109 protein-coding genes and 3 pseudogenes (2 of these 112 cut by a window edge) are annotated in these 113,477 nt (G+C 69.4%); 67 read left to right on the top strand and 45 right to left on the bottom strand.

Annotated elements, in window-relative coordinates:
* Positions 1-148 carry the beginning of a hypothetical protein gene (locus AB0C19_RS00795; protein ID WP_357177414.1) on the bottom strand. The gene continues 671 nt to the left of window position 1, outside the view, so the window shows 148 of its 819 coding nt (coding positions 1-148); it begins with the start codon at positions 146-148; the stop codon falls past the left edge of the window.
* A 209-nt stretch (positions 149-357) separates the two neighbouring features.
* Between AB0C19_RS00795 and AB0C19_RS00790 the strand changes: the two genes are divergently transcribed.
* The 6 genes from AB0C19_RS00790 to AB0C19_RS00765 are packed head-to-tail and all read left to right on the top strand — an operon-like array spanning position 358 to position 3,197.
* Positions 358-780: a YbaB/EbfC family nucleoid-associated protein gene (locus AB0C19_RS00790; protein ID WP_357177412.1), complete on the top strand. Its 423-nt coding sequence runs from the start codon at positions 358-360 to the stop codon at positions 778-780.
* On the top strand, positions 777-1,100 hold the full coding sequence (locus tag AB0C19_RS00785; RefSeq protein WP_238684100.1) for a hypothetical protein: 324 nt from the start codon (positions 777-779) through the stop codon (positions 1,098-1,100). The genes AB0C19_RS00790 and AB0C19_RS00785 overlap by 4 nt, the downstream gene beginning before the upstream one ends.
* Before the next feature lie 4 nt (positions 1,101-1,104).
* Positions 1,105-1,599 carry a hypothetical protein gene (locus tag AB0C19_RS00780; RefSeq protein WP_266301947.1) on the top strand — a complete coding sequence of 165 codons (495 nt, stop codon included), beginning with the start codon at positions 1,105-1,107 and terminating at the stop codon, positions 1,597-1,599.
* Positions 1,592-2,122 (top strand): endonuclease, encoded by a 531-nt coding sequence (locus AB0C19_RS00775; protein WP_238684098.1) that lies wholly within the window; start codon positions 1,592-1,594, stop codon positions 2,120-2,122. Before AB0C19_RS00780 ends, AB0C19_RS00775 begins: the two co-directional genes overlap by 8 nt.
* Positions 2,119-2,661, top strand: coding sequence for an SUKH-4 family immunity protein (locus AB0C19_RS00770; RefSeq protein WP_357177409.1), 543 nt, complete (start codon positions 2,119-2,121; stop codon positions 2,659-2,661). Before AB0C19_RS00775 ends, AB0C19_RS00770 begins: the two co-directional genes overlap by 4 nt.
* Complete coding sequence (locus AB0C19_RS00765; RefSeq protein WP_238684096.1) at positions 2,658-3,197, top strand: SUKH-4 family immunity protein; 540 nt, start codon at positions 2,658-2,660, stop codon at positions 3,195-3,197. The genes AB0C19_RS00770 and AB0C19_RS00765 overlap by 4 nt, the downstream gene beginning before the upstream one ends.
* Before the next feature lie 42 nt (positions 3,198-3,239).
* On the opposite strand, the gene AB0C19_RS00760 is transcribed toward AB0C19_RS00765, so the two are convergent.
* From AB0C19_RS00760 to AB0C19_RS00750, 3 genes are all read right to left on the bottom strand, one after another.
* A complete protein-coding gene (locus AB0C19_RS00760) occupies positions 3,240-3,842 on the bottom strand; it encodes a GNAT family protein (RefSeq protein WP_357177406.1) in 603 nt (200 codons plus the stop codon).
* 92 nt (positions 3,843-3,934) lie between these two features.
* Positions 3,935-4,465 (bottom strand): GNAT family N-acetyltransferase, encoded by a 531-nt coding sequence (locus AB0C19_RS00755; RefSeq protein ID WP_357177404.1) that lies wholly within the window; start codon positions 4,463-4,465, stop codon positions 3,935-3,937.
* Between the two features lie 44 nt (positions 4,466-4,509).
* Complete coding sequence (locus tag AB0C19_RS00750) at positions 4,510-5,037, bottom strand: MarR family transcriptional regulator (RefSeq protein ID WP_357177402.1); 528 nt, start codon at positions 5,035-5,037, stop codon at positions 4,510-4,512.
* A gap of 39 nt (positions 5,038-5,076) precedes the next feature.
* Here AB0C19_RS00750 and AB0C19_RS00745 point away from each other — a divergent pair, with 39 nt between their 5' ends.
* The 3 genes from AB0C19_RS00745 to AB0C19_RS00735 all read left to right on the top strand — a co-directional run bounded on the left by AB0C19_RS00745 (position 5,077) and on the right by AB0C19_RS00735 (position 7,227).
* Positions 5,077-5,703, top strand: a complete 627-nt coding sequence (locus AB0C19_RS00745) for a disulfide bond formation protein DsbA (RefSeq protein WP_357177400.1) — start codon at positions 5,077-5,079, stop codon at positions 5,701-5,703.
* A 151-nt stretch (positions 5,704-5,854) separates the two neighbouring features.
* Positions 5,855-6,730: an endonuclease/exonuclease/phosphatase family protein gene (locus tag AB0C19_RS00740; protein WP_357177398.1), complete on the top strand. Its 876-nt coding sequence runs from the start codon at positions 5,855-5,857 to the stop codon at positions 6,728-6,730.
* A 101-nt stretch (positions 6,731-6,831) separates the two neighbouring features.
* A complete protein-coding gene (locus AB0C19_RS00735; protein ID WP_357177396.1) occupies positions 6,832-7,227 on the top strand; it encodes a hypothetical protein in 396 nt (131 codons plus the stop codon).
* A 46-nt stretch (positions 7,228-7,273) separates the two neighbouring features.
* On the opposite strand, the gene AB0C19_RS00730 is transcribed toward AB0C19_RS00735, so the two are convergent.
* The gene (locus AB0C19_RS00730; protein WP_357177394.1) at positions 7,274-7,837 is read right to left on the bottom strand and encodes a GNAT family protein; all 564 of its coding nucleotides are present in this window, start codon (positions 7,835-7,837) and stop codon (positions 7,274-7,276) included.
* A gap of 94 nt (positions 7,838-7,931) precedes the next feature.
* Positions 7,932-8,462: a DUF6817 domain-containing protein gene (locus AB0C19_RS00725; RefSeq protein WP_357177392.1), complete on the bottom strand. Its 531-nt coding sequence runs from the start codon at positions 8,460-8,462 to the stop codon at positions 7,932-7,934.
* Positions 8,463-8,611: 149 nt separating this feature from the next.
* Here AB0C19_RS00725 and AB0C19_RS00720 point away from each other — a divergent pair, with 149 nt between their 5' ends.
* From AB0C19_RS00720 to AB0C19_RS00665, 12 genes are all read left to right on the top strand, one after another.
* On the top strand, positions 8,612-9,196 hold the full coding sequence (locus tag AB0C19_RS00720; protein ID WP_357178245.1) for an NADAR family protein: 585 nt from the start codon (positions 8,612-8,614) through the stop codon (positions 9,194-9,196).
* 449 nt (positions 9,197-9,645) lie between these two features.
* A complete protein-coding gene (locus AB0C19_RS00715; RefSeq protein WP_357177390.1) occupies positions 9,646-11,022 on the top strand; it encodes a family 43 glycosylhydrolase in 1,377 nt (458 codons plus the stop codon).
* A 36-nt stretch (positions 11,023-11,058) separates the two neighbouring features.
* Positions 11,059-12,498: a glycoside hydrolase family 43 protein gene (locus AB0C19_RS00710; RefSeq protein ID WP_357177388.1), complete on the top strand. Its 1,440-nt coding sequence runs from the start codon at positions 11,059-11,061 to the stop codon at positions 12,496-12,498.
* A gap of 51 nt (positions 12,499-12,549) precedes the next feature.
* Positions 12,550-14,043 carry an RICIN domain-containing protein gene (locus AB0C19_RS00705; RefSeq protein WP_357177386.1) on the top strand — a complete coding sequence of 498 codons (1,494 nt, stop codon included), beginning with the start codon at positions 12,550-12,552 and terminating at the stop codon, positions 14,041-14,043.
* Positions 14,044-14,419: 376 nt separating this feature from the next.
* On the top strand, positions 14,420-15,451 hold the full coding sequence (locus AB0C19_RS00700) for a hypothetical protein (RefSeq protein WP_357177384.1): 1,032 nt from the start codon (positions 14,420-14,422) through the stop codon (positions 15,449-15,451).
* Positions 15,452-16,222: 771 nt separating this feature from the next.
* Entirely contained in the window at positions 16,223-16,933 is a 711-nt protein-coding gene (locus AB0C19_RS00695) for a ThuA domain-containing protein (protein ID WP_357177382.1), read from the top strand.
* Positions 16,903-18,003: a Gfo/Idh/MocA family oxidoreductase gene (locus AB0C19_RS00690; RefSeq protein WP_357177380.1), complete on the top strand. Its 1,101-nt coding sequence runs from the start codon at positions 16,903-16,905 to the stop codon at positions 18,001-18,003. The genes AB0C19_RS00695 and AB0C19_RS00690 overlap by 31 nt, the downstream gene beginning before the upstream one ends.
* A 62-nt stretch (positions 18,004-18,065) precedes the next feature.
* Positions 18,066-18,422: a DNA polymerase ligase N-terminal domain-containing protein gene (locus AB0C19_RS00685; protein WP_357177378.1), complete on the top strand. Its 357-nt coding sequence runs from the start codon at positions 18,066-18,068 to the stop codon at positions 18,420-18,422.
* 227 nt (positions 18,423-18,649) lie between these two features.
* Positions 18,650-18,982 carry a hypothetical protein gene (locus AB0C19_RS00680; RefSeq protein WP_357177375.1) on the top strand — a complete coding sequence of 111 codons (333 nt, stop codon included), beginning with the start codon at positions 18,650-18,652 and terminating at the stop codon, positions 18,980-18,982.
* A gap of 28 nt (positions 18,983-19,010) precedes the next feature.
* The gene (locus tag AB0C19_RS00675; protein ID WP_357177372.1) at positions 19,011-19,265 is read left to right on the top strand and encodes a hypothetical protein; all 255 of its coding nucleotides are present in this window, start codon (positions 19,011-19,013) and stop codon (positions 19,263-19,265) included.
* A 337-nt stretch (positions 19,266-19,602) separates the two neighbouring features.
* Entirely contained in the window at positions 19,603-20,337 is a 735-nt protein-coding gene (locus tag AB0C19_RS00670; RefSeq protein WP_357177370.1) for a VOC family protein, read from the top strand.
* 430 nt (positions 20,338-20,767) lie between these two features.
* The gene (locus AB0C19_RS00665; RefSeq protein ID WP_266301961.1) at positions 20,768-21,100 is read left to right on the top strand and encodes a TraR/DksA C4-type zinc finger protein; all 333 of its coding nucleotides are present in this window, start codon (positions 20,768-20,770) and stop codon (positions 21,098-21,100) included.
* 72 nt (positions 21,101-21,172) lie between these two features.
* Here the strand turns inward: AB0C19_RS00665 and AB0C19_RS00660 are convergent, their stop codons facing one another.
* From AB0C19_RS00660 to AB0C19_RS00640, 5 genes are all read right to left on the bottom strand, one after another.
* The gene (locus tag AB0C19_RS00660) at positions 21,173-21,838 is read right to left on the bottom strand and encodes a DUF2306 domain-containing protein (RefSeq protein ID WP_238684081.1); all 666 of its coding nucleotides are present in this window, start codon (positions 21,836-21,838) and stop codon (positions 21,173-21,175) included.
* 98 nt (positions 21,839-21,936) lie between these two features.
* Entirely contained in the window at positions 21,937-22,599 is a 663-nt protein-coding gene (locus AB0C19_RS00655; RefSeq protein WP_357177368.1) for a response regulator transcription factor, read from the bottom strand.
* Positions 22,596-23,735: a sensor histidine kinase gene (locus tag AB0C19_RS00650; protein ID WP_238684079.1), complete on the bottom strand. Its 1,140-nt coding sequence runs from the start codon at positions 23,733-23,735 to the stop codon at positions 22,596-22,598. Before AB0C19_RS00650 ends, AB0C19_RS00655 begins: the two co-directional genes overlap by 4 nt.
* Positions 23,736-23,739: 4 nt before the next feature.
* The gene (locus AB0C19_RS00645; RefSeq protein WP_357177365.1) at positions 23,740-24,243 is read right to left on the bottom strand and encodes a tetratricopeptide repeat protein; all 504 of its coding nucleotides are present in this window, start codon (positions 24,241-24,243) and stop codon (positions 23,740-23,742) included.
* A gap of 51 nt (positions 24,244-24,294) precedes the next feature.
* On the bottom strand, positions 24,295-24,684 hold the full coding sequence (locus AB0C19_RS00640) for a hypothetical protein (RefSeq protein ID WP_357177363.1): 390 nt from the start codon (positions 24,682-24,684) through the stop codon (positions 24,295-24,297).
* On the opposite strand from AB0C19_RS00640, the gene AB0C19_RS00635 reads away from it, so the two are divergent.
* Positions 24,679-25,164 carry a hypothetical protein gene (locus AB0C19_RS00635; protein WP_357177361.1) on the top strand — a complete coding sequence of 162 codons (486 nt, stop codon included), beginning with the start codon at positions 24,679-24,681 and terminating at the stop codon, positions 25,162-25,164. The genes AB0C19_RS00640 and AB0C19_RS00635 overlap by 6 nt on opposite strands.
* 169 nt (positions 25,165-25,333) lie before the next feature.
* Complete coding sequence (locus AB0C19_RS00630) at positions 25,334-26,599, top strand: PHB depolymerase family esterase (protein ID WP_357177359.1); 1,266 nt, start codon at positions 25,334-25,336, stop codon at positions 26,597-26,599.
* A gap of 70 nt (positions 26,600-26,669) precedes the next feature.
* On the opposite strand, the pseudogene AB0C19_RS00625 reads toward AB0C19_RS00630, so the two are convergent.
* The 6 genes and pseudogenes from AB0C19_RS00625 to AB0C19_RS00600 form a co-directional block, all read right to left on the bottom strand.
* Positions 26,670-27,098, bottom strand: a pseudogene (locus tag AB0C19_RS00625) (RICIN domain-containing protein); the annotation flags it as partial.
* Between the two features lie 33 nt (positions 27,099-27,131).
* A pseudogene (locus AB0C19_RS00620) lies at positions 27,132-27,416 on the bottom strand (cellulose-binding protein); the annotation flags it as partial.
* Between the two features lie 1,176 nt (positions 27,417-28,592).
* Positions 28,593-29,114 (bottom strand): hypothetical protein, encoded by a 522-nt coding sequence (locus AB0C19_RS00615; RefSeq protein ID WP_266301965.1) that lies wholly within the window; start codon positions 29,112-29,114, stop codon positions 28,593-28,595.
* 9 nt (positions 29,115-29,123) lie between these two features.
* The gene (locus tag AB0C19_RS00610; protein ID WP_357177356.1) at positions 29,124-29,633 is read right to left on the bottom strand and encodes a hypothetical protein; all 510 of its coding nucleotides are present in this window, start codon (positions 29,631-29,633) and stop codon (positions 29,124-29,126) included.
* 55 nt (positions 29,634-29,688) lie between these two features.
* Entirely contained in the window at positions 29,689-31,344 is a 1,656-nt protein-coding gene (locus tag AB0C19_RS00605; protein ID WP_357177354.1) for an RICIN domain-containing protein, read from the bottom strand.
* Between the two features lie 62 nt (positions 31,345-31,406).
* Complete coding sequence (locus AB0C19_RS00600) at positions 31,407-32,921, bottom strand: family 43 glycosylhydrolase (protein ID WP_357177352.1); 1,515 nt, start codon at positions 32,919-32,921, stop codon at positions 31,407-31,409.
* 259 nt (positions 32,922-33,180) lie between these two features.
* Here AB0C19_RS00600 and AB0C19_RS00595 point away from each other — a divergent pair, with 259 nt between their 5' ends.
* Positions 33,181-33,615: a glutaredoxin domain-containing protein gene (locus AB0C19_RS00595; RefSeq protein ID WP_357177350.1), complete on the top strand. Its 435-nt coding sequence runs from the start codon at positions 33,181-33,183 to the stop codon at positions 33,613-33,615.
* A 13-nt stretch (positions 33,616-33,628) separates the two neighbouring features.
* Here AB0C19_RS00595 and AB0C19_RS00590 read toward each other — a convergent pair whose 3' ends face one another.
* Positions 33,629-34,816, bottom strand: coding sequence for an amidohydrolase family protein (locus AB0C19_RS00590; protein WP_357177347.1), 1,188 nt, complete (start codon positions 34,814-34,816; stop codon positions 33,629-33,631).
* Between the two features lie 268 nt (positions 34,817-35,084).
* On the opposite strand from AB0C19_RS00590, the gene AB0C19_RS00585 reads away from it, so the two are divergent.
* The 3 genes from AB0C19_RS00585 (at position 35,085) to AB0C19_RS00575 (ending at position 37,499) form a co-directional block, all read left to right on the top strand.
* Positions 35,085-35,504, top strand: coding sequence for a VOC family protein (locus AB0C19_RS00585; RefSeq protein WP_357177345.1), 420 nt, complete (start codon positions 35,085-35,087; stop codon positions 35,502-35,504).
* A gap of 62 nt (positions 35,505-35,566) precedes the next feature.
* Positions 35,567-36,445, top strand: a complete 879-nt coding sequence (locus AB0C19_RS00580) for a DUF1963 domain-containing protein (RefSeq protein WP_357177343.1) — start codon at positions 35,567-35,569, stop codon at positions 36,443-36,445.
* A 100-nt stretch (positions 36,446-36,545) separates the two neighbouring features.
* Positions 36,546-37,499, top strand: coding sequence for a cyclase family protein (locus tag AB0C19_RS00575; RefSeq protein WP_357177341.1), 954 nt, complete (start codon positions 36,546-36,548; stop codon positions 37,497-37,499).
* A 40-nt stretch (positions 37,500-37,539) separates the two neighbouring features.
* Here the strand turns inward: AB0C19_RS00575 and AB0C19_RS00570 are convergent, their stop codons facing one another.
* The 3 genes from AB0C19_RS00570 to AB0C19_RS00560 are packed head-to-tail and all read right to left on the bottom strand — an operon-like array spanning position 37,540 to position 39,288.
* On the bottom strand, positions 37,540-37,779 hold the full coding sequence (locus tag AB0C19_RS00570; RefSeq protein ID WP_357177339.1) for a hypothetical protein: 240 nt from the start codon (positions 37,777-37,779) through the stop codon (positions 37,540-37,542).
* A complete protein-coding gene (locus tag AB0C19_RS00565) occupies positions 37,745-38,272 on the bottom strand; it encodes a hypothetical protein (protein WP_357177337.1) in 528 nt (175 codons plus the stop codon). Before AB0C19_RS00565 ends, AB0C19_RS00570 begins: the two co-directional genes overlap by 35 nt.
* A complete protein-coding gene (locus AB0C19_RS00560) occupies positions 38,269-39,288 on the bottom strand; it encodes a hypothetical protein (protein WP_357177335.1) in 1,020 nt (339 codons plus the stop codon). The genes AB0C19_RS00565 and AB0C19_RS00560 overlap by 4 nt, the downstream gene beginning before the upstream one ends.
* A 231-nt stretch (positions 39,289-39,519) precedes the next feature.
* Between AB0C19_RS00560 and AB0C19_RS00555 the strand changes: the two genes are divergently transcribed.
* Positions 39,520-42,000 (top strand): M14 family zinc carboxypeptidase, encoded by a 2,481-nt coding sequence (locus AB0C19_RS00555; protein WP_357177333.1) that lies wholly within the window; start codon positions 39,520-39,522, stop codon positions 41,998-42,000.
* An 81-nt stretch (positions 42,001-42,081) separates the two neighbouring features.
* Here AB0C19_RS00555 and AB0C19_RS00550 read toward each other — a convergent pair whose 3' ends face one another.
* Positions 42,082-42,549 carry a cupin domain-containing protein gene (locus AB0C19_RS00550; protein ID WP_238684064.1) on the bottom strand — a complete coding sequence of 156 codons (468 nt, stop codon included), beginning with the start codon at positions 42,547-42,549 and terminating at the stop codon, positions 42,082-42,084.
* Between the two features lie 110 nt (positions 42,550-42,659).
* Here AB0C19_RS00550 and AB0C19_RS00545 point away from each other — a divergent pair, with 110 nt between their 5' ends.
* Positions 42,660-43,136, top strand: coding sequence for an Rrf2 family transcriptional regulator (locus AB0C19_RS00545; RefSeq protein ID WP_357177330.1), 477 nt, complete (start codon positions 42,660-42,662; stop codon positions 43,134-43,136).
* A gap of 81 nt (positions 43,137-43,217) precedes the next feature.
* Here AB0C19_RS00545 and AB0C19_RS00540 read toward each other — a convergent pair whose 3' ends face one another.
* The gene (locus tag AB0C19_RS00540) at positions 43,218-44,291 is read right to left on the bottom strand and encodes a LacI family DNA-binding transcriptional regulator (protein ID WP_357177328.1); all 1,074 of its coding nucleotides are present in this window, start codon (positions 44,289-44,291) and stop codon (positions 43,218-43,220) included.
* A gap of 560 nt (positions 44,292-44,851) precedes the next feature.
* Between AB0C19_RS00540 and AB0C19_RS00535 the strand changes: the two genes are divergently transcribed.
* Entirely contained in the window at positions 44,852-47,557 is a 2,706-nt protein-coding gene (locus tag AB0C19_RS00535; RefSeq protein WP_357177326.1) for an RICIN domain-containing protein, read from the top strand.
* A gap of 110 nt (positions 47,558-47,667) precedes the next feature.
* Here AB0C19_RS00535 and AB0C19_RS00530 read toward each other — a convergent pair whose 3' ends face one another.
* The 3 genes from AB0C19_RS00530 to AB0C19_RS00520 form a co-directional block, all read right to left on the bottom strand.
* Positions 47,668-49,797 carry a ThuA domain-containing protein gene (locus tag AB0C19_RS00530; protein ID WP_357177324.1) on the bottom strand — a complete coding sequence of 710 codons (2,130 nt, stop codon included), beginning with the start codon at positions 49,795-49,797 and terminating at the stop codon, positions 47,668-47,670.
* 87 nt (positions 49,798-49,884) lie between these two features.
* Complete coding sequence (locus AB0C19_RS00525) at positions 49,885-50,844, bottom strand: glycoside hydrolase family 95-like protein (protein ID WP_357177322.1); 960 nt, start codon at positions 50,842-50,844, stop codon at positions 49,885-49,887.
* Positions 50,845-50,918: 74 nt separating this feature from the next.
* On the bottom strand, positions 50,919-51,272 hold the full coding sequence (locus AB0C19_RS00520) for a VOC family protein (protein ID WP_357177320.1): 354 nt from the start codon (positions 51,270-51,272) through the stop codon (positions 50,919-50,921).
* A gap of 134 nt (positions 51,273-51,406) precedes the next feature.
* Here AB0C19_RS00520 and AB0C19_RS00515 point away from each other — a divergent pair, with 134 nt between their 5' ends.
* Complete coding sequence (locus tag AB0C19_RS00515) at positions 51,407-52,069, top strand: tetratricopeptide repeat protein (RefSeq protein WP_357177318.1); 663 nt, start codon at positions 51,407-51,409, stop codon at positions 52,067-52,069.
* Between the two features lie 57 nt (positions 52,070-52,126).
* On the opposite strand, the gene AB0C19_RS00510 is transcribed toward AB0C19_RS00515, so the two are convergent.
* A complete protein-coding gene (locus AB0C19_RS00510) occupies positions 52,127-53,215 on the bottom strand; it encodes a sigma-70 family RNA polymerase sigma factor (protein WP_357177316.1) in 1,089 nt (362 codons plus the stop codon).
* The gene (locus AB0C19_RS00505) at positions 53,215-53,601 is read right to left on the bottom strand and encodes a YciI family protein (protein WP_357177314.1); all 387 of its coding nucleotides are present in this window, start codon (positions 53,599-53,601) and stop codon (positions 53,215-53,217) included. Before AB0C19_RS00505 ends, AB0C19_RS00510 begins: the two co-directional genes overlap by 1 nt.
* 427 nt (positions 53,602-54,028) lie before the next feature.
* Here AB0C19_RS00505 and AB0C19_RS00500 point away from each other — a divergent pair, with 427 nt between their 5' ends.
* The 8 genes from AB0C19_RS00500 (at position 54,029) to AB0C19_RS00465 (ending at position 62,390) form a co-directional block, all read left to right on the top strand.
* On the top strand, positions 54,029-55,225 hold the full coding sequence (locus tag AB0C19_RS00500) for a cellulose-binding domain-containing protein (RefSeq protein WP_357177312.1): 1,197 nt from the start codon (positions 54,029-54,031) through the stop codon (positions 55,223-55,225).
* 198 nt (positions 55,226-55,423) lie between these two features.
* Positions 55,424-56,428 (top strand): ABC transporter substrate-binding protein, encoded by a 1,005-nt coding sequence (locus tag AB0C19_RS00495; protein WP_357177310.1) that lies wholly within the window; start codon positions 55,424-55,426, stop codon positions 56,426-56,428.
* Positions 56,425-57,213: a class I SAM-dependent methyltransferase gene (locus tag AB0C19_RS00490; protein ID WP_357177308.1), complete on the top strand. Its 789-nt coding sequence runs from the start codon at positions 56,425-56,427 to the stop codon at positions 57,211-57,213. The genes AB0C19_RS00495 and AB0C19_RS00490 overlap by 4 nt, the downstream gene beginning before the upstream one ends.
* Positions 57,210-58,298 (top strand): iron chelate uptake ABC transporter family permease subunit, encoded by a 1,089-nt coding sequence (locus AB0C19_RS00485; RefSeq protein ID WP_357177306.1) that lies wholly within the window; start codon positions 57,210-57,212, stop codon positions 58,296-58,298. The genes AB0C19_RS00490 and AB0C19_RS00485 overlap by 4 nt, the downstream gene beginning before the upstream one ends.
* Before the next feature lie 26 nt (positions 58,299-58,324).
* Positions 58,325-59,128: an ABC transporter ATP-binding protein gene (locus AB0C19_RS00480; RefSeq protein WP_357177304.1), complete on the top strand. Its 804-nt coding sequence runs from the start codon at positions 58,325-58,327 to the stop codon at positions 59,126-59,128.
* 146 nt (positions 59,129-59,274) lie between these two features.
* Complete coding sequence (locus AB0C19_RS00475) at positions 59,275-59,916, top strand: GNAT family N-acetyltransferase (protein WP_357177302.1); 642 nt, start codon at positions 59,275-59,277, stop codon at positions 59,914-59,916.
* Between the two features lie 132 nt (positions 59,917-60,048).
* Entirely contained in the window at positions 60,049-60,195 is a 147-nt protein-coding gene (locus AB0C19_RS00470) for a hypothetical protein (RefSeq protein ID WP_167337290.1), read from the top strand.
* A 161-nt stretch (positions 60,196-60,356) separates the two neighbouring features.
* Entirely contained in the window at positions 60,357-62,390 is a 2,034-nt protein-coding gene (locus AB0C19_RS00465) for a hypothetical protein (protein WP_357177299.1), read from the top strand.
* A 44-nt stretch (positions 62,391-62,434) separates the two neighbouring features.
* On the opposite strand, the gene AB0C19_RS00460 is transcribed toward AB0C19_RS00465, so the two are convergent.
* Complete coding sequence (locus tag AB0C19_RS00460; protein ID WP_357178241.1) at positions 62,435-62,659, bottom strand: TetR-like C-terminal domain-containing protein; 225 nt, start codon at positions 62,657-62,659, stop codon at positions 62,435-62,437.
* On the opposite strand from AB0C19_RS00460, the gene AB0C19_RS00455 reads away from it, so the two are divergent.
* The 5 genes from AB0C19_RS00455 to AB0C19_RS00435 all read left to right on the top strand — a co-directional run bounded on the left by AB0C19_RS00455 (position 62,553) and on the right by AB0C19_RS00435 (position 67,532).
* Positions 62,553-63,368, top strand: coding sequence for a serine hydrolase (locus tag AB0C19_RS00455; protein ID WP_357177297.1), 816 nt, complete (start codon positions 62,553-62,555; stop codon positions 63,366-63,368). The genes AB0C19_RS00460 and AB0C19_RS00455 overlap by 107 nt on opposite strands.
* 222 nt (positions 63,369-63,590) lie before the next feature.
* Complete coding sequence (locus AB0C19_RS00450; protein ID WP_266301988.1) at positions 63,591-64,613, top strand: NBR1-Ig-like domain-containing protein; 1,023 nt, start codon at positions 63,591-63,593, stop codon at positions 64,611-64,613.
* Positions 64,614-64,820: 207 nt separating this feature from the next.
* Positions 64,821-65,684 (top strand): peptidoglycan-binding domain-containing protein, encoded by an 864-nt coding sequence (locus AB0C19_RS00445; protein WP_357177294.1) that lies wholly within the window; start codon positions 64,821-64,823, stop codon positions 65,682-65,684.
* Between the two features lie 33 nt (positions 65,685-65,717).
* Positions 65,718-66,602 carry a peptidase inhibitor family I36 protein gene (locus AB0C19_RS00440; RefSeq protein ID WP_357177292.1) on the top strand — a complete coding sequence of 295 codons (885 nt, stop codon included), beginning with the start codon at positions 65,718-65,720 and terminating at the stop codon, positions 66,600-66,602.
* A gap of 6 nt (positions 66,603-66,608) precedes the next feature.
* On the top strand, positions 66,609-67,532 hold the full coding sequence (locus tag AB0C19_RS00435) for a SpoIID/LytB domain-containing protein (RefSeq protein WP_357177290.1): 924 nt from the start codon (positions 66,609-66,611) through the stop codon (positions 67,530-67,532).
* A 69-nt stretch (positions 67,533-67,601) separates the two neighbouring features.
* On the opposite strand, the gene AB0C19_RS00430 is transcribed toward AB0C19_RS00435, so the two are convergent.
* Genes AB0C19_RS00430 through AB0C19_RS00420 form a run of 3 tightly spaced genes read right to left on the bottom strand, consistent with a single transcriptional unit; the run spans position 67,602 to position 73,256 of the window.
* Positions 67,602-70,469: an FAD-binding and (Fe-S)-binding domain-containing protein gene (locus tag AB0C19_RS00430; protein WP_357177288.1), complete on the bottom strand. Its 2,868-nt coding sequence runs from the start codon at positions 70,467-70,469 to the stop codon at positions 67,602-67,604.
* 25 nt (positions 70,470-70,494) lie between these two features.
* Positions 70,495-71,679: an anhydro-N-acetylmuramic acid kinase gene (locus AB0C19_RS00425; protein ID WP_357177286.1), complete on the bottom strand. Its 1,185-nt coding sequence runs from the start codon at positions 71,677-71,679 to the stop codon at positions 70,495-70,497.
* A gap of 11 nt (positions 71,680-71,690) precedes the next feature.
* Entirely contained in the window at positions 71,691-73,256 is a 1,566-nt protein-coding gene (locus AB0C19_RS00420; protein ID WP_238684050.1) for a sodium:solute symporter, read from the bottom strand.
* Between the two features lie 252 nt (positions 73,257-73,508).
* Between AB0C19_RS00420 and murQ the strand changes: the two genes are divergently transcribed.
* Entirely contained in the window at positions 73,509-74,402 is an 894-nt protein-coding gene (gene murQ / locus AB0C19_RS00415) for an N-acetylmuramic acid 6-phosphate etherase (RefSeq protein WP_112583537.1), read from the top strand.
* Between the two features lie 453 nt (positions 74,403-74,855).
* On the opposite strand, the pseudogene AB0C19_RS00410 reads toward murQ, so the two are convergent.
* The 5 genes and pseudogenes from AB0C19_RS00410 to AB0C19_RS00390 form a co-directional block, all read right to left on the bottom strand.
* Positions 74,856-75,182, bottom strand: a pseudogene (locus AB0C19_RS00410) (ADP-ribosylation/crystallin J1); the annotation flags it as partial.
* Between the two features lie 163 nt (positions 75,183-75,345).
* Entirely contained in the window at positions 75,346-75,630 is a 285-nt protein-coding gene (locus AB0C19_RS00405; protein ID WP_357177283.1) for a hypothetical protein, read from the bottom strand.
* A gap of 13 nt (positions 75,631-75,643) precedes the next feature.
* Positions 75,644-76,411, bottom strand: a complete 768-nt coding sequence (locus AB0C19_RS00400; RefSeq protein WP_357177281.1) for a hypothetical protein — start codon at positions 76,409-76,411, stop codon at positions 75,644-75,646.
* A gap of 201 nt (positions 76,412-76,612) precedes the next feature.
* Positions 76,613-77,851, bottom strand: a complete 1,239-nt coding sequence (locus AB0C19_RS00395; protein WP_357177279.1) for an MFS transporter — start codon at positions 77,849-77,851, stop codon at positions 76,613-76,615.
* A gap of 75 nt (positions 77,852-77,926) precedes the next feature.
* Positions 77,927-78,592, bottom strand: coding sequence for a DNA alkylation repair protein (locus tag AB0C19_RS00390; protein ID WP_357177277.1), 666 nt, complete (start codon positions 78,590-78,592; stop codon positions 77,927-77,929).
* A 109-nt stretch (positions 78,593-78,701) separates the two neighbouring features.
* Here AB0C19_RS00390 and AB0C19_RS00385 point away from each other — a divergent pair, with 109 nt between their 5' ends.
* Positions 78,702-79,415, top strand: a complete 714-nt coding sequence (locus AB0C19_RS00385) for an alpha/beta hydrolase (RefSeq protein WP_357177276.1) — start codon at positions 78,702-78,704, stop codon at positions 79,413-79,415.
* A gap of 63 nt (positions 79,416-79,478) precedes the next feature.
* Here the strand turns inward: AB0C19_RS00385 and AB0C19_RS00380 are convergent, their stop codons facing one another.
* On the bottom strand, positions 79,479-81,242 hold the full coding sequence (locus AB0C19_RS00380; protein WP_357177275.1) for an Ig-like domain repeat protein: 1,764 nt from the start codon (positions 81,240-81,242) through the stop codon (positions 79,479-79,481).
* Between the two features lie 346 nt (positions 81,243-81,588).
* On the opposite strand from AB0C19_RS00380, the gene AB0C19_RS00375 reads away from it, so the two are divergent.
* Positions 81,589-81,981, top strand: a complete 393-nt coding sequence (locus AB0C19_RS00375; protein ID WP_357177273.1) for a nuclear transport factor 2 family protein — start codon at positions 81,589-81,591, stop codon at positions 81,979-81,981.
* Positions 81,982-82,101: 120 nt separating this feature from the next.
* On the opposite strand, the gene AB0C19_RS00370 is transcribed toward AB0C19_RS00375, so the two are convergent.
* Complete coding sequence (locus AB0C19_RS00370) at positions 82,102-83,670, bottom strand: alpha/beta hydrolase (RefSeq protein WP_357177272.1); 1,569 nt, start codon at positions 83,668-83,670, stop codon at positions 82,102-82,104.
* A gap of 69 nt (positions 83,671-83,739) precedes the next feature.
* Positions 83,740-86,559, bottom strand: coding sequence for a BTAD domain-containing putative transcriptional regulator (locus AB0C19_RS00365; protein ID WP_357177271.1), 2,820 nt, complete (start codon positions 86,557-86,559; stop codon positions 83,740-83,742).
* Positions 86,560-86,756: 197 nt separating this feature from the next.
* On the opposite strand from AB0C19_RS00365, the gene wrbA reads away from it, so the two are divergent.
* Positions 86,757-87,356, top strand: a complete 600-nt coding sequence (gene wrbA, locus AB0C19_RS00360; RefSeq protein WP_196923813.1) for an NAD(P)H:quinone oxidoreductase — start codon at positions 86,757-86,759, stop codon at positions 87,354-87,356.
* Between the two features lie 94 nt (positions 87,357-87,450).
* Here the strand turns inward: wrbA and AB0C19_RS00355 are convergent, their stop codons facing one another.
* Positions 87,451-88,053, bottom strand: coding sequence for a class I SAM-dependent methyltransferase (locus tag AB0C19_RS00355; RefSeq protein WP_357177269.1), 603 nt, complete (start codon positions 88,051-88,053; stop codon positions 87,451-87,453).
* A gap of 53 nt (positions 88,054-88,106) precedes the next feature.
* Between AB0C19_RS00355 and AB0C19_RS00350 the strand changes: the two genes are divergently transcribed.
* The 4 genes from AB0C19_RS00350 (at position 88,107) to AB0C19_RS00335 (ending at position 90,807) form a co-directional block, all read left to right on the top strand.
* Positions 88,107-88,889 carry a hypothetical protein gene (locus AB0C19_RS00350; protein ID WP_357177267.1) on the top strand — a complete coding sequence of 261 codons (783 nt, stop codon included), beginning with the start codon at positions 88,107-88,109 and terminating at the stop codon, positions 88,887-88,889.
* Positions 88,890-88,965: 76 nt separating this feature from the next.
* Complete coding sequence (locus AB0C19_RS00345) at positions 88,966-89,802, top strand: alpha/beta hydrolase (protein WP_357177264.1); 837 nt, start codon at positions 88,966-88,968, stop codon at positions 89,800-89,802.
* Positions 89,795-90,385: a WHG domain-containing protein gene (locus AB0C19_RS00340; RefSeq protein ID WP_357177262.1), complete on the top strand. Its 591-nt coding sequence runs from the start codon at positions 89,795-89,797 to the stop codon at positions 90,383-90,385. Before AB0C19_RS00345 ends, AB0C19_RS00340 begins: the two co-directional genes overlap by 8 nt.
* Before the next feature lie 170 nt (positions 90,386-90,555).
* A complete protein-coding gene (locus AB0C19_RS00335; protein ID WP_357177260.1) occupies positions 90,556-90,807 on the top strand; it encodes a hypothetical protein in 252 nt (83 codons plus the stop codon).
* A 137-nt stretch (positions 90,808-90,944) separates the two neighbouring features.
* Here AB0C19_RS00335 and AB0C19_RS00330 read toward each other — a convergent pair whose 3' ends face one another.
* The gene (locus AB0C19_RS00330) at positions 90,945-91,331 is read right to left on the bottom strand and encodes a hypothetical protein (protein ID WP_357177258.1); all 387 of its coding nucleotides are present in this window, start codon (positions 91,329-91,331) and stop codon (positions 90,945-90,947) included.
* Positions 91,332-91,342: 11 nt separating this feature from the next.
* Positions 91,343-91,771 (bottom strand): hypothetical protein, encoded by a 429-nt coding sequence (locus AB0C19_RS00325; RefSeq protein WP_330437968.1) that lies wholly within the window; start codon positions 91,769-91,771, stop codon positions 91,343-91,345.
* 81 nt (positions 91,772-91,852) lie between these two features.
* Here AB0C19_RS00325 and AB0C19_RS00320 point away from each other — a divergent pair, with 81 nt between their 5' ends.
* Entirely contained in the window at positions 91,853-92,470 is a 618-nt protein-coding gene (locus tag AB0C19_RS00320; protein WP_238684032.1) for a TetR/AcrR family transcriptional regulator, read from the top strand.
* A 123-nt stretch (positions 92,471-92,593) separates the two neighbouring features.
* Positions 92,594-92,908, top strand: coding sequence for a chorismate mutase (locus tag AB0C19_RS00315; protein ID WP_357177254.1), 315 nt, complete (start codon positions 92,594-92,596; stop codon positions 92,906-92,908).
* 19 nt (positions 92,909-92,927) lie between these two features.
* Here AB0C19_RS00315 and AB0C19_RS00310 read toward each other — a convergent pair whose 3' ends face one another.
* The gene (locus tag AB0C19_RS00310) at positions 92,928-93,719 is read right to left on the bottom strand and encodes an IclR family transcriptional regulator (protein WP_357177252.1); all 792 of its coding nucleotides are present in this window, start codon (positions 93,717-93,719) and stop codon (positions 92,928-92,930) included.
* A gap of 161 nt (positions 93,720-93,880) precedes the next feature.
* On the opposite strand from AB0C19_RS00310, the gene AB0C19_RS00305 reads away from it, so the two are divergent.
* The 7 genes from AB0C19_RS00305 (at position 93,881) to AB0C19_RS00275 (ending at position 102,784) form a co-directional block, all read left to right on the top strand.
* A complete protein-coding gene (locus tag AB0C19_RS00305; protein WP_357177250.1) occupies positions 93,881-95,128 on the top strand; it encodes a sugar ABC transporter substrate-binding protein in 1,248 nt (415 codons plus the stop codon).
* A 76-nt stretch (positions 95,129-95,204) separates the two neighbouring features.
* On the top strand, positions 95,205-96,158 hold the full coding sequence (locus tag AB0C19_RS00300) for a sugar ABC transporter permease (RefSeq protein ID WP_357177248.1): 954 nt from the start codon (positions 95,205-95,207) through the stop codon (positions 96,156-96,158).
* Positions 96,155-96,985, top strand: coding sequence for a carbohydrate ABC transporter permease (locus AB0C19_RS00295; protein ID WP_091399805.1), 831 nt, complete (start codon positions 96,155-96,157; stop codon positions 96,983-96,985). Before AB0C19_RS00300 ends, AB0C19_RS00295 begins: the two co-directional genes overlap by 4 nt.
* A gap of 8 nt (positions 96,986-96,993) precedes the next feature.
* The gene (locus AB0C19_RS00290) at positions 96,994-98,175 is read left to right on the top strand and encodes a mandelate racemase/muconate lactonizing enzyme family protein (RefSeq protein ID WP_357177245.1); all 1,182 of its coding nucleotides are present in this window, start codon (positions 96,994-96,996) and stop codon (positions 98,173-98,175) included.
* On the top strand, positions 98,172-99,380 hold the full coding sequence (locus AB0C19_RS00285; protein WP_357177243.1) for a fumarylacetoacetate hydrolase family protein: 1,209 nt from the start codon (positions 98,172-98,174) through the stop codon (positions 99,378-99,380). The genes AB0C19_RS00290 and AB0C19_RS00285 overlap by 4 nt, the downstream gene beginning before the upstream one ends.
* Positions 99,377-100,894 (top strand): aldehyde dehydrogenase family protein, encoded by a 1,518-nt coding sequence (locus AB0C19_RS00280; protein ID WP_357177241.1) that lies wholly within the window; start codon positions 99,377-99,379, stop codon positions 100,892-100,894. The genes AB0C19_RS00285 and AB0C19_RS00280 overlap by 4 nt, the downstream gene beginning before the upstream one ends.
* Before the next feature lie 348 nt (positions 100,895-101,242).
* Complete coding sequence (locus tag AB0C19_RS00275; RefSeq protein WP_357177239.1) at positions 101,243-102,784, top strand: alpha/beta hydrolase-fold protein; 1,542 nt, start codon at positions 101,243-101,245, stop codon at positions 102,782-102,784.
* 111 nt (positions 102,785-102,895) lie between these two features.
* Here AB0C19_RS00275 and AB0C19_RS00270 read toward each other — a convergent pair whose 3' ends face one another.
* The gene (locus AB0C19_RS00270; protein ID WP_357177237.1) at positions 102,896-104,419 is read right to left on the bottom strand and encodes an alpha-N-arabinofuranosidase; all 1,524 of its coding nucleotides are present in this window, start codon (positions 104,417-104,419) and stop codon (positions 102,896-102,898) included.
* Positions 104,420-104,702: 283 nt separating this feature from the next.
* On the opposite strand from AB0C19_RS00270, the gene AB0C19_RS00265 reads away from it, so the two are divergent.
* From AB0C19_RS00265 to AB0C19_RS00240, 6 genes are all read left to right on the top strand, one after another.
* Complete coding sequence (locus AB0C19_RS00265; protein ID WP_357177235.1) at positions 104,703-107,075, top strand: glycoside hydrolase family 3 N-terminal domain-containing protein; 2,373 nt, start codon at positions 104,703-104,705, stop codon at positions 107,073-107,075.
* A 289-nt stretch (positions 107,076-107,364) separates the two neighbouring features.
* Positions 107,365-108,387 carry a LacI family DNA-binding transcriptional regulator gene (locus tag AB0C19_RS00260; RefSeq protein WP_357177233.1) on the top strand — a complete coding sequence of 341 codons (1,023 nt, stop codon included), beginning with the start codon at positions 107,365-107,367 and terminating at the stop codon, positions 108,385-108,387.
* A gap of 104 nt (positions 108,388-108,491) precedes the next feature.
* A complete protein-coding gene (locus tag AB0C19_RS00255; RefSeq protein WP_357177231.1) occupies positions 108,492-110,675 on the top strand; it encodes an alpha/beta hydrolase-fold protein in 2,184 nt (727 codons plus the stop codon).
* 103 nt (positions 110,676-110,778) lie between these two features.
* Positions 110,779-112,119, top strand: coding sequence for an extracellular solute-binding protein (locus tag AB0C19_RS00250; RefSeq protein ID WP_357177229.1), 1,341 nt, complete (start codon positions 110,779-110,781; stop codon positions 112,117-112,119).
* 77 nt (positions 112,120-112,196) lie between these two features.
* On the top strand, positions 112,197-113,138 hold the full coding sequence (locus tag AB0C19_RS00245) for a sugar ABC transporter permease (RefSeq protein WP_357177227.1): 942 nt from the start codon (positions 112,197-112,199) through the stop codon (positions 113,136-113,138).
* Positions 113,138-113,477, top strand: the beginning of a protein-coding gene (locus tag AB0C19_RS00240) for a carbohydrate ABC transporter permease (protein ID WP_357177225.1). It continues 545 nt past the right edge of the window; only the first 340 of its 885 coding nucleotides appear in the window; its start codon is at positions 113,138-113,140; the stop codon falls past the right edge of the window. Before AB0C19_RS00245 ends, AB0C19_RS00240 begins: the two co-directional genes overlap by 1 nt.

Genomic DNA, 113,477 nt, shown 5'->3' with positions numbered 1-113,477 from the left:
GGGGGAAGATTCGCTTCGCCTCAGTGGTGTAGAGGTATCCATCGGCTTGGCGGCCGTCGTTGGGCAGTTGGCCGTACCCAGTCCGCAGCTCGTCGTACCTCTGCGTCAGGTAGCGCCGCGATGCCCAGTGCACGGTGTTGGATTCCACGCGGGCATCCTCTCCCACGAGGACGCAACTGTGCGTATGACCCCAGATTGGCTCGGGTGCGCTGGCGTACGTACCCCGGCATTCGTGCGGGTCCGTCGACGGCTCGTAGCCGTCGACGAGCCTCGATGGAAGTCTGCCTCGCGGGACCACACGATTTGCCGGATCTGACTACGCTTTCCACTGTCTCGGAGGCGATTGATGGAGGGCGCATGTCGGTGAATGAGCCGGCGAGCGGAGAGTTCGCTCGCATGCTGGACGCGACGGTCGGCGCGTTGCGCGCCGCCGGCAACGCGCCGGAGGACGAGGAGGCCGCGCGCCTGCGTCGGGTCGGTGAGTCCGCCGAGGGACAGGTCCGTGCCGAGTTTGGCGCTGATGGCCGGTTGGAGTCGCTGACGCTGGACCCGCGGATGATGCGGCTCGGCTCGGCCGAGGTCTCCGACCACGTGATCGCGGCCGTGAACGCGGCGATCGACTCGATGCGCGGCGCCGGCCCGGTGCCGGCCTCCGGCGACCTCTCGCAGCTCACCGAGCAGCTGGAGCAGGTTCGAGACACGGCCGTGCCACGGCTCGGCGCGTTCCTGCAGGCGCTCACTGACGCGCAGGAGCGGATGGCCCGGGGAGGTTCCCGATGAACGGCTTCGAGGTCGAGCCCGCGTTGCTGCGTTCCGGCGGCGACGAGGTCATCGGCGCCGCCGAACGCTTCATCGGGCAACTGGAGAGCTTCGAGGCGCAGATGCAGGGATACGGCGAGCCGTGGGGCGCCGACGACATCGGCTCGCTGATCGGCATCGCGTACACGGAGACCTCAGCCTGGGTCCTGGACTGCATCGGCGTGGCCGCCGAAGAGATCGGCTCGGCCGGCAGCGACCTGACGAAGATGGCCGACAACTTCGAGTTGGTCGAGGAAGCCTCCGTGAGCGCGCTGCGAGACATCCAGGGAATGCTGGGGTGACGACATGGGACTGCAACTGCCGGGTGAGCTGATCACGGCACTCAGCTGGATCGGCTACACCTGGCCCGAGGCCGACGAGGAAAAGCTGTTCGAGATGGGCCAGGCCTGGCTGGACTTCTCCGGCACGGTCGCGGACGCCTCCGGGGAGGCCGGTTCGGCTGCGGCAGCGGTCTGGTCGCAGCACCAGGGCGAGTCGATGCAGGCGTTCCAGAAGTGGTGGTCCAAACCGGAGAGCGGTCCCGGCGCGCTGCCGGACTACTCCCAGGCCGCGATGCTGATCGGCACCGGGATGATCATCGCCGCCGCGATAGTGCTCGCGCTGAAGATCCAGGTGATCGTGCAGTTGGCGATCCTCGCGTTCGCGGTGGCGCAGGCGATCGCCACCGCCGTCGTCACGTTCGGCGTGTCGCTGGCCGAGATCCCGATCTTCCAGATGATCACGCGGGAGATCGTCGGCCTGCTGATCGATCAGGTGATCCAGGAGCTTCTCGATGCCTAGCAGGGCGCCGAAAAGCTCGAAACAACGTGGCGGGTCGGGCAAGCCGAAGGGCGGCAAGCTTGTCCGCGCGGCGGTGCAGAAGGCCTCCGCCAAGCCGGTGGTGCGCAACAACGACCTGCCCGAGGTCACGATCAAGGTGAAGCGCAAGTCGATGCACGCGCGGGCCCAGTTCGACCGCAAGATGAACGCGCTGAAGAAGCTCAGCGACGAGGGCAAGCTGTTCAAGCAGGCCAATCCGGTTGCCCGGGACGAAACGATTACGAAAGGCTACAAGGCGCGCATCCGGCAGAAGATCTTCGACAAGTACTGGCCCCACGACAAGAAGCTGTCGAACAAACTCACCGAGCGGCTCCGCCTGCAGCAGCCCGACCATGTGTGGGAGCTGCAACTCGGTGGCCCCGACGACGTTAGTAATCTGAAGCTGCTGCACGGCGACACGAACCGGGATGTCGGTCAGCAGATCTGGCAACAGATCATGAAGCTGCCCGACGGCACACCGATCCGAATAGAGGTAGTGGATTGAATCCCGAGCTGCGGGAGCTCATCGCGGAGCTGCGCACCGACCTGGAGGCGGACCAGCCCGCGACGCTGGTCTGGGCCCAGATCGACCAGGGCGCTCCGGCTGAGCGGATACCCGCTGGTCTGCCGCAGTCGGTCCGGGAGCTGCTGGAGACTGCCGACGGCATCCTGGCTGGCTCGTTCGACCTGCCCGCAGCCGCGAACATCGGCAAGATCCAGGGCTACCTCGAGCAGATGCCCGAGTTCACCGGCGTCGCTGACGAACCCGCCGAGTGGCTCGTCTTCGGCACACTGAAGGAAGAGCCACTGCTGATCCGCCGCGACACCGGCGCGGTCTGGTACTTCCCGGCGGAGACGACCGACGAGTGGTTCATGCGTGAGGCGTTCTTCGAAGTCGCGCCGGACCTTGACTCGTTCCTCGCCTACTACGTCTTCGGCGCCGGGTACGGCGAGGTTGGCTACGACGACGACGACTGGTGGGGCTTCCTCGACGAGCAGGGTCTGACCACGCCCGGCGACGAGGACGAGGAGACGGACGATTGACCGCCACACATGAGGAGCTCACGGCGCTCTGGGGCGCCGACGGGATGGTCTACTTCCCGCTCGACCGGTTCGAGGACGTCCTCGGCCCGTTGACGCCAGAGGTCTTCCCGCCGTTCGGGGCCATCCCGGTCGACGTGCCGATCCTGTTCACTGTCGACGTCAACGTCTCCGGCATGGAGTTGTTCTCCAAGCTGAAGATCGAGGTCGGCGATGCCAGCCCTCGCATCCACATCGTCCTCGGCAGCTCACCGGAGGACCCGCAGCTGCTCTTCTGCCTCGACGCGCTGACCGGAGCCGTCGTGTTGCTGGACCTGGAGACCCCCAACTTCGAGGCGGTCAACGCGACATTCGCGGCGTTCGTCGAGTTCCTCTACCGGCTCGGGCAGCTCATCGCCACGGACCCGGGCGGTCGGGCTCGAGCCGCCCGCGCTGCCGCGATCCGCGAGGAACTGATGGGCGTCGACTCGTCCGCGTTCGCCGACCCGAAGTCCTGGTGGAGCATGGCCTTCGATCAGCTGGAGTCCACCAGCGGCTAGCCTCGCCACTGCCGGCCGGCAGGTCGCCGTGACGCCACAGGTTCACCGTGCTCGCGGCACCGGTATGGACGCGACCGGCTGCTCCGACGGTGCCGCCTCTCGATGCCATGCCTCGGCGAGGAGCGCGTAGGTGTAGCCGTCCACCCAGCCCAGTTCGGCGTGCCAGGAGTCGCCGACGCCGTGCTGCTCACGACGCATGCCGACCTTCTCCAGGATTCGCACCGAGGCGAGGTTGTCAGCGAAGCAGCCGGCGGTGATTCTCCGAACGCCCAGCCGGTCGAACGCGTGCGCCACCACTGCGGTCACCGCCTCGGTCGCGTACCCACGTCCGCCGTAGGCGGGATCGAAGATGTAGCCGAGCTCAGCCTCGGTCCGCGGTGGCATGCCGGGTTGACCCATGCCGTCGACGACGCCGAGAGAGACGGTTCCGATCACCACGCCGTCGAGCGTGGCCGCCATGCTGTGATCGTCGGGGTCGGTGGCCGCGCGTCGCCATGCCGCGCGGAAGGACGCACTGTCGACCTGCGTACGGAGTAGCCAGTGCGTGACCTGCGGCAGGTTTCGGTACTCCAGGATCCGATCGATGTCCTCGTCCCGCACCGGGCGGAGTTCGAGGCGTTCAGTGCGTACCGTGGTGTTCTCCATGAGGCGGGACGCTAGTGGACGCGCCCCGGCGAGACGCCCGAATATCGGACCGATGGCCCCCGCCCCATTCGCAGTGGCAGAGGGCGCGCGGCTCAATCGACCCGTTGGGCCAGCACCTGACCCGGCCAGGATCCGGCCAGGAAGGTCTCGGTGGGAGTGAACCCGTGGCGCTCGTAGTACGCCACCAACTCGCCGCCACCGCCCGCCCAGCAGTCGACCCGTAGCAACCCCACGCCGGCTCGCCGGGTTTCCTCGACGGCGTGTGCCAACAGAGCCGACCCGAGTTTCCGGCCGGCGAATCGTCGGTCGGAGACCAGGAGGCGGACGAACCGCTCGGGTTCCTCAGCGGGCGCGATCGGCGCCCGAGGGTCGGGTCCGGAATCCAACACCAGGGCCGCGGCCGGCGTCCCGTCCACTTCCGCTATGTACGGGAGGTTCTCGGTCAGGTACCGATCGACCTGTGCGGCCCGTTCGGGCTTCTCCGAGAACGGCGTCGTGCCCCACTGCTCGGTGTTGCCGCGGTCGTTCATCCAGACCACAGCCGAATCGAGCATGTCCAGTACGGCGGGCGCGTCGGTCGGGCCACCGCGTCTGATGCGTACGCCGCCGGTGGTGTCGTCCATGGCGGAATGGTAATCCGAGGACTGGCCGATCAGGACCGAGGGCGTCACCCGTCGTGGCCGCCGCCCCCGGGTCCACGATCTCCGGAGGTCAGGGTTCGATTCATCACCGCCAGGAGGCGCTCGAGGGTTCGGCGGTCGCTGTCGGTCAGGCCGCGAAGGATGGCCGCCTCGTTGGCCAGATGTTCCTCGATGAGCCGGTCGGTCAACGCCACGCCGGTCGCTGTCAGCCCGACCACTCTGCCGCGCGCGTCGGCTGTGGAGACCGAGCGCGACACGAGGCCGCGGGCGATCAGTCGGTCCACCCGCTTGGTCACGGCTCCGGTGGTCACGAGCATCCGTTGGCTCAGCTGGCCCGCAGTGAGCGTGTAGGGCTCACCCTCGCGGCGCAGCGCCGCGAGCACGTCGAAGTCGCCGTTGCCGAGGTCCGCCGCGGCGAACGGCGGCCGCAGGGCCTCATCGAGTACGGCGGCCAGCTGCTGGATGCGACCGATGATCAGCAACGGGGTGGGGTCGAGGTCTGGTCGCTCGCGACGCCACTGCCCAACGATGTCGGCGATCCGGTCGTTTTCCACAGTTGCATCTTACCTTCCGAGGAAGATAAATTGTCTTCCGTGGAAGACAATTTGCCTCGAACGTCAGCTTCGGTGGTCACCGCGTACGTGGACCCGTCCTGCCCGTTCGCCTGGATCACCTCCCGCTGGCTCATGGAGGTCGCGAAGATGCGGCCGCTCACCCTGCGGTTCGAGGTGATGAGCCTCGCGGTGATCAACGAGCATCGTGACCTGGAGCCCTGGTACCGCGAATTCAACGACCGTGCGTGGGGGCCGGCCAGGGTGTGTGTGGCGGCAGCCGCGCAACACGGCTCCGCCGCCCTCGCACGGCTGTACCCGGCGCTCGGCCGCCGGATCCACGACGCCGGCGACACGGACTTCGACACCGTGGTCCCGCTGGCCCTGGCCGAGGCCCGCCTCCCCGCCGACCTGGCCGACGCCGCCCACCGCAGCGACCTCGACCCCCAGATGCGGGCGAGCACCACCCACGCACAGCAACTGGTGGGCGAGGAACTCGGCACCCCGACGGTCGTCGTTGACGACGTGGCCTTCTTCGGCCCCGTGCTGAGCTCGATCCCCCGCGGCGAGGAGGCCGTCCGCGTCTTCGACGGCGCTCGCCTGCTCGCCGGCTGCCGGGCATTCTCCGAGCTCAAGCGCGCCCGGTCCGACGGCCTCACCTTCGCGTAGCTCCACGACTGCCGATGGGGGAACTGGTCGACCGGCACCGGTCGACCCAGGTCCGTCGATGCTTCGTCACCGGATGTTCGGCGTCGCGTCGGCTCGAATCGATAGTGTCCGTTGGCCGGCCACCGCCGGCGGCCGATACGGAGGGACATCGATGCGCAGCACAACGGAATGGTCGGCCCGCGCCCTGGGCGCTCTCGCGGGCGCGGTCGCGTTGGTGGTGGCCCTGCTGCCGGCGGCGCCAGCCGCTGCCGCGAGCGTGGGCTTCAAGGCGGCCACGCTGAACATCTACTACGGGCTGAGCCAGGCCGACTTCGTGCACGACCTGAACCTGATCGCGTCCAAGGCCGACCTCGTCGGTCTCAACGAGGTCGGTGCCCGCAAGGCGTTCCTGGCGACCTGGGCCGCCGACAACGGCTGGTGGTTGTACGCGCCGGGCGGCACCAACCAGGCCGGCGAGGCGTTGATCGCCAAGAAGAGCGTGTTCGACGTACTCGACAAGGGCTCGAATTTCGTCTGTGACACAAACGGTCCGGGCGAGGTGCCGCCCGCGCGGTACAACAACTGGGTCAAGTACCGGCACAAGGCCACTGGCCGCAACGTGACCCACATCAACGCCCACGCGGTGGCCAGCATCGAGACCGCCGGCCGGCCGGAGGACCTGCCGCGCACCAGGTGCGCCGAGGCGCAGTTCCAGGGTCTCAAGGAACTGGCGGTCGACAAGCAGGACGAGGGTCAGGTCATCGTGAGTGGAGACCTCAACGTCGACTTCAGCGCAGACCGGAACTACGGATACGCGAAGTTCCCGTGGCAGGTCTTCGAGGCAAACGAGCTGCCGAATCTGCGCTCCAACTACAACCTGTACGGCGAGAAGGGCACCGGGACACACGGCAACCGGCACATCGACTACGTCTACTTCTGGAAGCGGCTGCCCGAACGCCAGTTGATGTGGATGACCGATTACGACATCGTCGGTGGCACCAGGTCGGACCACAACGGTGTTGTCGCGACGTTCTCCATCCAGAGCTGACGCGCCCGCCCTCCGCCGGGTCCTGCGCCCGCTCCCGGCCGAGGCGTTCCGTGCTGCCGGGCAGATGCGACGCGGCTGGCACGGCAGACGACAATGCGAGCGTGACCGACACCGTGCCGGCTTCGCTGCCTGCTGTGATCGAACTCGTCGATGAGTACATGTACCGCGTGCTGAAGGGCGCAGAGGATTCGGTGCTGGTGATCGGGGAGCTGATGGGCGCACTGACCGAGCCGGATGCCGAGGTCAGCGAGGGGAGTGTCGGCAAGCTCTACCCCTTGTTCGGGGACCTGTCGGACATCGTCGACGGCTTCCCGTTCGACTACGGCGACGGTACTGAGATGATCGCCCAACGGGAGATCCGCGACGCTGCATGGGACTGGCTGACCACGGCGCGTAACGCCGGCGGGTTGAAGGCCTACGTCGACCGCTGGATCGCGAGAAGCGAAGCCTTACCGACCATCGAGGACGGGCGGCCGTTCCGCGACATGGCAAGATAGTGGAGTGGCGGCGGGTTCGCATCAAGGGTGTGCGGGCTGACGCCCATCATCGGCGCTCGGGGTGTCCCCGGTGCTCCGCCCACTCCGGCGCGAGGATCGACATCACAGTGGCGTCAACCCAGTCGTCGCCGTCGCGCAGGACCTGCCGCAGCACACCCTCGGCAACGAAGCCGACCTTCTCGTACACCCGCCGGGCCCGGGGGTTGAAGGCGAACACCTCCAGGGAGATGCGGTGCAGGCCGAGCCTCTCGAAACCGTGGCCGACGATCAGGCGTACCGCCTCGGTGCCCAAGCCGCGGTCGCGGCCGGCGGCGGTGAGCAGGGTGCGGAAGTTGCAGTTCCGGTTGGCGGGGTCCCAGTCGTTGAGGACGACCTCGCCGACGCAGGCCCCGGTGGCGCGGTCCACGACCGCCAGGTCGAGTCGGTCGGTCTGCGCGTTGCGGCTGCCGTACCAGGAACGCATCCGCTCCTCGTCGGGAGCGTCGTCGGCCGGGCTGCCGGTCAGCCTGGCCACCTCGGGGTCGGCCACCGCCGCCCAGAAGGTGTCCAGGTCGTCGTCGACGAAGGGCCGCACGTCGAAGAGAGCGCGTGCCCGGCTGACCACATTCACCTGCCCGGAGTGACGGGATCGAAGCTGCCGGGGTAGACGGCTCGCAACCGTACGCGACCGGAGGTCCGTGCTGTCGGACGCGACGATTCGGGTGTCACTGCCGCAGGACCCGCTGCGCATCGCTGATGACCTGCTCCGAGGCGATCGGGGCCCACGACGCGAACAGCTCCCGGAAGTAGGCCCCGTGCCGGTCCGCCACCGCAGGATCGTGCTCGATGACGTCCAGCTCGTTGACGATGCTCAGGTCCACGAGCGACCGAAGTTGAGTCTCACCGGGCGTCCGCACCCGACGTGCGAAGCGGTCGAACACCTCGCCGGTCCTCGCCAGCTCCTGCCAGCTGCGTCCACGGTCGCAGGCGCCGTACAGATAGACGAGCTCCTCCGCGTCGGCGCCAACGAGATCCCGCAGCACGGCACGATCGGCCAGATCGAGCAGGGCGAGGTCGATCCCGTCGGTGCCGTAGACGGCGTGGGTGAGGCCCGCTGCCTGCACGTCGCGGGCGCAGCCGAGCACGGCGAGTCGTTCGCTGACTCGACAGAGGTGGGCGTACAGGGTGCCTCCGGGATGGGCGATCTGCTCAGCGCCCAGCCGGCGGAGCCAGGCCCGCGCGCCGTCGTTGCTCATGGTCCGACTGTAGGTATCGGCCGCCGATTTCGATGGCCGCCGGACGTGGGCAATATGTCACAGCGCCGTGGGCATACCTGGCGGCGCGGCGCCCGCGGACGCGTGAAAATGCGGGGTACGCGGAGCGCCGGTGCCGCACACTCGCCATCATGCTGGCATCGGTTCGGAGCGTCGGGGATCTGGCCACTGCGCAGGCGCAGGGTCAACGGGTCAGATTCCTGTTCTTCTGGGGGCACCAGCCCGAACGTGACGGGGGTGTCGGCGCAGGTTGCCTGAGCCAGTGGTGGCCGGCGCCGTTCACAGTCGACAAGCTGCGGTTCGCCACTGCGGAGCACTACATGATGTGGCGTAAGGCCACCCTGTTCGGCGACCGGGCGATGGCCGAACAGATCCTTGCCGCGCCGCATCCCCACGCCGCCAAGGCGCTGGGAGGGCGCGTCGCGGGCTTCGATGAGCAGACCTGGAGCGAACACCGCCTTCCGATCGTGGTGGCCGGCAACCGTGCGAAATTCGATCAGCATCCCGCGCTCCGGGCATTTCTGCTGGCCACCGGGCAACGAGTCCTGGTGGAGGCCAGCCCGCTCGACCGGATCTGGGGCATCGGCCTGAACCGCGACGATCCGGCTGCTGGCGACCCCGGCTGTTGGCGAGGGCTCAACCTGCTGGGCTTCGCGCTCATGCAGGTGCGCGAGGTGCTTGAGGATCACGGTCGGCAGGGGACGGTTCCGGCGTGACTCCCGGCTTCGCCGGACGTCCGGTCATCTTCCTCGATGTGGACGGACCGCTGATCCCGTTGACCCGTACACGGGCCTGACCGAGGCGGACATCGCCGTCGTCCGTCGATGGCTTCAGGAGGGTGACGGCACGGTCTGACCGGGACTGGGGATGGCGGGTGGCGTGATCGCGGTCGCGGGGGAGTGGCCATGGTCGATCCCTTGACACTCATAGATGCGATCGCTAACACTTGTCCGCAACGCGAGCTTAACGAGCCGAACACATTGTGTCTGTGGTCGTGTGACGCGCCGGAGGCACCGTGCGAGCACTCCACCCCGTCGCCAGGGCCGCTCAAGCCTGAGCCCGGATACTGCCTGCTCTTGTTAACGCTAACATAGATGATCTTGCGAGAGGGGCCGGGACGGTGATTCTGTCGGGAGCATCGACCAAGCGTCCACGTGCCCTCCTCGTGCTCTCCGCCGTGGCCGCTGCGGCCGTCGTCGTGGTGGCCGACGGGCCGGCGCAAGCCGCCACGCTGCCGACCGGCGCCGTCTCGCTGGAGGCCGTCAACCAGGCCGGACGGTACGTACGCCATATCGACTATCTCGGCCAGCTCGACCCGGTCACCTCCGGCAGCGCCAACCAGACCAAGCTGGATGCCACCTTCACAGTGGTCAACGGTCTGGCGTCGCCGACCTGCTACTCGTTCCAGACCAAGACCGGCATGTTCCTGCGGCACCGCGACTACCGGCTCCGGGTCGACCCGAACACCGGCGACGCGGCGTTCCGCGCCGACGCCACCTTCTGTGCCGTCGAAGGCTCGGCCAGCGGATCGGTGGCGCTCGTCTCGTACAACTACCCGAGCCGGCGGATCCGGCACCGCGACTTCGCACTCTGGCTCGACGCCTACCAGGACACGGCCGCGTTCCGCGCGGACAGCGCCTTCCGCCTCGTCGCTCCCTGGGCGCCCAGGACCACCAAGGGCCCGGTGATCCCGGGCCTCTTCGCCGACCCGCACCTCACCGTGTTCAACGGCCGCTACTACCTGTACCCGACCACCGACGGTTACGCGAGCTGGGCCGGCACCTACTACAAGGCGTTCTCCTCCACCGACCTGGTCAACTGGACCGACAACGGCGTGATCCTCGACCACGGTCCGGACGTGTCCTGGGCTGACAACTCGGCCTGGGCACCGGCGGTGGCCAGCGCCAACGGCCGCTACTACCTCTACTTCAGCGGCGGTGCGGCCAGCGGCAACACCGCCAAACAGTTGGGCGTGGCGGTGGCCGACAGCCCCACCGGGCCGTTCCGCGACGCGTTGGGCCGACCGCTGATCCGCAGCGACCAGTTCACCGGCGGGCAGACGATCGACCCCATGGTGTTCACCGACGACGACGGGCAGTCCTACCTGTACTGGGGGCAGGGCGTCGCGCGGGCGGTACGGCTGAACGCCGACATGGTTTCCTTCGACGCGGCGCAGGCGCGGGTCATCACACCGTCGGGCTACAACGAGGCGCCGTTCGTGTTCAAGCGCAACGGTCTGTACTACTTCATGTGGTCGGAGAACGACACGCGCAGCGAGGACTACCGGGTCGCCTACGCCACCGGCTCCTCACCCCTCGGGCCGTGGACAAGGCGCGGCGTGGTGCTGCAAAAACGCCTCGACGTCGGCATCAAGGGCACCGGCCACCACTCAGTGGTCCGCTCACCCGGCAGCGACACCTGGCACATCGCCTACCACCGGTTCGCCGTGCCGACCGGCAACGGCACCAACCGTGAGACCGCCATCGACCGGATGGAGTTCAACACCGACGGCACCATCCGCCCCGTCGTACCGACCCTCTAGCTGACTCGTCCGCGCCCCGCGAAGGAGAGAAGACCCATGTCGAGAGTCCTCGCCCGGCTCTGCGCGGTGGCGATCGCCGCATGCCTGCTGTTCACCACCTGGTCGGCGGCGACGCCGAAGGTGGCGTCCGCGCTCGATCCGACCGTCGGCTACCTGATGGCGCACTTCACCGGCGAGTCGTCGACCGACCAGCAGATCTACTTCGCCCACAGCGCCGACGGCCTGCGCTGGACCGACCTCAACAACGGCGGGCTCGTGCTGCGTTCCCCCATCGGCACCCGCGGCGTCCGGGATCCCGCCCTGGTCCGCTCACCCGGCGGTGACAGGTACTGGATCGTGGCCACCGACCTCTGCATCGCGTGCGGTCAGGACTGGTCGAGCGCGATCAACAACGGCAGCCGGAGCCTCGTCGTGTGGGAGTCCACCGACCTGGTCAACTGGTCGGCACCGTGGCTGTTGAACGTAGCCGGCGCGATCCCGGACGGACGCAACGCCTGGGCCCCGGAGGCGATCTGGAACCCGGACACTGGTGACTACGTCCTCTACTGGGCGACGAACGTCCCGCTCAACGGTGCGACCAAGCACCGCATCTACTACGCGCGCACGACGGACTTTCGCAGCATCACCACTCCGCAGATCTACGTCAGCCGACCCGGCAACCAGGAAATCATCGACACCCAGATCGTCGAGGTGCCATCCGGTGTCGGCGCCTACCGCTACGTCCGGGCCTCCCGGGACGCCCAGATCACCCTCGAGGGCAGCAACTCGCTCCTCGGCACCTGGACGAACCTCGGGAACCTGTCCGGCATCGGGCTGACCGGTGCTCAGGTCGAGGGGCCGATGTGGATGAAGGTCAACGCCCGCAACGAGTGGGTGCTCTACCTGGACCAGTACGCCAGCGGGCGCGGTTACCTGCCCGTCCTGACCACCAACCCGTCGAGCCCGAGCGCCTACCGGCTGCCGGCGTCCGGCTCGTACGCGATGGGCGGCACCAAGAAGCGGCACGGTTCGATCCTCAACCTGACCGCTGCCGAACAGAACCGGGTGCTCGCCCGCTGGCCCGCCGCAGCTGTCAACCGGATCCAGTCGTACAACTTCCAGGACCGTTACGTGCGGCACTACGACTACGACGTCCGCATCGACCCGAACGTCAGCCCCGCCCAGGACGGCCAGTGGCGGGTGGTGCCCGGCCTGGTCGGCTCCGGCACAGTCTCCATCCAGTCGGTCAACTATCCGGGCCACTACCTGCGCCACTACGGATACGACTTCCGGTTGGAAGCCAACGACGGCACCGCCACCTTCGCCGCCGACGCCACCTTCCGGCAGGTCGCCGGTCTCGCCAACTCCTCGTGGACGTCGTTCCAGTCCTACAGCCACCCCGACCGCTACCTCCGGCACTACGCCTACCTGCTCCGGCTCGACCCGGTGTCCGACGCGCAGAGCCGTGCCGACGCGACCTTCCGCGTGACCAGCTAACCCCTCAACATGTCGGGCCCGGAGAGGCACGAACTAGTGATTGGACAACGCATGAAACGGATCAGCCGGTCGATGCGCCGGACGTTGATCGCCCTGGTGGCCGCCATGACGGCGATGGTTGGCGGCGTGGTCGTCGTCGCGTCGTCGCCCGCCGCCGCCGCCACCAACCAGTTCCGAGGCATGAACTGGGCTCAACTGGGTGACAACTTCAGCACCAGCCCGCTCGTCGTGCAGGGCCTGAGCCAATCCGACAGCTACGCGACAGTGCAGGCCAAGGCCAACGCCCTCTACGACGACATGGCCTCCACCATGGGGATCAACACCGTCCGGCTGCCTATCAACACTCAGACAGTGGCCAACACCACCTGGTGGAACGCCTACCGAGGCGCCATTGACGCCGCAACTGCCCGTGGATTCAAGGTCATCCTCGCCTTTTGGACGGACCATTCCTCCGGCGCGAGGATCGCGAACCTCGCCGCGTGGAACACGATGTGGTCCAGCGTGACCAACGCCTACGGCTCGAACACCAACGTGTACTTCGAGCCAATGAACGAGCCGGGCGGTTACAGCTCGGCACAGTGGCGCGACATCGCAGCCAACTGGCTCAGCACCCACTACTCGGCCGTGCCCAGCCGGGTGCTCATCGGCGGCACTGGCGCAAGCCAGGACCTGCGCGACATCTGCAACGACAGCCGCTTCAACTCGACCCTGCTGTCCTTCCACCACTACGCTTTCTTCTACGGCTCGATGACCTACGACGCCTGGCGAAGTCACATGCAGACGCGTCTGGGCAACTGTGCCTCCCGGGCGGTCGCGACCGAGTTCGGCGGGCCCATGGACAACGGCCTCAACTACGCCGACGCGAACAGCACCGACAACTTCGTGCGCCACATCCGCGCCATGGCTCAGGTCATGCGTGACAACCAGATGGGCGGCACCTACTGGCCCGCCCTCGGCGGCAAGAACTCCGGCTCCGGTCACGACTGGTATTCGATGTTCGCCCTCAGCGGCAGCGGCACCAATCTCAACTTGACCATCCGCAACACTTCTGGCGCCGACCGGATCCGCTATGCCTATGGCGACACTATCGGCGGCGGCGACCCGACGACGCCTCCGCCCACGACGGGAACGTTCTACCGGATCGATGCGCGGCACAGCGGCAAGGCCATGGACGTCCAGCAGCCGAACACCGCCAACGGTGCGCGCATCGGCCAGTACACGTACGGCGGCGGTGCGTGGCAGCAGTGGCAGTTCCAGGACGCCGGCAGCGGTTACTGGCGCATCGTCAGCCGAAACAGTGGCAAGTGCCTCGACGTGGTGAGCGCGTCGACCGCCGACGGCGCCGAACTCGTCCAGTACACCTGCGGCAGCGGCACCAACCAGCAGTTCCAGATGGTCGCCAACGGTAACCACTTCCAGCTCCGGGCACGACACAGCAGCAAATGCGTGGACGTGCCGGCCGCGGCGACCGCGGACGGAGTGGTCCTCAAGCAGTACTCGTGCAACTCCGGCACCAACCAGCAGTGGTCTCGCACCACCGTCTGACGGTCATCTCGACGTGACGGCCACTTCACTGTGGTCGTCCCGGCCGGACAACGACGGATTGTGCATGTCGGCAATCCGTCGTTGTCCGGACGACGGCCCGCGTCGGGCGCACCGGCGACGCCGTCAACCGGGGTCAGCTGCGCTATCTCACCCGGCTCGACGGCAGGCTGCTCAACGGCAACTACCCGTTCGTGGCGGATGCGGATCCTCAGCGATCGGCTCTGCTCCGGCTCGCAGCCCGGTCCTGCAATTGACAGGCATGCTAGTTTGATGTCCCGCGAAGCGGAGTCCACGGAAGCACCGGGACAACCAGCGCGGACCTCTGTTCCTACTTCGTAGCCCAGCGTGCCCTCACGCGCGCCCGGGAGGAGCTGTCGTGCCCAGAGAAGTAATCGCCTTCGTGCCCCAACACACCACCACCAAGTCGCGTGTCATGGCAATCGTCGACAAAGGCAACGGCAACGAGTTGGATGCCATCGCGACGCTCGATTGGCCCCACCAGGCGATCGCCATTTGCAACCTGTTGAACTCTCCAGACAAGGGGCAGGAGAACTTCTCCGGCCTCTGGCTCAGTCTGCCGGCAAGCGTCCGAGCCGGGCTTGAGCAAGCAGCGCAACAGCGCGTCGACGTCACCGATGAACGGCAGTTCCTTGCCACCTGGTTCGTGAGCGAACTCGACGTCCCCAACCTGCCGAGGGATGGCAGCAAGATCGATTGGGCGGGGTTGTTTCCCGCCGCGCAGTGTCCCGCCGATGGGTGCGACTACTGCGACGGCTGTCCATCGTATGCCGAACGCCGAGGTGATGATGCCGGCAGCGGCCAGTGCGGTCCCGGCGGATCGTGCCGCTGCCTGATGGAGAGCGCGGACGACGACGAAGAAGTATGCGTATGTCCCATGTGGGGCGTCGGCCCTCGCTGGGCTGCTGCTCTCTACGAGTCGTTGTGCGGTATGGCGGAGGTCCTCGTTGATCAGGCGGATGGCCTCATGTGGGGGATCGAAGGTCCCGCGGTCGGGTTTCCGGCTTCGTTGATCGCGCAGCCGCCAGAATTCTTCGTTCGGCTCGCGCAGACCTGCGTCGACCTGTGTGACCTGCTGGCCAGGGGAGTGACGCCGGTGCCACACACCATCGCTGAGCTGCTGATGCTCGACGAGGCAGCGCGCTCTCACCTCGAGAGCCACATGACGAGTGCCGGCCTCGATGTCGACGAGATGAAGCAGGAGTTCGCACACCTTCCCGAAGGGCACGGTGACTTCGAGTTGGACGCCCTGTGGATGTTCCAGTTCACCAATTCCGACTGGGAGAAGATCGCCGAGTCCCAGACGACGTACCAGCCGTACTCCATGGGCCGCATCTTCGACCTGCTCCCGGAGGCTGCGGAGTGGCCCCGGAACGCGAAGCCGGCGTAGCGACGGATTCGTGTCCACCAGCACGGCGCACGGTGCCGAGCCGGCGGTGACAGCGTTTGCGCTGTCACCGCCGGCGTGGCCTACGCAGCGGCGGTCACGGCAGCGGACGGCCGAGGCGGGAGGACTCGCATTCCGGCTGGCTGCGAGTGTGGGCGGGGCTGGCGGCGACGAGCGTGCCCGCCAGCACGGAGCGGGGGAACACCTCGCCTGGGTCTGGCGTTGCGCTACCGTCAAGACGCGCACCTCGGCGTCGATCAGTCCACGGCCGCCGGCCGTCGATGGCCCGCAGGACCCCACCACACCAAGGAGAAGCCGATGCCGGAGCACGAACCCGCCCAAGACGACCCCACGGCGGCTGCCGACACCTCGACAACGGCCGAGACCGAGCAGCCGGCCGTTCCCGCGAATCGGGCTGCCCGACGCGCGAAGGGCAAGGTGGCCTCGCCTCAACCGCATGGAAAGGGTCAGCACCTCGGCGGCCGCGGCTCGGTCCAGAGCCCTCGCCAGTACGGTAACCGCCGTAGCGGTTGATCAGAAGATCCCGCCACGGCGCCCGCTATTGCGACCCGACCGGCTCGGATCCTCTGAGCCGGTCCGGAACCGGTGCATCGTACGGCGACAGTACACAGTGGAATCCGGAAGCCGGCGTACGTCGGCTTTGTCGTCGGCCACGGGTAGGGTTTCGGTGCTCGACACGTACGGGCATCGGCGGCACGTCCTCGGGGCGGGAGCGGCCAGCCCGGTGGCGACGGACCGTGGGAGGGAGCGACGGTGGCGCAGCGGAGAGCACTGGTGGTTCGGGGCGGTTGGGAGGGGCACCAGCCGGTCAAGGCGACGGAGTTGTTCCTCCCCTTCCTCGAACGTAGCGGCTATGCCGTACGCGTCGAGGGGTCGACGGAGATCTACGCCGACGCCGCCGAGATGGCCGAGACCGACCTGGTCGTGCAGTGCATGACGATGTCGCAGATCACCGCGGACCAGGTGGCGGGCCTCAGCGCGGCGGTCATCGCCGGCACGGGCTTCACCGGCTGGCACGGCGGCATCGTCGACTCGTTCCGCGCGTCATCCGAATACCTGCACCTGGTGGGCGGCCAGTTCGCGACCCATCCGGGCCGGGAGCCGTGTGAGCGCCACGGTGGCCCGGAGGACAACTTCCTGCCGCACACGGTGCGCGTCACCGACCTCGGCCGGGAGCACCCGATCACCGCGGGCATCGAGGACTTCGACCTGGTCACCGAACAGTACTGGGTGCTGCACGATGACCTGATCGACGTGCTGGCCGTGACCACCCACCCGACGCAGGCCTGGCATCCGTGGCGTCGGCCGGTCACCTCACCGGCGATCTGGACCCGACAGTGGGGTGCCGGGCGCGTCGTCGTGACGACCCCGGGGCACAGCCTCGACGTGCTGGAGCACGCGGATGTCCGTACCGTGATCGAGAGGGGGATGGTGTGGGCGACCCGCACCGCGTCGGCGTCATAGGTCTGGGGGTCATCTCCCGCGCGTACCTGGACACGCTCGCGGCCCACCCCGAGGTCGACATCGTCGCGGTGGCGGACCTCGACGCCGCCCGGTCGTCCGAGGTCGCGGCCACGATTCCTGGAGCCGAGGCGATGAGCGTCGAGCGTCTGCTCGCCCGCCCGGACGTGCAGACCGTGCTCAACCTCACCATCCCTGCCGCCCATGCCGACATCTCGCTGGGCGCTATCGACGCCGGCAAGAACGTGTATGGGGAAAAGCCGCTCGCCGTGACGTTCTCGGACGGTCGCTCGATCATCGAACGTGCCGCGTCGGCCGGTGTCCGCGTCGGATGCGCGCCGGACACCGTTTTGGGTACGGGTACGCAGACGGCGCGGTCGGCGATCGACGGCGGGCTCATCGGCCGCCCGATGTCCGCGTCGGCCGTCATGGTCACTCCGGGGCACGAACGCTGGCATCCCAATCCTGACTTCTACTACGCCCCGGGCGGCGGCCCGCTGCTGGACATGGGGCCGTACTACATCTCTGCGCTCATCCACCTGCTCGGGCCGGTCCGGGCGGTGACCGGAGCCGCCAGCCGCCTGCGCGCCGAGCGCGTCATCGGCTCGGGCCCCCGCACCGGGCAGCGGATCCCGGTGGGGGTGGACACTCACCTCACCGGCGTACTCGAGCACACCAACGGTGCGCTCTCCACCATCACGACGAGCTTCGACGGCGTCCGGACGACGGCCGCGCCGATCGAGGTGCACGGCGAGGCCGGCACGCTCGCCGTACCCGATCCGAACTACTTCGACGGTGAAGTCCGCCTCTTCGCGCTCGGCGACACCGAATGGCGCGCTCTCGATCCGCGGGCCGGTTACGCCGAGGCTTCCCGGGGCATCGGTCTGATCGACCTGGTCAGGGCCGACGATCAGCGCCCACCGCGCGCTGGCGGCGACGTCGCACTGCACGTACTCGAAACCATGACCAGCCTGCTCCGGTCGGCGGCCGAGGGCCGGCGGATCGAGCTGACGACAGTGGTGGAGCGGCCCGTGCCGGTTCCGCTCACGCAGATCGAGGATTGGAAGGCGTAGCAGGCCTGGTGAGGTGGCCGCGTCGACGGGCGGAAGGGCCGGCCGGCGCCGACAATGGGGGAGTGGCACCCGCCTTCGTCCTGCATCACCACCGCAAGCCACGACCGCACTTCGACCTGCGACTCGAAGAAGACGGTGTGCTGCGCTCGTGGGCAGTGCCCCGCGGTCTTCCGGACAGCCCCAGCGACAACCGCCTCGCGATCGCCGTGCCCGACCACGACCTCGATCACCTCACCTACGAGGACGTCGACAAGTCGATCGCCGACATCGGCACCTGGGAGGAGCATGACCGCACCGACCGCCGGATGCTGTTCACGTTGCACGGCCGCGCCGGTCGCCGTCGCTACGCGCTCATCCGCACCGGCGAGGGATGGCTGCTGCACCTGACGAAGGAGCAGCCCCCGGACGAGCACGGATAGTTGGTCACCGGCTCCAGTGGTGCCTGTACCGGGACGGCCTGGACACTGTGTGGTTGCACACCAGATGATGGACGGCGACCGCCTTTCGGGAAGTGCGCATGCCCCGTCGGCCCCCTGCCGCAGTTCGAGCCACCCACAAACGTCACCACCGGCGACAACCGCAGGCCCCCTGGCCCGCGCGCAGAGTCAAGGTTCGGCTCGATGTGCCTGGCCTGTCCGCCTCGACAATGCGACAGCTTCGCTTGCTCGACCGCCTCTACAACTGGCCGGACAACTGGACCGCCTCCGCCATCGTGACCTGGTGTCGACCGCCGGGTAAGGATCGCGGCTACGGCTGTCCCCGCACCCAGGTCCCCTGGCACAGTGACTACGACTGGCGAGCCAACTCAGATGATCCCCGCGCCGTCATCGACATCGCCTTCGGCCGGGTCTCCCAGAAGGCCCGCCGGGAGCTGCGTCGACTTGTCACTCCGGCCGACGAGAGTCGCCAGAGACTATGGCTGAACAACCCGTTCGCCGACCCCTGCCTCCCCTGGTGGCTACGAACGCTGGACTTCTGAACCCAGACTTGCGACATACGCTTCCCGCGTGAGCTACGACCTGTACTTCTGGCCGTCCGGGGCAGCGGAGGATCCTCGTCAGCTGGCTGATCGGCTCGCGGACGAGTCGGCGGATGGTCTCGTGCCGGATGCCCGCGTCCTGGCTTTCCGTGCCGAGGCGCTTCGCCGCTGGCCGGACCTTGCCGACATGATCGCTCCGTGGCACGACGATCTGGGTTGGCGGCAGCCGTGGGGCCACCCCGGTCTCGCCGATCGATTCGTCGGCATGGCAGTGCCTTTATGACGATCTCGACGAGGCAGCTCTGACCGGCGCGCTCGATGACACGAACGACGAGACAGCCGACCGTTGGTTCGAGTACCCGCTGGCCGGGGCGCCCACGCTGGTGGTCCGGCTGGCACAGTCACCGGGTAGCGCGGTTGTCAGTGTGGCCGTCGACGGCAGCATGGATCTGGTGCTGGCCGTACGGATAGAGACCGTTCTGGACGTGTGGTAGCGATTCGCCAGGCGTGGATGCGCCGGACACGTTGTGGCGGCCCGGCTGTGCCGGCGATCGGTGTGAACCCGTCCCTGACTACAGGTCGGGTGCTACCGCCGGCTCGACAGGCCCTAGCATCACGGCATGGCGACACGGCTTGTTCAGATCAACATGAAGGCTCGGGACGACTCCGCGCTGGGCGGTTTCTGGGCGCAAACCTTGGGTTGGGAAATCTCCAGCGAGGGCCCCGGCGTGACCAACCTCGAACCTGAGGGCTTCGTCTACCCTGACCCCGTCGCCGTCTGCGTCGACCTCGTCGTCTCCTCGGAGCCCAAGACGGTGAAGAACCGCGTACACGTGGACCTCGCCACCACCTCGGCGGCCCACCAGGCGCAGGTGGTCGCCCGCCTGACGGATCTCGGCGCAACCGTTGCCGACGTGGGCCAGGGTGACGTGCCGTGGACGGTCATGGCCGACCCGGAGGGCAACGAGTTCTGCGTGTTGGAGCCCCGTGAGCTCTACCGGGACACCGGACCGATCGCCGCCGTGGTGGTCGACTGTGCTGACCCGCGAGCCATGGCCCGGTTCTGGAGCGAGGCCACGGATTGGACACTGCACGAGGTGACCGATCAGGGTGCGAGACTGCGCTCCGCCAAGGGCGTCGGCCCCTACCTGGAGTTCGTCCGTACCCCTGATGTGAAGAGCGTGTGGAACCGCGTCCACCTCGACGTCCGTCCGTACCCCGGTGACGACCCGGAGGCCGAGGAAACCAGGCTCCGGAGTCTCGGCGCGACCCCCATCGACCTGGGGCAGGACGTCCCCTGGCGGGTGCTCGCCGACCCGGAGGGCAACGAGTTCTGCCTCCTCACCCCGAGCTGACCAACCGGCGACGCCCTGCCGACGGAGAACCGGACGGTCGCCGACTGAGTTCGGGCAACGGCCCTATTGTGGCGAAAAGTGGTGGAACGAGGTCCCACCGCGACCGTTGGCATTAGGGCAACCCCGCTCTATGGTGGGGGCATGCCGCCGGTGACTCTCCGCTCGCCCGCCGCCACCGAGGTGGCGGTAGGCGGTGCTGTGCGCGTGCCGACGGCGACCCGTCCCAAGGCCGACATGCGGGTGCCGGTCGTCCGCGCGCCGCACACCGTGCCCACGCACACCGTGCCCACGCACACAATGTTGAGCCCGACGCGAACCGGCCGAGGCCCACCTGCGGAGTCGTTGCATATCCAGAACGACCGCCAGGGCGAAGCTATCCAAGCTTCGGCCCTTTTTGTTTTTCCCGACCATTCCCCTTGAAAGGCAGATCATGAGCGTCGATCATCGTCCTACTCTCGACCAGAGTTGGCTGGCTGACCTGCGAGCGTCCCTGGCGGACGACTTCGCCACCCAGACGGCTCGGCTGCGGGAACTGACCGAGCTCAACGCGGACACCGGCGACCCCGGCGAGGCCCACAACCAGGCCGCGCTACTGCTGGCCACCCGTCAGAACATCGAGCAGATCACCGGTGCGCTGAACCGGATCAGCGACGGCACCTACGGTGCCTGCCACAGGTGCGGCCAGAGCATCCCGGCCGAGCGGCTCGAAATTCTCCCGCACGCTCGCTTCTGCGTGCCGTGCCAGGAGAAGCAGAACAGGTGACGCCAGGGTGTGGCTGCCGTACCGCCGGCACGGCAGCCACACCGTCAGGTGCGACAGGGGGACCGCAGCCCCTCAGCCTTTCTGCCGCTCGGGCTCAGCTCGGCGCAGGGCCGCCGCGGTGACGACCGGAGCCGGACGTCGCAGGTACCACTCGGCCACCGCAAGGTTGATCAACCAGCCGGCGACCACCAGGCCGGCCCGGAGGTTCCCGTTGGGCTGTTCACCGGTCGCGATGAGGTACGGCGCGTGGGTGAACGCCTGGGTGCCGGCGCCGAGGCCGATCGCGTAGCCGCGCGCCATCCATCTGCGGTGTTGGGCGATGTCCCGGCGGAGCACGGCGGCGAGACCGAGCAGGATCGCGCCGGCCATGGCCGAGCCGAAGACGAGTCGCATGCCGGCGAGCACGTCGTTGTCATGGGCCGGTAGGTCGTACGCGACGGCCATCCACAGGCCGGTGAAGGCGACCGTCAGCCCGCAGGGGACGAGCGCGCGGCCGGCACGGCGGTGCCAAGAATGACGGCGCAGACGGGGCACGAACTGGAACGCGCCGAGGATCGTGTAGACCACCGCGCCGACGATGTGCAGCACCACCGGCAGCGGATCGGCGACGAAGCGCGCGTTGGCCGCGGTGACCTCCGGTCCGCTGCCCAGCTCGGTGAGGCGTCCGGCGCCGGCGAGCATCGGTATCAGGCCCAGCAGGATCAACGCGGCCGGTAGCCGCCACTCGCGCATCGTCATGCCACCGATGGTGGACGCCGCACCCGCCCCCGCTCATCGGCACAAGGGCCGCGATCGGGTTGGCCCATTGTCGGAGACGGTCGTCGTACTTCCGCCGGTCACCAGTGCCGTCGACGGCGGTTGGTCTCGTACGCCCACATCGCCACCTCGACCCGGTTACGCACCCCCAGCTTGGTCATCAGGCTGGTGACGTGCGACTTGACAGTGCTCAACGTGATGTAGAGCTCGTCGGCGATCTCCTGGTTGGTGCGTCCCCGCGCGACGGCGACCAGGACCTGCTCCTCCCGGTCGGTGAGCGCCTCGATGGGCTGCGCGCGCGGTGCGGCCGGATCCGCGTCGGCGAACGCCTTCAGCAGCCGCGTGGTGACGCTCGGCGCGATCAGCGCGTCCCCGTTGGCGGCGGCGTGCACGGCCTGGCTGAGCAGGTCAGGGCCGGCCTCCTTGAGCAGGAAGCCGCGGGCGCCGGCCCGCAGCGCCGCGTACACGTACTCGTCGAGGTCGAAGGTCGTGATGACGACCACCGCGAGCGGCTCCGGGACCGTTGGCCCGGCGAGCGCCCGGGTGGCCTCGATGCCGTCCAAGCCCGGCATCCGGATGTCGAACAGACACACGTCGGGGCGGAGCCGCCGGGCGAGCTCGACCGCCTGGCGGCCGTCGCCCGCCCCACCGACGACCTCGATGCCGGGCTGCGTGTTCAGGATGATCGTGAGGCCGGTACGGACGATCTCCTGGTCGTCCGCCACGAGCACGCGAACCGTCACGCGCCGACCCCCTCGCGCGGAAGCACGGCCGTGACGGTCCATCCACTGTCGGGATCGGGGCCAGCCTCGCAGGTGCCTCCGAGCAGGTCGGCGCGCTCCATCATGCCCACCAGGCCGAAACCGGGCGAGCCGGTCGGACGGGCGGCGCCGGCCTCACCATCGTCGCTGACCCGCAAACGCACTGACGTGTCATCGGCCGCGACGCTGACCTCGATCCGGGTGGCGTGGCGCGCGTGGCGACGGGCATTGGTGACCGACTCCTGGGCCAGGCGGTAGAGCGCGGAGCCGACAGTGGGCGGAAGGTCGTCTAGGTCGCCGCGCAGCTCCACGTCGACGGCCGGACCGGTGCGGAACTGGCCGGCGAGCCGCCCGATGTCGGCTACCTGCGGGTTGGGCGCCAGATCGGCGGGCTCGTTGCGGCGCAGGACGCGGACCATCGCGCGCATCTCGGCAAGCGCGCGGGACGCCTCGGCCTCGATGGTGCGCAGCGCCTCGACGGCGGCATCCGGCTCGGTCGTCGACGCGGCGATGCCGGCCTGAGCGCGGATCGCCATCGCCGACACGTGGTGGGCAACCGTGTCGTGCAGGTCGCGGGCGAGCCGTTCACGCTCCAACAGCTTCACCCGATCGAGCTCGCGCAGCCGGGTGGCGGCGCGGAAGCGGATGGCGACACCCAGCGTGGCGGCGGCGAACATCACCGCGAAGCCGGCGACCAGTTCACCGCCGTCGACCGAGCCGACCAGCCCGGCGGCTGTCACCTTGGCCACCACGAAGAACGAACCGAGCACGGCTTCCCGGCCGGAGCCCCAGCGGAACAGCGCGTAGACCAGGAGGACCAGGAAGCTCGCAGTGAACAGCTGGCAGGGATCGCCGGGTAGCACGAACGGGGCGACCGTCGTGCAGCCGAAGGCGATCACCACCATCGCGAGCGGTGCGGTACGCCGCCACAGCAGCGTGGGCAGCAGCGCGAGCGCGACCACGACGCAGCCCACCCGCCAGGGCAGATCGGGTCGGAAGATTCCTTCCACCACGATCGCCGGCGCGAGAGCGGCGATCATCGCCCAGTCGCGCCACGTCCGCGCCGGAGCGGGGGAGACACGCGGCTCGGTCGACACCGCGTGCAGGCGAGGATGCATGGATTCATCGTACGAACGGTGGTGCGACTCCAGATCGTCCCAAAGTACGACCCGGGTGGCCGGTCTCTGGGCGATGGGCTCGATTACGTGAGCTGGAGCTTGGCGCGGACGGCGGCGGCGTCCGGATGGTCGAGGGCCGTGAAGATGTCCAGTGCCCGCTGCCAGTCGGCCCGGCCGGAAACGGGGTCGCGCGGGCGTGGCGGGTGTCACCGAGCCGGCTGAGAGTGTCCGCCTCGCCCCAGAGGTCCCCGAGGTCGCGCGTCAGCTCGAGCGTGCGCTCGTAGCACTGCACGGCCCGGCCGTACCGGCCGAGGTGATGGTGTGCGAAGCCGAGGCTGTCCCAGGTGGCGGCCTCGCCGGCGCGGTCGTCGAGCTGCTGCAGGAGTTCGAGTGCCCGCTCGCAGTACGCCAACGCCCCCAGGTGCTCGCCGAGCTGGGCAAGGCACCAGCCGACCGCGTTGAGTGCGTCGGCCTGGGCCCTGCGGTGGCCGGCGGCCTCGGCCAGCACAAGGGTCCGCTTCGAGTGCTCGAGGGCCTTCCGGGGCTCGCCCTGCCGGTCTCACAACGAGGCGAGGTTGTGGTGCGTACGCGCCTCGCCCTCGGTGTCTCCAGCGCGGACGTACAGGTCGAGGGCCTGTTCGAGGTGGTCCAGCGCGTCGGCGTATTGGCTGACCACGGTGTGGCCGCCGGCGAGGAAGCGATGCGCGACCGCCTGTGCGACCGGGTCATCGAGGCGCTGGGCGGCGAGCAGGGCCGCCCGGCAGGTCTCGACGCGGTCGTGCCAGTGCCCCTGTCGGTCGAGGAACGTGTCGAGGGCCCGCCCCAGCCGCCAGGTGTGCGCGTCGAACCCGGCGCTGGCGGCCTGCCGGAGCGCGGCGAGCAGGACCGGGTGTTCCGCGGTCAACCACGCCATCGCCTCCGCGTGGGTGGTGGGTCGCTCAGGATGCACGCCGTCAGCACCTGTTCCGACGGCGGCCTGCGCGCGACGCCGTCGAGCGGCTCGGCCCGCGCCGCCGGTGACATCACGACCAACGCGATTCCGGTGCCCACGCCGCCCGCGTTCCCGCCGGGCACCCCGTGCTACCGCGAGGAGGTCTACGAGACTGCCGCCTACACCACCATCTACGAGCTGTACTTCCAGGCGAGCGTCTGCCTGTTCTCCAACGAGATCGTGCTGTACGGCCTGGACACGTCCCTCTCCTTCCCCAACGACGTGCAGGACCCCCGACTGACCTCGATGCAGTTCGTCGTGCGGGACCAGGTCGTCAGCTACAGCCCGACCGAGAAGGACGGCTACTCCGAGCTGTGGGTGACGTTCTGCCCCGATCCGGCGCAGCCGAGCGCCTGCCAGCGGTATCTGCACCGGCTGGGCCTCATCTTCAACCCCGCCTGGGTCTACCCGTTCTCCGTGTTCCAGCGCCTGAGCTGACTGTGCGGGCGGCCTTCCTCCCGTGACTGGTCAGGGCGTCTTCCGCGTAGCTCCGAGGGCGCGGGGCGCCCTGATCACTCGTGCCGGCACCGGTTGCCAGCGGATCTCCGCGGCGTTACGTTGAGGTGCCATCGATGAGCTTCTACATCGCAAGGTACCGGGGGCCCGCATGTCCACGTCTGTCACTCGCCGCACCGTCCTGACCGGTGGGGCCGGTGCCGCCATCGGCCTGGCCCTGCCCGGCGCCGCCGCCCACGCCGATGGGCGCCATTCCACCAGCGTGAGCTTCACTCTCGACGCGAGAACGCTCGACGGCGGTGAGCAGGTCACCTCGGTCACCCTCGACACCCGCCGGCTCGGGTCGATCGACCCGGCGGGGCTGACCCCCGCCACGTTCAGCGTCCACGCCAAGGCCACCAGTCCGATCCCGATCGCTCCCGGCGATCAGATCTTCAGCGAGTACGACCTGGACCGCACGGTGACCGCCGCCCGACTCGACCGGCACGGCAACATCGTGCTGGAGTTGAGCCACGCCGAGGGTCAACCCGGCGGTGGGACCCTCGGCTACATCCTGAGCAGGGGCCGCAACGTCCGGCTGGACCTCGTCTACACCATCACCCAGAACACCCCGGTGGTCCGGCGTCGCGGCTCGCCGGTGATCATCAGCCGCTTCGTGCAGGCAGGGCTGTCGAACCCGGAGGTGGACGCCTTCAGCTACCACGTCTCGGGGTCGGGTATGAAGTACCGGCTGTACTCGCCCGACCACTCGCCCCGGCACGGCCGGCGACCGTTGATCGTCTGGTTGCACGGTGGCGGCGAGGGCGCCTCTCTGCCTGACGACTACTACGACAACGAGACCACGCTGCGCGCCAACCGGGGAGCGCTCGGCTTCGCCACCCCGCAGGCCCAGCGGATCTTCTCCGGCGCGTACGTCGTCGCCCCGCAGAGCACCTCCTACTGGATGGAGGACGGCCCCCGGTTCGCCCCGCTGATCCGCGAGATCGTTGCGGACCTCGTCCGCCGCAAGCGTGTCGACCCGGACCGGATCTACGTGGTCGGTTGCAGCAACGGCGGCTACATGTCCCTGGAGATGACCTCGACGTACCCCGACCTGTTCGCCGCCTCGGTGCCGATCTGCGGTGTCGTCGAGCCGCTCAGCGGGGAGGGCCCGCCGCTGATCACCGACGCGGAGTTGGCGAGCATTCGGACCCCGACCTGGCTGGTCACCTCGCGCGACGACGACACAGTGCCACCGGAGACGAACACGGTCCACGCCCACGACCTCATCCCGGGATCACTGATCAGCCTGTACGACCGCGTCGTCTGGAACGGCTACCAGTTCCCCGGTCACTGGTCCTGGATCTACGTGGCCCGCAACGACCCGAGCCTCAACGGCACCCATATCTGGCAGTGGATGGCCCGCCGCCGTCGGTGATCTGCTGGCCGGCGAGGCGGAAGTTCGGCTCCGGGTCGGCCCTGCGAGGTCGACCCGGAGCCGGGGACGTTCAGCTGACCCGGGTCAGGCGCCAGTTGTTCCTGGTGCTGCCGTTGTCGGCGTACTGGACGGCCTGGGTGCCCCAGGTGCTGGACCCGTTGAGGATGGCGAGCACCTTGCCGCTGTTGACGTTGCGGATCCGGTAGGACCCGTCGCTGTTGGCCACCAGGGTCCAGCGATGGTCGGCGGTGCCGTTGTCGCTCCACTGCATGACGCGGGCGTTGTCGGCGGTCGACATGTTCTCGACGCCGAGGACCTTGCCGCTGTTGACGTTGCGGAACCGGAACGCGTTGCCGTCGGTGACCCTTACCCAGTTGTGGTCGGCGGTGCCGCTGTCACCCCAGACCACGGCCAGACCGCCATCGGCGGTGGACATGTTCTGTACGCCGAGAACCAGGCCGGTGTCGACGTTGACCAGCTTGTAGGTGTCCCCGGGGCTGGTGGCGCTCACGCTGGTCACGAAGGTCATCACGCTTCGGGCGGGAAGCGTGACGGTGAGCGAGCCGTTCGACATGCTGAGCGCGCCCTGGGGCGCGACGGTCCTGCTGCCGTCGGTCAGCCAGTTCGAGACACTGCCGGAGGCGGTGGCGTTGGACAGTGTGAACTGTTGGCTCACCGACGAGGTGTTCTTGTTGATGGCGACGATGACGACTGTGTCGCCGCCCCGGTACGCCGAGACGTAGACGTTCGAGGCGGGGTTCGCCGTCGCGTCGATCCGTACGTACCCGGGGCGGACGAACCTGGCGAAGTGCGCCATCATGGCGCCGCGCTTGCTGATCTGGCCGTCCTCCCGCATGGGGCCGTAGCTGCGCCGGAGATACCACCAGACGTACGCCTGGAACTCGGCGTCCACCATGGCGCGGTGGACGTGTTCCCCCACGTCGAGCGCCTCGGGCCAGGCGTCACCCGAATTGGTGTTGCTGTTGGGGTAGTAGACCTCTGTCATCCAGAGTTCCTTGCCCGCGCCCTTCTGCTTGAAGAGGGGGTAGGGGAAGTTCGCGTACGACGTGCCGTAGAGGTGCGCACCGATGATGTCCACGTTGGCGAGCGCCGCGGAGTCGTTGAGGATCGGGTCCGACACGGACTTCACGTACTGGAAGGACTCCGGAGCGATGACCCTGGTGCTGATCGAGCCGGCGTTCTCCCGCAGGAACCGGAGCATCTCCGAGGACGTCCACCACGTCCATTCGGCCGCGTAGTCCGGCTCGTTCTGCACTGATATGCCGTACAGGTTGACGCCGTTGTTGCGCATGTGGGTGGTGAAGTCGTTCAGGTGCGTGGCGTAGGCGCCGTACGAGCTGTATCGGAGCCGTCTCGCGTTGGTCTGGTTGCCGCGAGTGAAGGTCTCGATCATGCTGGCCGGCGGGTTCCACGGCGATGCGAAGACTGTGGCTCCGAGTGCGACAGCGCGCTGCGCGGTCGCCAGATCGCGGCTCCAGTCCGCCTGGGTCTCGTTGACGGGGATCCTCAGCAGGGAGAACCCCAGCCGACCCTCGCCGGTGCCGAACGCCGTGTCCCGCTGGGCGGCCGTCAGGTCGCCGATCCAGGCCGCGTGGGCCATGGCGCCGAAGCCGCGGATCGTCTGCCGCGTTGCCGACGGGTTGATGCTGGCCGGCGCGGCAACGGCTTCGGTGGCCCCCACGACCGTCGCGACCGCTGCGACCGGTACGGCCCCCATCGTCGTCAGGACGGTGCGCCGGGTCAGCAGTTTCCGTTCGCCGCTCACCTGCTCATTCTGATCGTGCGTCATGTCTTGTCCTCCTGGGTGGTGGTGGTACGCGCCCGCTCGGTCCCGTCGGCCCGGTCGGCACCGGTCTGCTGCGCTGTCACGGGGTTGACCGTGCTCGTGACGATCGATCCGGCTCTGATTGATCGTCATAACTGTTAACGCTAACAGACTTGTTACGCCTCTGGCATCGGTAGGCGTGGATCATTACTTGCGGCGTAGTTCCCGCAACACGCCGTGCCGGCGCACCGCCCACGCGAGACGCCGGACGCGCGGGTGCCACACGAACAGCACCGCAGCCCGGCGGATCAGGCCGAAGCGGTTGTCGCTCAGCTGGTTCTCGATCGCCTGCCAGATCAGCTCGCGCACCTTGGCGCTGGCCAACACCGCCCGTACCTCACGCCGCACCACAGGATCCTCGGCCGCCGACGCGATGGCGGCAGCCTGACCCGGCCGGTCCGCCAACGGCTCCACCGCCGCCGCGACGAGCGGCCTGCGCACCTCGTCCCGCTCCAGAAGCAGCAACACCGCTTCCCGAATCTCGACGGTGTCCAAGGCGGACCGCAGCAGGCTCAGCAGGCTGCGCTCCACCTCGTGGTCATGGTCCGGAACGGACAGCGTCGCCAGCAGCCCCGCGATCTCCTCGAGATCGACGACGTGTCGCACCCCGGCACGGAACTCCGGCAGCTCCCACGCGACCTGTAGAGCCTTGACGAGATTGCGGTTCATGGGCCATCGCTACCCGCAAGCGCCAGCCGGCGAAACCCCGACCTGACGCCGGATGAACTGGATACCGGCGGTCGTGGTGGCCACCAGCGCCGCAGCTGCGGCGACCAGTAGCAGGGTGGTCTCCGCCAGGACGGCGTGCATGTATTCGCCGCCGTTCGCGGTGGCCGAAAGGTACCGCTCGGCTGCGATCAGGTTGAGGGGCACGGCGATGAGCGCGCTAACCCACCACCTCGTCCTTGGCGCGGTCGGTGCGCCCGCTGGTCGCGCGCGCCCGGTCCGGATGAACCAGTTGGCGACGCTGGCCGAGGCGGTGAGCAGCGTGAGGATCAGCAGACAGAATGTCGCTGTGGACAACTCACGAAGCGACACGATGCTGTCGAGGATCTCCACTATGCCGGACCCGTCATGGGTCACCCCGCCGACGCGGCGCTCGTATGCCCCAAGAGCGACGAGGGTGTGGGTGACGTCGACGACCGTGAGTGCGACCAGGGCGGTCACGGCGATGCGGGAGCTCGGCATCTGGCGACGATAGCCCTCGTTCGCAACTTTCGTGAGTCGCTCTGCCGAGTGCCTCTCAGCACCATGTAAGGGTCGAATTCACCCGGGTGACGTTGCTGATCGTGTTGTTCGCCCCACCGCAGGGGCTCTGGGTGATGTTGGTTCCGCTGACTGTCAGATTCTGGAACCGGATGCCAGAGGAGATCGGGAACTCGCTCCGGGCCGCGATCCGCACCTCGCCGCCGCCCGTCACCGTCCCGGACACCCCGGCGATGACGACGTTGTAGCAGTTCTCCACCAGGATCGAGTTGTTCCCCGTGTTCGAGATCGTCACCCGGTCGATGACCGCGCCGCCGGACTCGGACACGCAGAAGATCCCCCGGCCACCGCCGGACGCGAGCACGGTTCCGACCCGGATGTTTGTCGGGTACGAGTTGCCCACCCGGCCGTTGCGGTTGGCCATCCGGAACGCCGCGTACCCGGTTCCGGCCCCGGCGCCCTGCGCGTCGACGGTGCCCACCGTGGCGTTGATCGTGTCGTTGAGGAGCAGGCCGGAGTCCCGTGTGTTCCGGGCCGTGACAGTGCCGATCGTCAGACCGTCCACGCCGTACGTCTCCACCCCGTGAGTGCCGGTCCCCGACACGTACACGTTGTCGATGCGGACGTTGCGGACCTTCACCGCCCGATCTCCACCGTGGTTGTCGATGCGTACGCCCAGACCGGCGGAAAGCCGCATGTCGATCTGCCCGAGAGTCAGGTTGTTCACGTTGCGCATGAAGATCCCGTACAGCGGCGAACCGGTCAGCGTGAGGTTCTGCACCTCGACGTCAGTGGTTCCCCGCGAGTAGACCGGCGCCTGGTCTCCCGAGCCCGACCCGGTCACGTTGATCGTGCCGCACACGGCCAGGGTCGTGTACGACGGCAGCGACAACCGCGAGCCCGCGCTCATCGAGCCGGAACCGCGAACCACCACCCGCTGCTTCGACGTACGACCCGCCGACAGCGAGTTGACCGCCGCCTGCATCGCCGACAGCATGTCCGCGCCCGAGTAGACAGTCGACGAGCCATTGCGGGCCGTCCAGGTGCTCCCGCTCAGTACGGCCTCGGCGTTGGTCGACCCGCTGCCACAGCCGGTGGTCGGTGGCGTGCCGCCGCCTACCGCGACCAGCTGCCACTGCTGGTTCGGGCCGTTGAGGTCGGCGTACTGACTGATCCGGCCGCCGTCGGCGGTGGACCGCTCCCAGACCTCGAGTGCCTTGGCCGAGTGGCGGTTGATCAGTCGGACGTAACCACTGTCGGAGTCGAGGACCTGGAACTGCTGGTTGGTGCCGTTGGCATCGGGCCACTGGCGGTACTCGGCGCCGTCGGCGGTGTTCCACTCCCAGAGGTCGACGACCTTGCCGCTGTGCCGGGCCTTGAGGCGGTAGTAGCCGCTGCCGGAGGAGACGAACTGGAACTGTTGCCACGCGCCGTCGTTACGGGACCACTGCTGGATCACCGCGCCGTCTGCCGTCGAGGTGTCCCGGACGTCGAGGACCTTGCCGCTGTTCCGGTTGACCAGGACGTAGTAGGCGTTGGTGTCGATACTCGCCGCCGCAGCCGGCGGTGCGCCGACCAGAGCGGCACCGGCCGCGGCGACCAGCGTGGTGATCATGGCGAGCACCAGGCCCGTACGCCGGCCGCGACGGATCGACAGACCGCCGGACGGTCTTCTCGTGCTGATGAACGGCATCGCTCCTCCTGGCTGTAATGGGCTCCGGGCGTACCTGGACGGGTGTCGACGACAGCGGGCGCCTAGTCCAGGTGGAAGGTGGCCGAGGCGCGTTCGGCGCTCGAACTGACCGCCTCGATGTAGAGCAGTCCGTCGCGGTGGCGCACGTGGCGGCCCGGGAAGTTCTGCGACTCGAGGGAGATCCCGGCGCTGTCGGCGAGGCCGGCCTGGCGACGGAAGCTTGCGTCGCCGCCGAACAGCGCCGAGCCGTCGTTCTTCTCCACGTACAGGGCGTAGCCCCGGTGGCGTAGGTAGTAACCGGGGAAATTGGTCGATTCCAGCGACACCGAACCGCCGCCGGCGAGGCCGGTGACGATGCGGAACTGGGTGTCGGCCAGGTTGGTGACGTTCGGCTCGATCCGGGCTCGGTAGTCGTAGTGCCGGATGTAGCTGCTGGCCTGGTCATGTGACCGCAGCCGCACCGGTGTGGCACCGTCGGGGACCGGGATGCCGAAGTTCGGGGTGCCGTCGGCGTTCCAGTACACCTTCTGTAGCCGGGTGCGTCGGTTCGGGTCGTTGAGCGGATCGCCGGTGATGTCGCGGTAGTTCCGGTCGTGGTAGACGAGGATGTCGCTCTGCCCGTCCTCGGAGACGGTGAACGAGTTGTGGCCGGGGCCGTACTGGCCGGTGGCCGCGTTGCTGGCGAACACCGGGTTGGGGCTCTTGCTCCAGGAGGCGGCGTCGAGCAGGTTCGCGCTGGCGGAGGCGCTCAGCATCCCGAGGCAGTAGTTGGCGTCCGTGGCGCTGGCCGAGTAGGTCAGGAAGATTCGGCCGTTTCGTTGGATCACCGCCGGTCCCTCGGCAACCCGGTAGCCGCGGGTCTCCCAGTCGTACGTCGGCACGACGAGTCGAGTCACGGTGCCGGTGATCTGCCACGGATTGGCACCCATCCGGGCGAGGTAGACGTTGGAGTTGTTTCCGATCGACGGCTCCTGCTGTGCCCAGGTCAGATAGCGCACCCCGTTTGCGACGAAGGTCGAGGCGTCCAGGCTGAAGGTGTCCCAGGGTGTGGTGATCCGGCCGCGTTCGGTCCACGAACCGGCCAGCGGATTCGCGTTGGCGTTCTCCAACACGTACATCCGGATCCGCCACACGTCGTCGGTGCGGCCCGCGGCGAAGTAGACGTACCACCGGTTGTTTATGAAGTGGATTTCCGGCGCCCAAATGTGAGCGCCCATCTCTCCGCTGGTGTGGCGGCTCCAGATCGTCGTCTCCGCCGCCGTCGCCAACCCTTGCAGGGTGGTCGCCCGGCGCAGGACGATGCGGTCGTACTGCGGCACCGTCGCGGTCAGGTAGTAGTAGCCGTCGGTGTGCCGGAAGATGTGCGGGTCGGCCCGCTGGTTCACCAACGGGTTCGTGTAGGTGACGGCGGGTGCGGCCTGTGCCGGCGCGGCCACGGTCAGGCCGGCCGACACGGCCAAGACCGCCAGCACCGCGGCCAGCATCGACCGCAGACGCCGAGGGATGCCGTGGCCGGCGGGCCCCCGGTGGACGGCCCGACGGCTGTTCGGGTCGGTTCGAGGGAATGGCAGCGGCATCTGTCCTCCGCGAGCTTGGGAACGGTCATTGACCAGCACCGGTACGACTGCGGCGATCCCGTAGCCGATCCGGTCGTCGCCGCGCGGCGACGTCGGGCAGGACCGGGGGAGAGGCGCGAAGGGCTGGGAATGTGACTGTGGCGTTGCGATCAGGTGGCGGAGTTCATGTTGGCGTTAACATCGATACCTGTCAAGGTGTTGTGGCCGCCCACCTGGCCGGAACGGCGACCATCACGTACCTGGAGGTAGGGTCATCGGCGTGCTGCGACGGTGGGCTCTGGCGATCCTGATGGCGGCGTTCGGCGTGGTGGTGGCGGTGACCCAAGTGGCCGATGGTCTGCCCGTCGTCGGCGGCGTCGAGTTGTTGGTCCTCCTGGCGTTGGCGCTGCTGCTGTCACCGTGGGCCTTCCCCCGCTCGTTGGGCGCCGCCGAGGCGCAGCGGGCCAGCGCGGTCGACGGCCGGCCCATCGTGTACTGGCGTCCCGGCTGTCACTACTGCCTCCGGCTCCGGTTCTCCCTCGGCCGGCTCGCCCGGCGGGCGCACTGGGTGGACATCTGGCGTGACCCGGCCGCTGCCGCCGCCGTCCGGGCGGTAGCCGGCGGTAACGAGACGGTGCCCACCGTCGTGCTCGGCGATCAGGCCGTCGTGAACCCCGACCGGGCCTGGTTCCGCCAGCAGCTCCGCTCGTCCTGACCCGGCGACACCCTCATCTCACGAGGTGACCGGCGAGGTACACAGCGAGCGGGCGGCGCAGCACAGTGATGTCGCTCGTCGGATCGCCGTCCACGATCAACAGATCGGCGTCGAACCCGGGGTGGACGCGGCCCTTGCGTCGACCCAGGCCACACACCTCGGCGCCGATTGAGGTCGCCGCGGCGAGGGCGGCGGTGGCGGGCATGCCGCAGACCACGTACTCGACGAGCGTCTCGGGCAGGATCCCGTGCGGTTTCGCGGGGCCGAGACCCGCGTCCGAACCGGCCACCAGGCGGACCCCGGCCCGGTGCAGTGTGGCAACGGCGTCGCGCAGCGTGGCCTCGCTGAGCCCGGCCCGCGCCGCCATCTCCACCACCTCCGGCGGCGTGACCACGGCCGGGTCGGTGCCGAGCGTGGCACAGACCGCCACCCCGGACGCGGCCAGTCGGTCCGCGAGCTCAGCGGGAACACGGGCGCCGGCCGCGGTGACACAGGTGCAGTGCTCGATGCCGTCCACACCGACGCGCAGCGCCTGCTCGACCGCGCTGAGCGCGTGCGCGTGCGCGGTCACCGGCAGACCCAGCTTGTGGGCCTGTGTCAGTGCGGCGGCCAGTTCCTCATCGGTGAACTGCGGCCTCGTGGTGTCGGTGCCCGGGGTGAACACCCCGCCGCTGGCCATGACCTTCACCAGATCGGCACCGGCCGCCGCCCGGAGACGTACGGCCTCGCGAACCCCGTCGACACCGCTCGCCTCACCCCCCAACGACCAGCAGTGCCCGCCGACGCTGGTGAGCGGTGCGCCCGACCCCACCACCGTCGGAAGGTCGTCCCGCACCCGCCGATCCCGCCACCGCAGCACCGCGTCACGCCGGTCGCCCAGGTCCCGGACCGTCGTGACGCCGGCCGTCAGGTGCGTACGTAGCGACGCCTCGACGACCGCTTCGAGGTCCGATTCGGGATGATCGGCGAGCTGGCCCAGCGCGTCGGGCCCGGCGTCGGCGCACAGGTGCACGTGCGCGTCGACCAAGCCGGGCAGCAGCGTGCCGTTCGGTTCCTCGCGTACCGGCCAGCCGTCCGGCGCCTCGGCGTTGCCTCGGTGCACCGCGGCGATGCGCCCCTCGTCGAGCAGGACCAGCACCCCACCGTCCACGAGCCGTTCGCCGTCGAACATCCGGGCCACCCGGACACCAAGCTTCGTCATCGTCACCCCAACCCGCCTGCTCGGACACTGCCGTCACCACCGACGCCCACGATGCCCTCGTCCACTGGCGGCCGCCGGTCATGGCTTGACCATCGCACCGCCACTGGCGCACGGCCTCCCTCACCAGAGCGATATGCCATCCCCCTGCCGGGTCGGCACCTGTTGGGTCGGTCGGGACATCACCAGCCGCAGTGGCGTTTTCGCAAACATCTGCGGGGGATACGCCGCCCGACTTCTCGCGCTGGACGGGCGACGACAGGAGGACGGCATGGAGTTGGCCAACCCGGCACCCGACTACTTCGAGCCCGAGGACGGCATGTTCCTCGCGACATTGCTGATCGTTCGCGACCTGGCGCGGTCCCGGGAGTACTACGAGCGGGTGTTCGGGGCGACCTGCGTCCACGAGAGCAGCCCGCTGATCATGAAGTTCTTCAACAGCTACATCATCATCAACGTCGAGGGCGGTCCGACGGACGACAAGCCGACGGTGCAGGCCAAGGCACCGGCCGACTCCAACACCCTGAGCTGCGCGATGAACGTCCGGGTCCGGGACATTCGGAAGCTCTACGAGGAGTGGAAGTCCCGGGGCGCGGACTTCCTCACCGAGCCGAAGGACCACGGAACGGAGATCCGCTGCTACCTGCGCGACCCGGACGGCTACCTGGTCGAGGTGGGGCAGGGGCTCTGACCATCGAGCCACCCGGTCGCCTGGCGTCCTCTCGTCGTATCCGCGTGGCATCATGCTGGGCCATGGATCATCAAGGGCAGCTCCGCCGTGCCGCGATAGAGCTGGGCATTCCGGACGACGAGATCGGCAGGTTCGCCGAACACCTGCGCCTCGCGATCCGGTTGGGCGGGGGTTCCGGCGGTGCCCCGGTCGGGCAGTTCGGTGGCTTGCCCCGACTGCCGGTGGGCACCGACTGGCCGACCGCCGGAGCCAGCCCGCTGCCGTTCGTCTTCTCCGTCGACTGTGCGGCCCTGCCGAGAGTCGACGGCTTCGGCCTGCCGGCCGATGGGTCGCTGCGCTTCTTCCTGGCCCACGAGGAGGACCACCTGGCCGGTGGCGCCGGCGACCGGAAATACGCGCGGGTCCTGTACGTGCCGGCCGACACCGCAACCGAGGTGGCGGAAGAACCCAGCATCCTCAACTTCGTCGGCGAGCAGTACGACGTCTTCGCCACGCTGAGCGCGGAGCTGCCCCCATGGATCGCCACGCACGACGATGAGGACGAGGACGACCTGTCGCCCTTCCAGCAGCAGCTGGCCCATGACCTGAAGCGTGACCTGCCGCATCTGGAGGAGCTCCGCGCGCTGGCCGACGACCTCTGGCCGCCCGTCGAGGGGCTTGCCAGCGCCGATATCGGTGGGTATGCCGACGACGAGGTGATCAGGAGCATCGCGGAGCAGGCCCTAGCCGGGCGGGAGAAGGCCGGTCAGATCGTCGTCCCGGTGGCGCAGTGGTATTCCCAGGTGGAGAAGGAGAAGCACCGGCTGACGAGCGAATGGGTGTCGCTCGCCCGGTTTCCCCTGCCCGATGGTTTCTACTACGGCAGCTTCGTGATCCGCCACGACCACCTGGCAGCCGGCCGGCTGGACGAGACGCTCTCCGTGACCGAGTTCAGTGAGTAGAACAGCCCCTGCGCTGCCTGCGGTCATCCGTCGATCAAGCGGCGGACTACTCTGACCTGCGGTGCCTCGAACCCGCGTGACCAGAGGAGTCGATGCTGACATGACGGCAGGACGATCGATGCCGACCCAGGACGAGGTGCTCGGGTACTTCGACACGCTGTCCAACTGGGGGCGGTGGGGCGGCGACGACGAACGTGGCACGCTGAACCACATCACCGACGATGTCCGGCTGGCGGCGGCGCGGGCCGTACGACACGGCAGAAGCGTGTCCTGCGCGTGGGAGGTCTCCGCACCGGGAGACATGGAGCGGTCGACGACGACGTGCCCGTGCACCGCCGACATGCCGGGTGCCGAGAACATGCCGCCCGCCTTCCACGCCGACCGGCGCTGGGGCTTCTCGTCCGAGCGGATCGGCATCTCGTACCACGGCAACACCCTCACCCACCTCGACTCGCCGTGCCACATCTACTGGGACGGCACTATGTACAACGGGCGATCGCACTCGTTCGTCGACGCGGCGACGGGCTCGGCGTGGGCGGCCGTCACGGCGGCCGCGAACGGGATCGTCACGCGTGGTGTCCTGCTGGACGTCGCGGCGGCCCGCGGTGTGCCGTGGCTGGAGCCGGGGGAGGGCGTGTATCCCGACGATCTCGTGGAGGCCGAGCGTCGCCAGGGGGTGCGGGTGCGACCCGGCGACGCGGTACTCCTGCGGACCGGCTATGGCCGTTTCCGGCACGAGAACGGTGCGGCCAGCGGTTTCACGCAGGCCGGCTGGCACGCGTCCTGCCTGCCGTGGCTGCACGAACGCGGGGTGGCGCTGATCGGCGCCGACACCCCCCAGGACGTTCAGCCGTCGGGGTACGACGACGTGTTGATGCCGGTCCACGCCGTGAGCCTCGTCGCGATGGGCCTGTGGATGCTCGACAACTGCGACCTGGAGGCCTGCGCGACGACGGCTGCCGAACTCGGCCAGTGGGACTTCCAGCTGGCGGTCGCACCGGTCCGCTTCGCTGGCACGTCCGGCAGTCCGATCAACCCGATCGCCACGTTCTGACCGGGAAGGAGTACGCGGCGAGGGCTTGTCGCGGCGCGGCTCAGTTCAGCTCCAGGACGGGTCGGGTCAGGATCTCATCGGCGTACCGGTCGTCAGAGGCGAGCCACTGGCCGAAATCCTTGTCCCGGTAGGCGGTTGCGAGGGTGAGCCACCCCACGAAGAAACCGCTGCCTCCGCAGGTGGTGCCGCCGCCATCGCCGCCGTACACGATGGTGCGCTCGGTGGTCGCCTCGTGCTGCGGATCCTCATGGCTTCTCCAGTCGTCGAAAATTGGCTGCACGCCGGCGGTAGTCGGCGGCCACGGCTATGACGAGCGGGCCCCACGCGAGCATTGGGGCGTAGTAGCGGAGCACCTCCCAACCGGGAGTCGGGTGCACCGGTTCGTCCTCACCGATGCCTACCCAGATGCTCTGCACAAAGTGGAACCTGTGGTTGAGGAGGAAGTACACGCAGACAGCGACGAGCAACGAGCCGCCGGTCAGCGCGATGCGCACGACCGGACGCGCCGGGATGGGACGGCCTCCGACGTCGGGTACCCAGTGCGGAACTCGCTGTCCCCACCGGTGCACCAGCCCGAGTGTCAACAGGGCCAGTCCCATCGACAGCGCGGACAGGAAGACCATGTACCAGTGCGTGGTGCCATCGTCGGTGAACACCAACGACAGTCGCCAGAGCGCGGACGGCAGAACGCAGAGCGGGACGGCATAGGCGGCCCAGATCGCCCAGGGCGGCGGGTCGGTGGCTGCGACGCGGGCGGAGTCGGTGGGGCTCATGGGTGCTCCGATCCGGGGAGGTCGGTCATGGAGGTGGCGGCTGAGGTGGCGAGGGCGTAGCCGGCGGTGGTGACGGCCAACGACACTCCCCAGCCGAGGAAGACCAGCAGCGTGGCGGTGACGGCCCACCCGTCCCACACGTCGGACCAGCGCGTGTCACCTGTGAGCAGTCGGCCGACGAGCACAGCGATGCTCAGCACGCCGTAGGCGACCAGCGTGAGCGCCACCACGCCGGCCGGGATCACCGCCAGCGGTCGGGGGACCTGTCGATCGTGTAGTCCCGGCACCCAGCGCGGAAACTGCTGCCCCCACCGCTGGACCAGACCGAGAACGAGCAGGCCGGCGAGCGGCGGGACGAGCGTGATCGCCAAACCCGTCGCCGTGGAGAGGTTCCGCTCGATGTCGTTCAGTTCCCGCCCGGAGATGCCGACCGGAACGCCGAGCACCCACAGCGCGTGGGGCACGGCCCAGCCGACCACTGGCAGCGCCACGGCGACGTACGCCCAGCGGCGCGTCCACCGCGGCACCGGCCGGTAGCCGACGGCGGCCGGTCCGCGCCGGGGCCCGGATGCGTTCGCGAGCCCGGCGAACAGGACGCCACCGGCCACCAGCAGGAGCCGGGCTCCGAGGTCACGCCAGTCCGAGGGCCGTCCCGCGAGCGCCGCCGGGATCTCGAAGAGCAGGTGCAGCGGGAACGCGGCCACCAGGAGCAGCGCGGCCGCAGCCCAGCTGCCGGCGGTGGCCCAGCGGCCGGGGAACCGGACCGTGCACCCGAGCACCACCGCGAGGGCGACGCCGACTCCCACCGCGCCCCACCCCGACCAGAGCGGCAACGCCACGACCTGGTCCGCACCGCACCCGCCCGCCGGGTCGACCAGATCGGTGCGGTCGCACGCGGTGTACCCCCACCGGCCACCCGCGATCCAATAGAGCCGCTGAGCCACCGCGGCGACGACGAACACGGCACACGCCAGTGCCCACGGTCTGGCACGGGTCGGTATCTCAACGACAGCCATGGTCCAACGATCGCTGGCTGCGGAACGGCTCTCCTCCCCGACAGATGGGGAGGCGCTTCCTCGGCCGGGGGAGAGGCCGCCGAGGTTACTGACGCGGCGGCGCGGAGTCGGCGACGGTCGCCTCAAGGAATGCTCAAATTCGATCGACGTGAACCGCTGGAGCCGCTAACGCACATACGCTCACCGGACCGGTCCGCCGGCAATCACCCGTCGTAGGCAGAAGGAGGGGGAATGCGGCGATCACAACGGCGCATCGCGCTGCTCGCGCTGTCCACCCTGGTGGGCAGCATCCTCGTGACAACCGGCCCTGCGGGCGCGGATCCCACGGGGCCATCAGCCGCCGCCAGCCGATCCCAGCCTGAGGATCGGGAGTCGGTACGCCTCGTACACATCAGGCTGACCGGCGCCGACATGCTGGACAAGGTGGCCGCTGCCGGCTTCGACCTCGAACACGGCCTCCGGCGCGTGCCGAACGGCATCGAGGGCGAAGCGGTGGTTACCGCCGAGCAGGTCACCGAACTGACGGCGATGGGCGTCGAGGTGCTCGGCGCCGACGCGGGCTTCGTGTGGAGCGACGAGGCCGACGGCGGTCTTGGCATCGGCGCGGCCAGCGCGCGGGCGGCCCAGCCGGCGAACCACGACGCGACGGTACGCGTCGTCCGCGCCGACTGGTTCACCACAAAGGGTCAGGGCTTCCTCTACGTCGAAGCGCGGACCACCGAGGGGCAGCAGGAGGACCCGATCGTCGGGATGCAGGTGGAGAACGACTCGGGGAAGGGCACGCCGTTCGGCTTCGCCCGGACGATGAGCCGGTTCGTCGACTCCGGGCAGTACATGTTCCACCGGAACCTCTTCAAGCTCGACGTACGCCCCAGCAAGATCAAGCTGACGAGTTCCACAGGTGGCGTCGCGACCGGCGTCGTCTCCAACTGGCTGGAGGACGCCCCACCGCCGCTGACGGAGAACCCGTCCTACAAGTCGGACTTCGTGGACGGCTACCGGCACCCGCAGCAGCTCTACAGCCGTGCCAAGGAGATCGCCCGTCAGTACCCGGACATTGCCGAGATCGTCTACCTGCCGAACCAGACGAACGGGTACCAACGCAAGGCGCAGGCCCAGATCGGCGGCGCGGGGCAGGCGGCGGTCGTCGTCTCCTCGGCCGCATGGGGTCACCAGGGCGGCAACGACGTCACTGTGGACTTCGTGGACCGGGCTGACCCGGGTCTCCCGCTGGCGGTGGAGGTCACCGGCACGGCGGTTCGTGTCCTGCTCGCCACTGACGCCTCGGGTGCGCCGACGAGCACGGCCGCCGAGGTGGCCGAGGCGCTGCGAAGCCGCTCTGCGGGGCTCATCGACCGGGCGCACCCGTACCGCACCAACGAGGGCACCGGCATCGTCGCTCCGACGGCCGGCCCGGTCGCGCTGACCGACTTCCTCGACCAGAAGCGTGTCGGAGCACCGGAGGGCGAGGTGCCGCGAGGCCCCGCGACGATCCCGGTACTGCGGATCGGCAAGCACCGTGACGGTAAGAAGCCCGGTGTGCTCATCCAGGCGCAGGACCACGCCCGCGAGTGGGTGCCGGCGACGACCAGCCTGGAGTCGGCCGAGCGTCTGGTGCACAACTACCGGTCCGACCGGGAGACGAAGAAGATCGTCGAGAACACCGACGTCTTCTTCATCCTGTCCAACAACCCCGACGGGGCGAACTACAGCTTCTACAACTTCGCCTCGCAGCGTAAGAACATGACCAACCACTGCCCGGACGCGAGCGCCGACCCGGCGCAGCGGAACTCCTGGGGCGTCGACCTGAACCGGAACTACCGCGTCGGGTCGGGCCACGACGGCTACGCGGGTGGGTCGACCAACTGCGTCAGCGGCACCTACCAGGGGCCGGAGGAGCTGTCCGAGCCCGAGTCGAAGAACATCATCTGGCTGGTCGAGAAGTACAAGAACATCAAGTTCATGATGTCGGTGCACTCCAACGGCGGCCAGCTCTTCTGGCAGCCCGGCGCCTACATCGCGGACGGCCGGATCACCACCCCGCGTCCGCCACTGGGTGACGAGGCGTTCTACTGGCAGTCCGCCGCCCGGATCCTGTCGCAGGTCAAGGCGCACCGGGAAACTGTCGTGACGCCGGAGAACGTCGGCGGCTCGTCCGACGTCCTCTACTCCTCGGCGGGCAACGTGCGCGAGGACCTCTACCACACCTACGGGATCTACGCGTTCGGCTGGGAGGTCGGCGGCTCCGTCTACAACCCGGCCACCGGCGACTGGCAGGGCGGTTCGTTCCAGCCGGAGTGGGACGGGAACCCCGAGCTCGTCAGTGGCCACGCCGAGACGATGGAGTACGCCAACGGGATCATGGAGATGTTCCGGGTCGCGGCGGACTGGGGCAGAGACAAGAAGGACCCGACGTCCCGGTTGGTCCCGGGTGCGGGGCGCTACTCCGGGCCTGTCGACGTGCACTTCGAGACCAGCGAGCCGGCCACCATCTACTACACGACCGACGGCAGCCGGCCCACGCTCGAGTCGCCCCGCTACGCGGCAACCGAGTTCCGTGAGCCGGGGCAGGTGTTCCACGTGACCGAGACGACGACGTTCCGCTGGTTCTCGGTCGACAGCGCCGGCAACATCGAGAAGAACTACGACCCGACGAAGAACGACAGGCGCAACAACTACCGCAGCGCGACGATCAGGATCGCCAAGGGGTAGCGCCAGTCCGACAGTCGTTGCCCCGTCGGTGCGGATCACCCGCGCCGACGGGGCAGCCTCTGCACGAACAGGTCGCGTCGGTCAGCCTCGTCGGCCGGCCCACAAGGGGCTGTCCACGTAGTGGTTGTCGTAACGGTCCTGGGTCTCGGCGACGTCCTGCCAGGTGGCTTCGCCCCGGTGCACCTTGTCGAGCAGTCGGTAGTAGTCGAACCGGGGCTTGCCGGGGGTGATCACGACGAGGAAGTCGGCGTCCCGGCCGTCGGCGGGGGCGAAGGCGTGTGGGGTGTTCGGCGGGACGAAGAGCACGTCTCCCCGATGCAGGGTGCGCAGTTCGTCGTTGACGAGTATCTCCAGGGCGCCGTCGAGCACGAAGAAGAACTCGCCGGAGTGGGTGTGCAGGTGCGGCGGCGCACCGTCAGTGCCGTGCTTGAGCACTGTGCGGTTGCTGGTCAGGGCGCCGCCGGTGTGCTCGGGGTCGAGGAGCAGCGTGATCACGCTGGCCGGATCGCTGTCGAGAACCTCGGCCTGGGCCGCGCGTACCACAGTCATTTTTCGACTCCTTCGTCGTTCACCGATTCCTAGACACTAGATGTCCAGAATCAGCGACGCCAGCGATCACATCCGACGTCCCAAATTCTGGACAGGTAGAGTCCAGGATCATGCGGATGAGTCAGGGCGTCGAATGGGCCCTCCACACGTGCCTCAACCTGAGCTGGCTGGACGCCCCGGTGCCGACCAGCACCCTCGCCGCCTTCTACGAGCTGCCGCCGGCGTACCTGAACAAGCAGCTCCAAGCCCTGGCCCGAGCCGGAATCCTGACGTCGACCTCGGGGCCACGCGGGGGCTTTCAGCTCGCCCGCGGCCCGGCGGAGGTCTCCCTGCTGGACATCGTGGCCGCGATCGAGGGCCCGGAGGAGCTGTTCCAGTGCGACCAGATCCTCCGTAAGGGCCCAGGCGAGCACGCGGGCGTCGACTATCGACAGTCCTGCGCGTTCGCCCAGGCCATGCGTGGCGCCGACCTGGCCTGGCGGCGGGAGCTGGCCGGCAAGACCGTTGCTGACGTTCGGGCCGACGTCGAGCGCGGGCACCCGGAGGCCCCAGCCAACACCCGCGCCAGGATCGTGGAACTGCGCTAAGGCGTGTTTCAGAAGTCGTGGGTGGCCGGTGAGGTCACGGCGGGCGGTGATCGATAGCTGAAGAGGTCTCCGGTAAATGGTTCAGTGACGGCTCGCTCGGCGGCCACGTCCCGGGATCGGCCGGGGCGGTGGTGGCGCCGTCGAGGCGCGGACGACGAGCTCGACCGGTTGGTCGGCCGCCGGTGGAAGCTCGACGTCCGGCTTCTCGATGACCTGTACCAGCAGCGCGAGGCCCTGCCGCGTGACCTCGTCGAACGGCTGCCGCACGGTGGTGAGCGGGGGAGTGACGTAGGCGGCGACCGGGATGTCGTCGAACCCGACGACGCTGATGTCCTCGGGCACGCGGCGCCCGGCCTCGAGCTGCGCGCGGATGAGACCGATCGCCATGTCGTCGTTCGCGGCGAACACTGCGGTCACGGCACCGTCGCCGGCCAGTTCCCGGCCCGCCGCGTAGCCGGACGCGGCCGACCAGTCGCCCTCGACGACCGGCGGCTCGTCCGCGCCGTGGGCTCGCAGCGCCTCGCGCCAGCCGGCGAGACGGTCCCGTGCCGAATACCACCGCTGCGGGCCCGCCAGGTGATGGACGGTCGCGTGCCCCAGCTCCAGCAGGTGCTCGGTCGCAGCCCGCGCGAGCCGGCCCGCGCCGACCCTGGCGGTCACCACCTGCGGCGCGGCGAAGGTGGGCGGCGCGCCGAGGACCAGGACCGGCACGTCGACGCTGATGAGGCCGACGCCCTCGTCGATCGGCTCGGAGATGACGACGCCGTCCACGCCTTGGTCCAGCAGCGACGCCAGGGCGCTAGCGATGCCGACCGGGTCGCCCTCGATCGTGGTGGCCACCCGCAGCGTGTAGCCCACCTCCCCGACCGCCCGCTCGATGCCCATGAGCCACGACGCCGGCCCGTACAAGGCGCTGCCGAGCGTCACCACGCCGATCGACCGGGTCCGCCCGGAGGCCAGCGCCCGGGCCGCCTGGTTGCGCCGGTAGCCGAGCTCCTCGGCGGCGTCCAGGACCCGCCGGCGCACGTCGGCCGACACATACGGCTCGTCGTTGAGGACCCTGGACACCGTCTTCTGGGAGACGCCGGCCAGCCGCGCGACGTCCACGCTGCGCGGCGTCGGAGGGCTTCCACCCGGCCTCGCCAGTCGCGTCACGGCACCTCCCATCGCCGGCCATAGTCCTGTATGATTGCGTAGTCATGTCTACGCAGTCAGACACTCACCGTCAGGGCCCGTAACCTGCACGTGACGCTGGCGACGCACGTTCCTTACCAGCACCCTAGCTCCATTTTCGACCCGAACAAGTCAGGCCGGGCCGCCCGCCGACTTCGCCGAGGACCACAGTGCTGTCCACGCCTTCGAGGTGTCACGGCCGAGCGTCGCAGAGGCGAATCGGTTCGCTATTTGATCGGCGCAGCGTCGGTGGGTCGGCGACACGGAATGCCTGGAGCACGATGCCCCAGCAATCCGCAGCGGTCGTATTTGTCGCCGGCCATCGAAGCTTGTGAGGCGTCAGGAGCAGGAAGTAACCGTCTTGAAACCTTGACTTCACGCTCTATGTGCCCATTAATACAGATATATGTATCTGGGCCGCGACCACCCTTCCGGGGTGGTCGGCGACGCCGGCAGATTCGTCGAATCGATTCGAGTATCGGCCATGTGGCTGTGCCCTGAACGGTGTTGCCGAGCTGCCGGGTGAGTCACAGGAGGTAACCGTGCATCGTACGAACGTCCACTGGGGTGGCCGATTGTCGGCGCTGGCCAGAGGGCTGGCCGCGACCGTGGCGCTCGCCCTGCCCCTGACGCTGGGTGGCCTGACCCTGCCCCCCGGGTCGACCCTGGCCGCGCCGGCCGCGACGCAGAGTGTCGCGGCCGCCGGACTTGACGGTGTGGCGGCCGGTAACGCCGCGATCGCCTCGGTCGACCTGGCCGGGACGTGGAACTTCACGCCCGCGGGTCGGGGGGCGACCACGATCGCGGTGCCCGGTGGCGGCTGGTACAAGCAGGGCTTCACCGACGTGAACGAGGCCGTGTACTCGCGCAGCATCACCGTGCCGGACTCGGGGCAGCCGCAGTCGACCTGGATCGAGTTCGGCGCCGTCAACCACCAGGCGACACTGTCGGTCGACGGCCGCGTGGTCGCCACCCAGACGACGGCGTTCACCCCGTCGAACTTCGACATCAGCACATACGCGGCGCCCGGCACCACCCACACGATCACGGTGAACGTGAAGGGCCGCGGCGCGTTGAAGGCATCCAACGGCCGGTACCTGGTGCCCGACGCCGCAACGTGGTCCGAGGCTGTCCCGCAGGGGATCTTCGGGTCCGCGTTCCTGCGGGTGTACCCGGCGGTGTACGTCAGCGACACATTCGTGCGCACGTCGGTGGCGAACAAGACGCTGACCTACGACGTGACGGTGCGGAACACGTCGGGCAGTGCCCGGTCGGTGACGTTGACCGGGTCGCTGTCGTCCAGCAACGGAACGGCTTTCAGCTACCCGGCACTGCCCAGCCGTACGGTCACCGTGGCGGCCCGCTCGACAGTGACCGTGACCGTCGGGCCGGTCGCGTGGAACCTCGACAGCACCTCGTACTGGTGGCCCAACGTGCCGTACCGGTCGGGGTACCGGGCGCAGCTGCACGGGCTGACGGTGCATGCCGTCACCGACGACGGCCGGACGAGCGACGCCGAGTACCGGTTCGGGTTCCGGGAGGCCACCCAGAACGGTGACTACTACTACCTCAACGGCGTGCGCACGAACTTCCGCGGCGACAACCTCCAGGGTGCCGACTATGACCGGATCAACAACGGCGGCAAGGGCGACGCGTACCACACCCTGCCCGGCTTCCTGCCTCCGTCGTCCGGCAACGGCGGCTGGCCGCAGGCGGTGGACAACTACCAGCGGCTGAACTACAACGTGGTGCGCATCCACCAGGAGCCCGGAAGCCCGTACATGTTGGATGTCGCCGACGAGATGGGCCTGATGATCATCGACGAGGTCGCGATTCGCGGCTCCCAATCCTCGCAGGAGTGGCAGAACTCCGTCGGGCGCGAAAACATGATCAACCACGCCCGTGCGCTGGTCCTGCGCGACCGCAACCACCCCGCGATCATCCGCTGGAGTCAGAACAACGAGCCGAACCAGAGTGGCCAGGATTCCGAACAGTTCGAAAAGGACCTGTACGCGGCGATGAACGGCGCCGACGGCACCCGGCCGATCATTGTCGAGGTGGGCGTCGGCAACAATGTCAGCCTGTATCCCGGGATGACGTACGCCAACTTCGCGGTGATCCCGCACTACGTCGACGGCTTCGGCAGGTACGGGGAGGGCCTGGTCAGCGTGAACGGGCGGCCCGACGGCGAGGGCGAGTTCATCTGGCCGGCATGCAACAACAAGCAGGGCTTCGAGTGGTTCGCCACCGCGACTGCTGCCAAGCGCGGCAAGGGCGCCACCGACCTGCGTCCGTACACCCTGCTGTCCGCCTGGGCGAGCGTCGTGCCCGGCGTGCGGAGCACCGACTTCACCCCGGAGGAGGGTGGTCACCCGATCTACGGCGTGGACAACCTGCCCGACCCGTGGAGCAACCCGCAGATCCAGCGCGTGCAGGCGGCGTTCAACCCGGTGGCCGCGATCGACCTCCCGTACTGGTCCGCCTCCGGCAATTCGGACTCCAACGGCAACTTCCCGCTGGCGCAGGCGGTGCCCAGCTACGCCCGCAACGCCACGGTGACCCGCAACATCACCGTGTTCAACGACGACTTCACAAACACCTCGGTGGGCTTCGCCTGGACCGCCCGGCTCGACAGCCCGACCGGCGCGGTCGTCGCGTCCGGCAGCACCACCCTGACCGTCCCGCTCGGCTCACGGGTCACCCAACCGGTGTCCTTCACCGCCCCCGCCACCGGCAGCCGCGTGTACCTGCAGCTGTCGACCACGAAGTCCGGCAGCACCGTCTTCACCGACGCGGTCGAGTACCTCAACCTCAGTGGAAGCGGCGGAACCGGGCCCGCAGCAGGCACCTACCGCATCGTCAACCGCAACAGCGGCAAGCCCCTCGCCATCGCCGGCAACTCCACCGCCGACGGCGCCAAGGCGGTCCAGCAGAGCGGCTCCCCCACCTGGACGATCAGCACCACGCAGGACGCCTACACCCTGCGCTACACCGCCTCCGGAAAGATGCTCGACGTCAACGCCGGCAGCACCACGCAGGGCCTGCAACTGCAGCAGTGGTCGGCAAACGGCGGCACCAACCAGATGTGGTACCTGCGGCCCACCGGTGACGGCTACTACACCATCGTCGGCCGCGGCAGCGGACTGGCAGCCGACGTCTACGCCGCCTCGACCAGCGACGGGGCGCAGGTCGTGCAGTGGACCGCCAACGGCGGGACCAACCAGCAGTGGCAGTTCGTACCCGCCTGACCAGTAGCAGAGGTGAGCGCCAAGTTCGGCCGCCGGTAGCGGGCTGCCGATTGTCGCGCCGACTCGGGGGCACGGTTCGTGCCCCCGAGTCGGCCGCGATCCAATCGCGCTCAGCTGCCGTGCACCTCCAGCTCCCAGAGCGAGTAGCCGTACGCGGGCAGGGCGCGCTGGGTGCTCTGCACGCGCAGGTAGCGGCCGGTGGCCGAGACGGCGATGTCGTCGACACCGCCGTCGCCCGTGGTAGTGGTGTGCGCCGTCGACCAGGTGACGTTGTCCGGGGATACCTGGATCTGGTACGCCCGCGCGTACGCCGCCTCCCAAGTCAGCCGGACCCGGTCGAGGGTGCGGGACGCGCCGAGGTCCACCGAGATCCACTGTGGGTCGGTGTACGCGCTGCCCCAGCGGGTGGTCGTGTTGCCGTCCACGGCGTTGGCCGCGGCGTGCGCGCTGCCCGGCTCGACGCTGGACGCGGTGACCGGCTTGCCCCGGGAGAGCAGGGTGCCAGCGGCGGCGGTGCCGTAGACGTTGAGGTCCCACAGCGAGTAGCCCCACTGGGTGGCGCGTTGGGTGCCGTAGACCCGCAGGTAACGGCCGGTGCCGGTGACAGTGAGGTCGTCGACGCCGCCGTCTCCGGTGGTAGTGGTGTGCACCGGCGACCAGGTGACGTTGTCCGGCGACACCTGGACCTGGTACGCCCGTGCGTGGGCCGTCTCCCAGGCCAGCCGAACCCGGTTGATCGCGTACGAGGCCCCCAGGTCGACGGTGATCCACTGCGGGTCGGTGTACGCGCTGCCCCAGCGGGTGGTCGTGTTGCCGTCCACGGCGTTGGCCGCGGCGTGCGCGCTGCCCGGCTCGACGCTGGAAGCCGTCACCGGGCGGCCCTGGGCCAGGTCGGTGGCGGGCGGCTCACTCGGGCCGTCGGTCTTGATCCGCACGTTGCGGTAGTTGATGTCCATTCCGGCGCCGTCGTTCTGCAACCCGATGTAGCCGTTGGCGATGGTCCGGCTGCTGACGTAATCGTTGATCTTGACGCCGTTGAGCCAGATCTCGACCCGCTGGCCGTGCACGCCGATCTCGTAGGTGTTCCAGGAGCCGGGTGGGTTGAGCGCTGTCGCGCGGGCGGCCTGGTTGGGTGCCTGGAAGCTGTAGACACTGCCGGTGGTGCGCGTCGGGTCGCCGTCGGTGGCGTCGATCTGGATTTCGTGACCGGCGGCGACCGGGCCCCACGGATCGCCTTGCGGATCGGGGAACCCGATGAAGACCCCACCGTTGTCGTCGCCCGGCATCATCCAGTCGACCTTGAGCGAGTAGTTGGCGAAGGTGCGCACCGGGTACCAGAGCAAACCCATGCCACCGTTCGACGTGAGGGTGCCGTCCGCCACTGTGAACCCGCCCGGCCCCGCCTGCCGCCACTGCCCGAGGCTGGCCTGGGTGCCGTCGAACAGCGGGGTGTAGCCGGGCTCGGGCCGACAGTCGGCCGCCACCGCCCCGGCCGCCACCTGGATGCCGCCCAGCAGCATGCCTGTGAAGTTCGGGTCGGCGTAGCTCTGCTCGGTGTGGCCGAGGCCGGTGTACCAGGAGCGTCCGCCGCCGTAGCTGTGGCACCAGGTGATGGGGTGGTCACCACCCATCGACCCACCGGTGTACGACGACTCGTCGAGGCTTGCCAGCACCTTGACCGCCGAGCGGGGGTTGGTCCGGTAGTTGTACCACTCGTCGGTGCGGGTCCAGGTCGACGGCAGGTGCGCGGTCGAGGCGTTGGCCCGGTCCTCGACCCGCACCGTCGCCTGCTGGGTGGCCGGGTGCGAGGCGAAGTACCCGCCGACCAGCCCGCCGTACCACTGCCAGTCGTATTCGGTGTCGGCGGCGGCGTGCACTCCGACGAAACCACCGCCGGCGGCCACGTACGCCTCGAAGGCGCTCTGCTGGCCGGCGTTGAGCACGTCGCCGGTGGTGCTGAGGAAGACCACCGCCTGGTACTGGGCGAGGTTGGCAGTGGTGAAGGTAGCCGCGTCCTCGGTGGCGGTGACTGTGAAGCCGTTCGCCGCGCCGAGCTGCTGGATGGCGGCGATGCCGTTCGGGATGGAGGAGTGCCGGAAACCGGCGGTCTTGGAGAAGACCAGGACCTTGCCCAACGGTGCGGCCTCGGCCGGGGTCGAGGCCACCGTCGCCGCACCGGCGGCGAGGGTGAGTCCGGTGACGACGGCGGCGGCGAGCGTGCTGATGGCGCGTCTACGCATGTGGTACTCCTTGTGGGAGGGGGTGGACGGGCGGGGCGCGGCAGGCTCGGAGCCGGCGGGGTCCGCTCGGACCCGCCGGCTCCGACGTCAGAGGGTGACCAGGTCGAACTTCTCCCAGGGGCCGATCGCGTCCCGGTTCGCGACCAGTGCCTCGGCCCCGCCGTTCTCCGCGACCACGTACCTGTTGTTCACAGTCGCCCGCAGGCTGACCGAGCCGTCGGTGTTGCGGACCAGGGCGAAGGTTTCCCACGACCCGGTCGCGTACGCCGACAACGGCTTGGCGGTGCGCTCCACCACGTACACCGTGTTCGCCGCGGTGGCGAAGCTGATCTCGGCGGCCGAGGTGGTGGTCAGCACGGCGTTGTCCGAGGTACGGCGGACCCGGACCTCCTGACCACCCCACGGGTTCACCACCCGGGCGGTCTTGCCGTACTGGCTTCGCAGCCCGACGTACTTGACCTCGCCGGCCTCCCGCTCCGAGCTGACCAGGAACCCGTCCTTGGCGAGCAGCGTGAACTTCCCGACGAAGCTGGCGTCGGTCGGCACGGCGGGGAAGACCCGGATCTTGTCGTTGTACGACTGGAGCAACGACTCGTTCATCGCCGTCAGGTGCACGCCGAGGTACTCGAGGACGCCGTTGGTGTTGTTGGTCATCCCGTTCGGGAAGTTCTGGTATTTCTGCAGCATCGTCCGCATGCCCTGGAACGCCTGGTGGCCGAGGCCCAGTCGGGCGGCGTGCACGTGGTCGTTGGACCACACGTTGCCGTACGGGTGGGGTCGGCCGGGCCCGAACGCGGTGTCAGTGGGTGCCGCGGTCGCTGACTCGGCCGGCCCGACGGCGACGACACCACCGGCCAGCAGGACAGCGAGCGCGATTCGTAGTGCCGGCGTCAACTTCATCGACACGATCTCCTCTGGATCGTCGCGGACGCAGGTCTCGCACCCCGGGAAGTGCCCCGGTGTGCCCACGTCCGCCGAAACGAGGGCGATGTCGAGACGACGCGGAGCGGTGCCCCGGTGCCGGGTCGACGGCAACCGGATAAACATCGATCCACATCGTGGATGTGCAGTTAACAACGGGCGTCTGTGAGGGTCAATCCCTCGGGAATGCCGAGATCACCTCAGGCGCGGTGAGCCGCCACGTTGATGACGTTGCCGTCCGGAGCGCGGACGAAGAACCGGCGCACTCCCCACGGCTCGGTGGTCAGCGGGTGCACGATCTCGTAACCGAGCCGCTGTGCCTCGGCATAGGCGCCGTCCACGTCATCCACCTGAACGCTGATGACCGAGTCCTCGGGTGCTGTCGCGTCGCCGGAGACGAGCTGCACTGCCACGTCACTGTCGGACGAGGTGTAGCGGGCCACCCAGCCCAGGGTGAATGCCTCGGTGCTCAAACCGAGGAAGTCGGTGTAGAAGCCCTTCGCGGCGCTGACGTCGGCCACCGGAAGGTTGGGCAGAATGCGGATGACGCGCATGGGAGTCCTCCAGCTCAGGCGATCGGACCCTCCTGATTATCCGGACGAGTGCCGGAGAGGGTCTGTCTGCCAGGCGGTCAGCCGACTAAACTGCCGGGCCTGGGACGGTAGCGGCGATGCCAGCGGGGGCGACGATGAGCACCGAAGATCGAATCGTGCGGGCCCGGGAGATCTATGAACGGGCGGTGTTCGGCGGCGACACCAGCGGGTTGATCGACGCCGAGAAGGGGCTGGACGCCATCGAGGCCGAGGCGGCGTTGGCGCGGGGGATGATCCTGCACGCCCGGTTTCAGAACGCGCCCGCCGACGCCGGCTCGTCGCCCACCGAGGATCCCGCCGAGCTGCCGCTGTTCGAGCGTGCGCTCGAGCTGTACCGGGCACTGGGGGACCCGCGCGGGGAGGCGGAGGCGTTGTTCTGGATCGGTTGTCTGCACCAGTTCATCCGCCGTGACGACGAAACCGCGGTTCCGTACCTGGAGCGGTCCTGCCTGCTGGCGGCGCAGACCGGCGACAAGCCGACCCGGTCGGAGGCACTCCGGCACCTGGGCATCGCGGCGCACGCCGCTGGCCGGCTGGACGAGGCGCGCGAGCGGCTGGAGGAGTCGACCCGGCTGCGTCGGGAGGTCGGTGCGCTGCCGGGCGTGGCTTCCAACATGATCGGGCTGGCCTACATCGCCGCCGCCCAGGACCGTCGCGCGGACGCGCTCGCCACCCTCGACGAGGCTCACATCATCGCGCGCACGCACGGCGCGCACGCGATCGCCGGGCACATCGAGCAGGCGAGAACGCAGATCTGAGCCTGCGGCCATGGGCAGGCGAGCGGGCCTCGGTTTCGGCCGACGTGCCGGAGCAGGTCAGCTCAGCGCGGCCACCTTGCCGAGCAGCACCGAGCGTTCGCGCTGATTGGCGCAGAGCCGGGCGGCCAGCTCCAGCTCGGCACGCGCCTCCGGAAGCCGGCCGAGGCGGTTGAGTTCGACCACCGGCGAGGGCGCGACCCGGCCGAGCGTCTCGTAGAGCTGGACGATCCGGGCCCAGGCGGTCTCCTCGACCGAGGGTGCCGACGCGTGCGTGGCCGCGATCGCGGCCTGTAAGCAGTAGGGGCCGGAGCCGCGCTGCGATGCCCTGGCCAGCGCGGCCAGCCCACGGCGGATCGCCGGGAAGTCCCACAACCGGCGATCCTGGTCCGCAAGGAGGATCGGGGTGCCGTCCGGGTCGGTCCGGGCCGGGAAGCGCGCGGCCGTCAGCTCGCACAGGGCGAGCAGGCCGTGCACCTCCGGCTCGTCCGGCTGGAGCGCGGCGAGGGTGCGGGCCAGCCGGATCGCCTCGTACGCCACGTCGGGGCGCAGCAGCCGGTCGCCGAACGTGGCCGTCGACCCCTCCGTGAAGATCACGTAGAGGGCGCTGAGCACACCGCCCAGCCGTTCGCGGCGCTCGCCGGCCGGCGGCAGCTCGAACGGCACCCCGGCCGTCGCGATCGCCTTCTTGCCCCGGGTGATGCGGGCCTGCACGGTCGGCACCGGCACCAGGAACGCACGGGCGATCTCCTCGGTGGACAGGCCGCCGACCACCCGCAGGGTCAGCGCCACCCGTGCCTCGCGGGAGAGCACCGGGTGGCAGCTGACGAACATCAGCGCCAGCACGTCGTCGTCGATCCGGTCGGGGTCGATCTCCTGGTCGAGCGCGGGATCCGCCGCCAACAGGGCGTATCGCTCCTGGAGGGCGACCCGGCGGCGGATCGCGTCGATCGCCCGCCGCCGGGCCGTGGCCATCAGCCACCCGGCCGGATTGGCCGGAGAGGCACGCGGCCAGGACACCAGCGCCTCGGCCACCGCCTCCTGGGCGGCGTCCTCGGCCAGCCCGAAGTCACCTGTGAACCGGGTCAGCGCGGCGACGATCCGCGCCGACTCGATCCTCCAGACGGCCTCGACGTCGGCCGTACCCATCAGACCTGGCCGTTGCTCTCGCCACCCTGCGGGACCTCGTCGGCCTCGGCCACGCGCCGGACCTCGATCTTGGACCCGCGGACCGCCGGGACCCGCTTGGCCCACTCGACCGCGTCGTGTTTCGTGGCGACGTCGAGCAGGAAGTAGCCCCCGAACAGCTCCCTGGTCTCGCCGTACGGACCGTCGGTGACCACCGGTGCCTCGCCAACGAAGTCGACAACGACGCCCTGGCGCGGATCGTCCAGCCCTTCGGCCGCGACGAGAACGTCGGCCTTCACCATGTCCTCGATGAACTGGCGTGTGGTGGCCATCATCTCGTCGATGGTGGCCATCATGGCCGCATTCGTCTCATCGGTGCCCCGCATGATCAACATGTACTTCGACATCGTGTTCTCCTCATCCGACGGGGCCGTCTCCCGGTCCCAGCATCCCCACGTCGAACGGGCAACCCGCGGATCGACACGGCCCCGGAAACCTGTCCCTGCTCCGCGATCTTGCACTTACTGTCCCGACATAAGTGGCATCCCGCCCATGTCGGCAACTGAAACTGCAAGACCGGCGCGGCAGGCGAGCGTTGCCGACGCTTGATTCGATCGGCAATCGTCAATAGATTGAGGGTGGGCGCCGCCGGGGTCCGGGGGACCGGACCGTCGGCGGCTGACAGGTCCACCCCGAGCCGGGCACTTCGGTCGTACGCGCGACCGGTCGCTGTGGCGCACCGCCGCGCCACATCCAGGGCACGTTGTCGCACCGCGTCCATCCAGGACGCGCCGCCGTGCCGTCTCCGCTCAGCTCGATGGCAGAAGGACCCTCATGACGATTTTCCGTGCCCGCCCCGCCGCGACCCTGGTGGTCGCCGCCGCGCTGGCCGCCGCCGCGGCCACCGCCGGAGCGGCAGTGCTCAGCGGCCCGGCCGCAGCCGCCCAGGGATGCCGGGTCGACTACACGCCCAACCAGTGGCCCGGCGGATTCACCGCCACCGTCAAGGTCTCCCCGGGGGACGCGGCCGTCTCCAGTTGGACCGCCACCTGGACATACGCCGGGGACGAGCGGGTCACCAGTGGCTGGAACGCCACGATCAGCCAGTCCGGATCGACCGTGACCGCCCGCAACGCGTCGTACAACGGCAGCATCCCGGCGGGCGGGTCCACCGAGTTCGGGTTGCAGGGCACGTACGGCTCCAGCGGTGGCGCTCCGACCGGGTTCAGCCTGAACGGCGTAGCGTGCAACGGCGCCACGCCGCCGACCACCCCGCCGCCGACCACGCCGCCGCCAACGACGCCTCCGCCGACCACCCCTCCGCCCACCACCGAGCCGCCGGCAGGGTGTGCCGGCGCGGTGCTCTGCGACGGCTTCGAGGGCCAGACCGGTTCGACGCCGTCCGGTGACTGGGCTGTGGTGAGCCCGGACTGTTCCGGCGCGGGTGCCGCCACCATCGACACGGCGACCACGCACAGCGGCAGTCGCTCGGTCCGGATCAACGGCGCCGCCGGATACTGCAACCACGTCTTCATCAGGTCCACGAAGAACCTCGGCAGCGTGGGCACCGTCCGGTACGGCCGGGTCTGGGTCCGGCACACCACCGCCCAACCCACCGAACACACCACGATGATGGCGATGGCCGATGCCGCCGACGGCAACAAGGACCTGCGGTTGGGTGGCCAGAACGGCGCGTTGCAGTGGAACCGCGCCTCCGACGACGCGACCCTGCCCGAGCAGAGCCCGGCCGGGGTGGCGCAGAGCCTGCCGTTGCCCACCAACCGGTGGACCTGCGTCGAGTTCATGGTGGACGGCGCGGCCGGTCAACTGCGCACCTGGGTGGACGGGACCGCCATCCCCGGGCTGACCGCGGACGGCGCACCGACGCACGACATCGACGGCCAGTGGTACAACCGCACCTGGCGGCCGCAGCTCACCGACCTGAAGCTGGGCTGGGAGAGCTACGGCGGCGGAGCCGACACCCTCTGGTACGACGACGTCGCGCTGGGGTCCAGCCGGATCGGCTGCTGACCCGTCCGGGTCGTGGGCGGGGGCCGTCAGCGGTGCCCCGCCGTGGGATGAATGCGTCGAGGGTGTGACCCAGGTTCCGGGTCACACCCTCGATCGCGTCGGCGTCGGTCTGAGCGGGCGCTGGCCGGAACAACGCTGACCGGCGCACCGCACCCCCGCCTGCCAGGCCGCGCAGGCGCTGTTGATATGTTCCCGCCCATGAAAACCGTTTTCATTAAGGCGGGCCTGTGCCTGGTGCTGGCCGCGGCCGGCTGCTCCGACGGGGGAGCCGCCGCACCGGCCGCGCAGGGCCACCTGGCCGCCCCGGTCCATCTGACAAACTGCGGACTGCCGGTCAGCGTCACCGCGCCACCCCAGCGCGCGATCGCACTGGAACAGAACGCCACCGAGATCATGCTCAGCCTCGGCCTCGCCGATCGGATGGTCGGCACCAGCTACCAGACCGACCCGGTGCTGCCCGACCTGCGCCAGGCGTACGAGAAGGTGCCGGTGCTGGCCAAGCTCTACCCCTCACGAGAGGCGGTCCGAGCGGCGAACCCGGACTTCGTCTACTCGACCTACACCTCCGCGTACGCCTCGGACGCCGCGGGCTCGCGCGCTGACCTGGCCACGCTCGGCGTGCCGGCGTACCTCTCCGAGTTCGCCTGCGAGAAGCCGGCGGACGCGACCCAGACGGTCACCTTCGACGGGATCTTCGACGAGATCCGCGACATCGCCAGCGTCTTCGGCGTCCCGGAGCGGGCCGACAAGCTGATCCACGACCAGCAGAGTCGGCTGGACGCCGCCCGAGGTGCGGCGCCGACGGCCGCGTCGAGCGCCGGCCCGTCACTGCTCTGGTACTACTCCGGAACGAGCACCCCGTACGTGGCCGGGCACGGTGGGGTTCCGGACGCGATCAGCTCGCTGCTGGGCGCCCGCAACACGTTCACCGACGCCAGCCAGAAGTGGCCGGCCGGCAACTGGGAGGAGATCGCCAAACGCAACCCGGAGGTGATCGTGGTAGCCGATCTGACCAGGGGCGGCGATGGCGACAGTGCCCAATCGAAGATCGACTTCCTGCGCCGCAACCCGGTGACCTCGAAGCTGGACGCTGTGGTCGCCGGACGGTTCGTCACGGTGCCCGGCTCGTCGATGGACCCGTCGATCCGCAGCGTCCAGGCGGCGGAACTGGTCGGCGCCAACCTGCACGGGACCGCCCGATGACCCCGCCGGCCGGCGCCGAGGTCGCGGCGCTGGACCAGTCGGCCGCCCGCCGCCTGCTGGAACTCTGGAACGACCAGCAGTCCGCCTACGTGGCCCACCGCGACCTGCGGTTCGACGCGATGGCGGACGTGCTGCGGCTGCACTGCCCGGACGACCTCACGATCCTCGATCTGGCCTGCGGTCCCGGTGCGATCAGCGACCGGATGCTGGCGCAATTCCCCCGTGCCAGCGCCGTCGCGGTCGACTACGACCCGATCCTGCTGGAGGTCGCGCGGCGTGCCCTGGACCGGTACACCGCACGGATCGAGGTCCACGACGTCGACCTGGTGGCCGACGGCTGGGAGGAGGCGCTGACCGGAGGGCGGGTCGACGCCGTGCTCACCTCGACGGCACTGCACTGGCTCGCGCCGGAGCAACTGCTGCGGGTCTACACCACAGTGGCACGGCTGTTGCCCGCCGGTGGTGTGCTGCTCAACGCCGACCACCTCCGCTACGACGAATCGGCGCCCACACTGCGCGACATCGCCGGTCGGCACGACGCACAGGCGCAGCAGGAGACATTCGCTGCCGGAGCGCTCACCTACTCCGCCTGGTACACCGAGGCGGCCCGACACCCGCAACTGGCCGGACTGGCAGCCCAGCGGGAACTGCGGTTCGCCGACCGACCGCCGCAGGCCCCGGCGTCACTGGAGTTCCACCTGGCGGCCCTCCGCACGGCCGGGTTCGCCGAGGTCGGCACCGTCTGGCAGTACCTGGACGACTACGTGGTGTTCGCCCGCCGATGAACCCGCGAGTCGCACGATCCCTCGTCTCGGCGAGCGGCCGGCGGGAGCCGCCACCCCCTACCGGCATCTCGAGAAGCGGCCGGTACGTCCTCCCGTTGGCCCTGCTCCTGCTGCTGGTCACCATCGCGGCGGCGGTCAGCGTGGGCTCGGCCGACCTGCCGGTCGAGAGCGTTCTGCGCGCTGTGGCCAGCCATGTGGGCCTCCCGGTCCAGCCCCTACCGGCGTTGCCGGACAGCATCGTCTGGGATCTCCGGTTGCCCCGGGTGCTGTTGGCCGCGTTGGTCGGTGCCGGTCTGGCGGTGTGCGGGGCGGTGCTTCAGGCGCTCACGCGTAACCCGCTGGCCGATCCGTTCCTGCTCGGTGTCTCGTCCGGCGCCTCCACCGGAGCGGTGGCGGTGCTGGTACTCGGCATCCGGATCGGCGCCGGCCCGGTCGACCTGACCACCGGCGCGTTCGTCGGCAGCATGGCCGCGTTCGGCGCGGTGCTGCTGCTGGCCGGCCGGAGGGCCGGCGAGCCGACCCGGATCGTTCTCGCCGGGGTCGCCGTGTCGCAGCTTTTCAGCGCGGTGACCAGCCTGATCGTGATCTCCGACGCGCACACCCAGGACACCCGTAGCGTGACGTTCTGGTTGCTCGGCTCGCTGACGGCGGCCTCCTGGTCGTCGGTGACGCTGAGCGCCGTGGTTGTCGGCGTCGGCCTGCTGGTCTGCTGGGCCAGTGCGACGGCGCTGGACGCGTTCGCGTTCGGCACCGATACCGCCCGCTCGCTCGGTTTCTCTCCCGGGCGCACCCGGCTGCTGCTGTTCACCGTCACCGCTCTGATGGCAGCCGCGCTTGTCGCGGCGAGCGGCGCCATCGGTTTCGTCGGGTTGACAGTGCCACACGCCGTGCGGTTCCTGTTCGGCTCTCGGCACCGCACGTTGCTGCCCGCCTGCGCGGTGATCGGCGCGATCTTCCTGATCTGGGCGGACACCGTGGCGCGGACCGTCTTCTCGCCACAGGAGCTGCCGGTGGGCGTGCTCACCGCGCTGCTCGGGGTGCCGGTGTTCGCGCTGGTCATGCGACGCCGGACGGGTACGCCGTGATCGCGCCGGGCACCACCGGCCGGGGGGTGGGCGGTGACCCTTTCCCGGCGGGGGCGTCGTCGGCGCGACTGGACGCGGACGGGATCGGGTGGGGCGTGGCCGGCGTACGGATCCTGGCCGGGGTGGCGCTCACCGCCGAACCTGGCGCCACTGTCGGGCTGCTCGGGCCTAACGGCTCCGGCAAGTCGAGCCTGCTGCGGCTACTGGCCGGGCTGGCGCGGCCGGGGTCCGGGCGGGTGTTGCTCGACGACGTCGCGCTGGACGCGATTCCCCGGCGTGCGCTGGCTCGGCGGATCGCTGTGGTCACCCAACAGGTGGCCACCGACGTGGAGATGTCCGCACTGGAGGTGGTTCTGCTGGGCCGAACCCCGTACCGGCCACGTCTTGCCGGGGTCGGCGCCGCGGATCTGGACCTGGCGCGGCGCGCGCTCGCCGAGGCCGGCCTCGGCGGGTTCGAGCAGCGGCGCTGGTCCAGCCTCTCCGGTGGTGAGCGGCAGCGGGTCGACCTGGCCCGCGCTCTGGTGCAGGAACCGGATCTGCTGCTGCTCGACGAGCCGACCAACCACCTGGACATCAGGCATCAGCTGGATCTGCTGCGGTTCCTCGCCGAGTCGGCCAGCACCGTCGTGGTGACCCTGCACGATCTCAATCTGGCCGCGCAGTACTGCGACAGGCTGGTGCTTCTCTACGCCGGGCGGGTGGTCGCGGCGGGTACGCCAGTCGAGGTCCTCACCACCAGCCGAATCGAGCAGGTCTACCAGGTGCGTACGGACGTCGACATCACCGCTGACGGTCGGCCCCGGATCTGGTACCGCAGCCACGCGACGTGACGGCGACGGAGCTGCGGCACCCGGTCGCGCAGCTGAGGCGGGAGGATGTCCGCACACTGTGGTCCGCGCGGTGGTAGGGGATGGGACGCGCGCCGACGCGTCCGCTCTCGGCGGCCGCGCGGTCCGGGACCGAGCGGGGAGCGACAATGGACAGCAGGTTGGCCGACATCCTGGACGCGGCGGCGCACGGCCACTTCCCGCCCCCGGACGGCGGGACCACAGTGGTGTCGCAGCCGAGCCGCCGCGACGCGGGAGTCATCGCCTTCACCGGACACTCGGTGGTGTTCACCGACGAGGATCCCCACTGGGTACGCCGTACGCTGGCCACCCTCGACTGCGACTCCCTGGCGGCCACGATGAATCCGCGCTTCCTGGGTGCCCTGCTCGACCGCACCCGGCGCTCCATGGACACGATCGACCTGCTGACCGTCGCGAGTTGCCTCGCCGGGCCACCGCCATTGCCGCTGAGTGAGCTGGCGGATGCCGATCATCCGCGCGAGGTCAGGGCACGTCGGCGCCGTGACGACGTCCGCGTCTGGGCCGCCGAGGGTGGGGTGGTCGTGCTCGGCCGTGGGGTGGCCGGTCGTTGGGAGGCGGCGATAGAGGTCGACGACGAGCGTCGCCACCGGGGTCTGGGGCGGGCGCTGGCCACGGCCGCCCGACACCTGGTGCCCGACGGTCAGCCGGTCTGGGCCCAGCAGGCCGCCGGCAACGCGCGCAGCGTGCGCGCCTTCCAGGCGGCGGGCTTTCGACCGGTGGGCGCCGAAGCGCTTCTTCTCCCGACGTAGGCACCCCACCGGACGATCCGCACGTACCACTGTGGGCCAAACCGTGATCAGCAGGAGGTTTCCGAGATCACGCCCGGGGGCATCCCGGCGGATGAAGTCAGCCGCTCGTTACCCCTGATCGAGGAGAGCACCATGTCGGTCCAGGCATTTCTCTACGTTGTCGCCGTCATCCTGATCGTGCTCGCTGCTCTGCCGCTGCCCACGAGGGGTGTCTCGCTCGCGCTCCTGGGTGCCGCCTGCGCCCTGCTCGCCTACGCCTGGCCGGTGATCACCGACTGACCTCTCCGAGAGGCGTCGTCGACGCGGCCGGTGGCCAGCAGCCAGAGCATGATCGGCTGCCAGCCACCGGCCGCGAGCCTGTTTCGCTTGCTGAGTCTCTTTCACACGCGTAGGAAGAACACCACCCGTCGATCCGCCGTCCAGCGTCGAAGGAGATGCGTGTGACCACCTCCAGAGGGCTCCGTCTCGCCGTGTCCGTGCTGGTGACAGCAGGCGCCGTCCTGCTCGGCACGGCGGCCCCCGCCGCACCGCCAACGACTACCGCACCGACCGGGCACCCGTCCTGCGACCCGATCGACCCGACCGCCTGCCTGCTGCCGTTCCCGAACGACTACTTCACAGTGCCGGACCGGAGCAGCCCCACCGGCAAACGGGTGCGGTTCGCGGCCGCCGCGATGCCCGCGAACGTGCAGGGAACCCCGATCGACCCGACGGAGTGGAACCGGCAGGACGGATTCAGTCCGGGCTCACCGATCCTGGTGCGCGTACCCGGACTCGACGCCGCGGCGAGCGGGATCGCGCCGGTCACCGACATCGGCCGCTCGCTGGCGCCGAACGCGCCGATCGTGCTGCTCAACGCCCGGACCGGTGAGCGCACGCCGTACTGGGCCGAGTTGGACGCGCACGCGGCCGGCCAGCCTGACCGGCAACTGCTGATCATCCGGCCGGCGGTGGCGCTGACGGAGGGCACCCGCTACATCGTCGGGTTGCGCGGCCTGCGGGACGGCAGCGGCGCGTTGATTCCGGCGCCGAAGGCGTTCACGGCGTACCTGACCGGTGCCGGCCTCAAGCAGCGAGACGCTCGGGGGCCGCAACTGAGGCGCATCGCCGCCGAGCTGAGCCGGGCCGGCGTCAAGCGGCACAACCTCTACCTGGCCTGGGACTTCACTTTGGCCAGCCGGCACGGGCTGACCGGGCGGATGGTGGCGGTCCGGGACGACGCGTTCGCCGACCTCGGCCGGGCCGCGCCGTCGGTCACCGTCACCCAGGTGACCGACTATTCACCGGAGCAGGATCCGTTCATCGCCCGGCAGGTGACCGGCACGGTCGGCGTACCGTCCTATCTGACCGGTGACGGCGGCCCCGGCTCCCGCCTGCACTACGGGCCGGCCGGCGGCACCGGGACGCCGCCCACACCGAACGCCCTGCCCACGCCGTCCGGAGCGACGGTGGCGGCGGACTTCGTCTGCAACATCCCGCGCAGCGCCTCGGCCGCGCGGCCTGCCCACCTCTCGCTCTACGGCCACGGACTGCTCGGCAGACCGACCGAGATCAACGCCGGCAACGTCAAAACGATGTCGAACGCCCACAACTTCACCTTCTGCGCGACCAGTTGGATCGGCATGGCCGCCGCGGACGTTCCCTTCGTGGCCAACGCCTTCACCGACCTCAGCGTCTTCCCCGCTGTGGCGGACCGATTGCAGCAGAGCTTCCTGAACTTCCTCTTCCTGGGGCGCGCGATGATCCACCCGGCCGGGTTCGCCGCCCACCCGGCGTTCCGGGACGCCACCGCCCGGCCGCTGATCGATCGCGTCGGCGGGCTGCACTACGACGGCAACAGTCAGGGCGGCATCAACGGAGGTGCCCTGACCGCCATCGCCCAGGACTGGACCCGGTCGGTGCTCGGCGTACCGGCGATGAACTACTCCACGCTGCTGCAACGCAGCGTGGACTTCGCACCGTTCCAGACAGTGCTGGACGGCTACTACCCGGACACTGTCGACCAACAGTTGGTCCTCGCGCTGCTGCAGATGTTGTGGGACCGGTCCGAGGCCAACGGGTACGCCCAGCACATGACCGCCCGGCCGCTACCGCGCACCCCGGCGCACCAGGTGTTGATGCACGTGGCCTTCGGCGACCAGCAGGTCTCGCCCGCCGCGGCGGAGGTGCAGGCGCGCACCATCGGCGCACGCCTGCACACCCCCGCGCTCGCCGACGGCTGGTCACTGGACGTGCGGCCGTACTGGGGCATCACGCCGATCCGTCGCTACCCGTACACCGGCTCGGCGATAGTGATCTGGAACAGCGGCGCTGCGTACGCGCCGCCACCGACCAACCTCGCCCCGGCCGGGCCGGAGTTCGGCGACGATCCGCACGAGTTCCCCCGCGCCCAGGCCGCAGCCCAGAAACAGAAGGCGATCTTCCTGCTCACCGGCACTGTCGTCGACGTCTGCGCGCGGACACCCTGCCCGTGACGCCGGGCCCGCCGGGACCACCATCCCGGCGGGCCGGCGCCGCGCTAGGACCGTGGCGTCATCCCCACCAGCAGAGCCTTGAGTACGCGGTCGACGTACTGGTGGGTCAGCGGCTCCTGCGTGATCAGGAACTGGAAGTAGAGCGGGCCGGACAGGATCGCCATGGCCACGTCCAGGTCGAGGTCGGGTGAGATCTGCCCCCGCTGCTGTGCGCTCCGTACGGAGGTCGGCCGGCCGGCGATTCGACGTCGACCGCTGGCGGCGGCGATTCGACGAGCTGCGCCACACGTACCACGTCCCCGGCGCGAGCCTGGCCGTGCTGCTCGACGGGCAGTTCCACGAGCTGGCAAGTGGTGTGCTGCACCGCGGCACCGGCGAGGCAAGGCTGTCGCCGCCATGCGACAGCGTTCTGTCGACGTGCCCGACAAGTGGACGGTGAGCGCCGACGGGTGGGGTCTGGGTTGGACGCTCTACGACTGGGACGGCATCCCCGGCTACGGCCACGACGGCGCGGCCATCGGCCAGTACGCCTACCTGCGCGTCGTCCCGCACGCGAACCTCGCAGTGGTCCTGATGACCAACGGCGGCGCGGCTCGCCTGCTCTACGCCGACCTGTTCCGCGACCTGCTCGCCGAACTCGCCGACGTCACAATGCCCGCGCCGTTCGCCCCGGCCCCCGTGCCACCCTCGGTCGACCTCGAACCGCTGCTCGGCACGTATCGGCGCGAGGGGGTCGTCCTCACCGTCTCCCGCGACGACGACGGCTCGTCGCACCTGCGCTACGAGTTCGTCGACGACATGAGGGACATGTCGCCACCCCTGGAGATGGACCTGGAACCGTTCACCGCAACGGTCTTCGCCGCCTCCGGCGCGGGACCGTCGTTCAGCGAGGACTACATGCCGGTGGTCTTCTCCACCCTCACCAACGGCACCAGGGTCTACTACGTGGGCATGCGCGGCACGCCCAAGGTCGCCTGACCGTGGAGCGGGGCGCTGGCCGTGCCAGCACCCCGCCGGGGAAACGTCGACCTCGCCGGCAGGGTGTACGCCACGTCGGGAGAATGGGTGGCCCCCTCCAGTGCGCCGGGACGGTCGAGCCCGGTGTCGTCGATGCACCACATTGATGGCGGCCTTGTCCCGTTCGGTACCCTCTGACACGCTCTGACAACGCCTGACGACGTCGTCTGACATGGGGGAGTGATGAAGGACCAGCGTGCCGCCGCCCAGTCGATTCAGGACAGACAGGCCGCCGAGAGGTTCGCCGAACAGCTACGGGCCCTGCGGACCGCCGCCGGTGACCCGTCGTTCCGCAAGATGGCGGGGCGGTCGGGCCGGATCTCGCACACCACGCTGCACGAGGCCGCCGCCGGGACCAGGTTCCCCTCCTGGGAGACCGTGCGGGAGTTCGTTCGCGCCTGCGAGGCGGACGAGGTCCAGTGGCGGCGTCGCTGGGAGGACGCACAGCGCCCCGCGTCTGCGCACGGCACCGAAGACGGCGATACCGCCCCGGTCAGCACCGAGTCCCCGACCGGCGACGAGACCCCGATCACGACCGGCGGAAAGAAGCCCGACACCGGCACCGACACCCCGGAACCGGACGGGCCTGTCGTGTCCGTCGTCCCCGCGTCGTCCCCGAATGAGCAGAACGCGCTGCGCAGCACGGACTATCCGCCGACCGACGAGGACGTCGCGGGTGCACGACGGCACCGCCTGCCATGGCTCGCCGCCGCAGCGGTGGTCCTGGTGGTGGCGATGGTCGCCGTTCTGGGCGTCGTCGTTCGCGGCCGGTCGTCACGGGACGGCTCCGGCGCGGTGGCGGCGTCATCCGCGCCGTCGCCGTCGGCGTCACCGTTCTCGGACTCGCTGATCCCCGGCGACTCCAGCAAGTTCATCTCCGACGTCACCATCCCCGACGGCACCCGGGTGCGGGTGAACTCGCAGTTCGTCAAGGTGTGGGCCCTCAAGAACGTGGGGAAGGTCGCCTGGCACAACCGTTTCCTCCAGCGGACCAACCCCACCGCCGACGCCGACGGTTGCCAGGTGCCGGACCGGGTGGCGATCGGTGACACACCGCCCGACGAGCAGGTGATGATCAGTGTCGAGGTCACCGCGCCGAGTCGTCCCGGGAAGTGCTGGGTGAGTTGGAAGATGGTCGACGAGAACGGGCAGGAGTACTTTCCCACCCGCCGGCCGGTGTACTTCATGGTCACCGTCACCGCCTGAGTGCGCTCCCCGGTCACCTCGACCGGTGTCAGATTGCTGACCATCGATGTCAGAGCCGGGCGCCGCCAAAGCTGACAACACCACATCCACCGAGGTCGGTGACGGCCTGACGGATCTGACAGGACAGCAGGGGTACCGAACAGCAGGCCGATTCTCGCAAGGTGATGTCCGTTCCGAACGACTCACCAACTGCGAGGAGGATCGACAGTGCGCCGTCCCTGGCTATCCGTCGGGCTCGCCGCGCTCTGCGTGGCAGTCGGCGTCCCGGCCCACGCGTGGGCCGCGACATCAGGCGCCACAGCGCAGCGAACCGTCACCGCGGCCGCGCGACCGGTCGTGGACATGGAGGCCACCGTCCTGGCCGCTCAGATCGACCCCCGCCGGGCCGACAACACGCTGACCCCGGGCGCGAAGAACTCCGTACTCGCCGTCGAACAGGCGCTGCAGGCGCAGGGTCTGCTGAACGCGCAATGGGTCGACGGCTACTTCGGCACCGTGACCGTCTCGGCGTACGCGGCGTACCAACGCTCGCTCGGCTACACGGGGCTGGCCGCGAACGGGCTGCCCGGCACGACGTCACTGACGAGACTCGGGCAGAACCGCTACACGGTCGCCAACACGATCGGCCCTGGCGCGAAGGTCCCGCGTGACGGGTACGTCGTCAACGCCCGTACGCAGGCGATGTTGGCCGAGGCCCAGCGTCTGCTCGGCTACCCCCTGGTGCTCGACCAGGGCTCGTACAACCCAGGGGGCGACCCCACCTCGGCCGGTACGCACGACGGCGGGGGTGTGGTGGACATCGCGGTCACCGGCATGACCGCGGCCAGACGCACCGCAGTCGCCCGGGCCCTGCGCAAGGTCGGCTTCGCGGCCTGGGTCCGCAACCCGAATCAGGACGACTGGCCGTGGCACGTCCACGCCACGGCGATCAGCGACACCGACCTGTCCAGCCAGGCACAGCACCAGGTCGGCGACTACCACCTCGGCATGAACGGCCTGGCCAACCAGGGGCCGGACGACGGCCCCCAGGTCCCGATCAGGACCTGGGAGCAGTACCAGCGCGGGCAGTGACCCGCACCCCCTCACCGTTTCTGAAAGGACACCATGAACATCCGTAAGAGCCTCGCGGCCGCCGGCATCGCGCTGGCCGCGACCACCTCGATCCTCAGCGTCGCATCGCCCGCGTCGGCGGCGGCCCGAGACGGGGTCTGCGACAGTGGCGAGTTCTGCTACTACTACAACAGCGGCAACGCGGGATCGATCTCGGACTTCACCGGATCGCTCGACGACTACGGCACCGAGCAGCCCTCGTGCTACGACTTCAAGGGCGCTGGCGCTGGCAAGGGCCTGTGCATCAAGAACGAGGCCGCCTCGGTCTGGAACCGCAGCACCAAGACCGTACGCGTCTACTACAACAGCGGCTACGCCGGTTCATACCAGGACTTCGCGGCCGGCGCGAAAGGCAACCTCAACGCCACGCTGAAGAACAACAACGCCTCGCACCAGTTCTCGCCGTCGACTCGCACGAACCTGTCGTACGCCCTCTACCAGGCCAGCGGCGGCACTGTCACGTGCGGCTTCGACGGTTACACCACGACGCCCGGTCGGCACGAGGGCATCGACATCGCCCGCAGCGTCGGCTCGGACGTGCGTGCCCTGGTCTCCGGAACTGTCATCTACGTCGCGCGGGGCAACACCGGCAGCGGCGGCCTGTCCACTGTCTCCGTCTACAACTCCTCACTCAACAAGTCGGTGATCTACCTGCACACCGCGCCGAGGTCCGGGGTGAGTGTGGGCGACGCCATCAGCAAGGGCGAGATCATCGCCGATGAGTCGTGGCACGGGGTGTCCTCCAGCTCGGGTGCGCACACCCACGTCGAGGTCCGGGCCGGCCGGCAGACCCACGCGGCCGTCAGCGTCGGCGACTCCACACTGGACAACGCCGACCCGACCGCGTTCTGGAACTCCCAGGGCTACAACGAGAAGTAGGACGCCATGAATATCCGCAAGGGCCTCGCCATCGTCGGCGCCGTCCTCGCCATGTCCACCTCCATCCTGAGTGTCGCGTCGCCGGCAGCGGCGGCCACACGGGACGGAACCTGCGACAGCGGCGAGTTCTGCTACTACTACAACAGCAACCAGGCGGGCTCGGTCTCCGACTTCACCGACTCACTGGACGACTACGGTACGACCCAACCGACCTGCTACGACTTCAAGGGCGCGGGCAGCGGCAAGGGTCTGTGCGTGAAGAACAACGCGGCGTCGGTGTGGAACCGGACCAGCAAGACGGTGCGGGTCTACTTCAACAGCAACTTCGCCGGTGCCAGCCAGGACTTCGCGGCCGGCGCGAAAGGCAACCTCAACGCCACGCTGAAGAACAACAACGCCTCGCACGAGTTGGTGAGCGGGCCGACGGGCTGTAGCACCGACGGCACCAACAGCAAGCTGCCGAGCACCATCCTCGTCTACCGGGTCAGTCTCGGGCGGGTCGACCGGGTCGACTTCAAGACGTACGTCAAGAACGTCCTCCCGAACGAGTGGGTGACGAGTTGGCCGGCCGCCTCGCTGGACGCCGGTGCGATGGCCGTCAAGAGCTACGGCTGGTACTGGGCGCTGCACTCGACCCGGAAGACGTCCGGCGGACAGTGCTACGACGTCCGCGACGACACCGGCGACCAGGTCTACCGGCCGTCGTCGGCGCAGACGTCGACGTCCGCCGCGGTGGACCGGACCTGGTCGGCCCGGATGACCCGCAGCGGCAACATCCTGCGGGCGCACTACTGCGCGACGACGACCGCGTGCGGTGGCTGGGTGGACGGGGACTGGCTGTCGCAGTACGGCTCGCGTGATCTCGCTAACGAGGGCAAGAACTACCAGGCGATCCTGCGCTACTACTACCGCGACATCGCGCTCTCCTGACGTACCGCACGAACCGCGCCGCCCGCCGCAGCTCTGCGGCGGGCGGCGCAGCAATGGGTACGGCGCCGGCTACGCCGGCGGCTCGACCGCCTCGACGAGCACCTCGAGCACATGCCGGTACGGCTGACCGGTGGCCCGGCTCATGCCCATCTCGCAGGTGCGATTGCAGGAGGCGTACGCGTCGTGGTCGCGTTCGTTGATCTCGGCGGCCTGCGCCGCGGTGGCGCCGGCGGTGACCTCGGGGTGCAGCAGCCCTCGGTCACCGGCGAAGGCACAGCACCCCCAACTGTCCGGCACGGTGACGGTGTCGGCCACCGCCCCGGCCACCGCGCGCAGGTCGTCGATACCGCCCAGGTGCACAGTGGAGCAGGTGGGGTGCAGTGCCAGCGAGCCCAGTCGCCGGGGCTGCGGCAGCACCGGCAGGAGGTGCTCGGCGGTGAAGGTCACGCTGTCGACGAAGCGCAACGCGCCGTAGCGTGCCCGGTCCTCCTCGGCCAGCGCGGCGGTCAGTTGCGTCAGCCCGTGCGTGCACGATGACGCGTCGCACACGACGGGCAGGCGAGCCTCGTCGCTGGCCGCCCAGAGCGCGGCCAGGGTCCGCTCGGCCATCTCACGGTGACCGGCGGGGTAACCCTTCGACTGCCACGGGGTTCCGCAGCACAGACCGGCCGTGCCGGTCGGGACGACGAGCGGCACCCCCGCCAGTTCGCAGAGGCGCAGGAATGCCGCCGCCGAACCGCCGGACGAGCCGTCCTCGGGTGCGAAGAGGCTGCCGACGCAGGCCGCGAAGAACACCGCCTGGGCGTCCGGCGCGCTGCGCGGGGTGGGGCGGGGCGCGCCGGCGCGCGGCATGTCGCCGCTCCACAGCGGCACGAGATCGGTGGCGCCGAGCCCACGGATCATGCCGGTGGCGGCGCGGGTGACCGGCGTCGGCACGGCGTGCGCGGCGGTCAGTCCCACCCGGACGCCAGTCACGGCGGCCTGCCAGTGCCGGGCGGCGGTGCGGGCGGTGCGCTGGGCGCGAGGGCTGTGCCGCTCGGCGCGCAGCCGTTTCATCGCCGCGCCGGTGTCGATGCCGACCGGGCAGGCGGTGACGCAGAGGCTGTCCGCGGCGCAACTGTCCACTGCTGCGTACTCGTAGTCGGCTGTCAGCTCCCGGCGGCGCTCCTCGTCGCCGGCGGCGGTGGCGAGGGCGATCTGCCGTTGCAGGACGATGCGCTGCCGGGGCGTGGTGGTGACGTCGGCGGTGGGGCAGACCGGCTCGCAGTAGCCACACTCGACGCAGGCGTCCAGCTCGGGGTCGACAGTCGGGACAGCCTTGAGCTGCCGCAGGTGCACTGTCGGGTCGTCGTTGAGCAGCACACCGGGGTTGAGCAGGCCGCTCGGGTCGCACAACCGCTTGAGTTCGCGCATCACGTCGTACAGCTCGTCGCCGTACTGCCGGCGGACGAAGGGCGCCATGGCCCGACCGGTGCCGTGCTCGGCCTTGAGTGTTCCCCCCTCGGCGAGCACCAGGTCGACCATGTCGTCGGTGAACCGGGCGTAGCGGTCGATCTCGGCCGCGGTGTCGAAGGACTGGGTCAGCATGAAGTGCAGGTTGCCGTCGCGGGCGTGTCCGAAGATCACCGCGTCCGGGTAGCCGTGCCTGTCGAACAGGCGGATCAGCCCGTCGCAGGTGCCGGTCAGGCGCGGCATCGGCACCGCGACGTCCTCCAACAGGGCAGTGGTGCCGGGCGGACGGGCCCCGGCGACGGCGGTGTAGAGGCCCTTGCGCAGGTGCCAGAGGTTGGCCCGCTCGCGCGGGTCGCGGGTCAGCTCGGTGCCGGTGACGGCCGGCAGCCGGTCGAGCACGGGACGGGCGTCGGCAAGCGTCGCGGCCAACTGCTCCGCGCTGTCCTCGGCGAACTCCACAAGCAGTCCGGCGTGCCCGGTGACCGTCAACCCGCGCAGGGCCGGGCTCGCACCCGGGTCGCGCTGGCTGACCCGCAGCGCGGCAGCGTCGAGCAGCTCGGCGGTACGGGCGCCGGCGGCGAGCAGGGCCGGCAGCGCGTCGGTGGCATCGGTGAGACCGGGCAGGATCAGCAGGCCGGTGGCGGCGTGGTCGTGGATCTCGACGGTACGGAAGACGGCCTCGGCCACGAAGCCGAGCGTGCCCTCGCTGCCGATCATCAGATGGGCGAGCATCTCGACCGGGGTGCTGTGGTCGAGCAGCGAGTTCAGCCCGTACCCCATGGTGTTCTTCATCGCGAACAGCCGCTCGATGGTGGCCCGTGACCCCGGCGTCGACCGCACCCGGTCGCGCAGGCGCAGCAGCCCGGCGTGCAGCTCGGGCTCGTCGGCCCGCAGCCGGTCGTCGGCGTCGCGGGCGCCGGAGTCGACGACGGTGCCGGACGGGAGCACGAAGCGCAGCGACTCCATGGTGCGGTACGCGTTGTCGGTGGTGCCGCAGGTCATCCCGCTGGAATTGTTTGCCACCATGCCGCCCACAGTGCAGGCGGCCTCGCTGGCCGGGTCCGGGCCGAGCCGGCGTCGGTAACGGGCCAGCCGGGCGTTTGCCTGCCGGATCGTCAGGCCCGGCTGGAGCCGGATGCGGCGGCCGTCGTCGAGGACCTCGGCGTGGCGCCAGTCGGTGCGGACGTCGACCAGCACGCCCGCGCCGCCGGCCTGCCCGGCGAGGCTGGTGCCGCCGCCGCGCAGGGTCAGCGGCACGCCGGCCTCCCGGGCGCCGGCCATCAGCGCCCCCACTTCGGCGGCCGAGGCGGCGCGCACCACTGCCTGCGGCTCGAAGAGGTACGGCGAGGCGTCGTGCGCCGCCGCCAGCCTTCGGGGCAGCTCGGCGCTGGCCCGGCTCGGATCATCGAGGTGCGAGCGCAGCAGCTCGGCGACCGCGCGGGCGCGAGCGCCGGCCGCGGTCGGTGTGGGTACGACGGTGCTCATGGTCGGTTCCTCCTGAGAGGGGTGTTCAGTCGGCCACCGGGGACGCGACGACCAGCAACCGGGCAGGAGCGGTGTTGGCCGGAGCCGGCAGCCGCAGCGGCTGCCGGCCGGGGGTGATGCTGCCGAGCACCGAGGCGTGCCGCGCGCCGGTGCCCGAGGGCAGGGTGCCCGGCAGCCCGTGCACTGTCAGGTAGCCGAGCAGCGCGAAGGCCAGCGCCTCCTTGGCGTCCGACACGATGCCCAGGTCGTCGCTGGAGGACAGCTCGACGCCGGGCAGCTCGTCGGCGATCATGCGCATCAGCGTCGGGTTGTGTGCGCCGCCGCCGGAGACGACGAGTCGGGTGACGCCGTGGTCGCGGCAGGCGCCGGCCACAGTGACCGCCGTCAGTCGGGTGAGCGTGGCCAACACGTCCCGCGGGTCCGGTGTGGGCGCGTCGGCGAGGGCGGCGAGCAGGTAGGGCAGATGGAACAGCTCTTTGCCGGTGCTCTTCGGGCCGGGCAGCCGGTAGTACGGCTCGTCGAGCAGCCGCCGCAGCAGGTCCGGGTTCACCTGCCCGGCGGCGGCGCCGCGCCCGTCCTGGTCGTACTCCTCGGTGCCGCCGCTGAAGTGGCGGACGGCGGCGTCGAGGAGCGCGTTCGCCGGCCCGGTGTCGAAGGCGAGCGGGTCCGCGTCCGGCGCGACGACTGTGATGTTGGCGATGCCGCCCAGGTTCAGCGCGGCCGGAACGCCGGGCAGGCCACCCAGCAGCAGTGCGTCGAAGTGGGCGACCAGGGGAGCACCCTGGCCGCCGGCGGCCACGTCGCGGCTGCGCAGGTCGGCCACGACCGGAAGGCCGGTGGCCTCCGCTATCCAGGCCGGCTGACCCAGCTGGAGGGTGCCCCGAACCGTGCCGTCCTCGACCCAGTGGTGCATGGTCTGCCCGTGCGAGACGACCAGGTCGGCACTGCCGTCGCCCAGCTGGGCGAGGGCCCGCACGCCGGCCTCGGCGAAGGCCTGGCCGATGCCGGTGTCCAGCACGCAGATCGCCTCGGTGGTGGTCGCCGCGGGCGGCAGGGCCGCGGCGATCTGCGTGCGCAACTCGTCGGAGTACGGGTGGCTGAGCCGACCCAGCGGTCGCATCCGCAGTGTGTCGCCGCTCATCTCGAACTCGGCAGCGGCGGCTTCGATGCCGTCGTAGGAGGTTCCGGACATCAGGCCGATCACGCGCATCACGTTCTCCTTCACGCCCGGCCGGCTGGCGTCGCCGCCGCGTCGTCGTCGATCTCGTCGCGACGTCCATGGTCGTACGGTGTCTCCGGGGCCGGGTGGAACCGGCTGGACACCGCGCCGACGACCAGGGTGATCAGGACGCCGATCGGGACCAGCCACTGCGCGGCGATGGCGGTGGCGGTGGTGGTCCCGGCCGTCGTCACATCGATCTTGACGTAGCGGACGATGTAGGTCATCACCGCCACGGTGACCAGGAAGGCGATCACCGCGTCGACCTGGTTGGCCCGCTTGACGAGACGGCCGAGCAGGAAGGCGCCGAGCAGCGCCCCGTAGGTGTAGCCGGCGATGGTCAAACCGGTCAGGTAGACGTTTCCGGTGCTGGAGCTGAACGCGCAGGCGAAGACCGCCATCAGCACCGCCCAGACCAGGGTCATCACCCGGGCGAGGCGGAGCATCGCGTCGTCGGACGGGACCTTGCGGAAGAAGCTGTGGATGAAGTCGGCGACCGTGGAGTTCGACATCGAGTTCAGCGCCGAGGACAACGAGCCCATCGCGGCGCCGAGGATGCCGGCCACCAGCAGACCCGAGATGCCCACCGGCAGGGCGTGCAGGATGAAGCTCGGGTAGAGGTTGTCGCTGCTGGCCAGGCCGAGTTCCTTGAAGGTCTGACCCTTGTTGTACGACCACAGCAGCGCGCCGACCAGGGAGAACGCCGCGAACTGGATCACCACGAAGATGCCCGAGGAGATCATCGCCTTCTGCCCCTCGCGCAGCGTGCGGGTCGACAGGATGCGCTGCACGATCAGCTGGTCCGACCCGTGGCTGGCCATCGCGAAGATCGCGCCACCGATGATCGCGGTCGGCAGGGCGAACGGGCTGGTGAGCACGTGCGAGAGGGCGAAGTTGGTGTCGAAGAGCTGGAACTTGCCGGCGTCCAGCGCCTGCGAGTAGCCGTCGAAGCCGACGGCGTGGCTCAGCACGGCGATGGCCAGGATCGCCCCGCCCAGGTACAGCCCCATCTGGATGGCGTCGGTCCAGATGACCGCTTTGATGCCACCGAGGTAGGTGTAGACCACTGTGATGAGCGTCAGGACGACGATGATGGCCTGGTAGCCGACATTCAGCCCGAACTCGTCGAGAAGAAGCTTGATGGGGATGGCCGAGGCGAACAGCCGTACGCCCTCGGCGAGCAGGCGGGTGAAGACGAACGTCACCGACGCCAGACCCTGAAGTTTCAGGCCAAACCGCTCACCGAGGTACTGGTAGGCGCTGACGAACCCACCCCGCTTGTAGAGCGGGATGAGCACAGCGGCCACGACGACCCGACCGATGACATAGCCCAGGGCCAGTTCGACGTTTCCGAAGCCCTGACCGCTGTAGGCGCCGCCGGGAACACTGATCACGGTCAGGACGCTGGTCTCAGTGGCGACCACGGAGAACGAGACGGTCCACCAGGGCAGTCGACCCTCGCCCACGAAGTAGTCCTTGGCGGACTTCTGTTTACCGGACAGGCGTAGTCCGACGTAGGCGATCACCACGAGGTACAGCACGATCACGACGAGGTCGAGTTGACGCACGGCTCGCTCCCAACCAGCGGTTGTCAATAAGTGACGTTGGGCCAGCCTAGCGCGAAACTTTTTGCCACTGCCCGTCCGGGCTGGTTACGCTGTGGTTTCAGCCTGCTGATACGGGGACTGTTCGCAGCTGCGCCCTCGGCCTGGCCGCGGCGGCGGGTCGCGAGGACACGCTCGACGGCGAGCCGCCGGGCCACCGGAGGCCCTCTCCCCGCCGGCCGGCGACTGCACACCAGCGAGAGGAACGAGCACCCCGTGGACCTCAGCACCCTCGGCACCGAGACCCGCAACGACAAGACCGGCGACCTCGACCGGATGTCTCCCACCGAGTTGCTTCTCGCGATGAACGACGAGGACCAGACGGTCGCCGACGCCGTCCGCCGGGCCGTGCCGGACATCGCCGCCGCCGTCGACGTCATAGTGGCGTCGCTCCGTCAGGGCGGACGGCTGATCTACCTCGGCGCCGGCACCAGCGGCCGGATCGGCATGCTCGACGCCGTCGAGATCCCACCCACCTTCGGTACGACGCCCGAGCGGGTCATCGGTCTGCTCGCCGGCGGGGCACGAGCCTTCGGCGTCGCCGTCGAGGGCGCGGAGGACGACCCGACCCGCGCCGTCGCCGACCTGGACGCCGTCGGCCTGACCGCCCGCGACACTGTGGTCGGGCTCGCCGCCAGCGGCCGTACCCCGTACGTGGTCGGTGGGTTGGATCACGCCCGCGCGCTCGGCGCGGCGACCGTCTCGGTGGCCTGCAACACCGACGCGGTGACCAGCCGGCACGCCGACGTCGCCATCGAGGTGCCCACCGGCCCCGAGGTGCTCACCGGCTCCACCCGGCTCAAGGCCGGCACCGCCGAGAAGCTGGTCTGCAACATGCTCTCGACTGCCACGATGGCCCGGCTCGGCAAGGTGTACGGCAACCTGATGGTGGACATGAACGCCACGAACGAGAAGCTCGTCGACCGGGCGCGGCGGATCGTCGCCGAGGCCGCCGACACCGACCTCGACACGGCCGCGCGGGCGCTCGCGGCGGCGCACGGGCATGCCAAGACAGCCATCGTGCTGCTGTTGGCGAACTGCACCGCCGAGGAGGCCGCAGCCCGGCTGCGCGCCGCCGACGACGACGTCCGGGCGGCCGTCGCGGCCTGACCCGGGGGTTCGCGGCGGCGTCTCGTTGCCCGGTCCGGGTCAGTCCGCCACGTCGAACGCGAAGGTGCCCGCCTCGATGCGGTCAATGAGCTGGCTGACGTCGTCGGCTCGCCGGATGGCGTTGTCCCACCCGCCGCTGGAGATGTCGACGAGCAGCACCGGGGCGGGGTCACTGCCCAGGTCGAGGACGAGCTGTTCCCTGGAGCCGTCACCGCCGATGATCGCGATACCGGGGTGCGCGAGCGTGGCCTCGTCCCACGCCTCATGCAGCTCGAGCATCTCGCGCGGGGAATTGAGCCACACGTAGGCCCCGGTTCTCATCCAGCCCAGCCGAAACCACGACTCGCCTTGGAGGTAGGTGCGCCACGCCTCGGGCAGCGCCCGGCCCAGGGTCTTCTCCGCGTCGACGAACTCCTCGTCGTCGACTGGGCCCCGGTACTCGGCCTCCGCGATGATCGCCCCGACGATGTGGGCGTTGAGGTCGGCAAGCTCCCCGGCGGGGATCCAGTACTCCAGCACATCGCGCCCACCGGCCTGCTGCACCTCGTAGCGGTCCAGGTACGAACGTCGCACGTCGAACCGGGTCACGTAACCGACGCCTTCGGCGGGGACGTTCCACTCGCGGGCGATCTTCGTGGCGTACCAGCGGTTGAGTACGGGGTAGAAGATCGGCTGGTCGGGCAGGCGTGGCGGCCAGCCCCGCCAGCCGGCCGCCGCCACGAGGTCCAGTTCGGCCTGCCCCGTGGGCCGCCACAGCGTGATCGTGTCGGAGTTGCCGATGGTCTGCTCCCTGTCAGTCCCGGTGATGGCGGCATGATGCCACCGCCCGACATTCTGCCCTCTCGGCCCCGACACTTCGCCGATGAGCGCGACGCCGTGGACGACGGCAGACTGCTACTTCGACGAAGCGCCCCGTCCATAGCGGACGGGGCGCTTTCTGATGTCAGTCGAGCTGTGTATCCGAAACCGTTCGGTCCTCGTCCGCGTCGCCGTCGGGGGAGTTGGCCAGCTCGATCCGGGGGGACCGATCCGGCGGGAGGTGGGCGAAGTCGGCGATGACGACGACATCCACCTCCCCGTCGATCATTGTCTGCTCGACGGTCTCCCAGGGTGCCCGCATGATTCCTGCGAATCGGTAGGAGTGTTCGCGAAGGTGACTGAAACACCTCGCGACGGCAGGCTCTGACGGCTCGATGTGGGCGGGGATCCAGATAACGGCGATTTCCATGAACCTCTCCTGATCAACGTCGTGGACGCGAGTGGGTGATCAGGAGGTGTCGGGGCGGGGGAGGACCCCGCTCGACGGGACGGCTGGTAGCGCGCATGTCGACGGCGGTGACGGTGAGCCCTGGCCGCAGCGGCGGGGCGGGCGGCGAAGCTTCGGCTGTTGACGTGGGTGGATCAGCGCCGCCGGCGCCGACGCCGGTCGGTGCGGACGCGAGCGCCAGCACGAACGCCAGTGGCCCCGGTGCGGGACGGGCGGGCGGGTTGGGCCGCTGTTCGGTGACGGCGGTCATCGTCGCCTGCTCCGACGTCCGGCCATCGGGCGTGCCGCGAGCGCCGGTTCGGGTCACCGTCGCGGGTACGTGCGTCGACGGTGCCGGCGATGGCCGCGAGGCGACCCGTGCCTCCGGGGATGCCGAGGCGGATGGTGCCCGTGTGGCCCGCGGCGACGACGCCGGGGTGCCGGCCGGCCGACTTGGCCGGGCGGTGGAGGGCTCGGCCGACGGCGTCGGCAGCGGAACGGCCGACGGCAGCGGGTCCGTCGACGGTAGGGGCACGGGCAGGGGCAGGGACACGACCGCCGTCGGCAGCGGCAGAGGGACGGTCAGCTCCACCTCGACCACGTCGGCCACCGAGACCCTGATGGCCGCCGGCGAGGTGGCGACCTCCACCAGCGGGAGCCGCGACGGCGATGGGGTGTCGGCGTGGGCGGGATTGGCACCCAGAGCCGCGCCGAGCGCCACCGCGCCGAGCGCCACCGGGGGGAGGCTGTGCCTCAGCCGCATCAGACGGATGCCGCCGGCAGCGGGGTCGCCAGGCCCGCCCGGTCCGGCTCACCAGTGTGGTGCCGCCGGCCGAGTTCTTGCCCCTCGCACCCTGCCGTTCCCTCCATGTGCGGGTTCTTGCCCCGCTGGATCGGGGGCTACACCTTCTGTCGATATCTCTCGGTGAGCGATGTGGACAGACCGGGAGCGCACCAGGCCGGGTCACACCCGGGCCTCGGTGGGTGTCGGCGTGGGGTCGAGCGGCAGGTCGCGCAGTCGGCGGATCGGCGTCGACAGGTAGATGATCGGGGACAACACGGTGAGCCCTCCGAAGATCAGCAGGGTGGTACGGGCGCCGAGAGGCCCGGCCAGGATCCCGGCGAGCAGGCCGCCGACCGGGATGGCGCCCCAGGAGACGAACTTGACAGTGGCGATCACCCGGGACAGCAGTTCCGGTGGGCTGGCGAGCATCCGGTAGGTGCGGGTGGTCACGCTGAGCACCACAGTGGAACTCGCGAAGATGAGGTTTCCGACCGCGAAGGCCAGGAACGCGGCGGTGCCGGTGCCCAGCGGGATGATGAGCGCGCCGACCACGCCGACGAAGGCCGCGATGATCAGGCCGCGTGCGGTGCCGAACCGACCGGTGAAGCGGGTCGTCAACGCCGCGCCGATGAGCGCGCCGAGGCCGTCGGCGGCGATCAACAGCCCGACCATGAGCGGCGACGCGTGCAGTTCACGCACCAGGTAGAACGGGAACAGGGCGAGCATGGCGCCGTTGACGAAGTTCGTTGCGGTGGCGTCCCACATGGCCGGTCCGATGATCGGGTGTCGGAGCACGAAGTGCCAGCCCTCGCGGATCATCGTGATCATCGGCGGCCGCTCGGCCGGTCGCTGCACCCGCCGGGCCGGCAGGGTGTGCAGCAGCACGGCGGAGAGCAGGTAGCTGACGGCGTCCACGAACAGCGTCGGCACCGCACCCAGCAACTGCACCGCGAGACCGCCCAGGGATGGCCCGCCCAGCGCGGTGGCGGCGTACGTGCCGGAGGTGAGGCTGTTGCGGGCCTGCAACTGCACGGCCGGCACGATCTCCGGCAGGAAGGTCTGGTTCGCCACGTCGAACAGCACGTTGGCGAAGCTCACCACCAGGGCGACAGCGACCAGCTGGGCCACCGTCAGCATGTCGTACCACCAGGCCAGCGGGACCGACGCGATGGCGAGGGCCCGGACCAGATCCAGGACGACCTGCATGCCGCGCAGCGGCAGGCGCTGCACGATCACGCCGGCCGGCAGGCTGATCAGAAGGTACGCCAGGTAGCCCGCCGCCGTGATCAGACCCATCTCGAACGCCGACGCGTGGAGCACCGTCAGCGCGGTCAGCGGCAGGGCCAGCGTGCCGACCGCCGAGCCGAGTTGGCTGGTCGTGCCGGCGACCCACCATCGCCAGAACGCAGTAAGTCCCATAATGGAACTCACTATAGGGGCGCGCGGGAGACGGCGTCGACCCCGCCGATGCGGGATCGACCGAGAACCCACTGCCTATCCCGCTCGGCGCACCATTTCGCTGATCCAGGTGGGCGCGAACGGAGACGTGCAGCCGGGGGAGGTGGGGTAGTCCTTGAGCACCTCGAGGCGTTCGCCGATGTTGATCGCCCGTTGGCGGTGCTCGGCGTGCTCGATACCGATCTGCGCCAGGCAGTGGTTCATCGCCCACTGCAGGCGATCCGGCGCGTCCTTCATGTCGGCCTCGATCACATCGAGCAGCCCCGGGAGGTCGAGACTCTCGGGCTTCTTCGTCACGCGTTCGGTGGTCAGCGCCCAGCCGGCACTCGCGACCACGGGATCCGGGTCGGCGAACCAGGCCAACCGCAGCTCTTCGGAGTGCGGGCTCTTCTTCACCACGTAGTTCACGAGCCAGTCGTGCACCTTCGGGGTGCGCGCCTCGCGCGCCATGACGTCCAACTCGTCCCGCTCGAACGCCCTGGGACGGCAGATCAGGACTGCCAGCAGCCGCGCCGAGGCATCGCCCGTCGACCAGAGCTGGCGCGCGAGGTCGTGCTGCGTCTTCAGCCTTTTCGCGAGCGCCCGAAGCGCGCCGAGGTGCACACCATGATCGTCACCGTGTCTGGCGTTCACCTCGCGTGCCTTCGGGTCCTCCAGCGCGGCCAGTTCGGCCAGCACCTCGGCCAGCGTCGTCGTAGCCATCACAGCCTCCTGCTCGTCGGGCCGGACGTTTCACACTCTCGTAACGGGTATCCAGGCGTACCAGTGCGACCGGCGGTGAACAGCTTCACGGAATGAGGGGGCACCTGTCATGCCTGATCCACAGCCCACCATCGTGCTCGTGCACGGCGCGTTCGCCGAGTCGGCGAGCTGGAACGGTGTCCTTGAGCGGCTGGGCGCCGCGTACGACTCGGTGGCCGTCGCGAACCCGCTGCGGAGCGTCGCGGGCGACGCCGCGTACGTGCAGGACGTCGTCCGCGGGATCGGCGGTCCGGTCGTCCTCGTCGGCCACTCGTACGGCGGCATGGTGATCACGCAGGCCGCAGCCGGCGACACCTCGGTGCGGGCCCTCGTGTACGTCAACGCCTTCGCCCCGGACACCGGAGAGTCGGCGATGACGCTGTCCGCGAAGTTCCCCGGCAGCACGCTCGCCGACACCCTGGTGCAGTACCCGGTGTCGACCGGCGGGAACGAGGTGGCGATCGGCCAGGACCAGTACCACGCGCAGTTCTGCGCGGACTCGTCGGACGACGTGGCCGCGCTGATGGCCCGGACCCAGCGGCCGATCACCGAGCAGGGCCTGGCCGACAAGCTCACCGGCGACCCCGCCTGGCGGTCGCTGCCCAGTTGGTTCGTGTTCGGGGACGCCGACAAGAACATCCCTGCCGAGGTGCACCGTTTCATGGCCGAGCGGGCCAACCCCCGGGGGCAGCGCGAGGTCGTCGGCGGCTCGCACGCGATGACTGTGGCCCGTCCCGGCGAGGTCGCCGAGACCATCATCGAGGCGGTTCGGGGCGTGAGCTGACAGTCCGGACGGACAGCTGGCGGTGGGCCGACGAAAGGTCGCCGGCCCACCCCTGCCTGTTGGCTAGCGGACCCGCAGCCGCTGGTGGACCGCTGCGCTGGGGGCGTGGACCCTGTCACCCGAGTACGCGACGTGCACCGGGTACACCCCGGCGGGCACCCCGTTGGTCGGCAGTTCGACGATGGCCGCGCCGTCCCGGAGCGGCACCACCCGGGTGGTGCCGCCGAAGGTGACGGCGACCTCGCCGGTCACCTTCGGAGCCTTGCGGTGCGGAGACTGAGCCCGTACGTCGACGGTCAGCGTGAACGTGCCACCGCTGACGACCGAGGCCGGCGTGGCCTTCGCCTTCACCGCGACCCGGGCCGGGCCCGCAGGCGTCAGGGTGACCCGGGACGAGCGTGACGTGGCCGGATCGACCACCGACGTCGCCACGACGGTGAGCGACGACGCGGTCTCCGCGGCGGCGACCGAGAGCAGACCCTCCGCGGAGATGCTGGTGCCGGTGGAGGTCGCTCCCTGGACCGACCACGTCACCGCCGGGCTCACACCCTCGTTGGTCGTCACCTGGGCGGTGAACTGCCTGGTCCAGTTCCAGCCCTTCGTCAGGTTGACCGTCGCGGGCGTCACCGACACGGAGTCGACCCCCGACCACAGGTGGTCCCGGGCGAAGATCGTGAACAGTTGGCCCGCCGTCATTCCGTCGTGCGCGCCGGGGACCTGGGTCGTCGCGGCGGCGTATCCCCGGGCCCGGAAGTTGTCCGCGATGGCGTTCTGGACGTTGAGGTTGCCTTCGAAGATGCCATTGCCGAGGAAGACGGAGAGGTCGTCGTCCCCGACCGCGCTCGCGATGGTGTCGTAGTCCTGGGTGGTGAGCGATGGATTGCCGGAGAAGTGTCCGTAGAACCCGAAGGTGGTCGGGAAGTTCTTGATGACGACACCGCCGGTCATCCCACCGTACGAGAACCCGGCGTAGGCGCGCCCGGAGCGCTCGGTCGAGACGTTGTAGCTGCCCTCGATGAGAGGAAGGATCGTCCGGACCAGGTTGTTGGCCGCGTTGGTCTGGTTGTAGGACCCGAAGCCGAGGCTGGTGCCCGTGAAGTGGTTGCCCATGGTCACGACCACTGTCGGCTCGATCTCACCCCTGGCCGTCATGTTGTCCAGGATGTTCGGGACGTTCGCGGGGACCATGAAGTCGGTCTCGTCGCCGAAGATGCCGTGGGCGAGATACGCGACCTTGTATGGCTGCGCCCGGTTGGCGTCGTAGGTGGCCGGCAGGTAGACGCCGAGGTGGTGGCCGCTGTCGCCCAGGATCGTGGTGTACGGGACGTACCTGACGGTTCCTCGCTTCGCGCGGTCGGCCACCGGCAACTCGTAGTCCGCACGCGCCTTCAGCACCGGGTCGTTCTGCTTCCTGGCGTACGGCACGTGCACGACATCGAGCACGTCGTTGTTCCGGACCCGGAACGAGGACTCGCCCGGAGGTCGAGGGTTCGTCGAGGCGGGGTCCCAGATGCGCTTGTTCTCCCAGCCCTGGGTCGGGTCCCAGACCCGGTACCAGTAACTGAGACCTCCGGCGTGCAGCGGGACCGAGACCGACCAGTTCCCCTTCGGGTCCCTGGTCATGTCCCGGAGAAACTCTGTGCCGCCCGCGTGGTAGCGCCCCGGTTGCCACTCTTCCGGCTGGTAGCGCGTGGTGCCGGTGTTGACGTCGAGCAGGGTCAGGTCTCCGGCGAGGCGGACCTGGGTGGCGTGGGGATTGCGGTAGACGAAGGTGACTGTTTGTCCGGTCGGTGAGGTGCGGTCCGCCTTGACCGTCGCACCGGGCACTGGTGCGGGCCTGCCGGCGGCGGCAGCCGGCGTGGGGACGGCGGCCCCCGCTCCGAGTGCCGTGAGCGCGAGAATCGAGATCGCAAGCCGGAGCCTGCGTCTTCCGGTCGTTTCCCTCATGCGCGAAGACTCCTTTGTGGTGGTCGCTCGTCGCGGTCTGGTCCGGTGCGGGGAGTTGAGGGCTTCGATGGTCGCTAAATCGAATTAGCATCGGGAGTCTCGCTGGCTACACCTTTCGATGTCAAGGGTGTCCGGAGCCGAGGCCGGCCAGCGCCTCGATGGGTGCACCACCTGCGGCCTGCGGGTTCTCCCAGCTGACCGGCGCTCGGATGGCAAGGTGAGGGCCATGGACAGGAAGCACGTCGAGGATTGGCTAGCCACCTACGAGCGACTCTGGCGGACCCCGGGCACTGACGCGCTGGTCACGCTCTTCACCGAGGACGCGAGCTACCAGCAGGGGCCGTACTGGACGCCCGTCGTCGGCCTGCCGGCCATCGCCCGGATGTGGGAGAAGCAGCGCAAGGGCCCCGACGAGGTGTTCCAGCTGACCACCGAGATCGTCGCGGTCGAGGGCGACACCGCCGTGTCGCGCCAGGAGGTCCGCTACGGCGACCCGGTCGAGCAGGAGTACCGCGACCTGTGGGTCATGCGGTTCGCCGACGACGGACGGTGCCGCTCGTTCGAGGAGTGGCCGTTCTGGCCGGGACAGCAGCCCGCCGACCCGCCCGACGGCTCCTGACCCGCAATGGTTGCGGCGGCGACGCCCCAGCCACCGGGGTAGGAGACCTGACCGACGCGCCGTCGGACCGATCGCACTACCTACAGTGAGCTGGGGCGTCACCGTGACGACGTCGACCCGTCAGACCGGGGCCGCCGGGCAGCTCGCGCCGACCGGCGGTGTGGTTCTGGTGATGAGGTACCGCTCCACCTGACGACGGGTGCACTCGGTCCGTGGGTAGCTGGCGTGGCCCGACCCCTCGTAGGTGACGAGGTGGCCCCGACTGCCGAGCTGGCGCACCACCCGCTGGGCCCCGTCGTACGGGGTGGCCGGGTCGTACCGCCCGTTGAGCACCAGCAGCGGCGCGCTCGTCCGGACCCGCAGCCGATGTTGTGGGTTGTTCGCCGTCCAGCCCAGGCAGATCGCGGCGAAGCGGACGGCCAACGGGGAGGCCCGCAGGTGCGGTGCCGTGGCGCGGGACAGGCTGAGATACCGGTTCCAGTCGGCGAACCCGTCGACCGGCAGCGACCAGTCCTGGCAAAACGCCGGAAGCGCGTACTCGGTCAGGTCCTTGTCGCCGTCGACCGGCACCATCGGGGACGCGAGTGCGGCGGGCTCGCCCCGCTCCAGCGCGAGCAGCATGTTCGCGAGGTCGGCCCAGGTCGCGTCGAAGAAGTTGACGACTGTCGCGAACCCAAGCTCGAACCAGGTCAGCGGGGTGCCGGTGGCCGCGTCGACAAGCGTGCCGGCATCGGCACGGCGCATCAGACGGTCGTAGAGCGCCGGCACGTCACGTCCGTGCAGGGCACAACCAGAGGTCCGCTCGCACCAGGTCACGAATTCGTGGAACAGCGCCTCGTTACTGGCCGCACCGCTGCGGAAGTATTCCCGGACCCCCTGGCTGTGGTCCATCACGCTGTCCATGGCCAGGGCGCGGACACGGTCGGGAAACAGTTCGGCGTAGGACTGCCCGATCAGTGTGCCGTAGGACCACTGATAGAAGCTCAGCTGCCGCTCACCGAGTGCGGCCCGGATGGCGTCCGTGTCACGCGCGACGCTCACACTGTCCAGGTGGTCGAACAGTGGGCCACTCTGAGCGCGGCAGTCGTCGCGCAGCTGGCGGTTGTAGGTGCGGAGCCGCTCGAACTCCGCCGTGTTGGCGGGTGTCAGGGAGGGGTGCCGGGCCAGCAGCGCCGATGAGCAGCGCACCGGCGCGCTTCGGACAGTGCCCCGGGGGTCGAAGCCGATGATGTCGAAGCGGCGCAGCACGTCCGGCCCGAGCTGGCTGTCGGCCGTCAGTGCCACGTCCACCCCGGACAGGCCCGGACCGCCGGGGTTGAAGACCAGAGCACCGATGCGGGCGGCCGGGTCGGTGGCGGTGCGCCGGGCCAGCGCCAGTGGGAAGGTTTCCCCTCCCGGCCGGGCCCAGTCGACAGGCAGGCGCAGGGTGCCGCACCGCGTGCCCGGATCGTCGGGCCGTTCCGGGCACGCCTGCCAGTCGATCCGACCGTTCCAACCGCCGGTGGTGTCCACGGTGGCCGGCCCGGTGCCATCGGCGTCGGATGGCGTGGTGCCCGCCAGCGACGGTGGGGCGTTGAGCGAGAGGGCGACGAGGACCGCGACGACGGCCGAGAGGCTGCCAAGGACCCGCCGTCGTCGACGGTCAACCCCGCGGGGATGCCGGAAGGTGATTCTCTTCGTGGTCAACATTCGTCCAGCCTGCCGACGCCCGGTCCACGTCGGATCCATGCCGGTCCGGGGACGGCCGGCGCGGGGATTTCATCGGTACGCGGCCAGTCGTTCGGACAGCACCGCGGCCTGTGGATGACCGACGCGGTCGAGGATCGCCAACGCCTGCCGCCACAGGTCGACCGAGGTGTCGTGGTCGCCCACCGTCTGATGAATGTCGCCGAGGCGGACGAGCGTGTCCGCCCTTCCGCACGGGTCCTGGACATCGGAATAGAGCGTGAGCGCGCGCCGGTAGCAGTCCGCCGCGGTCTGGTGTTTCCCGAGGCCGTGATGGGCGAACCCGAGACTGTCCCAGGTGTTTGCCGCACCGAGCCGGTCCTCGGCCTCCTCATAGAGCGCGAGCGCCTGCTGGCAATAGGTGATGGCGCGAGCGTGCTCGTCCAGCCGCGCGTGGCTCCAGCCGATGGCGTTGAGCGCCGCCGCCTCGCCGAGCCGGTCGTCGGTGCTGCTGGCCAGCGCCAGCGCCCGCCTGGCGTGCGGCAGTGCCGCCCCGGCATCGCCCTCGATGTCGGACAGCCAGGCGAGGTGCAGGTGGGCGCTGGCCTGCCCCGGGCGGTCGCCGGCCTGGTCGTACCGGGCCATCGCGTGCCGGAGGTGATGGTGGGCCGCACCGAACCGGCGGTGCTGGATGTGGGCCAGCGCGAGGTCCCGGTGGGCCACCGCCTCGGCCCGTGGGTCACCGCGGCGCTGCGCCACAGAGACCGCGATGGCCTGCACGGTGGCCAGGTCGTGCCACTGCGAGAGCCGGCCGAGCAGGGGAGTGAGGGCCTGGGCGAGCTGCCCGGCGTGGGCGTCGAAGCTGTGCGCTACCGCGTCGTCGACGGCGGCCAGCAGCACCCGCGCTTCGATGGTGAACCAGGCCAGCGCGGCCCGGTGGTCGGCGAACGCCGACGGTGACGCGTCGGCGGGCAGGGGCGGCGGAGCGAGCGGCTGCCAGCCGGGATCGACAAGCCTCGCCGCGTCCCGGGCGACACACAGGTAGTGGTCCAGCACGCGCCTGCGGACGGCGCTACGGTCGGCCGGACGATCGAGTGTTCGCGTCAGCTCCTCCCCGTAGGCGCGGAGCAGATCGTGACAGCGGAAGCGGTTGGGGGACGGTTCGGCCAGCAGGTTCGCCCGGGTCAACTCGTCGAGCGCCGGCCGAATCAGGTGCGGTGGGGCCCCGGCGAGGCTGGCCGCCGCCGCCGCGCTGACGTCCGGGGCGGGGTGCAGGCTGATCTGCCGGAACAGTCGGGCCGCGTCCACGCTGAGCAATCGGTACGACCAGGAGAGCACGGTGCGCACGTCGGTGGCGGCATCGTCGGTGGCCAGGGCGGCGAGCCCGCCCCGGCTCGCCGCCAGATCGTCGGCGATGGCCTGGAGCGGAAACGTGGGCCGGGCGGAGGCTCGCGCGGCCACGATGGACAGGGCCAGGGGCAACCGCGCGGTACGTCTGATCAGCTCGTCCACCGCTGCCGGCTGGGCGGCGGCCCGCTGCGAACCCAGTCGGCGGACGAGCAGTTGGCGCGCCTCGTCGTCGCTGGGCAGGTCCAGCGCGAGAGGGTGGGCACCATCGGTGGCGACCAGACCGGGCAGGGTGTGGCGACTCGTCACGAGCACACCGCAGCCTGTCGACCCCGGAAGAAGCGGCCGCACCTGTTCCGCGTCGCGGGCGTTGTCGAGCAGCACGAGCAGCCGCCGGTCTGCGGTCAGGCTGCGGTACAGGGCGAACTGGGCCGCCGGCTCCGCCGGGATCTCCAGGGGTTTCACACCCAGGGCGGGCAGAAGCGAGCGTACGACGACGGCGGAGGGTGACGCCTCGTGCGTCGCGGTGCCGAATCCGCACAGGTCGACGTGGAGCTGCCCGTCGGGGAAGTGATGCAGGTTGTCGTGCGCCCAGCGCAGCGCCAGCCAGCTCTTCCCGACGCCGCCCGTACCGGTGATGACGACGGTGTTGCAGTCACCGAGCAGTAGCGTGGTGAGCCGGGCCAGCTCCGCGACCCGACCGGTGAACGACGTCGGTGGGCCCGGCAGCTGCCGGGGGACGATTCGCTGCGGGATTCTTTCCGGTGGCTGCGGATCGGGTGTCAACAGCTCCCGCTCCGCCCGCAGGATGCGGCCGTGCAGGTGTTGGAGATCGGGACCGGGCTCGACTCCCACCTCCTCGGCGAGGAGCTGGCGGAGCTGCCGGTACGTCGCCAGCGCGTCGGCACGCCGGCCGGTCCGCGCCAGGGCCACCATCAGTTGCCCCCAGGGGCGCTCGCGCAGCGGATCGTCGTCGACCTGGCTCCGCAGCGGTTCGATCAGCTCGTGATGCCGCCCGGCGCGCAACTGGAGGTCCGCGACCTCCTCCGCCAGGCTCGACCGCTGCTCCTGGAGCCGCGCTCGGACGGAGAGCACCACCCCCCAGCCGGGAAGGCCCGCGAACGGCTCCCCACGCCAGAGCGCCAACGCGGCCTCGAACGACTCCTGGGCGGCTGACCAGTGACAGTGCCGCAGCGCGGAATACCCGCGCTGGGCCAGGTCGTCGAAGGCCACGCTGTCCACTGTCAGCCCGTCCAGGGCGAGGCGGTAGCCGGTAGGCCCGGCGAGGATGGCGGGGTCGGGGAAGCCCGGGGCGCGCAGCGCCCGGCGCAACGCCCAGACATAGGTCTTCACGTTGCCGGCTGCCGTCTTCGGTGGGCGTCCCTGCCACAGCTCGTCGACGAGTTGGTCGATGGACCACCCGGCGCCCGGCTGCGACATCAGTACGGCCAGGAGGCGCACCCGCATCGGCGTGCCGAGGGCCAGCCGTTCCCCGCAGGCCGACCGCACCTCGACCGGCCCGAGCAGTTGGTACCGCGCCGCCGGTGGCGCCCCCGCGGGGTCCATCGCCTCATCGTAGGGGCCCGAATCATTCCGTCTCATCGGCTGGGCGGCCGCGGTCCGCCCCGTCTGTCGAGTGGTGTGCTCCGTCACGCAGGTGGGCATGGTCAGGACGTTGGGGTGCCGCAGGGGCGGCTGCTACAGTCGAGATTGTTGCGGCCGCAAATTTATCAGCGGCAACTACTTTGGGAAGGATGCCTCCGATGACCAAGCTCTCCGTCATCTACTACTCGTCCACCGGAACCCTCCACGCCATGGCCAAGCGTCTCGCCGAGGCCGGCGAGAAGGCGGGCGCCGAGGTGCGGCTGCGTCAGGTTCCGGAGCTCGCCCCGGCCGAGGCGATCGCCTCCAACGCCGCCTGGAGCCAGCACTTCGACGCCACGAAGAACGAGCCGAAGGCGACCGCCGACGACGTCGTCTGGGCGGACGCGGTGCTGTTCGGCACGCCCACCCGTTACGGCAACGTGGCCAGCCAGCTCAAGCAGTTCATCGACACCCTCGGCCCGCAGTGGGCGCAGGGACTGCTCGCCGACAAGGTGTACGCCGGCTTCACCGCATCCATGACCGCGCACGGCGGTCAGGAGTCGACCCTGCTGGCGCTCTACAACACCGTTCACCACTTCGGTGGTCTGGTCGTCGCCCCGGGCTACACCGACCCGCTGAAGTTCGCCGACGGCAACCCGTACGGCGTCTCGCACGTCACCGGCGGGAGCAACGACGCCCCGCTGGGCGACGCCCAGTTCGCTGCCCTCGACCACATGGCCGAGCGGGTCGTCAAGATCGCCGGCAAGCTCAGCGCCTGATCGCGCTGGCGCCGCAACGGACGCCCGCGTCGCCGCGGGTGCTCAGTTGGGCGAGGGCCGGTCTCCCACGACGGGAGGCCGGCCCTCGGCGTCCTCAGACCGCGATCGCCGCGATGGCGGCAAGCGGCCGATGCTCGTCGGTGCCGGGCCGCCGGAGGCGTTCGACCTCCCGGAAACCGGCCCGGCCGAGTCGTTCGGAGATCTCGTCGACCGGCCAGCGGTAGGCGGTCAGGACCTTGTGATCGAAGGCGCCGACCTCGTCGGCGTCGAAGACGCCCAGGACCAGTCGCCCGGCCGGGACCAGCACGCGCCGGAACTCCTTGAGCATGTCGTCGACCTCCGGCGGCGGAAGATGAATCAACGAGTACCAGGCCAGGATGCCGTCGATGGAGTCCTCGGCGGCGTCCAGGCGTTCCATCGAACCGATGTGAAACTCGACGCCCGGGTGGGACGCGCGCGCATGCGCGATGAACTCGGGGACCAGGTCGATTCCCGTTGCGTCGACGCCCAGCTCACGAAGGTAGGCGGTGAGGTGGCCGGGCCCGCACCCCAGATCGAGCACCCGGCCGGGTCGGCTGCCCAGATGTCGTCTGATCAGGGCGAGGTCGTCGGTGTCCACCTGCTGGCCCGTGCCGAACAGCTCGATGTAGAGCTCCGCGACGGACCCGTAAGCCTGCCGTACAGTGTCCGTTTCCATCGCGGCACTATATGGGGCACCAGACCTTGCTGAGGCGGCCTACCGTGATGGCCATGACGCGTCGAGCCACACTGGCCGGCATTTCTGCGGGCCTGCTCCTGCTGGGTTGCTCGGTTGGCGCGCCGACCGAGAACGAAGCCAAAACTGCATCCGCCCCGATGTCGGCCGCCAGTGCTGACGCCACCACGACGGCTGAGGCGATCGGTCTGCTGCGTGGGGGCACGGCGTTCGTCAATCAGACGAGTTATCGCAGCGACGTCGACATCGCCAGCCAGATCACGACGCTGTCGCACACCGACAACGTCCACAAGCGTCTGAACGCCAAGATTTCGGCGCCGGGTGGGGTCATCGAGATCCGGATGATCGACGACGAGGTCTACATGAAGACCGGTCTACCCATGCCCGGTGTCGGCGACGGGTGGATGGCCCTCGACCCGGCCCGGATGCCGTCGGACTTCGGCCTGAGCTTCGCGCCGGGCAGGAACGACTCCGGCGGCTCGGGCCGCCTGATCGACGCCATCGTCACCGCACGAGCTGACGGCCCGCAGATCTCGGGGACACTCGACGCGACCCGGATTGGCGCCGGTAACGGGATCAGCTTCCGCCCCGGTCCCGGTGCCGTCTTCCCGGACAGCGCGCGCAGCCACGCGTTCCGGGCATCGCTGGACACCGAGGGTCGGCTGGTCAGCTTCCTGATGCCGGAGGCCAGCGGGCTGCCGAACGCGTCGCTGCGCTACAGCGACTTCGGTACGACAGTCACTGTCGCTCGGCCGGCCGGAGTGGTCGCCGCCCCCGACGCCCTCTATCCCCAGCTCGGCATGGGCGGAGGGAAGTAGCGGGGACCGGCGTTTGCCTTCTCAGGCTAACGCGGTTAGCCTTTAGCTAATCACGTTAGCTTCAGTGGAGGACGTCATGACCGAATACCTGGATATTGCCGGCAACACCATCGCCTACGAGGTCACCGGGCAGGGCCCACTGGTCGTCCTGGCGCACGGCATGGGCGACACCCGGCACTCCTACCGCTTCGTCGCCCCGGCCCTGGCCGCGGCCGGATACCGGGTCGCCAACGTCGACATCCGTGGCTGCGGCGACTCCAGCCTCGGCTGGGACGGCTACAGCCGCACCGACATCGCTGGTGATCTCGTCGCCGTCGTGCGCCACCTCGGCGGGCCGGCCGTGATCATGGGCCAGTCGATCAGCGGGGGTGCCGCGACCATCGCGGCCGCCACCGCGCCCGAGCTGATCGTCGGCGCCATCGAGCTGGCGCCGTTCACCCGCGCGCAGTCCTTCGACCTTGGCGGGTTGGTGCGGGTGAAGCGCTTCCGGGCCGGCTTCACCCAACTGGCGCAGGTCCTCCTGCGCGGAAGCCTGGCGAACTGGCGCAAGTACCTCGACCTGGCCTACCCCACCAAGCCCGCCGACTGGCACAGCGAGCTGACGCGCATCGAAGCCACGATGAGTGAGCCCGGCCGGATGAAGGTCCTCCAGGCCATGGCCAAGAGCAGCCCGGACGACGCCGGTCGGCAACTGCCCAACGTCACCTGCCCGGTCCTGGTGATCCATGGCAGCGCCGACCCGGACTGGGCCGACCCGCGGGCCGAGGGCGAGCGCATCCTCGCCGACCTGCCGCGAGGGCTCGGCGAGCTGGCTGTCATCGAGGGGGCGGGCCACTACCCGCACGCCCAGACGCCCGACGAGGTCCTCGCCCTGGCCCTGCCCTTCCTCGCCCGGACGCTGACCAATGCCTAAGGCCCGGCTCACCCCGGCATCGGTCACCGAGGCCGCGGCCGCGTTGGTCGACGAGGTCGGCTTCGACAACCTCAGCATGGGTCTGCTCGCCGAACGGCTCGGGGTCAAGACCCCCTCGCTCTACAAGCACGTCACCAGCCAGGCCGAGCTGGCGCACCGGATCGCCGTCCTGGCCATGACCGAGGCCGGCGATGCCATCCGCGACGGCATTCAGGGCCGGTCCGGCAGCGATGCCCTCGCCGCTGGCGCGCAGGCGATGCGGGCGTACGTGCGGGAACACCCGGGCCGATACGCAGCCGCCAACGCCACCCGCCCGACCGGCCCCGACGACCCGTTCATCCCGGCCAGCGAACGGGTGCTCGCCTCCTGGGCGGCCATGCTGAGCGGGTACGGCCTGGATCCCGGCCAGGAGATCCACGCCATGCGGACGCTGCGCAGCGTCCTGCACGGTTTCGCCACCCTGGAGGCGGCCGGTGGCTTCCAGATCGACGCGTCCGTCGACGAGAGCTTCACCTGGTTGATCAACTTCATCGATCAGGGCCTTCGCGCCGGCGCCGCCAGCGGCAGCGACGCCGCCCGCTGATCGCCTGGACCGGTACCGGTCGCCTGCGGTGCCTACCCCTGGCAGGGAGTGGCTGGGGTCGGCAGGGCTCGCAATACTTCGAGCCATGAACGCGAGAGGACAGCTCGGCGACTTCCTCCAGGCCCGGCGCTCCCAGCTGCGGCCGGAGGACACCGGCGTGCCGACGTACGGTGAGCGGCGCCGGGTTCGACAGCGACTTCGCCTTCGTCGGTGACCACCAGGTCATCGCGACGCTGAACGGACCGAACACTGTGGTGGGCGTCGACGCGGCCGGCCGTTCCCGAACGTTGATGACCGCCGCCGACAGGTTGCAGAACCCGACCTCGGTGGCTGTGCGTGGCCGCACCGTCTACGTGCTCAGTGCCGCGTACAGCACCGGCATCGACCCCAACCTCGCGCTGGCCACCCTGCCGCTCCGCTGACCCGCCACTCCTTGGACGACCCCGTCAATCAGTGGGGTCCGCTCCCTCGGTACTGAGCGCTCGGGTCGCCCGTCGCCGTCCGATGACGGCGACGGGCGATCCAAGGCTTCCGTGCAGGCGGGGGAGAGGCGGATCGGTCACGGCGCGGGTCGGAAGTGCTGCTGCTCGCTCGACGAGCCGTCGGGTCTGCTCGGTCGACGACGGCCGAGGTGGAAGGCAGTTGCCGCGGCCAGCGCGGCCACGACGATGAGTGCGGCGAAGACCGGGTGCATGTCCTTGGACAGGCTCGGGGCGCGGTCGGGCCCGATGGCCCAGAGGATCAGTGGGACGGCGTAGGCGGTGGCGAGCGCTACCGTCCAGCGGCGTAGTCCGTGTAGGTGGGCGTGCCGCAGGCTGACGGTCAGCGCAAGGACGACCGGGACGATGGCCAGCATGGCGAACTGGCCGACGACCAGGACCGGGACCGTCCAGATCGAGATGATGACGGTACGGTCGACGCGCCGGGAAGGCGAGATGGGGGGCATTGTCGTCTCCGTCATCGGGTCGGGTTGGTGGTCGAGGGACGCCACGCCAACCAGCCACGGCACAGCAGGTAGGCGGCCGCGACGACGGCGACGAGCCCGAAGTCGATGATGGCCGACAGGCGTGCCTCGGGGACGTCTCCGATCAGCGCGCCGAACACGACGAGCGCGGCCTTGCCGACGAGAACGATCTCCCAGACACCGGCCGCTTGTCGGGGCCTGACCGCGAGCAGGGCGAAGAGCGCGGCGAAGATGCCGAAGCTGGAGACTCGCCAGCCTTCGATGAACAGGCGATCGTCGCCGGCGTTGAGTGTCAGTAGTACGCCGTTGACGAACGCGACGCCGGTGGCGAGGGATGCGAGGGCCGCCAGCCCACGGCCGACGAGGTCCGCGCGGTGCGCGGGGCCGGCGGTGTCGATTCGGGTAGCGGTAGCGGTGGTCATGAGAGGCTCCATCCTTAGATAACGCCTGTGAACTTACAGTCGTTAACTTACGCCCTCGCCTAACGCCTGTAAAGTCAGAGTGTGACCACACCGAGAACGCGGGCCCGCAACAAGCGCGGCGAAGGTGCCCAGCTGCGCGACGAGATCCTCGACGCCGCCATGGCGCTTCTGGAGGACGACCCGCCGCAGAACGTGACCCTGCGGGGGGTCGCCCGGCGGGCCGGCATTTCCGCACCGTCGATCTATCCGCACTTTCCGGACCTGGATTCGATCCTGCTCGCTGTCGCGCAACGCGCGTTCGGCATCCTCGAGCAGGAGTTGGGCGCACTGGATGACGCGGATCCGGTCGAGCGCCTGCGCGCGATCTGCGTGGCCTACCTGACCTTCGCCGAACGCCGGCCCCATCAGTACCGGGTGATGTTCGGTGCCGTCTGGGATGCGGGGCAGGCGCTTGAGCGGGCCCCGGCCATGGCGGACGAGCTCGCCGTGCTCGGCATGGGAGCCTTCGAGGTCTTCCGGCGTACGCTCGCCGACTGCGTCGCGGCGGAACGATCGACCAGCGCGGACCTCTTCGCCGACGCGACGGCCCTCTGGGTCGGGCTGCACGGATTCGCCCAGCTCCAGGTGGCGGCGCCGTTGTTCCCGTGGCCGCCGGGGCTGCTCGACTCCATCATCGACCGGATGGCGCTGCTGCGCTGAGTGAACGGCTCAGGCGTCCGCGAGCAGGAAGTCGACGGTGCCCGTGCCGCCCTGTCGAGCCGCCGAGGACGGGCGGGCGAACGGGTCGCCTGATCGTGTCGGCGTCGTGCGACGATCTCCGGCGTGGCAGAGACTGCGGCGACGTTGACCGAGATCCGTGCGCGGATCGACGAGTTGGATCGAGAACTGGTTGGGCTGCTCGCCAGGCGGGAGGCACTGGTCCGGCAGGCCGCCCCGCTCAAGAGCGATGCTCAGGCGGTCCGTGCGCCGGACCGGGTGGCGCAGGTGGTGGCCCGCGTCCGCACGTTGGCCAGCGAGGCCGGCGCCGACCCGGATCTGATCGAGAAGATCTACCGGGGCATGATCCAGGCCTTCATCGACATGGAGACCGACGAGCACCACCGCGTCACCGGCGGGTCGGCGCCGACAACGCGGTGATTGCCCGCTACGCGCGCGCTTAGGTCGCGGAGCGGCTCTCACCGTCCGGGATCGACAGTGCGGGCGGCGCGTAGCCGAGCTCGTACGAAATTTTGTCGGCGGTCTCCAGGAGCAGCGGAAGGTTGCTCTTGAGCTGGTCGAGGCTTGCGATGACCTCGATCGCCGTGATCGAGGCGGCGGCGATGACCTGTCCCCTCGAATCCCTGATCGGCGCGGCCACGCACATCACGTACGCGTCGTGCTCGCCGTTGTCCACTGCCCAGCCGCAGTCGTGGATGCGGGCAAGTTCGGCTTCCAGGGCGTCGTGGTCGGTGAAGGTGGTGTCGGTGAACTTCTCGAAGACGACGTGGGAGAGAAGGCGGTCGCGTTCCTGCCGGGGAAGGTAGGCCAGGATCGTCTTGCCGACGGCGCTCGCGTAGATGGACACCGCGCGTCCCACCCGCGAGGGCAGCTTGACGGCGTCGAAGGCCGGGCTGTCCACCTTGTCGATATAGATGATCTCGTCGCCGGTCAGTTGCGCCAGGTGTACGGTGTGGCCGGTCGCGCGTTGCAGCGCACGCAGGTGCGCGGCAGCGGGCTGGCGGAGGTCCATCGAGCCGAGCGCGAGCTCGGACAACTCGATCAGGCCGCTGCCGAGCACGTAGGTGCCCGCGCCGGTGCGGCGGACGAAGCGCGCGGACTCCAGCGTCTGCAGGATGCGCAGGGCTGTGGACTTGTGGACGCCGAGCACGTCCGCAGCCTCCGTAAGGGACAGCGGGTGCTCCGCGGATCGACGGATGAGGTCGATCGCGCGGCGGATTGATTGCGCCAAGGCTGTGTCTCCCCTCGCGCGACGGACATGCCGTCGCTGTCATTGCACATGATGCAACATAGATGACGCGATGCGCAATCGCCACTTGACACCGTTGCACATGACGCTACGATCGTTGCAATTTCATCGGCTTGACGCCAACTCGTAACAGTGGAGTAACGATGGGTAATAAGCGCGCTCATTTCGGCATCGCCAGGGCGACATGTGCCCTCGGTTTGGTCGCCACCCTCCTGACCGGTTGCGGCTCGGACGGTGATTCCGGCGACGGCGTCACCAAACTGACCTTCGCCGCCTCGACCTTCGGCGACCCGGGCCGCGGGCCCCTGTTGACCAAGTGGCTCGACGAGTTCAACCAGAGCCAGACCAAGGTCCAGGTGTCCGCCGCCGCGGTGCCGTACCCGACCTTCGGCCAGACCGTGCTCACCCAGATGGGCAGCGGCAAGGGCCCCGACCTGGTCCGCTTCGACATGCCCGAGTTCGAGGCGGCCTCCGACGCCGGCCTCATCGCGCCGCTGGACAAGGTGATCGACGCCGGAAAGTACGACCTGCTCAAGCAGCCGGACCAGTTCATGGTCCACGACGGCGTCCGGCACGGCGTCATCTTCGAAGCGTCGAACTACGCGATGTTCTACAACGCGGACCTGATCCCGACGCCGCCGACCACCTACGAGCAGTTCACCTCCACCGCGAAGTCGCTGACCAAGGGCGACGTCTTCGGCCTGGCGTTCCGCCAGACGGAGGCCGAGGAGGCCGGTGTCTGGCAGGACATCTTCAACTACGTCTACGGCTTCGGCGGGGCGTGGTCCGACGGGAAGAACCTGACGATCAACTCGCCGGAGAACCTCAAGGGCCTTCAGGCGTTCAAGGACCTGTACGACGCCAACGTGATCCCGCGCGGAGCGGACGCGGCCACCTTCCGGCGGATGTTCGCCGAGGGCAAGGTCGGGATGGAGCTCAACAACGGCGGCTACGTGACCGCGACTCGCGGCCAGAACGCCAAGCTGAACTTCACCGTCGCCCCCATCCCGTTCCCGGTCCGCAAGCAGGGCGCGATCCTCGCACCGATCGTGATCAACGAGGCGAGCGAGGGCAAGGACGAGGCCGGCACCTTCATCAAGTGGGCGCTGGAGCCGCAGAACCAGGTGAAGCTGCAGGAGATCCTCGGTGCGAGCAGCGTCGCCACCACCACGCAGCGCAGCGCGGAGGCGCTCAAGGCGACCCCGTTCCTCCCCGTCTTCGACGGGCTCACCGAGACCAGCCTGCCGCAGATCGTGCTGGGGTTCGAGGCCAAGACGCCTGACATCCGCAAGGTGGTCGTGCAGAACGTGGTCGCGGCACTGCAGGGCAAGGCTGACCTCAAGTCGGCACTGGATCGCGCCCAGCAGCAGGCGAGCGAACTGGTCCGCTGACCGCTCGACACGGCGACGCTGCCGGCGCAACGATCCGTGCGCCGGCAGCGTCCTTCCCCCAGAAGGACCGAACCCGATGACTGTGGTCGAGCAGACCGGAGCACCGAAGACACCAACCCCAGGCCGACCCCGGCGTCGACCCAGCCCGCTGGGTAGCAAGTGGACGCCGTACCTGTTCCTGGCCCCCGCCGCCCTGTTCATCCTCGTCTTCCAGGCGGTGCCCCTCGTTCAGGAGGTGTACCTCAGCTTCACCAGGACGAGGCTGCTCAACCCCACCCGCAGCGAGTGGGTCGGGCTCGACAACTTCAACCGGATCTTCGGTGACCCCGAGTTCCACCGCACCCTGCTGATCACCTTCGTCTACGTGATCACCTGTGTGGTCGTCGCGATCGGCGCCGGGCTCGCCGTCGCGCTCCTGCTCAACAAGAAATTTCGCGGCCGGGGCGTGGCACGGGCGCTGGTGACCGTCCCCTGGGCCGCTCCGGGCATCGCTGTCGCGCTCATCGCCACCTGGATGCTCAACGCGCAGTACGGCATCGTGAACCGCTTCCTCGACGCGGTCGGGCTCGGCGTCCCGGGTGGGGCCATCCTGGACAGCTCGCGCTACGCGCTGCCGGCGGTGCTCGCCACGACCATCTGGCAGCTGTTCCCGTTCACCTCCGTGGTGCTGCTCTCCGCCCTCCAGTCCGTCCCGCAGGACCTCAACGAGGCCGCGACAGTGGACGGCGCCGGACGGTGGGCCACCTTCCGGGCAGTCACCTGGCAGGTCATCAAGCCGACGGTGGGCCTGCTGGCACTGCTGATGACGATCTGGTCGCTGCGGCGGTTCGAGCTGATCTGGCTGATGACCAAGGGGGGACCGGTCGGTGCCACCGAGACGCTCGTCATCGACCTCTACTCGCAGGCGTTCGACTCGAAGGAACTCGGATCGGCGGCGGCCATCGGAATGGTCGGCGTCGTCATCTCGCTCATCGTCATCATCGGCAGCCGCCTGGTCGCCCGTGCCGTGGAGAAGGGGGACGTCCGATGAGGCGCTTCCGATTCGGTGTCACCGCACGGATCGTCGCCGTGCTCGTCGTGCTGGGTGTCGCGGTGTTCCCGCTGTACTGGATGTTCGTCACCGCGCTGTCCAGCAACAGCGACCTCTTCGCCGATCAGCCCCGGCTCACGCCCGACCTCGGTCAGTTCGGGGTCTTCGTGGACGCGCTCGCCGAGGGCAAGGCGGCCGGGTGGCTGCTCAACAGCCTGATCATCGCCGTCGGCACGATGGTTCTCTCCGTCGGCCTGGGCATCCCGCTCGGCTACGCGCTGTCCCGGTTCTCGTTCTGGGGTAAGGCCGTGCTGACCGTCGTGCTCCTGTTCACGCAGATGCTTCCCGAGGCGCTCATGGTCGTTCCGCTGTTCGCGCTGTTCCGCCGCTTCGAACTGCTCGACTCGCTGACCGGCCTCGTCCTGGTGAACTCCGCCTTCGTCCTGCCGATCGTCGCGCTGATCCTCAAGGGCGCCATCGACGGAATCCCGAAGGAGTTGGAGGAGGCCGCGCGCGCCGACGGCGCCCGGCCCTTCACCACCCTGACCCGCATCAACGTGCCGCTCATCGCGCCGTCGATCGCGGCGACCGCTGTCATCGCCTTCTTCCACGCCTGGAACGAGTACGTGTTCGCGGTGACGTTCATCTTCAACCCCGACCTCCAGCCCGCCTCCGTCGGCATCGCGAACTTCATCGGCGAACTGGGTACACCGATCCAGACGGTGATGGCTGTCGCCTTCCTGTTCACGTTGCCCGCCGTCGCCTTCTACCTGTTGGTGCAGAAGTACGTGGTGTCCGGCATGACCGCCGGTGCGGTGAAGGGTTGAGCCGAAAGATGAAGATCGTCTCTGTCGACACACTGGTCGTCGACTTCTACCGTACGAACCTCGTCATCGTGCGGGTCCACACCGACGCGGGGATCATCGGGCTCGGTGAGGCCACCCTGGAGGGCAAGGAACGGGCCGTCCAGGGAGCCATCGCCGAGCTGGCCGAGGCGGTGGTGGGCCTGGATCCCACAAGCATCTCGAAGATCCTCTACGAGACCGCACGGGACTGGTACTGGCGCGGCGGGCCGGTGATCATGACGGCGTTGAGCTCGCTGGAGATGGCCCTCTGGGACATCTCGGCTCGCGAGCTCGGCGTACCGGTCTCCCGGCTTCTCGGCGGCGCGACCCGCGACCGGGTCCGCGCGTACGCCAATGGTTGGTTCTCCGGCGCCGTCACGCCGGAGGACTACGCGGCCGCCGCGCGCCGGACTGTGGAGTCGGGCTTCCGGGGCCTCAAGTGGGACCCGTTCGAGAACTACGACCTGACCATCACCACGGCGCAGTTGGACCGGGTGCTGGCCCAGATCGACGCCGTCCGCCAGGCGGTGGGCCGCGAGGTGGAGCTGTTCGTCGAGGGGCACGGCCGCTTCGACGTCCGCCACGCCATCAAGGTCGCCAACGAGATCGCCCAGTTCGACCCGGTGTGGTTCGAGGAGCCCTGCCCGCCGGACAACCTCGATGCGCTCGTCGACATCCGTCGCGCGTCGCCGGTGCCGATCGCCGCGGGGGAGCGGTGGTACGGGCGGCAGGGGTTCGCGCCGGCGCTGGCCCGCCAGGCTGTCGACTTCGTCCAGCCCGACGTGACGCACGCCGGCGGGATCGCCGAGCTGGCCTTCATCTCCACGCTCGCCGCGACCAGCTACGTGGGCTTCGCGCCGCACAACCCGAGTGGTCCACTCAGCACCGCCGCCACGCTGCAACTCGGGGCGACGTTGCCCAACTTCCGCTACCTGGAGATCATGGCGACCGACGTGCCCTGGCGTCCCGACATCACCAACGAGCGGCTGGTGCTGACCGACGACGGCGACATCCTCATCCCGACCGGGATCGGCCTGGGCATCGAGGTGGATCTCACAGCGATCGAGCAGCATCCGTTCACACCGCACCCGCTGCGGATGTTCCAGGACGCCGTCTTCGACATCCGTCCCCGCGACGAGCGGTCCTTCTTCAACCTGGAGAGCGACTCATGACGCTGCCACGGCCCCGGGGTTCGGCCGCGGCCGCGGACTGGGTCGGCACCGCCGCCGAAGCGTTGCCGGACGATGCCGACAGCGTCCTCATCGGCCGGATCTGGGACCCGTCCGGCGACGGCCCCTCACCGGTGACCGTCCGCGACGGCGAGGTCATCGACATCAGCCACCGGTTCCCGACCGTCCGCGACATCTGCGAACTGCCCGATCCCGCCGCGACGGTGGCCGGGCTCGACGGGCCGAGGGTGGGCGACTTCGGGGAGATACTGGCCAACACGGGGGCCGCGACCCGGGACCATGGCCGGCCCTGGTTGCTCGCCCCGGTCGACCTCCAGGCGCTCAAGGCCGCCGGCGTGACCTTCCCGATCTCCATGATCGAGCGGGTGATCGAGGAACGGGCGCGGGGAGACCTGGCACTGGCGGCGGACATCCGGCACCGCATGCTCGCCGACGTCGGTGTCGACCTGCACAGCCTGGAGGCCGGCTCGCCGGAGGCGGATCGGCTCAAGAGCATGCTGGTCGCCGAGGGCATGTGGAGCCAGTACCTGGAGGTGGGCATCGGCCCGGACGCTGAGATCTTCACCAAGGGACAGATCCTCTCCGCCGTCGGCACCGCCGTTCCGGTCGGCGTGCTCGCCGCGTCGACCTGGAACAACCCGGAACCCGAGGTCACGCTCATCGTCCAGTCCAGTGGCCGGATCGTCGGCGCCACCCTCGGCAACGACGTGAACCTGCGCGACATCGAGGGCCGCTCGGCGCTCCTGCTTCCCCTGGCCAAGGACAACAACGCCTCCTGCGCCCTCGGCCCCCTGATCCGGCTCTTCGACGACCAGTTCGGCATGGATCGGGTACGCGAACTCGAGGTGCGCCTGGAGGTTCGCGGCGAGGACGGCTTCCACCTGGAGGCGGTCTCGGAGATGACCCAGATGTCGCGCGATCCCGAGGAGCTGGTCCGGCAGCTGATCGGGCCGCACCACCACTATCCCGACGGCGCCGCCCTGATGCTCGGCACCATGTTCGCGCCCATCCAGGACCGGGACCGCCCCGGTGAGGGCTTCACCCACAAGGTCGACGACGTGGTACGGATCAGCTGCCCGGCGCTCGGCACCCTGGTCAACCGGGTGCGGCACGCGGAGGAGTGCGAGCCCTGGCACTTCGGCGTCCGCGATCTCATGGGCAATCTGGTAAGGAGAGGACTGCTGTGAACGTGGTCATCACTGTCGATCCGCGCGACGGTCAGCGTCGCGCGACGGAGCTCACTGAGACCGACGAGTCTCGGCTGGAGGTGATCGCCGCTCAGATGTCCCCGGCGGCGCAGTGGCTGGCCGCGCGCGGGAGGCTCGGCCGCGCGGAGTTGCTGGACGCGATCGCCGCGTCGCTGGAGTCCCGTCGGGTGGATCTGGTCGCTGCCGCGGAGGCGGAGACCGGGCTGAGCCACGCGCGACTCGACGGGGAACTCACCCGGGCTGCGCTCCAGTTCCGGATGTTCGGCGAGGTGCTGCGCGACGGAGCGTACGTCGAGGCCACCATCGACCACGCCGCCGACACACCGCTCGGCCCCGGCCCGGACCTGCGGCGGATGCTGGTACCCCTCGGACCGGTCGCGGTCTTCGGGGCCAGCAACTTCCCGTTCGCCTTCTCGGTCGCCGGCGGTGACACGGCCGCCGCGCTCGCCGCCGGGTGTCCGACGATCCTGAAGGCTCACCCGTCCCACCCGCTGACCTCACACGCCTCCGCCGCCGCGATCGAGTCGGCAGTCCGCGACCTCGGCGGGCCCGAGGGTGTCGTCGCGACCGTGTACGGGGAGCAGGCCGGTCGCGCGCTGGTGCGTCACCCGGCGATCCGCGCGGCCGCCCTGACCGGCTCGGTCAACGCCGCCCGTGCCATCCAGGCGGCCATCGACGAACGACCCGACCCCATCCCCCTGTACGCCGAACTGAGCAGCGTGAATCCGATCGTCGTCCTGCCCGACGCGGCCGCCGCCCGAGCGGACCAGATCGCCGAGGGGCTGTTCGGCTCCTTCACGAACTCGGGCGGTCAGTTGTGCACCAAGCCCGGCCTGGCGTTCGTTCCGTCGGATCCCCGTGGTGACGGCCTGGTCGAGGCGCTGCGGGCCAGAGTCGACGCGTCGGGTGGCACGGTCCTGCTCAACGAGCGCATCCGGGACGCGTACGAGAACCGGTCCACCGAGTTCGAGCGGGCCGGCGCCCGGGTGTCGGCGCGGCCGAAGGTCGAACCCGGCGAGGGCTTCACAGTGGCACCGACCCTCCTGGAGGTCGGCCTCGCCGGCCTGACCGCCGAGATCGCCGACGAGTGCTTCGGCCCGCTTTTGGTAGTGGTCCGCTACGACGACGCCGCCGACCTCGACGCCGCGCTGGCCGCCGTCCCGCCGTCGCTGACCGGTTCGCTCCACAGCGGACCGGGCGACGACGCCGACGTCGTACGCCGACTGGTCGACGTGCTCGCCGCCCGCGCGGGTCGCATCGTCTTCGACGGCTACCCCACCGGTGTCCGGGTCTCGTGGGCCCAGCACCACGGTGGACCGTGGCCGTCGACGAACGCCGTGCACACGTCGGTGGGCGCGACGTCGATCCGACGGTTCCTCCGCCCGCTGGCGTGGCAGGACGCCCCGGCCTGGGTCCTCCCCGAGGAGTTGCGCGACGAGTACACCGCCATCTCCCGGCGAGTCGACGGGAGGTTGCAGCCAGCGGTCGAATAATCGCGTCCGCCGGTCTCCCGGGTACGTTTCGGGCCACCTGTGACTGGCGCGCGAATTCCTTGACGACATTGACCCGACAGAGAATTCGCGCGCCAGTTGTCCTGGCGCCGATGAAGCGCGCCCGAATTGTTTGGATGCGATTCTCCACTCCGATTTCCGTCTTGACCGTCAATGCAATTCATGGTTGTGTTTTCGACAGGGAACGGTGTTAGCGCTCGCAATAGCTGCATCGCTCGTTACTGGTATCCCTTCACCTCACCATCGAATGGTCGGTCGGCCGCTCGGTGCGGTCTGACCACACGCCGAAGAGGGAGCAGGACCATGCCCGTCGCACCTCCCCGTCCCCCGATGCCGACACGCCGGCTGATGCTCGCGCTGCTCGCCGCCGTCACAGTGACGGCCGGAACGGTCGCCGCACCGGCGGCCTCGGCCGCACCGCCCGCGCCGCTGGGCCCGACCGTCACCCGCACCGACAAGCCCCCGACCGGGTACACAGTCACCTTCCGGTACCGGGCGCCCGAGGACGTTCAGCAGGTCCACGTCTACGGCGACTGGTTCTACTCCCGACCGGAGAACATCGCCTGCCAGGACTGCGGTGACGCGCGGCCGCCCGCCGAGTGGCAACCCGGCGACGTCGCGGCCACCCCGTGGCACATCCAGGCCATGCGGAAGGGCCCCGACGGGGTCTGGACCTTCACCACCCCGCTGCCGGCGGGCACGTTCCGGTACGCGTTCACCCACGACTGCGCCAACGAGCTCGCCACCGGCTGTGCCCTGCACGACGACCCCGCCAACCGGTGGCAGATCCAGCCGCAGTACCCGGGAGCGCCCGGCGCGGTACGCAGCACGATCTACGTCCCGGCCAGTCGGAAGTTCCCGACGTACGACACCGGTTACCAGGCGCCGGTTGCCAGGGTCGGCCGGCTGGAGTCCCGGCGGTACACCTCGCCGCTGTCGACAAACCCGGTGGGAGTCCACGACATCGTCGTCTACCTGCCGCACGGCTACGACCCCAACCGCGTCACGCCGTACCCGACGCTCTACCTGAGCCACGGCAGCGGCGACCACTCGACCGCCTGGACGATGCAGGGCGTGGCCCACCTCGTCCTGGAGAACGCGATCAAGGACCGTGCGGCGCAGCCCATGGTGATCGTGTCCACCGACTTCAACGGCCTCCCCGGTGGCAACGAGGGCTACGTCAACGAACTACGGAACAACATCTTCCCGTTCGTCGAGCAGAACTACCGCGTCTCGACCCGGGCGCAGGACCGCGCGTTCGCCGGCTTCTCCGCAGGTGGCAGCCGGGCGTACACCATCATGTACAACCACACCGACCTGTTCGGCTACCACGCGGCCTGGAGCGCGGGCGGCCCGGCCGCCACCCAGGCCCAGGTCGACAGCATGAAGTCGGTGGCCGGCGGCATCATGATCGGCACCGGGCTGCAGGACCGGCTGGGCAACATCGCCGAGAACTCGCAGCGCAACGCCGCCGCCCTGCGGGCCGCCGGCGTCGAGCTGGACGAGTACAACGTGCCGGGCGTGCACACCTGGCACGTGTGGCGTCCGCTGCTGAACCACTACCTGCGCACCCTGACGTTCCGGGCCACCACCACCGATCTCGACGTCGCCACGTCACCGGCGGGCCCGTCGCACCACACGAAGGTCACCGCCACCGCGACGGTCGGCACGGTCAGCACCAGCACGTCGACACCCTCCGGCACCGTCGACTTCTACGCGGGTGACACGCACCTCGGGTCGGCCCCGGTGCACCACGGAGTCGCCCGGCTGAAGAAGACCGTCAATGGTGCGCTGAGCGCGCCGGTGGTCGCCCACTACCAGGGCGACAAGCTCTTCAACCAGTCCCACAGCGATCCGGTCGACGCCCGGTAACAACAGGCTGGATCCCGTACTCCCTGTGGTGGGGAAGCCCCCGGCCGCGCACCCCTGGTGATCGCCAGGTGTGCGCGGCCGGGGCACGTCCGGGGAGCGCTCGTCAGCCGATCACTGGGTCGTGTCGGTGGCGCGCAGGCGCAGCATCGTCCACGACGCGGGCGGAAGAGTCAGCTGGACGCTGGCGTCGACGCCGCGTGCCGTGTCGTTGGGGCGCGGCGCGGCGTGGTCCGGACCGTCGGCGGTGTTCTTGGCGTGCAGGTCGGTGCCGCCGACCGTGACGCACTCGATGATGTCGCTGACCTGGGCGCCGGCGACGTCGATGGTTACCTCGGCCGGGGTGTCGAGGGCGCGGTTGACGAGGAAGACGGTCATCTCCCCGGTGGTGTCGTCCCAGGTGGAGGCCGCGTCGACCGCGTCGATCTCACCGAAGCGGTCGGTGGTCGTCGTGCTGCCCTCGCGCAGCACGTCCAGCACGGTGCCCTGAGCGTGCCGGGCGGTGCGGGCGAAGGGGTGGAAGATGGTCTGCCGCCAGGCCGAGCCGCCCGTCTCGGTCATGATCGGTGCGATGACGTTTACCAGTTGGGCCTGGCAGGCCGCGCTCACCCGGTCGCTGTGCCGCAGCAGGCTGATGAGCAGGCCGCCGACGACGACAGCGTCGGCCACGCTGTAGTGATCCTCCAGCAGGGGCGGCGCGACCGGCCAGTCCTCGCCGCTCGGCGGCGTGGACGGGGCTGCGGACTGGTACCAGACGTTCCACTCGTCGAACGCGATCATGATCTTCTTGGTCGACCGGCGGATCGCTCCGACCGAGTCGGCGATGGCGGTGACGGCGTCGATGTACCTGTCCATGTCCTCGGCCGAGGCGAGGAAGCTGGCCAGGTCGTTGTCGACCGGCTGGTAGTACGCGTGCAGCGAGATCAGGTCCACGTCGTCGTACGCCTCGGTCAGCACGTCGCGCTCCCAGCTGCCGAAGGTCGGCATACCGAGGTGTGAGGAGCCGCAGGCGACGAGTTCGAGGTCGGGATCGAAGCGGCGCATGGCCTTCGCGGTCTGCGCCGCGAGTCGCCCGTACTCGGTCGCGCTGCGCTGACCCACCTGCCACGGGCCGTCCATCTCGTTGCCCAGGCACCACAGCTTGATCCCGTAGGGATCGACAGCGCCATTGTCGCGGCGCTGGTCGGCGAGGTGGCTCCCACCGCGATGATTGGCGTACTCGAGCAGGTCGACGGCCTCGGCGGTGCCTCGGGTGCCGAGGTTGACCGCCATGATCGGATCGACGCCGGCCTTGCCGACCCAGCGCATGAACTCGTCGAGCCCGAACGCGTTGGTCTCCAGGCTGTGCCAGGCGAGGTCGAGCCTCGCCGGTCGTTTGTCGACCGGGCCGACGCCGTCCTCCCAGCGGTAGGAGGAGACGAAGTTGCCGCCCGGGTAGCGCACCGTGGTGACGCCCAACTCGCGCACCAGCTCGAGGACGTCGCCCCGGAAGCCGTCGGCGTCGGCCGTCGGGTGCCCCGGCTCGTAGATTCCGTTGTAGACGCAGCGACCCAGGTGCTCCACGAACGAGCCGAAGAGCCGACGGGGCACCGGCGCGACGCGTCGGCGGGGGTCCACTGTCAGGCGGGCCGTGTTCACGCCGTTCTCCGGCGCGCTGTCGAGGTGGGTGTTCAGGGCTGGCTCCCTTCGTGCAGGTCCGACGCCGGCAGCACTGCCCGAGCGCCGGGACCGAGGGGTGGTGGAGGCACTGTGAGCTCTGGACAACGTGATCGACTTCGATTACGTTCTCGATCTATGTAAACGTTACCGATTACGTTTACGTAAGGGAACACGACGCCTGGATCAATGTCTGGCCGGCATCCCCGCGGGTCCTGCCGCCCCGGCCGAAAGACCAGCTTGTCGCGGTGATTGGGGTGACCGGGTGACCACTGTTGAGCCGGAGATCGAGGCGACCTACACCGATGCGACAGCGCCCGTCGACCAACGGGTGTCGGACCTGTTGGCCCGGATGACCCGCGAGGAGAAGCTCGCGCAACTGGGCAGCACGTGGGCGTTCACACTGCTGGAGAGCGGACGGTTCGCGGCGGAGCGGGCCCGGCCGATCCTTCGACACGGCCTCGGGCACGTGACCCGCGTCGCCGGCGCGACCAGCCTGAAGGCGGCGCAGGTGGCGCGGGCCGCCAACGAGATCCAGCGCTTCCTGGTCAGCGAGACCCGGCTGGGGATCCCGGCGATCGTGCACGAGGAGGTCTGCTCGGGGGTGATGGCCCGCGAGGCGACCATCTTCCCGCAGGCGATCGGCGTCGCGAGCACCTGGGCGCCGGAGCTCAACCGGCAGCTGGCGGACGCCGTTCGCGTACAGATGCGCGCCATGGGAAGCCACCAGGGGCTCTCGCCGGTGCTGGACGTGGTGCGCGACCCACGGTGGGGTCGCACCGAGGAGACCTACGGCGAGGACCCGTACCTGGTGTCCCGGATGGGCGTGGCATTCGTCAGGGGCCTCCAGGGTGCCGACCTGACCGACGGCGTCCTCGCCACCGCCAAGCACTTCGTCGGCTACGGGGCGTCCGAGGGCGGGCTGAACTGGGCGCCTGCCCACCTGCCGCCGCGACTGCTGCGCGAGGTGTACCTGTATCCGTTCGAGGCGGCGGTCCGCGACGGCGGGCTCCAGTCGGTGATGGCCGGCTACCACGAACTCGACGGCGTCCCGTGTCATGCCAACCAGGAACTCCTCGCCGACGTCCTGCGCGGGCAGTGGGGCTTCACGGGCACCGTGGTCTCCGACTACTTCGCCGTCAACGACCTCCACTCGTACCACCACTTCGCGCAGGACAAGCAGCAGGCCGCGACGGTGGGCCTCGGCGCGGGCGTGGACGTCGAGCTTCCAGCGACGGACGCGTACGCGGACGCTCTCACCCGCGCCCTGGACGCTGGCGAGGTCAGCGAGGCCCAGCTCGACGAGGCTGTCGCGCGGATCCTTCGGCACAAGGTCGAACTCGGGCTCTTCGAGAACCCGTACGTCGACGAGGACGCGGCCTCGACGTCGGCAAACGCCGAGCGGCACCGGGACGTGGCGCTGGAGATCGCCCGCCGCAGCCTCGTCCTGCTCAAGAACGACGGAGTGCTGCCACTGCTCGCGGATGCCGGAACTGTCGCTCTCATCGGCCCGAACGCCGACAACGCCCGACACCTGCTCGGTGACTACTCGTTCGTGGCCCACATCGAGGCGTTGGTCCAGGCGCGCAAGCGGCGCGGCCTGCTCGGCGAGATGATGACGATCCCCGACGATCTGGAGATCGACGAGAGTACCGAGGGTGTACCCACCGTGCGGGACGAACTCGCGACGCGGCTGGGCGACCGGCTGCGCTTCGCCCCGGGCTGCGACGTGCTCGACCCGTCGACCGAGGGGTTCGCCGAGGCGGTCGCGGCCGCCGCGGCGGCCGACGTCGCGGTGCTGGTCCTGGGTGACCGCTCGGGGGTGACGCCCGGGGCCACCTCTGGCGAGTCGCGGGACCGGTCCAGTCTGGACCTGCCGGGCGTGCAGGAAGAACTGGTCCGTGCCGTCGTCGCCACCGGCACACCCGTCGTGGCAGTGCTCGTCGCCGGCCGACCGGTGGGCAGTGACTTCCTGCACGAGGAGTGCGCAGCGGTGCTGATGGCCTGGTTGCCGGGGGAGACCGGGGCGCAGGCGATCGCCGAGGTGCTCCTCGGTGAGGTCGGCCCGAGCGGAAAGCTGCCGATCTCGTACCCGCGCGGCGTGGGCCAGATCCCCGTCTTCTACGGCCACAAGGTGTCCGGCGGGCGGTCACACTGGCACGGCGACTACGTGGATTCGCCGGTCGCCCCGCGATACGTCTTCGGCCACGGCCTCGGGTACACCTCGTTCGTGATCGAGGAGGCCACGCTGGAGAACGCCGAGGTCCGCGCCGGGGACCGCGTCGGTGTCGAGGTCACGCTCACCAATACCGGGCACCGGGCGGGGGAGCAGGTCGTGCAGCTCTACGTCCGCGACCCACAGGCCACGATCACCCGGCCGGTGCTGGAGCTGAAGGCCTTCGCCCGCGTCGAGGCCGCCGCCGGCCAGCGGGTCGCGGTGCGGTTCGCGCTCCCCACCGGCCAGCTCGGTTTCTACGACCGGAGCATGGCCTACGCGGTGGAGGCCGGGCAGATCGAGGTGTACGTCGGCTTCTCGGCTGCCGACCATACCCATGCCGGCACCTTTGTCATCAGTGCGGACCCGGACCGGCCGCCGGCGAAGGTCTTTACCGGGACCGTCGAAGTTCGGCAACTGTGATCGTTCACCCGGGGACGGCGAATGGTTCTTGACGGAGCGTGCCGTCCTGTTGTCAACGGGTGGCACCAACGCGGAAATCAGGCCCCACTTCGACCCTCGGCAGAGGATGCGATTGCATTATCCGCAACGGCGTCCGAGGGGAAATCGCGCCCTTGCGGGCGTCCAGTTGGGACGTTCTTCTCCGTGGTCGGGTAAGGACGAAGAGGTCTTGTGTTCGTAATCGTTCTCGGTTACGTTGGCAACATCCTGGAAACGTAACCGATAACGATTGCAGTCCAGAGAGAGCGGCATGATTGAAGTCAATGCGCCGGTAACAATGAGTGATGTCGCCCGGGCTGCTGGCGTTTCCACCGCCACCGTCTCGCGCGTCGTCAACGGGCATTACGGCGTCAGCGCTCGCACAGTCGCTCAGGTGCGCTCCGCGATCGAGCAGCTCGGCTACGAGTCGAGTCTGGTGGCCACCAGCCTTCGGCGCAGCCGCACCAACGTTCTGGGCCTCGTGGCGCACAGCTTCCAGTCGTACACGGCGGAAGTGCTCAAGGGCGTGATGAAGGCGCTGAGCCGCTCGGGCTTCGATCTGATCATCTACGCCAACAGCGACCTCTACGGGTCGTATTCGGAGGGTTGGGAGCAGCGGCACCTGACCCGACTGTCGGGCACCCTCACCGACGGCTGCATCGTCGTCACGCCCTGGGGTGATTTTCGGACCCGGACGCCGGTCGTGGCCATCGACCCGGTGCGGGGCTCGACGGCACCCTCGGTGATTTCCGACAACCTCGCTGGCGCCACCACCGCTGTCGAGCACCTGCTCGGCCTGGGCCATCGGCGCATCGGGTTCATCGCCGGTCGCGACAGCCTGGCCTCGGCCTGGTCGCGTGAGGAGGGCTATCGGGCCGCGCTGAGCACCGCCGGGGTTCCGGTCGACCCGACACTGATCGGCCGAGGCGATTTCAACCCCGAGTCGGCGACTCCGCTGGCGCGCGTCCTGCTGCAACGACCGGACCCGCCGTCGGCGATCTTCGCGGCGAGCGACGGGATGGCGCTCAAGGTCCTGGAGGTCGCCAGGGAGCTGGGGTTCTCGGTGCCGGGGGACCTGTCCGTCGTGGGGTTCGACAACATCCCGGAGTCGGCGTTGACCCAGCCGGGTCTGACCACCGTGGACCAGTCGATGTATCAGCTCGGGTACGAAGCCGCGCGGATGCTGAAGTCGCTGGTGACCGGCGAGTGGGACGAGCCGAGCCAGATCGTGCTTCCGACCAGCCTCGTCGTGCGCGAATCGACAGCACCACCGAAGAGCGCGGCACGACCATGACATCAGCGTGAAGGAGGTGCACCAGCACACACGGCCAGATCCACAGTCGAGTTGAGCCGGTCAGTCGGGTCGCATCCGCTGCCGGCACATGAAAGGAGTGGAGCGTGACTACCGAACAGTATCATGGGCGCTTACGCCGTCTGGGCGTACGCCGGCGGCTCTCGGCGGCGTTCACCGCCGGGGTGATCGCCACCGCGGCGGTGCTCATCGCGCCGCAACCAGCAGCGGCGGACACGCCGTGGCTGAACGTCTCCGCGGACCGCTACGCCACGTTCGCCGTCCCGGCGGCGTACGTCCAGGAGAACCTGGGCACCGTCTCGCAGGTCGTCGTGGAGGGAAACTTCGGTCCGTCGGCCAGTTGGGCGGAGTTCGGTCTGACCCGTCGGGGTGACGTGTGGTCGGGCGTTCTCGGCGCGCTGGAGCCCGGGCTGTACAACTACCAGCTCACCGCCGACGACACATTGACCATCAAGGACCCGACGAACAGCACCAGTGTCGCGTCCAAGCCGCTCCTGAGCACCTTCCTCGTCGCGGGTGACTCGGCACGGTGGCTGCTCGACGCGCCGGCCGGCACCGGCGGAAAGATCGAGACGCTGACCTATCGGACCACTAACGCGCAGCGCTCCGCCCTGGTCTGGACGCCACCGGGTTACGCGGCCAAGGGCCCGAAGGGATACCCGGCGCTCTTCCTGCAGTCGGGTGACGGTGTGGCCGCCACCGACTGGCTCGACCTCGGTCGGTCCAAGCAGATCCTCGACAACCTCTCGGCCGCCGGCAGCATCCGGCCGATGGTGGTGGTGATCAACGATGTCGACGGCTCGGACCACAAGGGGTTGAAGGACCTCCGCAAGGCGGTCGCCGACAGGTACCGGGTCCTTCGCGACCCGGAGCACCAGGCGATCGCGGGCGTGTCCGACGGCGCAACGGACGCGTTGCGGGCAGCGCTCACCAAGCCGGGTCAGTTCGGCTACGTCGGTTCGTTCTCGGGCACGTCGGCTCCGGAGATCGACCGGAAGGACGCCAAGGCGATCAACCGCGGCGTCAAGCTGCTCCGCCTCTACACCGGCAACGTCACCGATCCCGCGTACAACACCACCTACCGGCTGACGAAGGCGCTGGGCCGAGCCGACGTCCGGTTCGAGTTCGACGGGGTCAACCCCGACGGCGGCGCGACCTGGACCACCTGGCAGGAGAACCTCGTCGACTTCGTGCCGCGGTTGTTCCGGCACGTGGCCGACCACGGGCCGAGCCCCGGTCACCAGCCGCTCAAGCGGGAGTTCACTCCGCCGCCGGCCGGCACCACCCCGACGCCCTTCGTCACCGAGGACGGGTTCGTCACCTTCGAGACCACCACGGACTTCACCGACGCTCAGCACGTCACGGTCTGGGCGAACGTCGCGCCGGGCGGCAGTTGGCTGCGACTGCCACTGACCCGCGACGGTGACCGGTGGCGGGCGACGGTGGGCCCACTTAAGCCCTGGTTCTACTACTACCGGCTGATCGTGGACCGGGTCGCGGTGAAGGACACCTCCAACCCGACGACTGTCACCACCGAGCCGATGTGGAGCACCTTCTTCATCCCCGGGCCGGGTGCCCGACTGCTGTCGGACGTACCCGCCGGTCGCGGCGGGAAGGTCGAGAGCATGACCTACACCAGCACGGTGGCGGGCCAGGACCGGACCGCGCTGGTGTGGACCCCACCCGGGTACGACCCGAACCGGACGCAGCCGTACCCCGTCCTCTACCTCCAGCACGGCGGCGGCCAGAACTACACGGACTGGGTCGAGATGGGCCGCGCCAAGCAGATCCTCGACAATCAGTTCCTCGACGGCGACCTCACGCCGATGGTCGTCGTGATGGGCAACGGCAACTCGTCGAACTTCAACAGCGAGTTGCGGGAGAACATCGTTCCGACGGCCCGTGCCCGCTACCACATCTCCAGCGATCCGTCGCAGCAGGCCCTCGCCGGCCTGTCGATGGGCGGCGGGCAGGCGTTCGGGGTGCTGAAGGCATACCCGGGCGAGTTCGCCTACGTCGCCGCGTTCTCGGCCGGCTTCGGCAGCGGCACCGGCGTCGACGTGGCGGCGATCAACAACGGCACCAAGATGCTGCGTCTCTACGTCGGTGACCAGACCGACTTCGTGTACCCGAGCTTCATGGCATCGCTGACCACGTTGAACAACCTCGGTATCCGCTACGAGTTCGACGGGGTCACCCCCGGGCCGCACGGCTGGGACGTGTGGCAGAAGAACCTCATCGACCTGGCGCCCCGTCTGTTCAAGCGCTAGGAGCCTTGCCGGCGACGCCACCGGGAGCAGGGCCTCCTGCCCCCGGTGGCGCCCGCCAGCGCATGGATGCAGTGCACCGCCATCGCCGAAGGGAACCATCTCAATGAAGAGAAGACGAATACTCGCCACGGTAGTCATGCTCGCGGCGGGGACCGGCCTCGTCGCCTGCTCCTCCGACGAGGGCGGCAGCGACGCGAGCAATTGCACGAACACCATCACCAAGCAGAACGTGCCCGTCGTGACGATGTGGGGCTGGTACCCCAACACCCAACTCGTCGTCGACAACTTCAACAAGCAGCACGACGACGTGCAGGTCTGCTGGACCAACGTCGGTCAGGGCAGCGACGAGTACGACAAGTTCCAGACCGCGATCTCGGCGGGCACCGGCGCGCCTGACGTGATCATGGTCGAGGCGGACCGGATCCCGACCTTCCAGATCCAGGGCGCGCTCGTCGACATCAAGCAGTACGGCTTCGACGCGGTCAAGGCCAACTACAGCGAGGGCGCCTGGAAGGACGTGTCGGTCGGCGACCAGGTCTACGGCGTACCTGTCGACGGCGGCCCGGTGGCGATGATCTACCGGAAGGACATCTTCGACAAGTACAAGATCACGCCGCCGAAGACCTGGGCCGAGTACGAGCAGGCAGCGCAGAAGGTGAAGGACGCCGGCGGCCCGCTGTTCGGGGACCTCGGCGCGAACGTCCCGGCGCTCACCATGGCGCTGCAGATCCAGAAGGGCGCCGCGCCTTTCACCTATGACCCGGCGCAGCCGAAGGCGATCGGCGTGAAGCTCAACGACCAGGCGTCCAAGGACGTCCTGGACTACTGGGGCGGCCTCGCCAAGAAGGGCCTGGTCGGTACGCAGAACCAGTTCACCCCGGAGTACATCTCCGGCGTGATCAACGGCAACTACGCGACGTACATCTCGGCGGCGTGGGCGCCCGGCTACCTCACCGGCGCGGGTGTCGGTAAGGGTCAGGACACCGGCAAGTTCGCTGTGGCGCCGCTGCCGCAGTGGGATCCGGCAAACCCGGTGCAGGTCAACTGGGGTGGGTCGGCCTTCTCGGTGACCAAGCAGGCGAAGAAGCCGGAGCTGGCCGCGAAGGTCGCCTACGGGCTCTACGCCGACAAGGAGTCGCTCACCGACGGCTGGACCAACCAGATCATCTTCCCGCTGAACCTCACGGCGCTCAAGGACCCGGCGCTCGTCGACCTGAAGGTGGCGTTCTTCAACGGTCAGCAGGCGAACAAGGAGGTCTACCTTCCCGCCGCCGACGCCTACAAGGGCGTCGCGTACGCCCCGTTCGGCCAGTACTACCTCGACGCCATGGAGAAACAGGTCAGCGAAATCATCAAGGGCTCCGTCACCGGTTCGCAGGCTGCCGACCGGCTCCAGGAGGACGTGGCGAAGTACGCCAAGGAACAAGGTTTCACAGTTCAGTGACCGGATGGGTGGGCCGCGCCGGCACTGGGCGGCCGGCCCACCCTCCACCCCTCAGCGTCCACGTCCCGGAGACCAAGATGACATCCCTGACCGAGAAGCGCGCACCGCGTACTCAGCCTGAGACGCGCAAGATCCGTGGCAAGGTGCACCTCCGCGAACACCTGATGGGGTGGCTCTTCGTCGGGCCATTCGGGGTGGTGTTCCTGGCGTTCCTCATCGCGCCGCTGGCGTACGCGTTGTACCTCAGTCTCTTTCAGAAGAAGCTGATCGGCGGCACCAGCTTCGTTCTCTTCGACAACTACGTGAAGGCGTTCACCGACCCGAGCTTCCTGTCCGGGGCGTGGTTCGTCATCCGCTTCTCGCTGGTCTCGATCCCGCTGCAGATCGTCATCGCGCTCGCGCTGGCCCTCATCCTGGACTCGGTGACCACAGTGTTCGCCCGCTTCTCCCGCCTCATGATCTTTCTGCCGTACGCGATCCCCACCGTGATCGGGGCCGTGATGTGGGGGTTCCTCTACAGCCGCGGCTTCGGCCCGCTCACCGACATCTTCGGGCTGTTCGGCGCCACCGCACCCGACTTCCTGAGCAGCGACCTGATCTTCTACGGGCTGCTCAACGTCGTCACCTGGCAGTGGGCCGGCTACTACATGATCATCCTGTACGCGGCGTTGCAGGGCGTCGACCCGACGCTCTACGAGGCGGCCCGGATGGACGGCGCCGGGCGGTGGCAGATCGCGACGCGGATCAAGATCCCGCTGATCGCGCCCGCCCTGATCCTCATCCTGGTCTTCTCGCTCATCGGCACACTGCAGTTCTTCAACGAACCGCAGATCCTGCGATACCTCGCCGCGGGCACGATCGGCTCGGACTTCACCCCGAACATGTACGCGTACCAACAGGCGTTCTCGCTCGCCAACTTCAACTACGGCTCGGCGATCTCCTTCGCCCTCGGCGGGCTCGTGTTCATCTGCGTGTACGCCTTCCTGTTCTTCACCCGCAAGCGGAGGAGCTTCCTCTGATGACCGACCACACCAGCGTCCGCGCCGGCGCCCGCCGACCGCAGCGCTATCTCCCTCTTCAGATCCTCCTCGGCTTCCTGGTGATCTACTTCCTCGTACCGTTCTGGTGGGTCATCGTCAACAGCTCAAAGGACGCACCGGGCCTGTTCGGCGGCGGCAACACCCTCTGGTTCACCGACCAGATCGACTACATCGGGAACCTGCGGGATCTCTTCACCTACGACGGTGGCATCTACCTGCGGTGGATGCTCAACTCCACGCTCTACGCCATCGCCGGCGGCGTCGGCGCCACGGTCCTGGCGGTCATGGCCGGCTACGGGTTCGCCAAGTACCGGTTCG

It is taken from the genome of Micromonospora sp. NPDC048842 (assembly GCF_040649935.1).
GTDB classification, from domain to species: domain Bacteria; phylum Actinomycetota; class Actinomycetes; order Mycobacteriales; family Micromonosporaceae; genus Micromonospora; species Micromonospora hortensis.
Note: the sequence above shows the minus strand (reverse complement) of the source record. Positions and strands in the feature narration are given on the sequence as shown.

Excerpts from the sequence above, each read along its gene's own strand:
- AB0C19_RS00500 (WP_357177312.1), top strand. The coding sequence starts at position 54,029 with ATGACGATTTTCCGTGCCCGCCCCGCCGCGACCCTGGTGGTCGCCGCC.
- AB0C19_RS00305 (WP_357177250.1), top strand. The coding sequence starts at position 93,881 with ATGGGTAATAAGCGCGCTCATTTCGGCATCGCCAGGGCGACATGTGCC.
- AB0C19_RS00530 (WP_357177324.1), bottom strand. The coding sequence starts at position 49,797 with ATGCGTAGACGCGCCATCAGCACGCTCGCCGCCGCCGTCGTCACCGGA.
- AB0C19_RS00615 (WP_266301965.1), bottom strand. The coding sequence starts at position 29,114 with ATGAACCGCAATCTCGTCAAGGCTCTACAGGTCGCGTGGGAGCTGCCG.
- AB0C19_RS00635 (WP_357177361.1), top strand. The coding sequence starts at position 24,679 with ATGCACGCCGTCAGCACCTGTTCCGACGGCGGCCTGCGCGCGACGCCG.
- AB0C19_RS00560 (WP_357177335.1), bottom strand. The coding sequence starts at position 39,288 with ATGGCTGTCGTTGAGATACCGACCCGTGCCAGACCGTGGGCACTGGCG.
- AB0C19_RS00285 (WP_357177243.1), top strand. The coding sequence starts at position 98,172 with ATGACGCTGCCACGGCCCCGGGGTTCGGCCGCGGCCGCGGACTGGGTC.
- AB0C19_RS00790 (WP_357177412.1), top strand. The coding sequence starts at position 358 with ATGTCGGTGAATGAGCCGGCGAGCGGAGAGTTCGCTCGCATGCTGGAC.
- AB0C19_RS00485 (WP_357177306.1), top strand. The coding sequence starts at position 57,210 with ATGAACCCGCGAGTCGCACGATCCCTCGTCTCGGCGAGCGGCCGGCGG.
- AB0C19_RS00545 (WP_357177330.1), top strand. The coding sequence starts at position 42,660 with ATGCGGATGAGTCAGGGCGTCGAATGGGCCCTCCACACGTGCCTCAAC.
- AB0C19_RS00340 (WP_357177262.1), top strand. The coding sequence starts at position 89,795 with ATGCCTAAGGCCCGGCTCACCCCGGCATCGGTCACCGAGGCCGCGGCC.
- AB0C19_RS00425 (WP_357177286.1), bottom strand. The coding sequence starts at position 71,679 with ATGCGCGTGATCGGCCTGATGTCCGGAACCTCCTACGACGGCATCGAA.
- AB0C19_RS00250 (WP_357177229.1), top strand. The coding sequence starts at position 110,779 with ATGAAGAGAAGACGAATACTCGCCACGGTAGTCATGCTCGCGGCGGGG.
- AB0C19_RS00740 (WP_357177398.1), top strand. The coding sequence starts at position 5,855 with ATGCGCAGCACAACGGAATGGTCGGCCCGCGCCCTGGGCGCTCTCGCG.
- AB0C19_RS00575 (WP_357177341.1), top strand. The coding sequence starts at position 36,546 with ATGACGGCAGGACGATCGATGCCGACCCAGGACGAGGTGCTCGGGTAC.
- AB0C19_RS00680 (WP_357177375.1), top strand. The coding sequence starts at position 18,650 with ATGCGACAGCTTCGCTTGCTCGACCGCCTCTACAACTGGCCGGACAAC.
- AB0C19_RS00665 (WP_266301961.1), top strand. The coding sequence starts at position 20,768 with ATGAGCGTCGATCATCGTCCTACTCTCGACCAGAGTTGGCTGGCTGAC.
- AB0C19_RS00670 (WP_357177370.1), top strand. The coding sequence starts at position 19,603 with ATGGCGACACGGCTTGTTCAGATCAACATGAAGGCTCGGGACGACTCC.
- AB0C19_RS00295 (WP_091399805.1), top strand. The coding sequence starts at position 96,155 with ATGAGGCGCTTCCGATTCGGTGTCACCGCACGGATCGTCGCCGTGCTC.
- AB0C19_RS00390 (WP_357177277.1), bottom strand. The coding sequence starts at position 78,592 with ATGGCTACGACGACGCTGGCCGAGGTGCTGGCCGAACTGGCCGCGCTG.
- AB0C19_RS00525 (WP_357177322.1), bottom strand. The coding sequence starts at position 50,844 with ATGTTTATCCGGTTGCCGTCGACCCGGCACCGGGGCACCGCTCCGCGT.
- AB0C19_RS00725 (WP_357177392.1), bottom strand. The coding sequence starts at position 8,462 with ATGAGCAACGACGGCGCGCGGGCCTGGCTCCGCCGGCTGGGCGCTGAG.
- AB0C19_RS00780 (WP_266301947.1), top strand. The coding sequence starts at position 1,105 with ATGGGACTGCAACTGCCGGGTGAGCTGATCACGGCACTCAGCTGGATC.
- AB0C19_RS00430 (WP_357177288.1), bottom strand. The coding sequence starts at position 70,469 with ATGAGCACCGTCGTACCCACACCGACCGCGGCCGGCGCTCGCGCCCGC.
- AB0C19_RS00450 (WP_266301988.1), top strand. The coding sequence starts at position 63,591 with ATGAAGGACCAGCGTGCCGCCGCCCAGTCGATTCAGGACAGACAGGCC.
- AB0C19_RS00455 (WP_357177297.1), top strand. The coding sequence starts at position 62,553 with ATGGCCACGTCCAGGTCGAGGTCGGGTGAGATCTGCCCCCGCTGCTGT.
- AB0C19_RS00720 (WP_357178245.1), top strand. The coding sequence starts at position 8,612 with ATGCTGGCATCGGTTCGGAGCGTCGGGGATCTGGCCACTGCGCAGGCG.
- AB0C19_RS00660 (WP_238684081.1), bottom strand. The coding sequence starts at position 21,838 with ATGACGATGCGCGAGTGGCGGCTACCGGCCGCGTTGATCCTGCTGGGC.
- AB0C19_RS00785 (WP_238684100.1), top strand. The coding sequence starts at position 777 with ATGAACGGCTTCGAGGTCGAGCCCGCGTTGCTGCGTTCCGGCGGCGAC.
- AB0C19_RS00405 (WP_357177283.1), bottom strand. The coding sequence starts at position 75,630 with ATGGAAATCGCCGTTATCTGGATCCCCGCCCACATCGAGCCGTCAGAG.
- AB0C19_RS00395 (WP_357177279.1), bottom strand. The coding sequence starts at position 77,851 with ATGGGACTTACTGCGTTCTGGCGATGGTGGGTCGCCGGCACGACCAGC.
- AB0C19_RS00350 (WP_357177267.1), top strand. The coding sequence starts at position 88,107 with ATGACGCGTCGAGCCACACTGGCCGGCATTTCTGCGGGCCTGCTCCTG.
- AB0C19_RS00610 (WP_357177356.1), bottom strand. The coding sequence starts at position 29,633 with ATGCCGAGCTCCCGCATCGCCGTGACCGCCCTGGTCGCACTCACGGTC.
- AB0C19_RS00330 (WP_357177258.1), bottom strand. The coding sequence starts at position 91,331 with ATGCCCCCCATCTCGCCTTCCCGGCGCGTCGACCGTACCGTCATCATC.
- AB0C19_RS00650 (WP_238684079.1), bottom strand. The coding sequence starts at position 23,735 with ATGCATCCTCGCCTGCACGCGGTGTCGACCGAGCCGCGTGTCTCCCCC.
- AB0C19_RS00520 (WP_357177320.1), bottom strand. The coding sequence starts at position 51,272 with ATGCGCGTCATCCGCATTCTGCCCAACCTTCCGGTGGCCGACGTCAGC.
- AB0C19_RS00775 (WP_238684098.1), top strand. The coding sequence starts at position 1,592 with ATGCCTAGCAGGGCGCCGAAAAGCTCGAAACAACGTGGCGGGTCGGGC.
- AB0C19_RS00375 (WP_357177273.1), top strand. The coding sequence starts at position 81,589 with ATGGACAGGAAGCACGTCGAGGATTGGCTAGCCACCTACGAGCGACTC.
- AB0C19_RS00470 (WP_167337290.1), top strand. The coding sequence starts at position 60,049 with ATGTCGGTCCAGGCATTTCTCTACGTTGTCGCCGTCATCCTGATCGTG.
- AB0C19_RS00300 (WP_357177248.1), top strand. The coding sequence starts at position 95,205 with ATGACTGTGGTCGAGCAGACCGGAGCACCGAAGACACCAACCCCAGGC.
- AB0C19_RS00275 (WP_357177239.1), top strand. The coding sequence starts at position 101,243 with ATGCCGACACGCCGGCTGATGCTCGCGCTGCTCGCCGCCGTCACAGTG.
- AB0C19_RS00400 (WP_357177281.1), bottom strand. The coding sequence starts at position 76,411 with ATGCGGCTGAGGCACAGCCTCCCCCCGGTGGCGCTCGGCGCGGTGGCG.
- AB0C19_RS00260 (WP_357177233.1), top strand. The coding sequence starts at position 107,365 with ATGATTGAAGTCAATGCGCCGGTAACAATGAGTGATGTCGCCCGGGCT.
- AB0C19_RS00585 (WP_357177345.1), top strand. The coding sequence starts at position 35,085 with ATGGAGTTGGCCAACCCGGCACCCGACTACTTCGAGCCCGAGGACGGC.
- AB0C19_RS00475 (WP_357177302.1), top strand. The coding sequence starts at position 59,275 with ATGGACAGCAGGTTGGCCGACATCCTGGACGCGGCGGCGCACGGCCAC.
- AB0C19_RS00550 (WP_238684064.1), bottom strand. The coding sequence starts at position 42,549 with ATGACTGTGGTACGCGCGGCCCAGGCCGAGGTTCTCGACAGCGATCCG.
- AB0C19_RS00630 (WP_357177359.1), top strand. The coding sequence starts at position 25,334 with ATGTCCACGTCTGTCACTCGCCGCACCGTCCTGACCGGTGGGGCCGGT.
- AB0C19_RS00705 (WP_357177386.1), top strand. The coding sequence starts at position 12,550 with ATGAAACGGATCAGCCGGTCGATGCGCCGGACGTTGATCGCCCTGGTG.
- AB0C19_RS00385 (WP_357177276.1), top strand. The coding sequence starts at position 78,702 with ATGCCTGATCCACAGCCCACCATCGTGCTCGTGCACGGCGCGTTCGCC.
- AB0C19_RS00510 (WP_357177316.1), bottom strand. The coding sequence starts at position 53,215 with ATGGGTACGGCCGACGTCGAGGCCGTCTGGAGGATCGAGTCGGCGCGG.
- AB0C19_RS00435 (WP_357177290.1), top strand. The coding sequence starts at position 66,609 with ATGAATATCCGCAAGGGCCTCGCCATCGTCGGCGCCGTCCTCGCCATG.
- AB0C19_RS00290 (WP_357177245.1), top strand. The coding sequence starts at position 96,994 with ATGAAGATCGTCTCTGTCGACACACTGGTCGTCGACTTCTACCGTACG.
- AB0C19_RS00555 (WP_357177333.1), top strand. The coding sequence starts at position 39,520 with ATGCGGCGATCACAACGGCGCATCGCGCTGCTCGCGCTGTCCACCCTG.
- AB0C19_RS00565 (WP_357177337.1), bottom strand. The coding sequence starts at position 38,272 with ATGAGCCCCACCGACTCCGCCCGCGTCGCAGCCACCGACCCGCCGCCC.
- AB0C19_RS00325 (WP_330437968.1), bottom strand. The coding sequence starts at position 91,771 with ATGACCACCGCTACCGCTACCCGAATCGACACCGCCGGCCCCGCGCAC.
- AB0C19_RS00755 (WP_357177404.1), bottom strand. The coding sequence starts at position 4,465 with ATGGACGACACCACCGGCGGCGTACGCATCAGACGCGGTGGCCCGACC.
- AB0C19_RS00365 (WP_357177271.1), bottom strand. The coding sequence starts at position 86,559 with ATGGACCCCGCGGGGGCGCCACCGGCGGCGCGGTACCAACTGCTCGGG.
- AB0C19_RS00370 (WP_357177272.1), bottom strand. The coding sequence starts at position 83,670 with ATGTTGACCACGAAGAGAATCACCTTCCGGCATCCCCGCGGGGTTGAC.
- AB0C19_RS00490 (WP_357177308.1), top strand. The coding sequence starts at position 56,425 with ATGACCCCGCCGGCCGGCGCCGAGGTCGCGGCGCTGGACCAGTCGGCC.
- AB0C19_RS00590 (WP_357177347.1), bottom strand. The coding sequence starts at position 34,816 with ATGACGAAGCTTGGTGTCCGGGTGGCCCGGATGTTCGACGGCGAACGG.
- AB0C19_RS00605 (WP_357177354.1), bottom strand. The coding sequence starts at position 31,344 with ATGCCGTTCATCAGCACGAGAAGACCGTCCGGCGGTCTGTCGATCCGT.
- AB0C19_RS00345 (WP_357177264.1), top strand. The coding sequence starts at position 88,966 with ATGACCGAATACCTGGATATTGCCGGCAACACCATCGCCTACGAGGTC.
- AB0C19_RS00515 (WP_357177318.1), top strand. The coding sequence starts at position 51,407 with ATGAGCACCGAAGATCGAATCGTGCGGGCCCGGGAGATCTATGAACGG.
- AB0C19_RS00710 (WP_357177388.1), top strand. The coding sequence starts at position 11,059 with ATGTCGAGAGTCCTCGCCCGGCTCTGCGCGGTGGCGATCGCCGCATGC.
- AB0C19_RS00245 (WP_357177227.1), top strand. The coding sequence starts at position 112,197 with ATGACATCCCTGACCGAGAAGCGCGCACCGCGTACTCAGCCTGAGACG.
- AB0C19_RS00760 (WP_357177406.1), bottom strand. The coding sequence starts at position 3,842 with ATGGAGAACACCACGGTACGCACTGAACGCCTCGAACTCCGCCCGGTG.
- AB0C19_RS00355 (WP_357177269.1), bottom strand. The coding sequence starts at position 88,053 with ATGGAAACGGACACTGTACGGCAGGCTTACGGGTCCGTCGCGGAGCTC.
- AB0C19_RS00600 (WP_357177352.1), bottom strand. The coding sequence starts at position 32,921 with ATGCCGCTGCCATTCCCTCGAACCGACCCGAACAGCCGTCGGGCCGTC.
- AB0C19_RS00580 (WP_357177343.1), top strand. The coding sequence starts at position 35,567 with ATGGATCATCAAGGGCAGCTCCGCCGTGCCGCGATAGAGCTGGGCATT.
- wrbA (WP_196923813.1), top strand. The coding sequence starts at position 86,757 with ATGACCAAGCTCTCCGTCATCTACTACTCGTCCACCGGAACCCTCCAC.
- AB0C19_RS00505 (WP_357177314.1), bottom strand. The coding sequence starts at position 53,601 with ATGTCGAAGTACATGTTGATCATGCGGGGCACCGATGAGACGAATGCG.
- AB0C19_RS00495 (WP_357177310.1), top strand. The coding sequence starts at position 55,424 with ATGAAAACCGTTTTCATTAAGGCGGGCCTGTGCCTGGTGCTGGCCGCG.
- AB0C19_RS00440 (WP_357177292.1), top strand. The coding sequence starts at position 65,718 with ATGAACATCCGTAAGAGCCTCGCGGCCGCCGGCATCGCGCTGGCCGCG.